Raw genomic sequence first — 81373 nt, 5'->3', positions numbered from 1 at the left:
GTGGGCGAATACGTCGGCAAGACTTACATGGAATCAAAGCAGCGCCCGGTGTACCTGACAGATGAGGTGATCGAAAACCTGAGTGGTACACGCCAACAGGCGCATCGTAAAACAACGAGGGTGCGACATGTCAAAGCGGTTTAATGTTTGGCTGCTGATCCTGGTTGCTGTGCTGGTTAGTCGCTTTATAGGCATGGCACTTTTCCCTTTTGCCGATACCACCGAGTCGCGTTACGCGGAAATTGCCCGCCTGATGGCGGAAACCGGTGACTGGATTACGCCGTGGTTTGAGCCCGGCGTACCTTTTTGGGGTAAACCGCCCTTGTCGTTCTGGACGCAGGCGGCGGCCATCAAGGTTTTTGGTGTTTCGGAGTTTTCGCTGAGGTTTCCGGCCTGGCTGGCAACGGTCGCTATGGTGTGGCTTGTTTGGCGACTGGCGCGGCAAATCTGGAGTGTGCAGGTTGCTCAATGGAGTTGCCTGGTTTTCGCAACCATGGCGCTCACTTACATCAGTGCTGGCGCCGTTATGACAGATGCCTTCCTGGCATTGGGTACAACCCTTACTCTCGTCAGCTTCTGTTTGGTGATGGCAGGAGAGGGAGGTCTGTGGCGATGGATTTTCTTTCTTGGAATGGTGATCGGGCTCCTGTCCAAAGGGCCGTTGGCCATCGTTCTGATCGGAATTCCTATCGTACTTTGGTTATGCCTTTCGTGGCGGGAAGCGGCGAATAACCTGCAGCGACTGCCTTGGTGGCGAGGCATCCTGATGACGGCCGCTCTGGTCTGCCCCGCATTGATGGCCATGCCACCCAACCAGGGGCCGATCGCATTGGCCAGGGAGAATATGATCAGAACGACGTTCCGGCGAGAATGAATCACCGTTGCAGGTGTGGGTTCAGGTATGAAATACAAATTTCCCGGATTGGTAAAGTGGCAGCCGGGCATTGTATCTTAGGGCATACCTACATACGACAAGTGGCAGAGAGCCAAACGGTGATCATCAATGTATCGTAATCGAGACATCATCGCGCGACTGCGCGAGCGTATTCCAACGTTTGAATGCGTGAAGGGATGCCACGACTGCTGTGGCCCGGTGACAACGTCTTCAGAAGAAATCTCCCGCCTGCCCGTTAAATCAGCTGCAGAACATGAAGCGGCATTGAAGGAGTTCAATTGCGTACACCTGGGGCCAGATGGATGCACTGTGTACGAGGAGCGCCCGCTGATATGTCGGCTGTTTGGCACAACACCCCGCATGCCATGCCCCCGCGAACGTCGCCCGGAAAACATGGTTGATCCGGAAACCGAGCGGCAGGTGCATCACTATATTGCTACAACACGGCAGGTGCTGGTTTAAGCTATGCTCACAACCCTCAATGAACTGGCAAAACTCGCTGATTTTTCGCTGATGGACACGATGAACTGCGACCCGGAGGCGAACCCGGACGGGCAGGATCACGAGCCAAGACAAGTCTTCAGTGGCCACTATGTTCCGGTTGCTCCGACGCCCATAGAAAGTCCCGAATACGTGGCCCACAGTTTCACTCTGTTTCGCGAGCTAGGTCTTGCCGACGAACTGGCGCAGTCTGCTGACTTTATGCGTGTGTTTTCAGGCGACCTGTCGTTTGTTCCAGCGCCCATGCACAAAACGGGGTGGGCTTGCGGCTACGCCTTGTCTATATATGGCACCGAGTATGTTCAACAGTGCCCGTTTCAGACCGGTAACGGATACGGCGACGGCCGTGCCATCTCGGTTTTGGAGGCGGTGATCAGCGGTCAACGCTGGGAAATGCAGTTAAAAGGCGGTGGCCGCACACCCTACTGTCGTGGCGGCGATGGCCGGGCCGTTTTACGTTCCAGTGTTCGGGAATTTCTCGCACAGGAGCATATGCATGCGCTCGGCGTTCCCACGTCACGATCATTAAGCTTGTACGTGTCGAAAACGGAGAAAGTCAGGCGGCCTTGGTATTCTGAAGGCTCACGGGCACGGGATCCGGATATGTTGGTATCAGACCCAGTGGCGATCACAACCCGGGTGGCACCATCATTTATTCGTGTCGGCCAACTCGAGTTGTTCGGGCGTCGAGCCCGAAAAAATGAACACCCGAAAGCCCTGGAAGAACTCGAGCAGATTGTGTTGCACCTGATTGCACGTGAATACCATGCAGTAATTGAGCATACCCTGACAACGCCTGATAAGGTTGTGGCGCTGGCACAGGAATTTCGCAGTCGGCTCACGTCATTGGTGGCGAATTGGATTCGGGTCGGCTTCTGCCAGGGCAACTTCAATAGCGATAACTGTGCTGCCGGCGGCTATACTCTGGACTACGGCCCCTTCGGCTTCTGCGATGCTTTCAATCCACGTTTTCAGCCCTGGACGGGCGGGGGAGAGCACTACTCATTTTTGAACCAGCCAATGGCCGCCGAGGCTAATTTCCACATGTTTTGCGTGGCCTTGCGCCCATTGTTGGCTGCGCACCCGCAATGCCTGCAACAACTCGACGAAATCAGAGAGGGCTTTGCCGGAGTTATGCAGACCGAGATGGAAAAGATGTGGGCAGCCAAGCTTGGGCTGGATAAATTTAACCCGGAGTTGTTTCGCGGCTTGGCTGTACTGATGGCGCAAACACCAGTGGATTACACGCTATTTTTCCGTGAGCTTTCAGAGCTGCCGAATGATATAGGCCCGCTGCAAAAGAGTTTTTATAAAAGCCCGGCTTACCAGGCGGAATCAGAAAGCCTGGACCAACGTTGGGCTGCGTGGCTTGGCCAGTGGCAAGCGCTGCTGGGTAGCAACACTTCGAAAAGCACAGCCTCTGTGCGCTCTGGAGAAGAGATTTCCCGCGAGATGAAGCGTGTTAACCCGAAATACAGCCTGCGGGAGTGGCATCTGGTGCCGGCGTACCAGCAGGCGGCAAAGGGAGATTACAGGCTGCTCCGAGAACTGCAGGAGGTGATGACGCAGCCATACGCCGAGCAAACGCAATACGTTGAAGATAAGTACTACCGGTTGAAACCTCTGGAACTCTTCGGCATTGGCGGCGCTTCCCATTACAGCTGCTCATCTTAATATCCGGATCTGCTATTGTTGGTAGAAACTCACCATAGCCTTTACACTGCGCGCCATTGAACCAAGCCAGCATTCGCAGTGGCTGCCCATTCCAGCAGGATTCCAATGAAAAAGACCTTTAAGCTAGACCATCCTAAAATTAAAGTGCCGCGCCTTGTCGATTCTATCAAGCACGACATCAAAAAGTTTTTGAAGAATGAACGTAAAAAGCCCCTGCCAGAAGGCGTGAAATACTGGGGTTTCGATTGCAAGTTTGGTCAATCAGAAGAAACGGCAGTTGAGGTGGAGCTTTCGTCTCTCACAAGCCGCATCGACGATCTTGTTGAAAATAGAATTATGACAGTTTATGTGGAAATCACGCCAAAGCCGATGGCACGCTAAAGTTAGTCAGTAGCCTCCCGTAGCAACGCAAAACCGCCTTTTATCAGGCGGCTTTGCAGTTACTCGAAAGCGCTCTACATTGGGTGCTTTCCCTTACTTCCAATGTAAAGAACGTTGCTCTGAAGCTGTCGGTGGGCTTTGGGGGGTACGTTGTTCTGTACAGATATAATAAGCCCCGGTACAGAAGGTGAGGTAAAGATGGTCGCGGGCCCCAGGGGACTTCCGTCTTGCTCCCGCTCTACTTCTTTTTGTTTCCAGCTGTTACCCACACATGCCTGAACGAAGTTCTTTGTTGCAGAATAACGCTGTTCGGCCACTTCACTTTGTGGCGTGGTTGCCGAGCAGGAGTAGGCTAATTCACCACCCGCCCACTCCCAAATTTCGCAATGCCCTTTAACCAGCTCCACCTTGGCACTGTATAGCTTGAAAGAACGGTAGTTGGATCCGGAGCCTTTAAACTTGTCGAATCCGTTCTCGTAATCCGCCGCTATGGCCTTAAGGCTGGCACAGGCATCATCAACACCAAGCTTGGGTGAGCCGCCCACCGCACAACCTGTTAGTGAAAGTGTGCCGACGCTACAGACGAGCAGGGCCCTGAAGAGTGCAAGACGCTTGTGCATTGTTGGTCTCTCTGGTTTTAGAAGAAGAATGCGCCGTATAACCGGGCACCGCGATAAAGATCATCTACCCGGCCTTTGAACTTTGTGTCGTTCACATCAACAGCGATAGCAAGACGCGATAGCGAAGCACCAAGTGCAAAGCTATCAAGTGCGCGATATTCCAAGCCTACCTGGATATCGAGTAGTGAACCACGAACCTTGTCTTCAAAGTCGAAGTAGAAACTGTCAGTACGGAATCTGGCGGTCAGGCGTGGTGTAACCGAATAGTCCATTCTAAACCCGAAGACGGGCATGGGGGCCGTCGTCGATGCAGCTTCTGTGATTCCCCCGACAGCGGATACCAGTTCGACCTCATAGTCCAACACGGTGAGCCCTGCAGATATTGCCAGCTCAACTTTGTCCAAGTGGTAGAAACTATATCCATACGCCAGCTTGTAAATGTTGTTTTGAATTCGACTGTCCACCTGGTTGCTCGTCGAAAATGTTCGATCCTTGAACGTGAAGCTTCTGTTCAATACCTGGCTGCCTTTGCGCTCCAACTGGAACGCTCCCAACTCGATTCTGTGGTGGTCTGTGAACCGGTAATAAAACTCCAGGGTTGGGGTGGTTATTGCGGAGTCGCCATCCAGGTCTTCCTCAAAGTCGATCGTCGTGCCAAGCCCCAAGTTGGAGCCGCTAGCAGAAAAGGTTGTGTCCGAATCAAAAACGAACAATGCACCGAGTTGAAGCATTCCACGGTCAGGAGGGGTGGTTCTGGCATCAAGTGTGGCCGAGTATGCCGGTGTTGAAGCAAGGGCAGTGCCGATTGCAACGAATGCAAAGGTGATTGGCAGCAGTTTTTTAATTGTCATAAATTCAGGCCTCTGAACGTTCCGTGGAGTGGCAGCACGGCCTGACCAACAAGTGAATGTACTTACTATTAATTTAGTATAGCCCCACCCATTCGCAAGAAAAGTCATGAACAAGTGCACCTTGGAGACACCAGGAACAAATGGCAACATGAGCGGCTAACGTCAGTCATTAGTATTCCCTCCTGTAGTAGGGTAAATTCCCACGAAAGATTGAAACGTTGAGTCAACAACTTCGGCCGCACTTACCAATGCTCCTAACCGACAGTGTCTACGAGCGTGTAGCTCAGAACATGAGTGATTTCGTGGCGCTCCATTCATTGGATGGGCTTTATGTATGGGTCAGCCCATCCGTAAAAAGGATTCTCGGCTACGACCCAGAGGAGCTTGTCGGAACAAACCCTTATGACCTGTTCCACCCGGACGACAAGACACTTATCCGAAGTAAAACCCATCAGCCCGCGGTAACCGGGGAAGGAAATATCCGGATCCGTTATCGCATCCGCCACGCTTCGGGAAAGTACATCTGGTTCGAAACGCTAACCCAGCCAATCGAGAATGACAAAGGTGAAGTTCTGGAGCTTCAGACGATATCCAGAGACGTCACAGAGCAGGTCAGTCTTGAGCACGAACTGGCCAAGAGTGAGGCCCTATATCGGGTTGCTATGGATAGCCTGGAAGAAGGGGTTGTTGTCCATGACGAAGCAGGCCGAATCATCGCGCACAACCCACGGGCAGCCGACATCCTTGGCATGAGCACAGATGAGCTAGCGGGCAGGGCGCCTAGAGATCCGCACTGGCAATCAATACACCCCGACGGGACTCCATTTCCTCCAGAGGCGCATCCTGCGTCGATTACTCTGCGTTCGGGAGAGGCATGCAGCAAAGTGTTGATGGGTGTTCATAATTCCCAATGGAACTCATACCGCTGGATTTCCATCAATTCACGATCAGTCCACTCTGAAGGTTGTGAAGAGCCTGGGCGGGCCAAGGTGGTTGTTTCATTCAACGACGTTACTGAGCAAATAGAGCGGGAGAATCAGTTAAGGCGATGGTCTACGGTCTATCGATTCAGTGGCGAGGCAATTGTTATTGCCGATGCCAATGGCGTGATTAAAGACGTAAACGAATCATTCTTGCGCATTATTCGGAATAACAGGGCCGCTTGGGTTGGCCGGCGTCTTGATGAGATTTCCCTGGATAGCCGTTCCGAAGATTTGTTTGCGTCGACTATCTGGCCAGCATTGGAAGCGGATGGAAACTGGCGCGGAGAGTTATGGCTGCGGGACGCAGAAGGTGGCATTCAGGCTACGTGGGCTGCGATAACGAAAGTGAATAAAACGGAAAATGCAGCCGCTCATTTTACACTAATTTTGAGCGATTTTTCCGAACGCAGCATAAAAGACGAAACGCTACGGTTTTATGCAGGCAATGATTCACTTACCAAATTGCCTAACCGGCTTCTCCTGAGCGACCGATTTAAGGTTGCTTTGAATACCTCCATTCGCCAAGGAACGACGTTTGCCTGCATGTACCTTGATCTGGACAGGTTCAAACCGATCAATGATCGTTATGGTCATGCAGTGGGTGACATAGTTCTTCAGGTGATTGCCCAGAAAATATCGAGCATCGTGCGCTCTATGGATACCATTGCACGCATCGGTGGCGATGAGTTCTTCGGGATTGTTGTTGGCCTGGAACAAGAGAGCGAGTATTGCGCAGTGGCTGAGCGTATTGCTAAAGCCATCACTGAGCCTCTGGATGTGCACGGACACATCATCAGCGTTGGTGTAAGTATCGGAATAGCCCTGTACCCAGAGCATGGACAAACCCAAAAATCCCTGATGGAAGCCAGCGACGCAGCTATGTTTGAGGCCAAACGCAAGGGGCTGACTGTGGCATTGGCAGTAAGCCTGAGAGGGGACGATAGCAGGCCGGTGGATCATCCACCGGCCAACCGCTTGAGTCGTCGACAGTGTTAACCGTTGTCAGCCGATGAATTTACCTGTGAGGCGCAGAACCCATGTGAGCTTCGAGCCAGCATTCTCTATAGAGCTTTTCCGAGAGAGTCAATTGCCCAGTCTTAGTGACTGATTAGCGCATGACGCCCGAATAGACCCTGAGTTTGCGTAACCTTCTGCCCGGGATCGCTTGGTTTGCCTCTTCACCGACCGACTAAGGGAACGGGATCAGCGTGTTGCTGCCCTCCAGTCGTCGCGCACCGCAGCATTGCATCTTTGAATATAGCATGTCTTGGCAGTACGTAAACTGTTTGCCGGGTAGGCAGGCTTATCAGGATTCGTTGCCCAGGGCTTTAATTCTTTCAATAATATTTCCAGCAAGTCTGTCTATGGTGGTGAGTGCACTTTTTTCCGCCGTGGTAAGCCCGGTGAGAACATCAGGGCCGGGTTCCCAATAAATCTTTAACAAAACTCTTGCCCTTTCATCTCCAATGCCACTCACCATCGCAGCCTCCTTGACCTTATCCTTACTGGAGCCCCGTGCACGGGCACCGGCAATAGCCGAGCTGATTAGCGCATTGCGCCTATAGGTGCGGCTGCCGGTTTGTTCATTAATAGTAGCGTCACCGTCAATTTGTCTTGCCTGGATTACATTCCTGCGGTCGGCAACATTTCTGTCTGAAGGAGATGCCTCGAAATAATCCGTATTTGCTTCGACATTGGCCATGGAGTTCGGATTTTCCCGGTCGCTTTCAGCCGGCAGTGTGTACCTGGAAATTATCGTGGTTTCGACCTTATTAACCTGTTTGTTGTCCAGGGTAATAATTGCTGCTTCGCAGATCATGTGGCAGTTGATAAAATTGAGTGTTTTGTTCTCTTGCGGGTGGCTAAGAACAGGATCGCCAAGAGTTTCCAGGCTCACTCGGTAATTTACCCAGTAGCGCTTTATATTGACCCAGTCTTTTACTTTGTTTTCAATCTGATCACGGTGCGCCATATTGGCCTGGTGGGTGATCGGAAACAGGTTCATGTCTGAGCCTTCGCCTCCGAGCTGCCCATTCAGGAGATGTCCGCGTATGTAGCGTCGATCGCCAGCCAGATTCGTGGGGGTTGTGGTAAGTTTGTTCATAAGCGAGTGGATACCATTGGCATCACTGCCGGAAGGGTGGTCCGGTCCCAGCTCAGCTTCCATTAGTACGCCCACGGTGTGCCCCATCACCGACTCTGTTCCGTACCTTATCCGGGTTTGCTTGCCTCCCAGGCCCAGCCCGGTTGCCTCAATTGTTTCCAGAACATCCAACTCGGGGTTGATTGCCAGCTCCACAGCCGTGTTATCACCTTTTTCAACAAAGCGGATCCGGTTTAGCTGGTAACGTTGGCGAATTTTTGCAAAGTAGCGGGTTTTAAGATCTTCTGAATCCTCCGCCTGCCGGAACGCTAGCTTCAATACTTTACTGGCCGCCTGCAGATCCTCGTGCTGCTGCGCGGTTGTTCTTGGCATAGGCACTGGGGGCTCATCCAGGCTGGCAAGGTTCGGCGAGGCGGGATGCCGGGTTCGCTGTTGGGGAGGTGTCTCTGTCTCCGCAACTGAGTTCTCGCTGCTGGCTGTCTGCTCACTTTCCGGGTTAGCTTGCTCGGTCTGTCCCTGTAACTCGCGCTGAGTCAGGGCTTGCTGCTCCCGGTGTTGGTCCTCACTAGGTCGGCCACCACCGCGCGCGGAGGGGCGGCCGGGGAGTCTGGGTGAGCCCTCGGCCTGGTTTGCAAGCTGGTCAGGTAGCTCACTGTCGCTGCCGGGCTGCCGGGCAGGACCACTCCATTCTGCGCGATTTCTCATGGCGTCCCGAGCGCCAGAGGAGGGCGGGCCATCCTTGGGCATGGCATCCTGAATCAATTGATCGGCATTTGGTATATCGCCGGTTTCCACTTCCAGGCTCGGGGGTTCGGGGTTAGAGAAGTTGTAACTGAGCCTGGCTTGCAAGGCCAGGGTTGGCCCTAAATCCCAGACCCATTCCGCCAGCTCCCATTCGTTCTCCCATACAGTAACCCATAGGGCCTCGATTTCCGCCCAGGCATTGAGACCCAGTTTGAATTTAGCGGCACCGGCGAGGGTGGCGGTGCCGTTAATCATGTAATCACCATTCTCATAGGCCAACTCTGGAACTACGGAAATGGCTCCATAAATACCAGCAGTGGCCATGCCCTCGATCCCACCAGTGAGGGAGCCCAGGACGACATCCAGCCCCAGGCCTGCACCAATTCCCAAGTAGGCTTCCGCAAATGCCGGGATATAAAGCTCGCCGGTTACCGAGAAGGATGGAAGCTCTTCTTCGCCGATAGTGTATTCACCCGCAACGACTATGTTGCGCAGCTCACCAGGGCCTATGCCGGCTCTCATTCCTGCGCGTATACGGATAACTGCAACCAGTATCGCCCACAGGGGAATATTCTGGCTGTGACTGAACAGCTCTTTTTCCAGCCGCTTTTCAGGAAATAGTTCAACGGGATCCGGTACGCGAATCTCACCACGGGTATCGATGGTTCCTTCCGGGTTTATGGTAAGGGCCAGGGTACCTTCAAGGTTTGGGGCAATCTTTGCAGTTACGTCGCCTCCACCGTGCACATTGAGGCTTCCATCTTCATCCTGAGCAACCCCGAGAGTTACGGTTCCATGCAACCGGTTATTGTCCACGCTGAAATCGACCTGCTGTTCCGCAGACCAAAGGCCTTCGCGGTAAGTGATATGCAGGCGCGTGCCAATACCAGGTAGTGCTTCGCTGTCTACCTCTATGTCAGCTTCGCCTTCCAGTTGGCCATTACTGAGAGAGATCAGAACAGTAGCGGATTCCAGCCCGGGCAGGTCGGTAAGTTCTACGTTCGCAGAGATTCGTGTGCTTCCGTTTTCATAGGCGGCAGAAAATTCGCCCCGGCCTACGCTTGCCAGGGTAATAACAGCCTTGCCACTGAAGCTTAATTCCCCGGATTCATTGAGGCTTCCGGCAATTTCGCTGGACTCAATGGGCAGGCCCTCGGGAAAATCATTTGCAGCAAGCTGAAACCCACCATGAAATCTGCCCTGGTTGTTGAACCCGATGCTACCAGTAGCTTGAGAAAGGCCGGGAATAGCCACATTAAATTCGCCACTACCCTCCGCATGATCGCCGTTGAACCTTCCGTTCAGGGTGGCATCACCCAATTCACGGTAACGGAGGTTTACCCCCGCGATGTCGCCGGAAAGCTGCTGGTTTCGGTAGGCCAAAGTAACGGTGCCCTCTGCAATAGAAAGGCCAGGTATGGGGGGCTCCAGCCGCGATGCCGGCAGCGATACGCTGCCGGCCAGATCACCTGCTTCATCAATACCAAGCTCTGCCCGAATACCGGCTAGCAGTGGCTGGGTGACTAGTGCATGGCCGCCACCGGCCAAACGACCGCTTTCGGTAAAACGCATATTGACCTGGCCGGAGCCCAAGCCTTCATATTCCAGATCAAAGTTAAGATTGCCGTTGAGCTTTCCTTGGGTCAGTTCAATCCGGCCGCTGCCAGTGACAGAGAGATTTCTCATGCGCGCCGGAACCAGACTTGCTCCCGAAATGTCCACAGCGGCAGACAATTCACGGTTTTCATCCAGGGATAGTGTCAGTGTGGGGTTGTTCAGCGCAGGTAACTGGGCAGCGGCGGTGATTTCACCTCTGAGGCTTGCGAGGCCGCTGTTGTCGAGTGCCAGTGTTGCTCTGCCGGATTCCATGAAAGGAACTGAAAGTTTGGCCTCCAGCTGCCCACTGTTACGGCGGCTGTTGTACCTGAATGCTTGTAGGTGCAATCCCGGAATACCCAAGTTCAGGGTGGTTAGATCAGCACTTAGCTGGTTCTCGCCCTCAATGGTGTCGGCACTGATGCGGATGCCGCGCCCCAGCCCAACCATAAAACTGCCATCTTCCATCAGGCCAGTAACCGCGGCATTGCTGGCACCTTGCTCTGCACTCTGTGGTTGCTGGGCCGCAGGCACCGTTTGAGTATGAGTGCCTGGGGTAGGGCGCTGCACCTGAGTGTTGACTGTAGTAGGAGGCTGGCTCATGGTTTGGTCTCATTGCCTTAATCGACTGTAGTAAGGGCCGAACAGGGTCTTGGTCAGGGGCTTGCCCAGTTTGCTGTATTCCCTTGCAATGGCCTGAACCAGGTGGTCCATACCTATAGGCTGCTGTTCTCCAGCTGCATAACAGCCGGCCAGCAACAGAATGCTTTTGATGTTGGCTCCGGTAAGCTCGAACTGATGACCCAGAAAAGGCAGATCCAGATTCTCTCTTGTTGGGGCTGAGGTTGTGAGCAGTTGCCGCCATATTGTCTCCCGCTCCTTCGGCCCGGGTAGGGGGAAATCCACCACTACCTGTATGCGTCGCATGAATGCTTCATCAATGTTCTGCGCCAGGTTTGAGGCGAGTATGCACACTCCGGTATGGGCCTCGATTTTTTGCAGCAAATAGCTGGTTTCGATATTGGCATAGCGATCGTGGGCGTCTTTCACTTCGGAGCGTTTGCCGAACAAGGCATCCGCCTCATCAAAGAAGAGCACCACATCGGCTCGGGTAGCATTGTCAAAAATTCTCTGAAGGTTTTTTTCGGTTTCGCCGATGTATTTGCTGACTACCGTGGCCAGGTCGATACGGAAAAGCTCAAGCCCCAGCGATCGGGCAATCACGCCCGCCGCAAGAGTTTTCCCTGTCCCTGAGGGACCTACAAACAGAGCGCTTAACCCGGGCTGCTGATCAAATAGTTGCTCCATACCCCAATTCTGCAATACCTGCTGCTGATAGCTTGCCCGGAGAATCAATTCTTCAAGTAGTTTCTTGCTTGCAGAAGGCAGTACCAGTTGTTCCCAGGTCTGCCCGCACTTCATGCGCTGGGCACCACTGGACATGGTTTCTGCAGCTGCAGCTTTGCACATTGCTTTGAGATCCAAGGCACCCATAGTGGGGTCGAGTCTGAGGGAATTGCCTAACCGTTGGCTAACATCTGCAATACGGGCAGGTGTCAGCCGGTATGTCAGGGCAAGATCTCGAATCATCCCGTCATACTGGTGTGCCACCCAGTAATCGGGAAGGTGCTGTTGCCAAGCCAGCTCGCGAATGCCGGGGGTAGCTGAAGGAAGGGCTATTTCTACTGCTGATGAAATTGCCGGAAACGCACCGGGATTTTCCGTTTGCAGCACAAGGTTATCGGAAATGGTTTGCAACAGGCTCGACTGCTGTTCGCCAGAAAGCTGTTCAGCCGTTGGCACGCTTAAAAGACTACCCCGTAGCAGTTGCTCGCGCCGAAGGTAAATGAGCTTTTCGCGCCAGTCCGGGTTTCTTGCCAATTCCGCTGTTCGCAACCGCAGTAAGTTCTGACCGCGTTTGCGTGCCAGCCAAAGCTCATGATCCTGGCCCGGCTCGCCGGTTAAGTGTAAAGGTGGCATGGGCTGACTGCTTTTAAGGTGACGAATCACCGAGTGCAGAGCCTCAGGCAGTGGCGGGCGAACACGGGGCTGGGGATAGGGTAAAACCTCTAATAATCCCGACAACTCCCGGTCGACAGTATCGCGGCCCAATAAAAAGTCGACAATGCGGTCATCCAGTTTAAGGGGGCGTTCAAGGAGTGGCCGGTTTGGCTCCCCCATGGAAATGACTTTGTGTTCGAGCAGTGGCGCCTCAGCAGACAGCATGGCTCGAATATTCACTGCCGTGTGGTTGGATTGGGGGAGATCAGAAAGGTGTGCTACTAGCCCGGGTGTTAAATAACGTCGCTGAACATCGTCCTGCAGGAATGCCCATACACGATTGAAACGAGGGTCGGTCTCGCCGGCCAGCAGGTAAAGGACCAGGTCTGATTCCTGCTGCCCAAGGCCAAGAGATTCGGCAAGTGCCTGGGGAGGCAGCTTTCGCGCGGTGGCTCGGGTTTTGAGAATGATGTTCTGGCGCAAGTGGCGAATGCTTTGCGGAGTTGCTGGTGGCCTTTCTACAGTTTTGAGTTGTGTCAGCGTGCGGTTGATGTCTTCATCGTTAAGAAACAGGCCAAGAAAACCTTCACGGTTGTGGTCACCCCTTACTGCTCGAAATTGGGCAACAGCCTGCTCCATCTGCAGGGTGATAAGTTCCAGAACGTCCGTGAGGTAGTCCAGATCATTCTGGTAGCCGGCCAACTGCTCGTGTTGCGTCATGGTGGTTCCCGGTTTACTGGAACGTGAAACGGTGACTGTTCACCGGTCGCTGGTAATCAAGAACCAGGGTTTGGTTCACATCATTGTTGCCGTCGCTCAGAGTCACTGTGACTTCTCCTGCCAGGGGAAGATTATCGATGATGAAGAACCCCCGCTCGTCGGTAGTCACAGTCGGCCTTGGTTCTGGCGCAGACACGGTTACGCTGGCATGGGCCAGGGGTGTGTCCGGGTCGCCGTCCTTAAGCACCTGGCCGGCAAGCCGAAGAGGCAAGGGTGAGATTTGTACATCCAGATCCTCAAAGGGGCCTGCGACCCGCGTTACTTCCTCTTCTGCTCCTGCCAGTTCAAGGGTTGAACGCATGCTGGTCAATTGCTCAGAGCCCAGCTCGAAGCTGTGGCTAAGGGGCTGGAATCCAGGGGCGTTTATGTCCAACCGGAATTGCATATCAGGCGCTGGGGATCGACCTCCGAATACCGAGCCTCCGCTGGCGGAGAAACAGAAATACCCATCTGCAGTCAATTTGAGATATAGCCTGGACAGTTTGTAATCGGCGGGGCTGGCGGCGCCTTCCGGAACAGGGCGGTACCAAAGCTTAACCATGAGGCCCTGGGGCACAGCTTGCCCACTTATCAGGTTACGTATGCGGCCGCTGATGATGGCTTGCGAGACGATCACTTGGGTGTTGCTCATTGCTCCATCCTTTGTTCCGGGCTATTTTTGGCCCAGCACAGTGTAAGTTTCGCGAACGGGCCCATACTGCTGTGGACTGCGATGCGAGTCGATTGCCACGCCGTCTACCCGCAGAAAGGAGGCCAGTCGCATGGGCTGATTGAAGGCATTCCAAAGCTGCGTAATTTGCTCCATTGGAATATCTTCGGGTATGACCCGTATCTGATCCTGCTCCCGGCCAAAACTGCTATCCAGCGGTTCGCCGCCAACCGATTTCAGCACCGGGTGGTCGTGAAAGTGCTGGAGAATACGGCCCACCATCAACTGATTGTTGATTTCGTTATCTACCGGCAGCATCAGATACCTTAGCTGCACAGGCAGTGGTGGGAACTTTTCCTCGCCTGCTCCGGAGCGCAGTGGCATGGGGTTGCGCTGTCTTTGTTGCTGGCTGATGTTGTAAAGGTAAAGGCATACAACCACCTGGTTGTTGAGATTTTCTCCCGGCGCTGCGAAGACAATATTGCTGGCGGCACCGGTTACCGAAAATTGGGTACCTGGGGCCTCGCTCAGTGCAACGAAAATTTGTTGGCGTATTTCTTTGCTGACCCGCTCAATAATGGTGTAGTTGCTCAATTTACTGCTCCCTGCAGGTGCGGAAAATCGTCAAAATGGAAGGTCACTACTGTCCCCAGCCAGGGTAGCCATCCGGGATTGAAGTCCAGTCCCGCCAGCCGAAGCTCCAGGCGTACCTGACTGTTGTCCAGATACAGATCAAAATGCCCGGGGGTATAGCTGAACTCTGCCGGGGCCCGGATTAAGGACGGAACCCATAGGTCTTCCGGGCTTAACCATTGCGCTGTGAGTGACAGGATTTCTTCCCTGTAAGGAAGAGGGGGCAATGCCCCCAGAGCAGTTACCGTATCGAGACCCAGGCGCTCGGCCAGAAATTCGCAAAGTGCGTCGCCGGAGTCCAGATCAAGCTCGCATCCAAGTTGATAGAGCCAGTACCAGCCGTTAGGAGCTATTTGCCATGCTTTCTCAATCAGAGCTTGTATGGGCGGGCGGTTAAGTACATTGAGCAGATAAAGCACACCGCCCATCTTGGTATACACTCTGTTGGTCTCTATACCCTGGCTTGAATTCTGTTCAGCAACTGAGGCTGGTATGTCGCTATGGTGAACTGATAGGTTTTTGGCCTCTCCATCGATGATCCGGCCCGCAGGGTTTGCAAGTGGTTCCGCGGGGTGCAGAAAAACGGTTGCGGATCTTTTCAGCTTGGGGGTTGAGTGCTCATGATCGACGTTTATAGATTGCTCCGGCGCGTCGGTATTCCGGTTTGGGGTTGCAACAGCTGGACGAAAGGCGCGATTTTCGTGGTTTGGTTCAGATACAGGAGCTTTTGTGCTGGTGCTAATCGGAACCCATCGCCGCAGAATTTCATCCAGGGTTTCATTCGGGGCGGTTTGTAAGGCCAGGCTTGTATATTCCGAAGCCAGTATCAATGCCGCAAGTCTGGCTCGACTGTCGGTATGGGGCCAGGTGGCGAATACAGATTGCCATCGTTTCCCCCCGGCTGACGATATCTTTAGTTCAAATTCGCCAGTCGTCGCCGTCGAGATTATTTTGCTGAAGCGGTTAGGGGATACGTTCAGCTCATGGGCGAAAGAATAAAAAATTTCCAGGGCGTTCGCCGGGCTGAGCTTCTGCCAGAGTGTCAAAAGGTTGCCTTCAACTGCCAGCTGGTGACAGATTGCGGCTAGTTGCTGCGGATGTTCTTGTATCATTCTCTGAGCTGCGTCACCTGGGGCCATTTGCCAGAATCGGGACCAGCGCTGCCAGTACCAGCGGTCTTGCGCCAAGCCTTTGCATATATCTCCAATCAGAGCTGCAAGCAATGCCGCCAAACAGGGGAACCGCACCACATCCGAAGGGTCACCCTTGTTGATCAGTCGCTGAGTGCGTTCCATTAATTCGTCAGCGAGATAATTGGTGCTTGCTGTAGCATGAACCTCACGAACCAGCACCCAACTACCATCCGATGGTGCAGGCCAGTTACCAGCTTGCAAACGGGACTGCAAACTGCTTAGGGTACCCCGGGGCCCACGCACTGTCAGTCTGTGGATATGAGTGGTGTCGGGTTGCTGGTGCAAGCTCATGCCCTGTTACCTCCGCACCTTGCCGGTAACCTTGGACCGGGTGCTGATATGGATATCTTTCTGCAGGACCCGGGAGATTCGGACTTCGGTGCTGTCCGCAACCTGATCTTCCACAGTCAATATAGCTGTCACCCTTTGCATTTCATCCAGTAGCTGGAGTTCCATGCCGGGCAGGGGAGCCCGGTTCAGGCGTACCTTGAGCCGTTCACCGAGACGAACAAGTCGCGGTGGTGCGGTCACCGCGCCTCGAATAATGTCTTCGGGATCTCCCAAAGAAGCCACAATCAGCGTTGCGCGGATCATGTTTTCCATGGCCTGTCGACTGTTCGGCGATGGCTCATCGGTCAGTTGCCGGAACCACCAGTCGACCAGCTCGGAGAGGGTCCTTACCCGGTTGAAATCTTCCTGCTCTGCACGCTCAAGGCCCGGCCAGCGGTTTACATCTGCTGCCGGCAGACGGTCGTCTTCTGCCAACTGTCCCCAGGTCAGACGCAAGGAACCGGAAAGCCCTCGCAGGTGCTGTAACAGGCAGCGCTGTGCCAGTTCCAGGTCATCGCGTAGCGTCTCTGCTGCTTTTCGCAGAGCGCCGGACTGGATGTTGCTAACATCATCCAGTGCCAGTATTTTTGCGGTCTCTTTCTGCTCTTGCCGAAGGCTGTTGGACTTGGCGGGTATAAAACCTTGCGACCAGTTGATGAGCAGAGCCTGATTGCTCATGCGCAAGGATCCCATTCGGGATTCAAGAATTGCAGGCAGATTGCCTCTTTTAGTGTTTTGCCGTTTGCTATCAAACCGAACCTTCCGGAACCGGTCAGCAAAAGACATCTTCCAGCCTGGCTGTATCTGGGGGATCAAATGCTTCAGTGCTCCCCAGTCTGCAAGGGGAATTTCCGTCACCGCATCCATAAAGCCGGCAAGAGTCTCGGGTAGCTCCAACAGGTTCTCCGGATTGCAGGCAGGCATCTTGTCGTTGCCCTGTCTGAAGCGGAGTTGCAGAGGGTCGGCCGGAGGCAGAGAGGTCTCGGCGCTGCGAACACGAACATAATAGAGCCCGCGTATACCAGTGGTCAGTATGCGGGTACGCTCCTCATTTCGAGCCTGAACCCGTTCCCAGTCCTCCATTAACAGTTGCTGGGCAACGCTGTAATCCCCTTTGCATTCATCCAGTGTTTGAGACAGATTGTCCAGTTGTTCGCGGGCAATGCGTATGCTGGCTGAAAGTTTCTTCGCTTCAGCTTCCATGCGGGTGAGTTGGCTTATTTTTGCCTCCCGCCGTCGCTCCAGATTGTTGAAACGGGATTCCGTACCTTTTATCCAACCGGTTAATGCCTTGCCCGCATCCAGCAGAGCATCGTACTGGTCTTTTATGATGTCTTTAACATCGTCTTTGTTCAGGTCCAGTTTTCCCGGGTCGATGAGTTTGTCGGCTTTGAGCAGCTTATAGATACTGTTGGCATCCCCCTTTGCCAGCTGCTGATGGGCAAGAGTGCTCAGTTCCAGTAATTTGGCGTGATTTTTCTGATACTGAGCCGTAGCCGGGCTGGCATCTTCCATTACCGTGAACCCGGAGACAGATGACGGGAATGCCTGTTTCACCACAGGTATGGCACCCGCCAGCGGAGCCAATGGTTGGCCGTGGGTCTGTGCCATAATTTCAAAGGTTGAGGTGTTATCTGGATTCTTGCGGAGCAACCTGTCTTTTTGGGCCGTTGCTTGTTTTACTGCGCTTCTTTCAAGTAGCTCCATAGAGGCATTTTTGAACGCACCACTTTGCTGATACTTTTTTATTTGTTGAGTGATTCGTTGGGTGTTCTGAGCAGTGGTGGCGAGGCTGTAGGTATCAGGGGTCAGAGCGTAGCTATACTGCAAGGTGCCTTTCCCCTTCGTTGCGTTGTCGCCAGGCGCCACGCCGTTTGCCAAAGCAGACATGGAGGCAGACTGAACATCCAGTTGCTGTCGTTGCAGCAGCAAAAAGTCCCGCAGGCGCCCACCCCGGCTGGTTAAGTCGCGAATCTGATTGCGCGTTTCTTCGATATCCACCAACAAGGCGGCATAGCGAACCACGAGCCCATCGTCTTTCGGCTTCGCGGGCTCAGGGGACTGGTTTTCACTGTCGCCTTCGTGGCCAAGCCATGCCTTGTAATCCTCAGGTCCGTCTGGACCTTCTTGTCCGAATTGATCATATGGGTAGACGGGAGCTTCCGGGCTACCTTTGGCGTTGTTTCTGAGTTCTGTGAAAAATAATTTGGGTGCTACTGGTGGACCATCGGGCTTGGGCAAGCCCAGGTCGCCGAGCTTGGAGGGGTCGTGGATGATAGGCTCCAATTCCCCCTCCTCCTCGCTGGTGTCACCTGACGGCTGGTGGCTGGGCAAAATCACAATGTAGTACAGCCGATAGAACTGGGATTTCCAATGCATCCAGGCTTTGTGGGCGTGCATGTGATAGCGGAACAGATCATCTTCCAGGCGTTTGTCAGTGGGCGGAATGTCCAGTAAGTCGGGCCGGTAATCGGCAGCCTTTAAAGCCAGCAATAATCTTAGCCGTTCCCCTCGGGGTGTGTGCAGGCTGATGGGCGGACCAGGAAGGTTGCGGAGGATCAAATCCGGTATTCGGGCTTCCGGCACCGGTACCATATCTACAGCCAAGTGTGCTGGAAGCCAGTCGAGCTTTGCCTCCCCCGTGTTCGGATTACGCAACCAACTAACAGGAAACTGGCCGGCTGAAGGCAGGTAATCCAGAGCCAGGTTCTCTCTCAGGAATGCATGCTGATCGTCCGATTCCGCCAGCTCACGGGCTGCAAAGCGTTCCATTGCACGGTTTATGGCTGTGCTGGTCTGTTCCAGAAGTACGCGGTAACCGCTGTTCGGGATTGCTCGGTATCGGCCTGTGGCGGGCGACACCCAGCGCACTGGTGATTCTTCACTTGCCCCTGGATCGATGCATACAACTGCCAGTGGAATCGAGTCTGGATGTTCGTGCAGAAGGGCGGCTGTTACACCGGTACTTGCTACCCTGTTTTCGATCAGCGAGCGTGGTTGGTCCCGGGCTGAAATGCCCTTGATAGCAAGCCGGCGCAGGGCGAGGGTGGTCACGGTGATTAGCTGGGCATCACGGGTAGGATCAAACTCCGAACGCTGGCACGGCTCAACCTGCGGGCTGTCTACATGTCGCAGTGACTGGCTCAAGGTAAGGTAATACACCCCGGTTGCATCGCCCGTTGCCAGAGGCTCCAGATATTGGTCGATCAGCGCCTGCCAACTGGTTTTCAGTTCAGAGTAAAGGTGAATGGTTTTACCGTTCCCCGCCACAGCAAGGCCGGGCGTAATGGTCAGGCTATCCAACGATTCATCGGCCAGGGTAAGACCATTAACGATTCCGGGGTGGCAGTGCACAAGCAACTGGGATAACCGAGCGTCTGCCCATGCTTGCTGGCGGTCAAGCTCCTGTTCCCCAAGGTGCCGGCCGGGGAACATGTGAATTCGTTCCAGCCTGTGGTCACTGCGAACAGGGCGATTCAGGGTGATCAGTGTCATGGTGGCATCCTCAGCGCAGGGCATTCAGTCGCTCTTTCCATTGGGCCAGCAAACCATCCGCAAGGCCAAGGTCTGTTCCAGCGGTAATAACTTGCTTGGCGGTGTTCCTTATCTCCGGTTCTGCGCTTATTAAAAGTTCGCGTAGTTTGAGCAGATTGCCACGCTGCTGTGCTTGCTCCAGGGTTTGCCAAATAACCGGGTTGTAGTGCGCTTCCACGCACAGCAGTATGTCGAGCACCGCACCAATGGCCTTCGGTTCTCTTGGCAGAATATCGGCAAGCACCTTTATGGCTCTTTTTCCTTCTTCACTGTTTGCTTGTCGTATTTTTGCAAGCGAATGCACGTTCACCATGCGCAGAAATACTGTGTGCTCATCCTCTATCGCAGGTGGTAGTCGAGGTTCCGCGGTACCACCATCAGATGCATCGGGCAGGGAGTCAGGATCGGAACCTTTTGCAAGAACAATTGCGCTGATACCTGTTTCTGCAACTCTGACCGCCCGGCGAACATAAAGCAGGTTGTCACTATCTGTTCGTTTCCAGATATCGGCCCAAACACTGGCATCGGTATCAAGAGCGTGGGATGCGCGGGTTCGGTATAGCCTTAAAGCCAACGGATCCGGATGTAAAAATTGTCTTTCAATGTTCGGTGTCTCAGATACCAGTTGCCTGGACAAGGTTTGGTAATCTGCATCGGAAAGCGGTGCCAATACCATGATGCCGAGATTGGCGTCCCTGGTAAGATCAATTGGTGGAAGCGCCATTGACTCCCGCCGGATGAGATCAAGGTCTGCCGTCCTGACAGGCGTGACAGAAACATCGAATGATTCCGGGAAATAGTTTTGCAGGCCAATTTCAGGGTCCAAGGTGTTTTTCGGCAGTCGGCCAGCAGGAGGAATGACCTGAAAATAGTCTGAGGCCGCAAAGGGCTGTGCCAGCCCGCCTGCTGCACGATACTCCGTAATATCGTTCAGTAGTGACTGGTACTGACGGTAAAGATCCTCTTGCAGGTCATCATGGTCTGGTTCCGGGCGGACCGGGTGTCTTAACAGTTCGCTGTCGACCCATTGGGGTGTGTCGTTGGTGATAGACAACAAGCCGAGAGCCACTGAATCTTCGGGTATAACGCTGCTGGCAAGTTTATTGTCCAGCAACTCTGCCATCAGCCGGGCCCTTAACCGCAGGGTATCCGTGGCGGGTAACGGAAGGGGCAGTGGAACCAGACCCAGCTGGACCGATTCAGTTACCAAAGCATAGTCCGAGCCCCGGCGGCTTTTCAGGTCTGTAGGGAACACCTCGGCAATATCCGTGGGTACGTCTACATAGCGCAAAACCACGGCATAGAGACCGCGATTTAAATGGGTATGCTGGCCTTGGTTGAGCTGTGATATCAGGCCCCTGTCTCCCGGGTTTACCGTCATTCTGGTACCAAGATGCAATACTCTCCCCGCGGGTGTCATGGCATTGCCGGGTTCAACAATAAGACGGTAAGGATTGGAGCTGAAGCTTAACTCCAACCCCCTGATGATGCCGCTGCCCAGGGCTTTGCCAACTTCCCGCAGCCGTTGATCCAGGTATATCTGGTCGCGTTCCAGGTCTTCTGCTGTCAACAGACGGCCATCGAAGTAATGGGTTCGTGTCATCCGCGGATCAATGTCCGCCAGTGTCTGCAGGTTGTCGCCTCCGGCAATAGGATCGCCGAGTGGCTGAAAGAGTATGTCGCTCATAACCGCTCCTTGTTAAGCCTGTTATCCGTTACTATTCTGGCTGCCGAGCCAGGCAAGCTGGCTGGCAGTTGCCAGAAATGGGCGGACAAGATTGTTGATATGAATCAGACCCGGATTAACCACGGTATTCAGCGGATCGGAGGTTTCGATACGAATACGGGCAAGCAGAAGACGAGCGCCATTTTCCAGTTCATGGGCCAGGTTGCGTGTAGACAGCCCACTATCTTCCAGCGAGTGAAGCAGTTGAGCATGCAGGGCCAACTGCCTGCCGGCTATTGCGTTGCTGGCCTGCAAGTCGGTTAACGTCTGTTGTTCATCACCAGACAGTGTTGGCAGTTCATCCTGTATCGGGTTGTGGCTTCCCCAAGGCTTAAATCGGCCATCCGGTGAGCCAGGAGGTAATTCCGGAATCAGTTCCAGTTCAACGCTGTCGGCCGTCCGGCTGGGTTGAACCGCATCACTGCCCGCATTTATTCTTCGGGTAAGAACCGGTTGCCGGGCGATCGGGCAGTCCTTGTGGCGCACGGTTACTTTAAGCCACAGCTCACCGGCGTCGCTGTCGTAACCTTCAAGTAATCGTTCATTGGGCTGAGCCGCAAGCCACTGTGCAAGCCGAATGCAGTGACTTTCGTGCATCATGACTTCCCGGCCAAGACCGTCTATGCCTGTTCCAGGGCTCACCCTAAGCTGCAGGCCGGTTAAACTGTCTGCAGTGTTATCGTGGGTGCCGGGAGTCATGGTCACACGCATGCCTGCCAGGGTGCCGTAACCGTTCAGCCAGTATTGATGCCGTGTGAGCCGGCGGCGGTGATAAGCCTGCTCGTCTCTTGTGGCCTCAAGCCCCAGCATCATACCGGCCTCATAGGCAACCCGGCGCAGCGGCTCCGCCAACTGATCGTCCTGTTCGAGTGTGGGCAAGTCCTCAGCACTACTCATGTGGCCTCCTTGTTATCAGGTTCTGGCGTGGACATCAGCAGGGGAAAACGCTGCAGGGTTATGCAGCACGCCCTCTCGTCCAAGCCAGGTATTATCAAGTTCTATCGGTCGTACTGCGGGCCGGTTTTGCATAAAAGTGTCTACTTGCAGCAGGGGAGAGGTGCCCAGAACAAATGGTTGCTCGCTCTCTACAAATTGCCATTGGACATGGGCGGGCATACTGTCGGAAAGGATGTCGCTGACCTGAGTGCGAAGCAGTATCCCGGGCCCGTTCAATACAACACTCACCTTGTGGCCGTATTCCTGGAAGAAGGTTTCTACGGCCTGGTTTTCATCTTCTTCTTCCGCCAACTCTGGCGCGAACAGAGAAAGAAATTCCCGGGCCTTGATGTCGGCAAGAATCAGGCTCTCACCGACAATGCTATTGCCGCTCATACCGGTACCAAGGGTCAGAGGGTGATCTTTGTCGTCCATGTTTCGGCCAAGAATGGTGGCCATGGTGCGACGCAGCCTGAAATTCTCTACCAGCACTATTTCGCCGCGGCTGACCGCTCCGTCGCAGGCTATGTCCAGAGCCAGGTTTGTAGCTGCGAGGGTTCCCTTGTATTGCTGCATAACCGTTGCGTGCTTTAACCAGCGGCGTTGGCGCTCCAGTGGCCAGTGACCGGGAAGCTCTGCGCCTATGGCGCCTGACAACCAGTGCAGGTGTTGTGCGGGCGCGGAATCCGGGTGTACTAACTGTTCGCAGGCAGCGATGCGACCCTCCAGAGGGGTCAACATGCCTTCAAAACTGGCTAACAGGCGTTCGCGAACATCAGCACCATTGGCAGGCCCGGTACTTGCTCCATCACTACGACGCTTTTCCTGTTGGTATAGCTCAGGAAAGTAACGTTGTTGGTATGAAAAGCGTGGGTGGTAAATGCGCAACGCATGCAGCGCGGGTGTCTGTCGCGCTGTTCCTCTGAAGTGCACCTGCAGCTGTAAATAACGCCCCCGGAGTTCCCGTACTTCTCCATCTGGTGCCTGCAACAGGATTTCGAACAGCCCTCGTCGCCCAGGTTCGTGCCCGGACAACGCAGGCTGGAAAGGCAATTCGGAAGGCAAGCTGTTCCACGTGGGCATTGGCTGATCGAGAAGCGCAGTTGAAGTGCGATCGTCTGGATGGTCATACACACGTACAGAGAGCCGGAGGCTGCAGCCCACAGGAATACAGGCGTCAAGGTACGCCCTGTGCCAGAGGGTATCCGGGTGTCCGGAATCAAGTGTGTGAGCCAGCAGGGCACTGGACTCACTTTCATAGCAAACCTGGCGCAGAGGGTGGAGTTCCCGGGGGCGCACGGGGCTTGCCTCAAATCCTGGGCCCGAAGAGGCCTGATAGCGGAGTTTTCCATCGGCACTGGTCACAAAACGGGGTATGGCTTGGGACAACATCGGATAGCGTTCACGAACTAACTGCGCCCTGTGGTTACCGTGCTCATTGTCCCGTTGCAGCGTGAGTACAGGGCAATCCCGGTTTGCATAATCCTTGTCGTCATCTTCCCTTGGTGCCAGGGCTGCCAGCCGCCCGTCTCTGGTAACGGCGAGGTCTATACACAGGGGAAGTTGCTCATCCATCCCGTACTGGAGCCATGAAATATCCGGGCTCAATGTTAATGGGCGGGCGAATACCGATTGCACGTTGTCTGCTCTTGTGCCCAGGACGTACAGGTTCTCGTCATCGCCGCAAAGTGCCAGTGTGTGTTCAGTTTCAGGCAGTGCCTGTTGCCAGGACATTGATAGCTGGTCCGGATTGATTGTTTCTGGTTCGAAGCGGCCAGGTTGCGGATTATAGGGCAGAGATAATGGCTCACCTGCGCACAGCATGAGTTGGCTGGCACCAAGGCACCAGGAACGATTCTCTGGATCCAGCCAGACCCGGTGTGCTTTTTCCGGTAGTGAACATTGCGCTTGCCAGCGTTTTCCCAGATGAAACAGCGTTAGCCCGTGCAGGTTCTCTCCGTTGCTCCATGGCAATGCCAGCAGGCCTTCCCGATTCAGATTCATGTCGAGGTACTGACAGCCATCTGGTGGTGATACCTCATCCAGTTGGGCGTCTCTCAATGGCATGTCGCCATGGCCGCTGTTGAACAATACCCGGGTGCGATCATCTGACAGGTATGCAATCTGGCCAAAACTATCCTGTGCCATCGGCGTGGCTGACTTCCATACTTCCATGGCTGTGTCGGGCATTATTACTGGAATGCGCAAAGCTTGATTTTGTGCGAGGGTCAGCGCCTGGCGTAGTGGGTGCCACTGCAGTCGAGCCGAGGCATTCGAAAACTCATCGGCGGTGCGTAGCAGAAAATACCGGGTGCTATTAATGTCCATATTTCACCTAGCAAAGATCCGGAATAACCGGGACGGCAATGCCTTGAACAGATACCGCCTGTTCGCCCGATGCAGGGCCTATGCCGTCGGGTAGTTTCAGAGAGCCTGCCCCGCTTTCGATTCGAACACCGAGCAATTCCGGTAGCTGGTAATCTGACAGTGCGAGCTGCTCTCCCTCATCCAACGGTTGCCACGGAGCTTTTTCGTCAGGCCGGGTGTAAAGCGCGAGTCCATGCCAGGATTGAACCCCGTTTACCCGCGCAACCTGGGTTGCAAGCTCGTTGGCACTCACTGCCCGCCCCATGGGCCAACCCTCACCGTCAGCGCCGCCAGGTGCGAGAGGCCACAAATACCGAATAAGCGCATCGCGAATATTCTGGAGAGTTTGCTGTTCCGTTTGCCGGTCTCTGACTTCGACTCGCACAGAAACCGCCACCGGAATAAACTCGGGACTCAGCACATTCAGTTCCGTGCCGATGGTAATACGCTCAAGCAGATACCCGAATACATCCTTGAGTAAACCGCGGGTGGGCCGCGGAGTGGATCCGAGGGCGGGCGCCAGTGGTGGAAGCACGAATACGCTAATTGCACCTGGTACATTTCTGCGCACGGCGTGAATGCTGCCGCCTGGAAGAAAACCCGCAATGATTTCTGCGCGGGCAACCGGATTAACAGGATTGCCCTCGGTAATTACTTTGAAATCTGCAGCCGTAACGGCACGATTGCGGTGGGTTAAAAACTTAGGGATGCGTTTCTCCGCTTGTTCGACGGTTTCTGCATCCCGCCCCCCGGTTAATGGCCACAGGTGCCTTACGCGCAAGCTGCTGTTTCCGACAATTTCCTTTATGGACCCTGCTGGAAGGTTGGTTTCCTGGCCGCCGCCGTAACGGTATTCGAGAGCACGAACCCGGACCCCGGCAGATACCCTTTTGCCAGCGGAGACACCATCACCAAAATACACATAGCCCGTTTGCGGATTTAGCCTGTACACCCTTGCTTCCGGGGACTGTCCGGCGAGGAAATCTTGCTGCTCCCAGGTTCGCCAATGACCATTTTCCTCTACTTGCAACTGAATTGAGGCGGCATCAACCTGATTGTCTGGCAAGACGATCACCTGGTCAGGCATACCGGTCCCCATGCCGACTATCTGATTGGTTCGGAGGCCTTGGGCAACAACATCGACCCCGTTGAGATCCAAATAACCCAGCGCCAACCCGGGCTCATCCGGGCATCGCAAGCGCAACCAGAAAGCGGTGCGAGCAGACTCTTCCGGATCTTCCAGGGCTGGGGGCAAATCCTGAAACCCGGTGAACATCGGATCTGCATCGGTAAAGCTCTGCAGCAGGTGCGGGTTACGTGGAATTCTCAAGCGAACAACACCAGCCAGGCGTCCACCACCGGAACTGTCGGCAATTATTTCCAAAGGGAGAAAACGCGTTCTGCCATCGTTGCCTTGATTTACCAACTCCCAAACCAGAGTCCGGGGTGCAATGCTGTCGACCAGATCGTCGGGCTGATCATCAGCGGGAGCTATTGCAATGTTGATAACGATGCCAGCCAGGTTGTCTCTGAGAACGCTGAGTTGGCCTGCGAGAGCTTTTGGGGCGACGCAGGCTACGTAAAGCGCTTGATCGAGACTGTCAGCCAATGCCAGAGTTTCCCGACCCACGCTGAACTGGCGGGGGCGAAAAGGGGTAGGCTCTTGCCCATCGGCCAGACCGAACTGTTCTTTCAAGTCTCGGGGCGTGATGCCTAATTCGCCCAAAGCTTCCGGCCCAATAACCTCTTTTATCAATACTCTGCTGCTCAGGTTTGTGGGCTGCAACTCTCCACTTGCGGTCAGAAACTGTTTGCCGCCTCTCAGTTGGGCACCATCTCGCACAAGAGCAGGCAAGCTTGCACTGCCTGGTGCACTGTCGATGCACACAACGCCCGTGGCAGCCTTAGCGGGGCGCACGGGTACCTGAAGCAGATTCAGAAAGGCTCGCCGTTGGCGTTCTGGAATGAGATTTGCCCGGTAGAGAATAGTTTCGGTAAACCACGCAAAAAGATCAGTGATTGTGTGTATCGGATCACCGGGGCTGATCTGGGTAAGTTCCGGAAGGTGGGCACCAAGACGCTCTCTGGCTTCCTTAACCAAGTCGTCAAAGCGTCTGTCATCCAGATTGGGAACAGGTAATGGCATAGACAGTCCTCTTTATGCTCCCAGATTGAGCGTGAAACCGAGTTCCGCCATATCCCGGCGATGTTTCAGCCGGTAACGGATATTTATGTGTACATCCGAAAGTCGCTCAGCACCGCCCGGCTGCACCAGCACTTGATCTACGACCACTCTGGGCTCAAGCAGTGCAAGATTCTTGCGCACTACACCGGCAATCAGATTACGTGTCGTTTCGTTATTGGGCTGGTGTACAAAATCAGGTAATCCAGCGCCGAAAGTGGGCTTTTGGATGCGCTCTCCCTGGCGAGTCAGGAGGATATTCAGCATCACCTCGCGGATGCTGGTATCATCTTTGGCCCAGTCGAGTTGGCCATTTTCATCAATGCCGCCCAGAGGCCAACTCTGTATGTTAGGTGTAGGTGCCTGCATAGTCGGGTTACCTGTTTATCTTCGGAAAAGGTAAGTAGATTTTCACCCAGGGCAGCCAGAAAAAAACGATATTCAGAAGTGACACCATCACCATGAGCAGAATCATTGCCACCAAGGTGATCACGGGCAAACTGAAGACCAGTATCCACTGCATGCCGGATTGCGATACCTCGCCACCCATGAGTTCCTTGCCAAGCCCTTTTTTTGGTCGCAGTCGCTTAAGCATGGCGAAAGTGTCTGAAGGCGTGAGAAGACTGGCGCCTTTAGCCATACCTCGTCGCAGATCCCGCATGCTTGGAACCGGTATAGGTGACGGTCGACAAGCTTCCGGATCCAGGGGGCTGGCTACCCGAAACGTTTCTGTTTGGCTGCCTTCGTCTGCCCAGTAAATTTGTTCGCGTCCCTGATCGTTACGGGCTCTGAGGAATGGAATAATCCGGTAGAGATCACTTTTACCATCACCGAACTTGGGCACCGGGATCTCCCTGGCCTGTTCAAGTACAAGTTGTTGGTAACGCTGGCCGAGTAGTTGTCGGAAGGCCAGAGCCTGCTCCTCAGAAACATACAGGTGCCAGGAGATAGATCCTGACCCGTTTGGATTTGGCAAAGGCTGCGTTTCCAGGCCGTTGGAAGAGCGCTCCTCCTGCTGATCCAGCCAGGCAATAAGAGGATTTTGGGCACGCCCGAAACTATCTTGCAGGTAAGCCAATACCGTTTTGGTTCGGTATTTCCGGATCCTGTCGCCCTCTTGTAATTCCTGTGCTGGGATAGACAACAAAACGTGAGAAGGGATGTCGTGAAACCAAATGCTCGAGCAAAGCTCTTCCAACTCACTATTCCCGGCTATGTCAGAACCAACTCGATAGCGCTCTACCAGGAGTTTCAGCAGGCCGAGAAATGCCGGCGAAGTCTCTCCGGAAGCTACCTGACTGGCATGCTCATCCCGCCAGTGGCCACCAGACTGATTTTTGAAACCGAACGGCCAGTGCAACTGCTGTGCATCGAATCTGCCGGCTTCCGTCAGAGCGTCTGTATTGACTGGAGATTCGGCTTCCCGATGATAGCGAAAGCCCCCCAGAGGCACGTATCCATAGAGTAAAGTGTGGTTTTTTCCCTCCATATCCCGGGCACTGAGGATATGCATAGGGTGGGTTTGCTCGCCCGTGTAGGAGGGGTTCGCTGCACGCTTCCCGAGTACACCGCTGGCACAGAGCCTGCGGTCAAGATCCGGATCCCCAGTGTGGGTGGGGGCTGGCTTCCAGCCAAGGGCATCGCCGCCATCCAGCATCCATGCCTGCTCACCCTCTGGTGTTATCCGGCGAACAACAAAACCTGCAGAAGTGACTCTTCGTGGATTCAGAGCAGGTTGCCCAAGCTGATCACAAACTGCTTCGCAGCTAACCAGGTGGAAGGTGCGGTGGGTGGGAAGGCGGAGGACTGGCCGATTATCCCATTGGCTGTGTCGCTCTTCGTTTTGCCACTGGCTGAAGGGCTCGCCATCCAGGTGCCCCGAAATTACATCCTGGCGAAATCGATTTATGAAATCCGAATCCAGATAGCGGTGTAACCCAGCGCCGCCCTCGGGCTTGTAGAAGGGGGCGTTAAGCCTGACTGGGTGCAGCTTTTGTTGCATGTTCATGCTTATGCCTCCTACCAGATGTTCCCGGCGCCTGGGGTGTAACTGGTTCCCACTACCGAGTTGGCAATGACTGTGTCTGCCTGAACTACACCGCTGAACCGTGACATGCTGGCATCCACCTGAACCATACTGGCGGATATGCTGACATTTGCGGCGCTGATTTCTACGGGCCCCGAGCTACTCACTTCTATAGAGGTAGATGTGAGCGTGACTTTCTGGCTTCCTCGCTCTATGTTGATTTCGCCTCCGCCACTTTCGCTGATACGAACGCTGTATCCCGAGCGGGTTATAACCTCGAATGAAGGGCCTGAGGCGCTATCGTCAAACTCCATAACGGTTCCGGAAGGCGTTCGCACCACGTAGTGCTCCTCTTGTGGCTCGGCTTCATCCGGGCGGCTCTCGGTGCCAGTCCAGATGCTGCCTAATACCAGCGGCATGTCCGGAGCTGCAAAGGCGGCTACCACGGTTTCACCCAAGCGAGGTATAAAACTGGCTCCATAGCCCTGGCCGGCAGAGGGGGCAATAACGCTCGCCCAGCACTCCAGCTCCGTGGCGTGGAAGCGAACGCGTATGCGACCTCGGTTCTCCGGGTCGGCATTATCAATCACTTCAGCCAGTTGTAGGCTCTGAAGGTTTCCGGGGATGTGGCTATTCATGGTTCCGGGTTCCATTGAGCGCGATGGATTTTTGCATGGCTGCGAAAGCCATTGCGGCTATCAAAGGTGTGTCGGCACAGGCCCACCTGCCAGATTCCTGCAAGCCTGGGTGAGACACCTTCAAGCTCGATTTCCTTGCCGGGCTTCAGATTGGGCTCACCCATGCAGATCAGTTCGCCGTGGAGGAATTTACGGGCTTGTCTGTGGAACCCTGCCGAAGCATAAGCTTCTGCTTCAGAATGGCTGCGTGCCATCGGGTGGGGCAGGGTGTCGCTACTCTCCCAACCCAAATCCGCAAGGGTGTCACCGGCTGTTTTTCCCGGGGCAGATTGCCTGGGCTGATCGGCAGTAGCCTCGACAGGTTCTCCGGTGGTGGGGTTATATCCGGTTACCTTTGAATGCTGATACTGGTGGTTCAGGTCTGCCAAAATGCGGATGTTCAGGGCTCCGTTGCCTGGTCCTAATACAACCGGTTCAGGATCAGGGTCCTCGGGCATGGCTCGCAAAGCTCCACGATCCAGCCGTAAACCCACATCGAACCGCCGGCAAATCCTGAGGGCAAAAGCCAGGGCACTTTCATTCAGCTGATGCCAGTCTGCAGCCACATCAGACACGCGGGTATCTGCTTCCAGCCCGGCATCGCTGGCCAGTGTCTGCAGCAGTTGATCAGGAGTCTGGTCTTCGTGGCAACGGCTCTGGCGAAGCCGGCCAAGCAAATGCAGACGATCTTGTAAAAGCAGGGTCAGCACAGGAGCGGATGCTCCGTATTGCTCTTCAATTCCGGTTACTTCGCCCTCAAACAGCGTAATAGAAGGCGTGTCATGGGCAATATGTACTTGGTCTCCCATGGAAATATGATTGAACAACCAGGATGGGTATGGGCTGCCGTCTGCAAGACCCCAGTTGGTGACTGACAGTTCGGCGCTGGCACAGCCATGCCAGGGGAGCTGAATGGTTAAAGAATTCAGCTGGGCTGCCAGGTCGGCACGGTTTTCGCCGTTTACCGATATTCTTGGGCGAATATTAATCAGTGGCTGGCTCTGCATGGTGATTAGTCCACCTCCAACCGCTGCTGTCGCTCACGCAGTATTTCAAGTTGCGCAAACATGTTGCTCTGATCGCTTCCGCTATCCCGTGGTGCTACCTGTGCCTGGTTATCTGGAGTGGGTGTTTTCGCCACTTCCGCAATAACTTCGTCAATCAGCAATGGCATATCAGCTGCCCTTGTGTCGTTCAGTCAAACCCAACACCTGAATCCCTGGCCGCCCGTCGCGGCCCTTCCATCCAGGGTTGATCCATGTTTTCCCGTAAATCCTTAATGTTTCGATCCCGTGCAGCGCGCAACGATTCTGCACTGACTCCGTCTGTCAGGTCGGCCCTCAGGCTGTGGCTGAATGCCCCCTCAATCGCGCTGCCGAGGCTGGAGGAATTTCCATAGCGAAAAGCCGGGGAGGCCGTGCTCATTGCGTTTTTAACTGCGGTGGTAGTCTGGCTTTTGGCCATCCCCAGCGCTTTGGCAGGGGAAAGGGGAGGGTTGGCAATTTCACTACCTGATGGCAGTCGGGGGTTTTCCACACCGTTGTAAAGAGCGGTATCGCGCCAGTTTCCTTTTTCGCTGTCGCTCGCACCAGAAACAGGACGCGTGTTTTCTTGTGAACCAGTCAGTTTGTTGTTGCCGGTTGAAGTAAGCGTTGGCATAGCCCGTTCAGTCGCAGCGGCATCACGGTTGCGGAATTGATAGCTGTCTTCTTTCAGGGCTAGGGATACAGTTGCTCTTAACGGCGTTCCCTCGGGGGAGAAAAAGTCCAACGTCTCATCGAACCTTTCCAGCAGCCCTACAAACTCGAATGCTCCCCACTGAAAAAGGCAGCGACTCGGTGCCTGCCTGTCTTCTGTGTCTTCGTTGAGGAGGTCTCCGGGCTTCATGAACCGGTCGGGAATTTTTCGGGTTAAAAGCCGAACGTCCTGGCTGGACTGCTCTCCAACATAGTCATCGGGAAGGGTAGTATCAAAAATCAACTCAATGCTGAGATACGAAGAGCTGGATGAAACATATTGAGCTGCTTTACCAGATTTTTGCTGCTCACCGGTATTCAATGAATTGGAGAGCCCAACCTTCAAACTTGTAGGATTGAATTGCACGTCTACCGCGTTTTCCAGGTCGGGGCTATTCTCTTTTCCGGATACGGGTATCAGCCTGCCTCTTTCAGGTTGCTTCATTGCGAGCCCTCCGTTGCAGTTCCCGAACCGGGGCTTGGAGTTCTTTTCAGTTCCAGCCCTTCATGTACCAGATGCAGTTCTTCAATAGCTACCTGGCTTGCCGTGGCGTTCATGTCAGGTCCTTTGAATCGCGTCGCCAATACGCCAGTAAGCTTCCAGGTCATTACCGGGTTGTATTCGTACCCTCCACTCTCTTTAAGAGGGTTACCAAGCAGAATGATTTCTCCGTGCATACGGTAGCCGTAGTTTGCCCCTCTAGTGGTAATATCGAACCAGCTCCAGAGGTCGTTTACGTGTGTAACCCCGCGCTTCAGAACCATTGGAGCAAATCGGGTAACACCGCTTCTTTGATGCTCACCCCAGTTGCGGCCGCCTTCAGCAATGCTTCTTGGTTCCATGGTTAGCTCAAACCCGGAAACTTCGCTGAAGGACCCACTGCACAGCAGATCGCCGGAACGGCTATCATGCAGGTTGACGAGAAAGCGAAAAGGTACGAATTCAGTCATTTTTCAGCTCTCCCTGCCATTCGCCGAATCGGTTGGTGAACGTAAGGCGAATCCTGTCGATGGGCAACGAGGGGGCCAATATGACTTCGATGAGGATCACTCCCTCCTGGCTCTGTGTTTGCTCTATGTAAAACGCCTCTTCCGGGAGCCCGCCTCGAAGTGCACCTTGACGATGCAGTTGGCGCAGAAAGTTTTCCAAAGCTAGCCTGGGAGCAGAATCACGGTGGTCAGCGCGAAACACCAGGCGTTCGCCCAGTTGTTTTAGTTGGCGACGCAGGTGGCCCAGAAACCGCATGATCTCGGCGCTTCTGAACGAGTCATACCTGTCCTGCTGCTGGAAATAACTGTAGTCGTCAGGGTGCAGCGCGGGAACAGCGAGACGCTCATCATCCAACATCACGCCCTGAGGTTTGCGGGTTAACACACTGATTCCCGGATTATTCCTCAAGGCCGTTTGTGAGGGGATCGACTGTAGCGGGAAAGGCTCGCCGCTGGTGACCAGAACCTGGCCGGCAATGGATCGCCAAGGGCCCTGAGTTTGAGCCACTCTGGATTGTGCACCTGCAAGCACTCCACTGGGGCTTGAAAGCTGCCCATTGGCTCGGGCCAGGTAGGGGAAAACAAATTGCAGCTGCCGCAGCCTGTGGCCACTGGGGCTATTGGCTATATTGCGGATTTTATTCAGAGCCTTGTCGCTGACTGCGGGTATCTGCCGGTCCTGATCATAGAACAGTGAGACCGGCCACAACCATTGTATGTCGGGGCGGTGCTGATTCAGCAAGGGCAAAATACTCTTCAATAATACTTCGGTTTCGAGTGGTTCGCTGAGCTGGGGCGACGATGGTTGAAAACTGCTTTCAGAAACCGGTAATGAAGTGGAGCAGGGTACGAAATGTACTGATTCGCTGGTATGGACCGGTGCAGGTACGCCCGGAAGTTTTGCCGGAATTTGCAGGCGTTCAAGATCTGGCAGGACTATCAGTCCAACTTCGGGTATCACCAGAAGGGATGCAATACCGCGTAAAGAACCTGTGTTATGAAGTGCTACTCCGGGGTCGGGAAGAAATGCATTGTGATCTTCATCTTCCGGTACAGCAACGACCCATAAGCGGGTGCCACCATTAGCAAAAAAGTCATCTACACAGCCTGGTAGCCAGGCGTTTGATCCTGCCAGTGTGCTTTGATAGTTGGTTGTAGCAGTTGCGGCATCCGGGAATATGTCATGAAATTCGGCACTGGAATTTATCGGGATTGGCAAATGAAAAATAGCTTCGTCAGCCTTCTCCAATTCAGCGAGCCTGCTATCAAACCCGGCAGAACGAATTGCACTGATTGCCTCAGGGAGAGCAAAAAGCCGTTCTTTTCGCACTCTCCCGGGGCAATGGCCCGCCATACCACAGGCCAGAACCGGAATATTGCTCTGGTGGGGGCGAGGGGTTAGCTCAATCCGAGATGCCAGCAGGGTTTGCATAAGGCGATCTAATCCTGGGTGATGTGTTCAACTGCAAGCACCAACTCTTCGATGGCAACGTCGCTACCACCTTTTGCAGTCAGCGTTGGCCCAGTCCATTTAATGGGCATTGCGTTGATAAGCTTCCATTGAACTGCTAACTCGCCATGGTTCTCGCTCATCAATTTGATCACCACGTTACGCTTGGCAGTCACGTCACCGGACCGCACCTGGTCCAGCCAGTTATAGAGGTTTTCAGCGCCAATCACTCCCCGCTTCAAGGTGATATCACCGGATTTGTGGATGGCAGGAACCTTGGTAACGTAATTTGATTTATGATTACCGGCCCGGTATTCGGCGACCGTTATTTCCATGTTCAGGCCGGAAACTTCGGAAAAGCCACCGGCTATCTCAGTTTCACCGGCGTCTGAATCCGACAGATCAACCAAGTAGTTGAAAACGCCGTATGGGGTTTCTCTGTACTGTGCCATATCGCGATCCTTCTTGAAGATTCAGGTGAGCATTTTCGAGTGATTCCATTTGAGCTCTTGTTTATCAACTATCGGCAGTTTTCTGGCCAACCCGGAAGACAACAAACTCTGCTGGTTTAAGTGCTGCTGCGCCGACTTCACAAACCAATCGGCCATTGTCCAGATCATTCTGAGTCATGGTGCTGCGGTCACAACGCACGAACCAGGCCGTTTTTTCGGAGCCCAGCAGGCGGCCGTTACGCCACTCATTGAAAAGGAAAGCGTCCACCGCGTTGCGCACGTTTTCCCAGAGCCGTTCACCGTTGGGCTCAAACACCGCCCACTGGGTGGATTTTTCAATGGAGCGTTCCAGGTACAGGAAGTAGCGCCGCACACTCAGGTACTTCCATTCGGGATCATCAGAAAGGGTCCGACCGCCCCATACCTGGTGGCCCCGGCCTGGGAATGAGCGAAGGCAATTAATACCGGTGGGATTCAATAGCTCCTGCTGGAACTGATTGATCTCCTGCGCAAAGCGCAATGCGCCGATAACGGGAGTGTTTGCAGGGGTTTTGTGCACTCCGCGCTGAACATCGGTGTAGGCGTAAATGCCTGCGATAAAGCCTGCGGGTGGCACATTGATTGTCTTGCGGATACCCCGCGGATCGGAGATCACTACCCATGGATAGTAAAGTGCAAGTCGCGAGTCATTGAAATTGGAGCGAAACTCCCGCACTTCAGAAAGCGCCATGGATTCCCTGCTGTCTACAATACCAATGCGGTAACGCATACGGCGGCAGTGCTTTTGCATTTCTGCCACCACTGCCTGATGCTGATTCGGATCAGCTGCCGCAGCCGGAGCCATCACAATGGATATATCTTCCACTTCTTCGAGGGCGGCAAACCCAATGCTGCCGTTCACTTCATCAGTTGCACCACCGTAGTGCAGTGCCTGAGGCGCGTCGCCGTCAGAACCGCCTTCAAGGGTAATCAGAAAGCGAGGGCCTTCAACCGAGAGGCCGCTGGGGTTCATAGCCTCTTCATCGAACATGTTGTACAGAGCTGGCAGTACCTCACCAGCGGAAATATCATCTGCAAATTCGCAGGCTACCGGGCTGGTGAGCTGGTCATTTCGGGAATCTGGTTCTGAGGGAAGGATGTGCGGAAGATTGTTATCCGCATCATGCGCAGTAGAAATACCGCTGTAAGTGTGAACGATCGGCCCGTCTGGCCCGCCGCTGTGTACAGCAATGTCAAAGGTTCGCTGAACCATTACTGCTCGCACCGTGTCCGCAGAAGCAGCAAGGGCGGCCAGTGGCAAATCAATATTGCTGTCGACCCCCTCATTCAGTTCGCTATTAATCTGGAAACTGGTTCCTTCAGTATTGATGGCACCTAGCAACGTGTTCCGATCACCCCAGTGATCACCTTCATAAAAGGCACTTAGGTCAGTTGGTGCTGAGAAGCTAAGCGCGCCGAAAGCGCCACCATCAAGACTGCCTGATGCCGGCTGGCGAATACTGACTCTTGAGAAACGCAACGATTCGGTGTTATCGCGTGACAGTCCGGCAGATTCCAGAAGGGCCTCTCCTTCCGCATTCGTCTCGAAAGAGGCTGGATCAACAGGGGCGCCGTCTTTATCGGTAATCTGGCAGAGGTTCTGATGTATCGCGTAGGCTGTATCGGATACTCGCCGTACCAGCGCGCGGATGGTTACAGGGAAGGCGCCATCAGCAGGGCTAGCCCCTGATCGGGCTGAACTTGTAACTCCGGTGGCTTCAAGAAAGAGGACTTCGTCAACTGCGGGGCTTGAAACTGGCTGTATTTGCAACAGGTTTTCGCTGTCACGCCAATCAAACTCCAGAGTGAAGTTACCCATAGCACCTGGAAAACGGCTACTGAAAGTGACGTGGTTGTCGGTGTCGCTGGCAATACCGAAGCTGTTGTCGGGATCCGGAAAATTCCCCGTGCGGGCTACGTAAAGCAGCTTGCCACCATTATCGAAGAAGGACTTTGCAGCGATGGCGGTGTAATTAAGCGTGTGCTGTCCACCCAGAGTCAGATCCTGGATGTCACCATAAATCCGGCGGAAGTCGGCAAAACTGGTTACAACCTCAGGGCGGCCCCGAACTGGCCCGAACCGTGTAGGCCCGACCATGGCCGCAACACTGGTGCTGACTCCCTCAATGGAGCGGGAACGAAAACTGACTTCCTCAACAAAAACACCCGGTGCCAGATAGTTAGACATGCGCTTCTCCTTACAAAAAGATAAGGAACCGGCAGGGTGGGGGACTTGCCCGTAAGCTAAGCCAAAGAGGGCAATCCGTTTTCCAGAAAAACTCTGACTGGTTCCATTTTACAGCCGTTATAACCGTTTACTTCTGGTACAGGTGATGGACGTCTGTTTACTCCCTGACCTTCACCATGTAACCGAATGTACCTAAATGTGTATGTATGTGTATATGTGCTATTTGCATACACTTATCTGGCAACAAGGACATTTAAATGACCAGATTCCGTATTATTTAATTAACAAACAATCAGTTATAACTTGCGCAAGAGTTATGAAGGAGTGGAAAAGTTTAAACGAAATGTTTGCGGCTACTGGTTTTACACCTGGCCGGTGTCTGACCGGGGTTGAATGCCAGTCATATGCTTGCATTACACACATAACCGGTCTTTACTCGAAAGAGTATAAACAACATGACTCACTGTTGGCGGCAGGGGAAATGAATATGACAACCAAAACCGCAACACGCCCAACTCTGAAGTACTTCAAACCCTCAGAGTTCCGCGACTGGTATTCCTTAATGAGCACCGATCTTTTAGTAAAGCTCGACGCCTTTCGCGAAGCTTGGGGTGCACCGGTTCGGATAAGCCCGGCCTCAAGAGGCATTGGTCGACACGATGGTCCAAACGGCACCAGCCAACATAACGTCGACAGGTGGGGTGAAGTCCGCGCAGTTGATGTGTTTCCGCTGGTTGAAGTCCGTCCGGGCGACTACAGCTACATGGAAAGCGCAACTGATCGCCAGCGCGCTTACGACACAGCCAAGCAGGTAGGCTTCACCGGCATTGGTCTTTACACAGATACCCAGCCTGGCAACATGCTGCACGTTGATATCCGAGAGAGAAAAGGTGACGGCCAGGTCGCCATTTGGTCACGCGTGGCAGGCAATTACGAAAGTATTTACGACGTACTGGCATGAACTTAACAAACTTAAAGTAGAATCCGGAATAGATGGCAGATTCTGATTTCCACCCGAAGTACCATACCGAACGCCGTTCTTATCCGCAGTTAATACTGCGCATAATGTATATTATGTTAAATTGATTATGTTGTGCCATGAACCAGAGACCAAAAAAAAGCCCGTGGCTTTTGGGCGCACGGGCTTTGTTGCGAGGCTGGCTCAGAAATTGAACTGAACACCCAGGCCTATACCGTCTACGGTAACGTCGCTGTCATCGTAGTAGCGCATATACTCGAGATTACCGGACAGATTCTGCGCCATCTCGAAGTTTACGCCGGCACCGTAAGAGAAATCTGACTCATCGTCTGAACGGTTACCAACCTCAAGTTCAACTCGAGTGAAACCGAGAACTGCATATGGCGTAAACGGGCTTTCATTAACCATATTGAAGGTAGCGTAGCCGCCAAAGAAGTTGTCGAGCTTTACATCAACTCCGGCAATTTTATCGTCGTCTACACCAAAGCCGGCGCGCGCTTCCAGGCCAATATATTCATTTGCCATTACTCCAACTTTGCCGGACAGAGTTCCAACGTCTGCGTCAGCGAGTCGCCCGTCAATGTTTATAAAGGTGTAGTTCAGCCCTGCATACAGCGCTCCAACGCCAGACTTGTACATATCTGCGGCCGATGCTGTGCCTGCCGTAGCGATACCAGCGGTAGCAATAGATGCGATCAGCAAGTTTTTTCTAATAGTCATCAGCACTTCTCCTCAAAATAAACAGCGTTGTTTTCCATCTCCCTATAATCTGACCCATCAAATGTGTGATAGCCATAGATGAAATCCAAATTTACGGCGTTTTAACCTTCCGTTAACCTTGCCTTCTGCCCTCTCTTTGCTTGCTGACGCTCGATACCCAACACTATTCCGGTAACGGAATAAACTCTTCCTCATCACCCGGCACCTTTGGAAACGTCTGAGCTTTCCACTGGGCCTTGGCTTGCTCAATGCGTTCGCGACGGCTGGAAACAAAGTTCCATTCCATGTAACGCTTGCCCAGGTTCTCACCGCCAACAATCGCAATGCGGGCATCGCGTTTTGCAGTTAGCTCAAGCCCAGGTTTATCGGACAACACTGCCATGGCGAACTCGGGTATTGTCGTGTCTCCGGCGCACAGTTCGCCTGCAGCGATGTAAACTGCACGCTCGTCTGCATCTGGCACTTTGATGCTTTGCCCGGCCTTCAGATGTGCTTCAACGTAAAGAGTGTCTGCAAACACTTTCACTGGCGACGTTTTACCGAAAGCGCTGCCCATAATGACTCGAATGGGCACCTCGTTTACATCAACCCGAGGGATGTCAGCACTCGCATAATGATAAAAAGCCGGGTCGATCTCTTCATCTGCTTCAGGCAGCGCCATCCATAGCTGGAGACCGTGCAGGCGATGTGTTGTTGCCGTAATTTCTGGCCGCTCTCGCTCAGAATGGGTAATACCTTTGCCTGCAACCATTAGGTTAACGTCGCCTGGGCGAATGGGCTGAAGACTTCCCAGTGAATCCCGGTGCAGAATTTCACCTTCAAAAAGGTATGTAACGGTGGCCAGGTTGATATGGGGGTGTGGTCGCACGTTGATGCCGTCACCGGCGGCAAACTCCGCAGGTCCCATATGATCAAAGAATATCCAGGGACCAACCATACGTTTCTGAATAGTTGGGAGCACGCGTCTTACTGAAAAACCGCCCAAATCCCTGTCGCGAGGTTCAATCAATAGCTCAACCTCCTTACACCCGGCAGGTTCCGAACACTCCTGGTCGAAAGCTTCGTCCGGGCGTTTCGTAAGATTGCTCATTACTAATCTCCTGTAAAAATTAAAGTTGCCAAGTGTGGCCGCCCTCACCTGTGCATTTGGTTCTACTAACTCACGGACTGGGTTATTCCCAGCTGGCTATTAACTGCATCGCGAATCTCCCGGTATCGATCAGGCTGAGCGATCAAAGCGTCGAGATTATCCTCGGGAAAGATCCGTTTTTTCTTTGCTTGCACATCTTCTTCTGAAAAAACAGACGGTAACATCAGTTCCAGGCAACGCAAGATTACCTCCGGTGAAACCGATGCGCCCGGTGAGGCTCCCAGTAATGTACCGTAGGATTTATCCTTGGATACCAGAATTTCAGTGCCCATCTGCAAGTCGCGATCTTTAATGATTTGTACCCGCTGGCCAGCCTCAATAGCCTTCCAATCAAATCTCTTGCTTAGTCCGGGAGCAAAGTCTTCCAACTCTTCAAACAGGCTTTTTTCACCTTTAAAGGTTTCTGAAATCAGGTATCTGACCAAGTGGGAGTGTCGCATGGCGACGTTAAGCAAACTGGGAATGTCGTGCAGCCGGATTGAGGTAAGGTAGTCAAAAAATCCACGACCCTTCTCGAGCGCAGGTTTGAACGAGGCGAATGGTCCAAACAGCAAATAGTATTTGCCATCTACTGACCGTAAATCCAAGTGCGGAACAGACATGGGAGGCGCCCCAACCTTGGCTCTTCCGTAGGTTTTTGCCTTGTAATTCTGCGCCTGTTCTTCGCTGATTTCGGCCTGCAAAAATCTCCCGCCAACAGGAAAGCCGGCATATCGATTCCGGGAGGGTAAATGGCTTCTTTTCAGTAACGGGAACGCGCCACCGCCGGCGCCTACAAAAAGCACATCAGCCCGGTATTGAACAGTTCGCCCGTTTTTACTGGCGTTTATAACCCAGCGCCCGGTGGGGCTCCGGTGAGCCCGTGTAACATGAGTGCCGTACTCGACTTTAACGCCCAGATTTGCCACCGCATAGGCCGCCATTTGTTCTGTTAAAGAGCCAAAGTTAACGTCCGTGCCTGTCTCAATAACGGTGGCCGCCATTTTTTCATGGCGAGGGCGGCCGTCCATTGTCAGGGGAATCCAGCTTTTAATTTCGTCGAAGTCATCGGAGTAACGCATCTGCTCAAAAAAGTGGTGCGCGGACATTTCCTGGAACCGCAACTTCAATTCATCAATGGCTGACTCGGAAACAAGGGTGCAGTGCTTGGTCTGATTGATAAAGCTTGTAGGCTGATTGATGGCCCCCTTTTTAACCAGATAAGCCCAAAACTGCTTGGCTACGTTGAATTGGGCGTGGATTTTCAAGGCTTTTTCAACGGAAAGGACTTCGCCATCCACAGGCGTATAGTTTAGCTCGCAGTTTGCCTCGTGCCCGGTTCCCGCGTTGTTGAATGCCCACGAGTTACCAGCTCCAGCGCTGTCGAGCCTTTCCAGAATGGTTATGTCGAGATTGGGCGCCAGCTCCTTTGCCAGGGTGGCAAAGGTGGTACCCATAATCCCTGCGCCAATGATAATTATGTTCATGATGTCGATCCGCCAATTTCAATGTTTCTGATGTCAGTCAGTCGAGCTTTACTCATAACCCACTGCCCAACTGGCACGGCCAAGCTCTATTGCACGTTCAACGTCTGCCCCGGGAACCATAGGCAGCTCTCCCCTTTCTATTGAATCATAGTGAAAGACACACTGGCGTTATGCAAATTCTACAAACGGTGATAATGCCTTGATGACGGTGAAATGTGCCGATCTAGAGAAAACTGCTTCGGTTTCTCGTCGAACGTAGCTACACAAGGTGTAGTGACGAAATAAGAGTTGGGGCCAGCCAGGCACTCCCACGCACTACTGGAAGAGAACTATTCCGCCCATTTCGTTTCTAATTGCAACTAATAGGGCTATATTGAATTCAGAGCACGACCAAATCGCTCAGTTTCTCGGTGCATTTTTAATGCTAGCGCCTTGTCTGGGTTAATCAGCAAGGAGGATAGTAGATGTCTATAGCATCAGAAAAACAAATGCCCGCAGCGATAGAGGCCTGGCTTGATCCAGAGATGGACTCTGTAAAAGGAACAGAGACACCGAAGGATCTCAACAAAGGTTACATTGCCCTGCTCGGTTGGAGTGTCAACGCCATCAAGGCAGCGCAAAAGTTTGATCGCCGCTATATCGTGGTTGCCCCGGAATGGGCCGCAGATTTTTGTACCGCAAACAAGATACCTTTCATCCCCTGGGATTTTCTCCGTTTGAATGATCGATCCTTTGAGATTGCGCAAAGGCTAAAGGAGGAAGGCGTAGACGTTGCAATACCGCTATTTGAAGAAACCGTCGAGTGGTCCGGCGCGATCAACTCAGTGCTTCTCGATAGCCCGCGTATGTTTGGGCAGTCCATTCTTTTCCGGGATAAATCCTTGATGAAACGTCGCGCCCAGCTTGGCGGTATTCGTGTAGGGATCTTCGAAGAGGCCCATGAGAAAGACGACGTTGTTCGCTTTATGAAGCGAGTCAATCAGACATTGCTCAAGCTAGACGGCGACCCTGATGACCCGATTCACGTTAAAGCTTTCGACAAGGCGGGCTGCCTTGGCCACAGGATGATCCGAAAGATTGAAGAAATCGACTCCATTCCGGCCGAAGAATATCCCTTGCTTATGGAAAGTCACCTGGATGGCTGGGAGTTTGCCGTTGAGGCGTGGATTCACGATGGCAAAATAAAGTTCCTGAATATTTCCGAATACGTGACGCTAGGCTACTCGGTATTCGTGCCCGCGACCGAACAACTCGAGAGCTGGCGTAATGCGATCACCAAGCAAATCGAGCTACTCATCAAAACCTTCGAGATAAAGTTCGGGCTGATTCACCCCGAGTACTTTGTCACCGCAGATGGCGAAATGTATTTTGGTGAGGTTGCCTATCGCCCGCCCGGGTTCAAGGCTTTCGAGCTTATTGAGAGAGCCTACGGATTCAGTGCGTATCAAGCCTCAATGTTGGTGTTCGACCCCAAAAGCACCAAAGAGGAGGTGGACGCCTTCTTCCCTCGCGAAGTGGTTGATGCGAAGGGTTACGCTGGCTGCTTCGGCGTGTACCCAAGGCGCCGCGTGGTTAGCAAGCTGGAAATGCCCAAAGAAACCATTGAGCACCCCTACTTCGAGTCCCACGAACTGGTGGCTCCAACAGAAGAGACAGTTCCTGACCGGGCAGCCTTCGGGACTCACTGGGGCCTGGTCTTCTTTTATGGTGATGACCCCATCAAAATGCGGGATTTGCTGAAAGCTCAGGAAGAACTGGACTTCTATGTATAGGAGGTAGGCTCAAGCGCCCATGCATCCTTAGCTCCACTCGCACATACCCACGGCATCTGTTTGCTGTGGGTATGTGCAGAATTAACTCGCTCCATCTGCCTTAACAATGTTCGCCTGTTGCTTGTCTGCAAGCTCCTCCAGATTCATGTACTCACAGTCTTTTTTGGCAATAAAGCTGTCAGCAGAATCGATCAGGATATTGTCATCCTTCATAAATCTGCGGCCAAGCAAAACCGGGTAAGAAAAATTTCCCCTGTCGGTGAGGGAGAACTGGGTTTTGTGGTTGGTGCCTGCAATGCAAAAATCCAGCATCACAACATAACGTCGTTGGGATGGAGCTCCTTTGCGCTTTATAAGCACTGTGCGCTCTACAGGTCGCTCCAGCTCAAGAATCACCTCTTCGTGATCTATCGTGCTGTCATCTGTTATGGGGTGATCTTTATGGTCGGCCAGAGGAATCTGGAATCTCACCCATTTCTGATCGTCTTGCTTGAACTCTTCCACATTCACCGCGTGGAGTGAGGAAGTCTTTGCACCTGTATCCAGCCGGGCTTTTAGCCTCAGGCCGGTATCGTTCATCACCACCCACTCCACAAAGCCGAGTGTTTCGGGAACAGGTACGACGCTTTTGTCTGCTTTCTCGGCGAAAGCTGTGGCGGGAACAATAAGCGCGGTAGCAAGACCTAAAGGGATCAGAAACCTCATTCAATTCCTCCAGCAAATGATTGTAAATCCGGGAAAAAAGATAAGAAATAATCCTCTAGCTCTGAATGCAAAGGCCGTATTTCGTCAATGATTCCGGCAAATGAATTTTGAAAGCGTATGCGTGCGGCCACCCTGTCCAGGGCGTAACCGATGTTATCTAGATCCCGATAGGAGCCAAACCAGTCGTGGGAAACAAGATGTCGGGCGGTTTTGGTCATATCCGGTGACATGAGGTTTTCGTTATTCTGCAGCTCTGCATAAACGTTACTGATAAAGGTGTTCTGATCGGCATTAGTGAACTCGCTCCAATGCTGTAAAAGAAAGTGGTCATAGAGGATATCCAGCGCGATCCCGGAAAACCTGCGGCGCTGGGCAGAAAAAAGCCGCTTGCTGGCCAGTACGTCGGGGTGTTTATCGGTAAAGCTGTCTACCGCCAGGTGATGTCGAACCCCTAACCTTACAGAAGATGGGAGTGCTGCTACGTCGACACCGCGGGCGAAATCCCCAAGCATGCTACCCACCCGCGCTTCAGGCGAGTCGGGGGCAAGAAAAAGATGCGCAAGGTGGTTCAATGTTGTTCCCCGGTTCCAGAGCTGTGTTATTCAGACTGCAACAAACTGCCCGGCATTTCCACACCAGGAATGCTAAAAAGCCCTTTGCTGACGGTGTTTTAATACTTGGGTAATCCTGCTGCAAACCGTGAGTTTTCTTGCGGTTGAGCGCCCCCGGAGGTATTCTGACGCCCTCTCTCGGTTCAGCTAGCTCGGGCATCCATTGAGAAACCTCTACCCTGTTATTTTTATTGTAAGTCTCATGTTTGTGCTGCTAAGCATATTCATGACGCTGCCTGTGTTTTTGATGCTGGGCTCGGATGCGCCGAATGCAGCGTCGTTTGTAGAGTCCGCGGCCATCGTTTTCGGCATAGGGCTGTTCGGCATTGCCACTACTTACCGACAGCCCCGCGATCTGAAACCACGGTACATGTTCGTGCTTACCGTGTCGTCCTGGTTCATTATCGCCCTGCTCTCTGCACTTCCCTTCTACCTTAGCGATGACGGCATTTCTGCTGCAGATGCGTTTTTTGAAGGTGCTTCAGGCATCACAACTACAGGCGCTACGGTATTCAGTGGCCTGGACACCATGGATAAAGACCTGCTTCTCTGGCGCTCGATTCTGCAGTGGATTGGCGGCATAGGGATAATCGGCATGTTCGTAGCCGTGCTTCCATTCCTGCGTGTAGGCGGCATGCGCCTGTTTGCCACCGAGTCTTCAGAATGGACAGACAAAGCGCTTCCAAGAATGAAAACCCTGAGCCGTGGGCTGCTCTTTGTTTACCTCGTGTTCTCAACAATCGCAGTTGTTACATACTGGCTATCCGGAATGTCACTGTTCGACGCGTTTAACCATGGCTTAACCAGTATTGCGACCGGGGGGTTCTCCACGTCGGATATGAGCATGGGTAAGTTCAACGATCTGATCCTTGTGGAAGCCTCGTTTTTCATGATGATTGGCAGCCTGCCATTCTTTCTTTTTGTCAGAGAGATGCATGGTCAGCGCGGAGTGTTATTCAAAGACCAACAGGTGAGATTGTTTCTCACCATATTACTGGTTGTGCCGGCGCTTCTCACCCTATACAGGTGGGCGGTTTCACCGGTGCCTTTTGACCCGGTTCATAATTACATAGCAACCTTGTTTAACGTGACCTCGGTGGTGACGACAACCGGTTATGCCTCTGAAGACTATTCCGCCTGGGGGCCACTGGCGTTCGTATTGTTTTTCTTCCTGATGTTTATTGGCGGCTGTTCCGGCTCAACGTCAGGCGGCATGAAAATTTTCCGCTTTCAGCTTTCTCTGATTGTGCTTCGTGAGCAGTTAATCCGTTTGCTGCACCCACGGGCGGTACTCTCCCGTAACTACAATGGGCGGGCCGTCAGTGATGACATTATCGCGTCTATGATCGCCTATACGTTTATCTTTCTGTTGTGCCTGCTTTTGATCACAGTATCTCTGGCAGCCATGCAGCTCGACTTTATCACGTCGTTGTCAGGTGCATTGACGGCACTCACCAACGTAGGCCCTGGGTTGGGGGACATCATCGGTCCTGCGGGGAACTTTGGCCCATTACCGGATGCCGCCAAATGGATTCTGGCGGTTGGCATGTTAATGGGACGATTGGAAATTCTTAGTGTGGTGATTGTGCTCTCACCGGCATTCTGGCGCAGCTAACCTTTTATCTCTGAACCTGAATGCCGGCACGTTTTAATGGTTTTTAGAGGGCGTGCTTGTGAATGAAGCGCCCGATCTCCTGAATTTCCTCAAGGCACACACTGTGCTCCATAGGGAAGGTCATGTACGCCGGCTCGTAGCCCATTTCCTTGAGTGCCTCCACACTACGCACACCAAGCGATTCCTGAACCATTGGGTCAAAGGTTCCGTGATAAATATTGATTGGAATACCGGCGTTTGCTTTGGAAGGCTTTACCGTTTTCGCTGTGGCGAAGTAGGTGGAAAGTGCCAGAATGCCTGCCAGACGTTTCGGGTATGTCAGGCCAAGCTCATAAGCAACCGCCCCACCCTGTGAAAACCCTGCAATAACGATGTTCTCGGAAGGAATACCGCGTTCAATTTCCCGATCAACCAACTTGCCCACGGCGCGGGCCGATGCCATCAATTGGTCGGTATCTACAATTCGGTCAATATCCATCGCTTTGATGTCATACCAGGCTGGCATGGACATTCCGCCATTGATGGTGACCGGCAGATTGGGCGCGTGGGGGAAGATAAAACGTACCGCTGCATCGTCTGGCAAACCCAACTCTGGCACTACCGGTTCGAAATCATGCCCGCTTGCGCCAAGGCCATGCAGCCAGATAACAGCAGCGGTGGGATTGGCTCGGGTTTCCAGCTCGATATATTGAAGATCCTGCACGCAGTACCTCGTTTTCTGAAAGGGAGATTGTTGTCCGGATTATTCCGGTGCGTTTAACCTGGCGTTTGCATCCAGTGCGCTTTGAACCGGATTAGCATACATATCCAACAGATAGGGTCGAATTGCCGGATCACAAGCTTCGAGTCTTCTTTCCATTTCCGCGCGCGCGGTTTGAATCTCGGCTTCTGACCAGTTTTCGGCGGTTACCACTGACTCTCGAACAACATCCAGGCTGTAAGCGCCCTCAGCATTCTGGCCGCGCATCTCGTAGGCGATCAGGTTAGAGGCGTGCAGGCGATAATTTGCGTGCACCTCGGTGTCGATCACTGCAGCAAGTTCTTTGGCGTTCTCGGGCGCATCGAGAATGGGGGCGCCAAAATGGACGTGCACATGGCCCTTGAACTGGGTCAGCCCTTTCATGATTTGCTCGGTATCTTCACCTTCTGCTTTTTTGTAGCTACCACTGCGGGCTTTTGTTTCCAGTTCGCGGGCTTTATCAGCGTCGCAAGGATCGTATTCGTAGGATATGGACACCGGAACAATGCGGAGCTTGTTCATGGCTTCTGCAAAGCTCAACCCGCTCTTTTTACAACTCATGTAAAACATCTTGATGATTGCCGGGTCGGTAAAATCACGACCGTCTTTAGCGCGCCCTTCTCGCTGGGCAATCCAGATATTCTCGTTACTGGCAACGCTGTAGTTGATAAATCCAGAGAGGGTGATATATGCGTCACGCATTTCCCTCGGGCTGGTCATGTCACGGCGCACAATAAAGCTCTTGTTAAGCCGCATCATCTCAGCAAATACACGGTTTGCGAGCAGGTTGTCACCAATGGCGATCCGAGTGGTACGCAAGTCGTTATGGAACAACAGGTAGTTCACCACCATGGGATCAAAAACAATATCCCTGTGGTTGGATATGAAAAGATAGGCGCCCTGCTTGCTCAAATTCTCCAGGCCGCTGGTGGTTACACGGGCCGTTGTGCTTTCAATCAGTTCACCGATATAGCCAGAAAGCCCAGCCTGCAGATCATCTACCTTTGTGAAGTGTCCAAATCGGCTGGAAAGCCAGCGTCGCGTAAAAAATCGCAAAGGTGCCGGGGCCCAGCGTGCAAGTAAGGGCGACTTGAAGCGCCCGACCATATCCAAAAACTCATGGTCGTTAACCAACCGTTGAATCGCCGGGCCGGTTTCTTCGTCCGAATAGGGACGGATGGCGTCAAATTCCTGCATGGCTGCCCTGTTGTTGTGTGTATCGATTATCTTGAGCTGTTAAACCTAGGCTTAAAACCGCGATATTGTATCGGTTTTCCCGTGGGTTTGCTTCCCAAAAACACGGCTTGTCCGGCCATTCCTTGCGGTGAATCTGGTATGATCCGCTACCTGATTTCACTCCAGCCTCGCGATTGACCGGTTATTCTATGTATCCCGACCAGGACTTTGAACAGCTTTCTGCCGAGAGGCCCACAACTTCTGGCAGAAGCCCCGAACAGGTATTGCACGAAGTGTTCGGGTACGAATCCTTCCGCCCTCTGCAAGGAGATATCATCCATGAGGTGGTGTCTGGTGGCGATGCCTTGGTGCTTATGCCCACCGGCGGCGGTAAATCTCTTTGTTATCAGGTGCCTGCGCTTGTTCGCTCCGGTACGGCGATAGTTATCTCGCCACTGATCGCCTTGATGCAAGATCAGGTTGCTGCACTGCGTGAACTGGGAGTGAAAGCGGCCTTTCTCAATTCCACAATGGATTTCGAGCAGGCGCGCGCTACCGAGTACGCACTTGGCACCGGTGAGCTTGATCTTCTTTATTGTGCACCTGAGAGGCTCATACAGCCCCGTACTCTGCAACTACTGCACGATGCGTCCATTTCGTTATTTGCTATCGACGAGGCCCACTGCGTTTCCCAATGGGGGCATGACTTCCGTTCTGATTATCTGCAGTTGGCGGTGCTCGCTAACGAATTCCCAAACATCCCCAGGATTGCGTTAACGGCCACGGCCGATGAGCGCACCCGCAAAGAGATCGCGGAGCGCCTGTCCCTCACCGAGGCGCGGCACTTCATTAGCGGTTTTGATCGCCCTAATATTCAGTATCGAATAGCGCCTAAGATTAACGCAAACAAGCAGTTGCTTGATTTTATTAAAGCAGAACATGAAGCCGACTGTGGCATAGTTTATTGCTTATCCCGCAACAAAGTGGATGCCACTGCGAAGATGCTAGCCCAGAAAGGTTACACCGCACTGCCCTACCATGCGGGGCTTCCGGCCAACGATCGGGCACGTAATCAGGAGCGTTTCCTCCGGGAAGATGGTGTGATTATTGTGGCCACCATCGCCTTCGGCATGGGCATTGATAAACCGGATGTGCGCTTTGTAGCACACCTCGACTTACCCAAAAGCCTGGAAGCCTATTACCAGGAAACCGGCCGTGCGGGCCGTGATGGCAAGCCTTCTACCGCCTGGATGGTGTACGGACTTCAGGACGTGATTAAACTCCGGCAGATGCTGGAAGCTTCCCAGGGCAATGATCATTTCAAGCGTATTGAACGGCAAAAGCTGGACGCTATGCTCGGGCTGTGTGAAGTAACCAAATGTCGCCGACAAGTTTTGCTGAACTATTTTGGCGATGCACTGGATGCGCCTTGCGGTAACTGTGACACCTGCCTGAACCCGCCTGAGACCTGGGATGGCACGGTGGCGGTGCAAAAAGCACTCTCTTGTGTGTTCCGTACGGGTCAGCGTTTTGGTGTTACCCACCTGATTGATGTGTTACGGGGTTCAGAAAATGAGCGCGTGCTGCAATTGGGACACCATCAGGTATCAACCTATGGCATTGGTGCGGAGTTTTCGGCTAGCGAATGGAAATCGGTGTTCCGTCAACTGGTGGCTAACGGTTACTTGAGAACTGATCCCGATGGCTATGGCGCGTTGCAGCTCACTGAAGAATGCCGTCCACTACTGAAAGGCGAGCACAAGGTCGAATTGCGCAAAGACCCCGTCGTTAAAAAGTCTTCAGGCCGCTCTTCAGGTGGAAGAACAGGAAGCCCGGTTAAAGATCAGGTTACAGATCACGTGGGCTGGGAGGCGTTAAGGGCGTGCCGCAAGGAGCTTGCGGACAAACAAGGCGTGCCGCCTTACGTTATTTTCCACGACACCACTCTTTTCGACATGCTGGAACGCAAGCCTCAAACGCTTGATGAGCTAGCCGGCGTGAACGGTGTGGGTGCGGCAAAACTGGAGAAATACGGCGAGATATTCCTCGCCGCCATTGCCAAGCTGGATCCAGCCTGAGGAACAACCTCAGGCTTCTCCTTATGCCGCGGGCTTGAAGCCTTTCTTGCGAACCCGGTACTGAGCAATGGATGTAGCAACGTGATTGCCGTCCATATCCCGCAGTTCTCCGGTGAGGCTGAATTTCGCCCGACCAGTAGCGTCAGCGTCTGCAAGAATGCCCGCAACCTCTTCCGGTGACAATTCAAACTCGACAGTCACATCCGAATTGGCGGGCAGCAAAAATTGCAGCGTCATTTCCTTCAGGATTGGTGTGTAGGCGGGGCCAAGATCAAACAAGGTGAGTACCCCACCCGGAATTTCCGCCACAAGAAAGTAAGCCCCTGCGTACAGGCTGCCAAAGTGGTTCTTGTTACCTTTGAGCTGTATGCGCGCTCGCACGTAACCCGGGCGAACCTCTTCAACGCTGAACCGGTTTCGGGGCGCGAACGGAATCGACAAGCCTATAAGGCGGTTAACGGCGGCGTAGCCGCCGGTTTTCTTCAGCCACTCGACGGGTTGCGCCAGGGTTGCCTTGGGGTCTGTGGTTGAAATCCATTGACCGGTCGCCCCGATAATATTGTCTATTAAGGCCATCATTGTGCTCCGTAAGTTGTATTGAGGCGGATGATTACAATGCCGGACACACATCGCAACACTCTTTTACATATTTCTGGAGAGATTTGCCGGCTCTCCGGAGAATTCTGATCTAAAGTTTGATTACCCGTAATCTTAGTCATAACGTCAAAACAGCTGGCCTATGCGAGCTGGAACGGATTCGGAACATTTCACAAGGATTCGGATAGTGCGATATGCCCAACGCCGTTTAACCTGTGACCAAGCAGGCACCAAACTGTTTGCTGCCACCAGGCTCTCCCTCACACTCCTTTGTGCGCTTGTGTCGAGTTGCTTTGCTCATGCAAACCCCGCACACAACCCTGTACAAGAGTATGTCCTTTGGTACCGGAATTACGATAGCCCTGCTATCTATGCACTGGTTACTCTGGCATTGGAAAAAACACCCGAGTATGGGGAGTTCCGCATTATCCGGAGCCAGGAGCTTAGCCAAGGGCGAGCACTGCGCGAGCTGGGTCGAGGCGGAACCCGTATGGTGGATATTGCAAACGTGGCCACATCAGCGGAGCGGGAGCAGTTTTTGACCCCTGTGCCGGTTCCTGTAGACGGAGGGTTGCTTGGTTTTCGCGTGTGCGTGGTTATGCCAGAAAGTCTCTCACTGTTTGAGGGTATTCACTCCCTAGACGATCTTCGTGAGAGGGGCGTGCGAATTGGCCAAGGGGATCACTGGCCAGACACTCCAATACTCAGAAACAACGAGATTCCAGTTATTACCCATTCCCGTTACGAAATTCTCTTTGGAATGTTAAGAAAACACCGTTTCGATTGCTTTGCCAGGGGTGTCAGTGAGGTAATTAACGACCTGCAAATGGAAAATGACCCCGAGATGACGATAGAGCCCAACCTGGTGCTGGCCTATCCAATGCCCTCTTACCTGTTTGTAGGCCCTGAAGACCAGGTAACAGCGCACCGTTTGCAGCTCGGAATGGAGCGCGCCATTCGGGACGGCAGTTTTGGCGTGTTTCTTGAGCAGTATTATGGTGCGGCGGTTGCTAATCTTAACCTGGATAAACGCACCATCATCGTTTTGGACAACCCCTTCCTGAGTGAAGAGTCAGGAAGCATTGGCCGCGATACGCTGAACAACCTGCGCTGGCGGATTGAGCTACTTCGCGATTAAGCCCCAATCAAACCCGGAAACGGGATACGTTGCCATCAAGGGTGTGGCCAATCTGTTCTATTTGTCCACTGTAAACGTCATTCTCACTGGCAGCGGCAGCGGCTTCCTGGCCTTGATCCGCAATGCGGGTAATCGACGAATTCAGCTCTTCCGTAACCGAGGTTTGCTCTTCTGAGGCAGTGGCAATCTGAGATGTCATCTGGCTGATAGCGGTAATGGCGCTAGTGATGCGGTTCAGGGAATCCATGGCATCCTGCGCTTTTTCCATGCTTACGTTAGATACCGCTGTTGATGCGTTCATTACATCTACCGCATCATTGGCACCGGTCTGCAGCCGCTCAATCATATCGTTTATTTCTTCAGTGCTGGTTTGGGTGCGCCGCGCAAGGTTTCTTACTTCGTCTGCAACCACGGCAAAACCGCGACCAGCGTCTCCGGCCCGCGCAGCTTCAATGGCTGCGTTCAGTGCCAACAGGTTGGTCTGTTCAGCAATGCCTTGAATAACTTCCAGCACCGTTGTGATAGAGGCAACATCGCGACCTAGTGAATCGATGACTTTTGCAGCTGTGCTTACTTCGCGAGACAGCTGCTGCACCGCATCTCGTGATGCAGACATGGTTTCCAGCGATGCCCTGCTGTCGTCATCCGCTGTGTTAGCTGCGTCTGCCGTTTGCTGGGCGTTTTGTGCAATTTCATGGGCTGCTGCGGACATCTGGTTAATCGCGGCCGCCACCATATCGATTTCGGTTTGTTGATTTTCAACGCTGCTGCGGCTGGTCTTGGCCGTGCTTCTGAGCGCCGTTACGTTGGTAGCCAGTTCGCTGCTACCCTGCTGCACTTCACGAACCACCTGATGAATTTTACCGACAAACTGGTTAAAGCTTGCAGCCAACTGGCCGAACTCGTCGCGGGCGCTGTCGTCTAAACGCTGGGTGAGATCTGCATCGTTTGAGCCTATGTCTGCCATGGCTGCATTCAACCTGCGAATCGGAGCCATCAGGGTACGAATTCCCAAATGCAGTACAACAAGTGATACCAGAAGCCCAACAACAGCCATTATCACGCCGGTTATCATGGCGTTTCGAACAGGGGCGCTTATTTTGTCCTGGTTAACGAAGGTACCCAAATACCAGTCAACACCGCGGGCATCGCTGATAGCATGAAAGCTGGCGCTCCAGTCAGCACCTTCCTGCTTAAAGCTGTGCAAGCCTTCTTTCAGCTTTGGAGCCCCACCAAGTAGCGAGCTGATATTTTTACCTATCAGGCGCCGGGTTGGGTGGTACAGCACCGTGCCGTCATTGCTGATCAGCGCAGCATAACCAGTGCCTGCCAGATTGATCACAGACAGCATGCGCTCAATGGCGTTAAGGGTAATATCCGCACCCACAACACCTTGATGCGTCCCACGCTTCACCGGGGCAAATGTAGAGATAATAATTTCGCCGGTTGCAGCATCCAGGTATGGAGTAGTAAAGGATGAGCGGCCAAGCTCCATGGCTCTTTTGTACCAGGGGCGGGTGCGCGGATCATAGCCCTCAGGTAGAGTGTCAGTATCGGCCTGGCTTTTCATCAACATGTACCCGTCAGCACGGCCCACGTACACATCCTTGAAATTGCCGCCTGTTGAAATTGCCTGCAGCAACGTATGTGCTTGCTTATCGTCTGCCACTGACTCGAGAGCTTTAGCCGTTGATTCGGTCATTATAAGCCGGGTGTTGAGCCATTCAGCAATGCTTGACGTATTCTGCTCTGCAGTGTTTTCGATTAATGAATCCACATAGGTTTGCGACGTGTTTTGCAAACGGAGGTTGCCGGAAATTGTGAAGGCGGCCATAACCAGCAAGAGTAGAATGCTGAAAGTGACGAGTAGCTTTTGACCAAATGTAAGATGCACGGCGCGCTCCCTATTTTGTTTCACTGATTAACGGCCGTCTGTGCGAACTCTTTAATGCCTTCTGATAAACTTGTTTCGTAAATTCATTTCCACGCCGTACAGGAGCCCCACTGAATGGCCCATGAAGAGCTGCATCTAAACCTCCGCAACCTGAAGCTTGATGATTATGAACAGCTTCAGGTACTCATGGATCGGGTCTACGACGATATTGGTGGGGCTTGGCCCAAAGACACCATAAAGGCGTTGGTTGAGCAATTCCCCGACGGGCAGATCTGTATTGAAGATCATGGCGAGCTTGTGGCCGTTGCTCTGACTGTTTCCGTCAAATACGAGCGATTCAGTAACCCTCATACCTATGATGACCTGATTCTGAGCAATGAGCAGATCCGGCATAACCCGAAGGGCGACTCACTTTACGGGCTGGATGTGTTTATCCATCCGGAATATCGCGGGTATCGGCTTGGGCGCCGGCTGTACGAAGCTCGCAAGGAACTATGCCGTTCAATCAACTTGCGTGCCATTCTTGCGGGCGGGCGTATACCCGGCTATCACAAGTATTCCGAGCAGTACACTCCGGCCGAGTACATTGATCGCGTTGACCGCAAAGACATCTACGATCCGATTTTGAGCTTCCAGCTTTCCAACGATTTTCAGGTAACCCGGCTGATGCACAAATACCTGCCAGAGGATGAAAAGTCTCTGGGGTATGCAACCTTGCTCGAGTGGCGGAACATTCTCTATACCCCGCCCTCCTCTGTGTTGAACGAAAAGAAAACCCAGGTTCGTATGGGTGCCGTTCAGTGGCAGATGCGAGAGTTTGGTTCAGTTGAGGAAGTGCTGGAGCAGGTTGAGTACTTTGTGGATGCACTCTCCGATTACAAGAGTGACTTTGCACTCTTCCCGGAGTTTTTCAACGCGCCTCTGATGGGTTTGACCGATCAAGTAGATCAAACCCGAGCCATACGTTTCCTCGCCGGTTTCACGCAGCAGTTCCGGGATCGTATGTCAGAGATGGCGGTGAGCTACAACATCAATATCATCACCGGTTCCATGCCTTTGTTGGAGAACGACCGGGTCTATAACGTGTCCTATCTATGCCATCGGGATGGTCGTGTAGACGAACAGCGGAAGATCCACATTACCCCACACGAGCGCCGTGATTGGGTGGTTGAAGGTGGCAACAAGTTTGAAGTTTTCGACACAGACTCTGGCCGTGTTGCGATTCTTATCTGTTATGACATCGAGTTTCCCGAACTCGGGCGAATTGCAGCAATGAAAGAAGTAGACATAATCTGCGTGCCATTCTGGACAGATACCAAGAACGGCTATTTGAGGGTTCGCCACTGCGCCCAGGCCAGGGCTATCGAAAACGAGTGCTATGTGGTAATCACTGGCAGTGTTGGTAACTTGCCGAAAGTGGAAAACCTTGATGTGCAGTACGCGCAATCGTCGGTGTTTTCACCTTCTGACTTTGCCTTCCCTCACGATGCAGTGATGGCAGAGACCACGCCAAATACCGAGATGATTATGTTCTCGGACATGGATCTCGAAAAACTCACATTGGTGCGTAACGAAGGCTCTGTTACCAACCTTAAAGACCGCAGAATTGACATGTATGAAATTATCACCCGATAGGTGTTGAAGAACAGTATTAAAGGTTTATCGTATGACACTGATGGCGTTGCAAATCTTGCTATCAGTGTCTATTGTTTAATCAGTATTCAAACAGCTTCTGTAGAGACTTGGTATTCATGAACGAAGCGTTGCCCGATCTGGTCGCCCAATTCACAATCCGGCACGGCCTGTTCCGCAAGGAACGGGTTGAAGCTGCGCTATTTGAATTGGACTCTTACGGTTGCGTTATGAAGACGGACAAGATGTTCAACCCCGGCGATACAGTCACGCTTGATCTGGTTATGGATATGCCGTTTGATAAAATTCGGGCGGAGAACGTGCCTGGACTTATTACCGAACGCAGAAAACACTGCAGCAACTTTTTCTACTCAATCGATTTTTCTGATTTAAAGTCTGACGGTGACACCACTCTTGAAGAAAAGTTACGCCGTATCAGAGAGGTGCTTTCCAAAAAGCAGTCGTTGAAATCACGACGTTCCTCAGGTTCCGTGTCCAGCATGCGGCATATGGCCTGATTATTATCCGTTCTACCCGCCTCAAGGAGTGAATACCATGGCGAAAAATGCCAAATCGAGCGTTGATAAAATCGTAAAGAAGGTCAACAAGGAATTTGAGAAGACATCTGCCCAGATAGAAGCGCTGATCAACGATGCGATGAAGCACTTCGATTCCCTGCAACACCAGGTTCAGGATCCGGTGCGTAAGCTACTGAAAGAAGTGGACGAGCTTCGTGAGCGTGAAATGAAGCGTTTCACTGATGAGTTTGAACGCCGGCTGGAAGAGTTCCACGAACTGCAGTCCAGCATTCTCGAGCGTTTGGGCGTTGCCTCGAAAGAAGACATTCGCAAGGCTGAAAAAGAAAGCAAAAAACAGCTTAAGAAAGCCCCTGCGAAAAGCACCGCACCCAAGAAAGAAAGCAAAGCCAAAGCGCCTGCTGCCAAAAAAGCAGCACCTAAAAAAGCCGCAGCCAAAAAGCCCGCAGTAAAAAAAGCTCCTGCAGCGAAAGTAGCGAAAGCCGCTGACAGAAGCGATCTTACCTTGGTTAAAGGTATTGGGCCTGCAACGGCCAAAAAGATGAAAGAGGCTGGCATAACCTCCATCGACCAGATTGCCAATCCATCGGCAGATGATACGGATAAGCTGAAGGCTTTCTCCAGCATCAAGGGGTTCGACCAACTGGCGGCCGAAGCCAAGAAAATTAACTGATGCGAACGCCTGACCAGCCTGTATTACGGGACATAGTTCTGATTGGCGGCGGGCACAGCCACGTCGGGGTACTCAAACGGTTTGCAATGAAACCCGTTCCCGGCGTGCGCTTGACCCTTATTTGCCGTGATACTCACACCCCCTACTCCGGAATGCTGCCAGGTTATGTGGCTGGGCATTACAGCTACGATGATGTGCACATCGACCTGAGCCGGTTGGCAGAATTTGCTGGCGCACGTTTTTATCGCTCCGAAGCCATAGGCATAGATCGCAATCGCAAGCGTGTGATCTGCAAAGGCCGTCCGGATGTGCCTTACGACATACTCTCGATCAATATAGGCTCTTCTCCCAGAGTGAATGAGGTTGAAGGCGCTTCTGAATTTGCAGTGCCTGTAAAACCAATCACCGGATTTAATAATCGATGGCTTGCCTTGCTCTCCCGTATCGAGAATCACCAAGGGCCCTTAACCGTTGGTGTTGTAGGCGCAGGTGCAGGAGGCGTAGAACTCACTCTCGCCATGCAATACCGGCTCAAGAACGAACTGGAAAAACGTGGACGGGATTCTGATCAGCTGCACTTTCATCTATTTGATGCAGCCAAGGAAATTCTTCCAACCCATAACGCCAAAGTTCGTGAGATTTTCCGAAAGACACTCTCTGATCGTGGCGTAAAACTCCACCTTGGGTCCCCGGTAGAAAAGGTCAGCGACAGGTTGTTGCGCACTGCCTCTGGCGAAACCCAGCAGGCCGATGAAGTTCTTTGGGTAACCAGAGCAGGCGGACCAGCCTGGCTTCAAGAAACCGGCCTGGCGCTGGACGACGGCCTGTTCCTGCGAGTGCGAGACACCTTGCAGGTTGAGAACGACGACAGCATTTTTGCCGCCGGCGATATCGCTAACGTGGTTAACCATCCCCGCGAGAAAGCGGGGGTGTTTGCTGTGCGTCAAGGCCCCCCTCTGGCGGACAACCTTAAACGCATGGCATTGGGCAAGGCCCCCAAAGATTTCCATCCCCAGAAAAAATGGTTGGCGTTGATCAGCACCGGTGACAAGTATGCGGTAGCTTCCCGTGGTGATATGCAGTTCGATGGTGCCCTGGTGTGGCGCTGGAAAGACTGGATCGACCGCCGATTCATGGAAAAATTCACCGATCTTCCTGCCATGGAAGAATCTGGCGCCCTGCCCGATACAGCAGCAGCCCAGAATCCTGAGGAGGCATCCCAGGCCATCTCTGCAGTTGCTATGCGCTGCGGTGGGTGCGGTGCCAAAGTTGGCAGTACGGTGCTTTCCCGTGCACTGGGTGAGCTTCGGCCCATTGATCGGGACGATATTATTATCGGCCTGCATGCGCCCGATGACGCAGCCGTGCTGAGAGTCCCGCCAGGAAAAGCGGTGGTGCATACCGTCGACTTTTTCAGAGCATTTATTGACGACCCTTACACATTTGGCCGCGTTGCAGCCAACCATGCCTTGGGCGATGTATTTGCTATGGGCGCAGAAGCCCAGAGTGCCACCGCTGTGGCTACGGTGCCTTACGGTATTGAATCCAAAGTGGAGGACGTTGTTTTCCAGATGATGTCTGGCGCTGTAGATGTGTTGAATGAAGCCGGTTGTGCTTTGGTGGGGGGTCATACTGGTGAAGGCCAGGAGCTTGCTCTGGGCTTTGCAGTTAATGGCTTGATAGATCCCGATGAAGTGATGAGTAAAGGCGGCTTGCGAGCTGGTGATGTACTCATTCTCACCAAGCCGATTGGCACTGGAACGCTATTCGCCGCTCACGCCCGCTTGGCGGCCAAAGGACGATGGATAGATTCGGCCCTCGCCTCCATGGTGCAGTCCAACAAGGCGGCGGCAGACTGCCTGCGTCGTTCAGGTTCAAAAGCCTGTACCGATGTGACCGGTTTCGGATTGTTGGGTCACTTGGTTGAAATGACACGGCCATCGGGTGTGGATGCAGAGCTGGACCTATCTGCGATACCCATCCTGCCCGGAGCGGAAGAAACAGCTGCAGCAGGCATTCTCAGCTCTCTTCAACCGGCCAACATACGCTTGCGTCGTGGTATTCGGGATCAGGAAAAATGGGTGAATCACCCACGCTATCCGCTGATTTTTGATCCGCAGACTGCGGGCGGCTTGTTGGCGAGTATTGCGGCTGATAAGGCAGAAGAGTGTGTTCGAGAGCTGAAAGCCCTGGGCTATCCGCACACAGCCATTATCGGTCGGGTTACTCCACAAGATGAAAGTGGACCAATCGAGCCAATTACCTTAAAGGAATGAACTCAGGGTTGATTCCTGGAACAGCGCTGCACGGCAAGTAAAAGCGCCTGCTCCAGGGATTCCTGCTCTTTTTCTGGTGTGAACTTGCCAGCCAGCTGGCTCACCTGCTCTCGTAACTGAACCAAAAATGCTGAATCCGTCTCAGCCCGCGTGAGCACAGCAGCCAGCGCGGACGTATTGCCTACCGGGTAGTACCCGCCATAATCCTTACCAAGCAACCCGATATTACCGGAAATATCGGAGGCTACTACCGGTAAGCCGGCACGGCAGGCCTCTGAGACCACATTAGCGCCACCCTCCATGAGGGAGCTCATTACCAACAACTGGCTAGTGGCCATCAGCTGCAAAACATCGGCTTTCTCAAGCTCACCAAGCCAGTGGAATCGTGGGTTCTCATCGGCTTCCCGGGTCGCAAGGCCTTCCCAGTGAGCGTCGTGTGCCTTGCCTGCACACATCACACGAATTCGGGAAGCTGTGGGCATCAACCTTGCCGCCTTGGCTGCTCGCAGTGAGTCCTTTTCAGACCTGAGGTGGCCGATAACACACACATTGAAGTCTGACGTCGCAGAAGCAGCCGCTCCCGGCGCCTCAGGTGGCTTGTCAGCTGACTGGAAAAGCGTGACCAGTTTGTCCCGGAATCTTTCGGGAATATCGTCCCCCACTTGAGCATGCAATCCAATCAGCGCGTCAGCCACCTGCATGGAATAAAGAGTTTGCTCAGGGTATTTATACTGGTGCCGATAGATGTCTGTTCCCGTGAGAGCGACGACCAAAGGTTTACCCGGCCAGGATTCACGAAACAAACGAATGGCATCGTGGCTTCGCCAGGCATGCAGCGCGAGAAATAAATCACAGGCTTCACCCTTGTATTCCGTGATAACGGACACTTGATGCCCTGATTGTTCCAGCAACGCCTGCCAGCGCTCAGCGGTTGCCCTGTTTCCAGCTTTGGAGCCAGGAGCGGCAGGCGTAATGATGATAATATCCATAAGCATCTTTGGTATAAGGGCCCCCTTTCAGAGCCCGGGTGAAACTTTGGTAGACTTACAAGCTATTTCCGGAGAATAGTGCCCGGATATATGACCTGATTAAACCCTTAAACCGTATAGCTGTTCAGGCTTTGCGGCAATCAGAGTATCCTTCACCTGTACTATATCAGTCACATAACCGATCAAGGATTTCAAATGGCTTTGAATCTTATACGGAAGTTAGTGGTATCCAGCTTGTTCTGCGTCACCGCCGTAACCGCATCGGCGGAAACATTTGTATTTACAGCGATCCCTGATGAGGACGAAACCAAACTGGTAGAGCGTTTTCGTGGAGTGGCAGATTACCTCTCCGAGCAACTGGATGTTGATGTACGTTACATTCCAGTGAAATCCTATGCTGCAGCGGTTTCTGCATTCCGTAACAACCAGGTTCAGCTCGCCTGGTTTGGTGGCCTTTCCGGCGTGCAGGCCCGCAGGTTGGTTCCAGGTTCTGAGGCAATCGCTCAAGGTGTTGAAGACGAAGCTTTCGAAACCTATTTTATTGCCAATACCACCACTGCAATTAAGCCGACTGAGAAACTCAGCGATCTGGAAGCTCCAATGAAGGGCAAAACCTTCACCTTCGGATCCAAAGGCTCAACGTCTGGTCGCCTGATGCCAGAGTTCTATGTGCGCGACACCTTTGGTACCAAGCCTGAGGATTTCTTCTCGCGCGTTGGCTTCAGCGGTAATCACACACGCACTCTGCGTTTGGTTGAAGCCGGAACCTACGATATTGGAGCGCTCAACTTCCAGGTTTGGGAGAAAGAGTTGAGTGACGGGAACATTGATACGGATGCCGTTCAGGTTATATGGAAAACCCCCGCCTACCCGGATTACCAGTGGACTATTCGCGGTGATGTAGATGAGCGTTTTGGCGAAGGCTTCAAGCAGCGCGTTACTGAAGCACTGTTGAACCTCGATAACCCTGAACTGCTGGAAAGCTTCCCACGCTCAGGTTTTATTCCCGCCTCTAACGACGACTATGAGCCGATTCGTAAAACAGCTGAAGAGATTGGAATCCTCGATTGATGTCAGGCTTCGCTTTCTCTGGCCTTACGGCTTCATTCAGCGGCAAGCGGGTTATAGGCCCGCTTTCGCTGCAGGTTAACCCGGGCGAAAAAATCGCGCTCGTGGGTAAAAGCGGCGCTGGTAAATCCACACTCATCCGTTTGATGCACGAACGTGTCAATCGGGAGTCGTCGCTTATCCCCCAAGAGCTGGGTTTGGTGAGTGCTTTGTCAGTATTCCATAACGTATACATGGGGCAACTGGACAAGCACTCAACCTGGTATAACACGATTACACTGGCACGCCCCTTTGCCAAGGACCGCGCTGAGGTGACCACCCTTCTTCAGTCACTTGGAATGACGGAAAAGTTCTGGACACCCACGGCGTCACTGTCAGGCGGGCAAAGACAACGTGTTGCGATTGCCCGCGCTTTATACCGCAAGGCATCCATTCTGCTAGCTGATGAGCCTGTTTCAGCGCTCGATGGGCCCATGGCAAATACGGTAATGACGCTACTTCGGGATCGGTTTTCTACCAGTATTATTGCGCTGCACGACGTTGATCTGGCGCTGGATTACTGCACCAGAATAGTGGGCATTCAGGATGGCCAAATCGCCCTCGATGAACCAAGCGCGAACCTTGTGGCTTCAGACATCATGTCTCTTTACTAGGTAACTCGGCCGTTCCATGTTCTCTTCCCCAACGGTTCGTACCAGTTTTATTTTCCTTGCCATTGCCTTGGTCGGGCTTCTGTTTGCCGATATTGCCATCACAGCATCCAATCCCTGGCGAGATCTGGGCAATTTCTTCCTTGGAATCGTAACGCCCAACTTTTTCAGCAGTGAAGGCCTGATGACCGCCCTGCTTAGAACGGTTGCGTTCGCGTTCGTAGGCGTTGCGCTTGGGGGAGTAGCGGGATTCCTTCTCGCTCTGGCTTACCGATCCCTGCCCGTGCGCATGTTTTGTGCATTTGTTCGCGCAATACACGAGCTGTTCTGGGCGCTGATTTTCCTTCAATTCTTTGGCTTTCATCCCCTAACCGGGGTACTGGCAATTGCCATCCCTTACGCGGGCATTTTTGCCAAGGTGTACTCGGAAATTCTCGAAGAAGCCGATCCGGAGCCCGGTCGGGCGTTGCCACCAGGCACAGGAATCATCTCGGCATTTCTCTACACCCGCATTCCAGACTGCTGGGTGAAAATGCGGACCTATACCGCGTACCGCCTTGAGTGCGGCTTGCGCTCCAGCGCCATCCTGGGCTTTGTTGGTTTGCCAACACTCGGCTTTTACCTGGAGGCATCGTTCTCCCAAGGGCTGTATTCAGACGCCGGCGCCATGCTGATCCTGTTTTACGTGTTGATTGCCACAATGCCCCTTTGGGTGCGTCCAAAGCTGCTGCCCGTGTATATTCTCGGCGCTCCCTTCTTTCTTGGCGAAGGCTTGCCCATTGTGTGGGGTAACGTGCAACGCTTTTTTACTGAAGACATAGTTCCCGCGCCATTGCGTAATGGAGAGGGTCTTGCTGGCCTTGCGCCCTGGCTGAACGACCTGATGATTAACGAGGCTATGCCGGGCATCTGGAACACCATTGTGCTTACCCAGATTGCGCTGGTGGCCACAGGGATTATATCGCTGCTGGCATTCCCGTTAATTTCCAACCACTTTGGCGGGCCCATAAGGCGCAATGCTGGCCATGTTGCATTGGTAATAGCGCGCTCTACGCCGGAATACATTCTGGCTTATATTCTCCTCCAACTCTGGGGGCCGTCGATGTTGCCCGCAGTGGTAGCCCTGGCCTTGCACAACGGCGGTATCATAGGGCACCTGATAGGCCGACAAACCAACACAATCAAACTTCGCCCCGACGCGCCAAACGGAATTAACCGATATGGGTGGGAGTTGGTACCCCGCGTTTATCGCTCATTTCTGGCATTTTTGTTTTATCGCTGGGAAATTATCATGCGGGAGACAGCCATTCTGGGGATTCTCGGCATCTACACCCTTGGGTTCTATGTAGACAGCGCCATACAGAATATCCGGTTTGACCGTGCCATGGTGCTAATCCTGATCACAGCCCTGCTGAACATAGGTGTTGATACGCTTGGGCGCTATATTCGTCGCAAGCTGGCCCTCAAAACCATGCCAACCTGCTAAGTCTCGGTGCTGAATACTCAGGGCCTACCCGTTTACCGCTTACACTCTATGTGGCCAGACACCATGTCGGAACCGCCAGAGACACTGCCCAGAATGTCAGATTTAGCAAAGATACCCGAGCGGTGTAGCAAGGAAATGCCCACGTAACAGTTCCTAACGGCTTTGTTTTCAGTCATCAGGCGCAGTGGCACATCAATTTGCCCTTCAAGGTAGTTGAGAAAGTGAGAGGTGTTTCGCTCCCGCTCCGCTTGTTTGACCTGCTCTACATACGGAACTTTTGCGGCGTAAGAAAAGCCAAAGCCAATACCTAAACGAAACCACTCCTTAGATGACCATGGCGGGTTAGCCGGGGTCATGGCCATCACGTAAGCATTGTATTCACCAAAGTCATCCTGGTATCCGTTTTCAAAACGCCGGTTAAGGGACAACCTGCCCCAGTAGTCGACGTATTTGCCATCTGAAATCAGCTTTCCGAGAGTTAAGCCGGCCATATACGCGTGAACATCCTCGCTGCGCTTGAGCCTGCCTGTCATTGTTCGCGTAAAAGGGCCCTCTGCCTGGTAGCCGGCATTTAGCCGCCACGACCACTCTCCAGCGCGCTCTGAGCCAGACTGCTTGGTTGAGTCATCCAGTGCATTTCCGAACAGGTAGGCAAAGCCGAAAGAGGCGGAAACAAGCTGGGACTCGTCCACCAGGGGGCTGTTATAGATTTCACTATCTACATGTTGAGAGGCAACGTTTGTAAATAACAGCAAGCGGGATGTTGCCCGGTACGAAGTGTTAACACCGGCACGCCAGAACGCTGCAGAATCTGGCTTATAAACAGGTCTGTCGGCCCTGGCCTCTTCGGCATCAACGCCGTAATAATAGTCTGTAAGATCGCTGTCCTGGTATACGTAGCTGAAAAATGGGGTGAAAGACCAGCGCCCGATCTCCATGCCATAAGCGTAAGTGAAATCCCACTCATAGCCATTGTGAACACCAAGTATGTCGTTTGCCCAGGTTGTTGAAAGTGAACCCCAGTCGCCGGAAACCGTGGCTGAAAAGCCCATATCTACGGTCTGATCCCTATCGTTGATACCGTTAAAATAAGAGGTGGCATCTGATTCGAGCTGATTGAATCGATATTTGGCGAGCATATTTACACTCAACCAGTCTGATTTGAAAAGATGCGCTCCTGCAGAGGTGCCATGGGCGAATAACCATTTACCTTCATAAAGATAGAGTGGGATAAGGTCTGCCTTACTGTCTTTGTCCATGCCAGAAATGTTATCCACACCAGTGTAAGGGCTGGTTCCCCTGCGCAGGGCTGCCCCAAGGCCAACGGTGCCAGCCGGCACTTCGATAACAGAGGTTCTGGTGTCGGGCAGGCTGGCATAAGCATCACCCATGATCAAAGAGAGGCTCAGACAAACACTAAGCCTGGTAAATCCACGTTGCATCTTGTATTTCCCGTGTGTCGCAGGTGCCGTTGGTTATAGAACAGGGCCAATGGTTGCGATAACGTTGTGCCAAATCCTTTCGTGATAATGCCAGGCAAGAACCTCAGGCAAAGTGACCACCTCAGATTGACTGATATAGCTCTGTTGGCGTTCGGTGATGGCCTGCGTTGTGGCTTCATCCTGCAGAAGGATGTTGTTTTCATAGTTCAGGTCGAAGCTTCTTAAATCGAGATTCGACGATCCGATCAGGCTGATTTTGCCGTCAATGGTGAGGGTTTTTGCATGCAGCAATCCCCCTTTAAACTCATGAATAACACAGCCGGCATCGAGCAGCCGGTGATAATAGCTGCGACTTGCAGCGGCCACAATCAAGCTGTCGTTAATTTTAGGGAAGATCAGCGCTACTTTCACACCCCTGTAGGCAGCCGCGCAAAGGGCTTCAAGAACCGTAGCATCGGGAACAAAGTAAGGTGTAGAGAGTGTCAGTTCGCTTTGGGCGCATGCAAACAGGTTGGCAAAAAGATGGGGTGTAGCACCATGACGCTCAGTTGGGCCAACGCCCATAACCTGTGCAGGAAATCCTTCTTTGCCCCGCCCAGACGATAAAGGGATACCATCCAAAGACTCGTTGGTAGCCTGCATCCAGTCACTGGCAAACAGTAATTGATTTTGAACCACCACCGGCCCGGTAAACCGGAGCATGATATCTACCCAGGGCGCGTACTTGGCTTTAATCAGAAACTCAGGGTCTGCGGAGTTCCGGCTGCCGCAATAAGTAATGCGGGCATCAATCACTGTAATCTTGCGGTGGTTTCGAAGATCCAATCTGCTGGTCAGAATGGTGCGAATGGGATGCTTCAGGGATAGAGCAACCGCCATACGAACGCCCGCCTCTTTCATACGCTGCCAGAGCGGCGAGTTTATGATTGCACGGGAACCCAGCCCATCCGCCATGGCACGGCAGACCACACCTCTTTGTGCGGCTCGAATCAAGGCTTCAGCAATGGCGTGACCGGTGTTGTCGTCAAGCCAGATATAGTAAAGCACGTGAACATGATCGGTAGCGGCGTCGATATCGGCCACCATTCTGGAAAGAGTCTCATCGCCATCTCTCATCAACTCGGCAGTATTGCCTGTTGAAGGATGGAAGCCATTTATCGAACCCGCATAGCGAAACGCGGGGCGGTATACGGGATCAATCAGTGTTTCAGTATTGGTGGCGTCACCCATAAACCAGGACGCTTTCGCTCTTATTTCGCGGAAGACCTCTTTGTGTCGTTTGCTTGCGCGGTTGCCGATATCTGTTTCGCCGAACAGGAAATAAATAGCACTGCCGAAATAAGGCAATAAATTAAGAACCACAAACCACGCGAGCCGCCCGGGCGGCGATAGATCATCCCGTAACAAAATCCGGATGGTAAAAGTAAGAACCAACAGAGTGTGGAGTACCAGAATAATTGTCATCAGGCTGCCTTTGGGAGTATTGGGGCCTTCTCTCTTTCATTAGCCACTGGGAACCTTGTCACAATTTCTGCAGGTTAGTCGATTTAAAGGCCGTTTATGACCAAGAGTTCGCGACGACTAAAGGATACAATCCGTTACACTGTTGAAACGTTCTGAAATAGTTCATTCAAGGTAGCACCGCTCATGATCGAAGGACTTGTTGTACTGACTCAGGTCGGCCTGCTTGTTTTGGTTGTGGCCCTGGTGTGGCGAATGTTAACTCTGACTCGCTCTGAACCTCTACTGGCGACTGCAGCTGACAACCGACTCCTGCCTGTAACACCCAAGGAAAAGCCATCTGTTCAAAAACAGAAGCGCCTGGCTACCACAGATCGTACAGAGTTGTTTACCCAGCTGCACATTCTTGCAGGTCTTCAGGAAAGGGACTGTCGAATAAGTGGCCTGCAACTCAGCAACGCGCCGGAAGCGGTTCGTGCTTATGCGGCAGCCTGGTTATACGGCGCCGGTTGCGCCCTGTGCGACCAATCAGAACGGCACAGTGATTCATTAGCAGGGTTGGTGGCCCAGATTGCCGCCCGTAAAACCGGTATTCGGCAGTCAGAAGCCGTGCAGGCGATAGCTACACTGACTTCTTGCGGCGTACTGCTGGCCTGTTTCCGCGCCGGGCTTGAAGGCGCGGAATTCTGGCAGGCTCACCAGTACGTTCAGCCTGAAAACAGCCTTTATTCAGCTATTACCGCTAACGCACTGATCTGATCTCTTAACCCTTGTGCTGCTGCTCCAATACCCAGTCTGTGCCCAGAGGCACCGATTCTGCCTGGCTCGGCGTGTCTGCAGGTACACCTGCGACAGACGGGCGAGTAAATGCGCCTTCATCTGTAGATGCCATAGACTCCACATCGACTGAAAGAACCAGGTAAGTTGTATCACCCGATACCACTCTGGCCCGATGAGTAAGGCCAAAAACAAAACGGCAATAATCCAGCTTCAGCTGCATCAGATCCTGTTCGGCCTTGCGAATCTTCCTCAGAAGTACCTTTTGTACACTTTCCCCATAATCCATCATATTTTCTCTGAAGTTAGCGCGAATTCTTGCATGATTTTACACTTTCCTGAGCTTTTGTCAGCCAAGGTATGGGGTGAATAAGGGCCAGACTATCGCGTTAAATGATCCTCACTCTGAAATACCAGTTTCAAGGGCACGGATTCCGAAAGAGGTTGCTGGCCACTCTGCAGATCCACACGCCAAACCATCTCAGTGTCAGCGGTGCACAAAGGCGCAACAAACCGTGCCGAATATTGACCATTACCCCCCCCACTTAGCGGCACTGGGTACTCTCCCATGTACATAGACTCCCCCCTCAGAACCGCAATGAAGCGCTCAGGCGCCACCGGTGAAGAAACAACTAGCCGGTATTCCGTGCCCTGCCCTTCGTCGCCGATAATCTGAAGGCTAACACTCCAAAGACCGGCCCCTGTTTCCCATTCACAGGGAGAGCCCAACAAGTCGCATACAGGTAACGCAGCGTCTGCAGGCCCATTGTTTGGGGTTTGTAACCAGCGAACGCCAAATACAGCTACGGTCGCCAGGCCCAAAACAAAACCCAAGATCAAAATCGTTCGTAACATATCGATACCGGGCTTAAACCCCCTGTTGAAAACCACAAAGCATTATGGACACTATCTGCGTCAAGGCAAAGATTTCTAAACCAGCGCCATACATGAGAAAATGCCGCGCTCGCATATCTGACCCACTTTCAAAAACAGGAATACGCCCGTGCAGCCGGATATTTCCGTTAAAAACCTCAACAAGATTTATGAGGGCGGTTTCCAGGCCCTGAAAAATATCAATCTGGAAATCAATCGGGGTGAAATATTTGCTTTGCTTGGCCCGAACGGCGCCGGCAAAACCACCATGATCAGCATCATTTGCGGTATCGCCAACATGACATCCGGTGAAGTCCGTGCTGGTGGTTATGACATAATCAGGGATTACCGCAAGGCTCGATCAACCATTGGCCTCGTACCCCAAGAGCTCAACACCGATTCGTTTGAAACTGTGTGGAATGCAGTATCGTTCAGCCGAGGTTTGTTCGGTAAAGCGCCCAAGCCCGCTCACATTGAAAAAGTGCTTAGGGATTTGTCCCTGTGGGATAAGCGGAACAACCGTATCATGACCCTCTCCGGTGGCATGAAGCGCCGGCTGATGATTGCCAAAGCTTTGTCCCATGAGCCACGCATACTGTTCCTTGATGAGCCGACAGCCGGTGTGGACGTAGAGCTTCGCCGCGACATGTGGGAAATGGTTCGGAAACTCCGGGAAGACGGAGTCACCATTATTCTCACCACCCACTACATAGAAGAAGCCGAAGAAATGGCAGATCGCATTGGTGTGATTCGCCAGGGCGAAATCATTCTGGTGGAGGAAAAGAGCCAACTGATGAGCAAACTCGGTAAGAAAGAACTGCGCCTGCAACTGCAAAACAAGCTGGACGAGGTACCGAGTGAATTGCTAACCGAGCCAGTTGAGCTGTCCGAAGATGGCTACGAACTGATATATACCTTTGACTCCCAGCAGGAGCAGGCAGGCGTTGCGCGATTACTGCGAACCCTTGGAGATATAGGCGTTGATTACCGCGACCTGCGCACTCGGGAAAGCTCCCTGGAAGACATATTTGTCGGCCTGGTGCACGAACAAGCCACCAAAGGCTAACAGGAGAAAGCATGAATTTTTACGGTGTTAAAGCCATCTACAACTTTGAAATGTCCCGCATGCGGCGCACTCTTATGCAAAGTGTGCTCTCGCCAGTCATCTCCACCTGTCTGTATTTTGTGGTATTCGGCTCAGCGATTGGTTCCCGGATGGGCGATATTGATAACATTGCATACGGCGCCTACATCATCCCCGGTTTGGTCATGCTCTCGCTTCTGATGCAAAGCATCTCCAATGCCTCGTTCGGCATTTATATGCCGAAGTTCTCCGGCACAATCTATGAAGTGCTTTCTGCCCCTGTGTCTTACGTTGAAGTGGTGTTGGGCTACGTGGGCGCAGCGGCAACCAAGTCGGTGATACTGGGCCTGATCATACTCGCCACCGCCAGGCTGTTTGTGGACTACAGCATACTGCACCCATTCTGGATGTTGTCGTTCCTGATACTGACCGCCGTAACCTTCAGCTTGTTCGGGTTTATCATCGGAATATGGGCCGACGGTTTCGAAAAGCTGCAGATCGTTCCCATGATGATCGTAACCCCGCTTACCTTTCTTGGGGGCACCTTCTACTCCATCGATATGCTTCCGGAAATCTGGCAAACCATCAGCTTGTTCAACCCGGTGGTGTACCTGATTAGCGGGTTCCGGTGGGCCTTCTATGGGGTGTCTGATGTGCACATAGGAATTAGCGTGGGGATGACATTGCTCTTTCTCTTCGCATGCATGGCAGGTATCTGGTGGATTTTCAGAACCGGTTACCGGCTGCGCACCTGATGCGATACCGCTACACCCTGCTCTGCTTTGTGGCCACCTTGGCTGGTTGCTCTGGTTCGGCTGCTGTCGAGCCATCAGTCGGCCTGCCAGTTATTGAAGGGTGCTTCGTAACAGCCTCCAACGCCGTTAGCGTCAGCCTGGAACTGGCGCGTGCGCCAAGGGATCGCCAGAAAGGTTTGATGGGCAGAAAGTCTATGGCAACCAGTTCCGGGATGCTGTTTGAGTATCAGGAGCAGCAGAGCCCGGATCATGGCTTCTGGATGTTCCAAACTCTCATCCCACTCGATATCGCCTACCTGAATAACCAAGGCGTGATTGGCAACATCAAACAGATGGAACCTTGCGACTCATCCAGTGGCGCGCGCTGCCCCAGCTATCCTGCGGAGGTTGCGTTCATCTCCGCCGTGGAAATGAACGCAGGCTTCTTTGAAGCTAATGATATTGGGGTCGGAGATCGACTCAAGCTTGGCGAACAGAACTGCAGTAATCGCTAGCGGTCTTGCCACTCCGGTTTACGCTTATCCAGAAACGCACAGATGCCTTCCCGGGCATCATCCGCAAGCAGGTTTTCTGCCATCACCCTGGCCGTGTAGTCGTATGCATCGGCCAGGGGCATTTCCAGCTGTTTATAGAAAGCGCCCTTACCTATTTTCAGCGTGTGCCCGGATTTCTCAGCAATGGTGCGAGCCATGGCGTACACCGTCTCATCCAGCAAGGATTCATCGACCACACGGTTTACCAACCCTAGCTGCTCTGCACGAGCGGCGTCGATCATCTCCCCCGTAAGAAGCATTTCCATGGCGTGCTTTCGTGATACGTCTCGAGAGAGTGCGACCATAGGTGTTGAACAGAACAGCCCGATATTCACCCCCGGCGTGGCAAAGCGAGCTGAGGTTTCTGCAACCGCCAAATCACAACTCGCCACCAGCTGACACCCAGCTGCCGTCGCCACACCCGCCACCCGGGCAATAACGGGCTTTGGCAGGTTAACCACCTGCTGCATTACCTCACTACAACGCTTAAACAACGCCAACTGAAACTCGTGGCTATCCAGCTGGTCGCGAATTTCTTTCAAATCATGGCCAGCACAAAACACCTTACCCTCAGCCGCAATCACCACAACCCGTGTAGCGCTGTCTGCGGCGATGTCTTCGAGAGCTTCACCCAGAGCATCCAGCATGCCCAGAGAAAGACTATTGCGCCGTTCAGGCTGGCTCAGGGTAAGGGTTGTAATGCCCATCTCATCGGTATGCCTTTTCAGCAGATTTGTCATGGCGGGTTACCTCCGTTCACCGTAAATCAGAAAACAGTCAGTATCAGGCAGGATGCGTTCGCTGTCGAAGCGACCTTTAGCGCATGTTACAACACGTTGGTTTTGCGATATTCACCCGGAGAGACGCCCATCCAGCGCCGAAAAGCCCGGGTAAAGCTGGCTGTATCGGTATAGCCCAAATGAATGGCTAACTCGTCGAGTTTCATGTCACTACCGCTGAGTATCTGCGTAGCCGTTTGTCGGCGCTCTTCATCAACCAGAGCCCGAAAACTGGTACCTTCCTGCTCCAGCTTCCGCCGAAGGCTTCGTGATGACATAGCGAGCGCGCTGGCCACCTCATCGAGTGTTGCCACCAAACCAAGCGGGCCTAGAATTTGCTGCCGAACCAGCCCGGACAATCCACTGGTTTGCCGTTGTTCCAGCTGCAAACGGCACTGATCGTTCAGCATTCTCACCAATCTTGCATTGAACGTGGGCAACGGCTTATCGGCTGCAAGGCCCGCCACCATAATTGCGTTACGTTGGCTGTTATAGGCGGGGTTAACTCCAAGAACCTCTTCAATAAAACCAGAGTACGCAGGCTCAAGCCCTTCAAACTCAGCTTTACTGATTGCGAGGCCCGACAAACTCAGCTCCCGCACCAGATTCACACCCGTTGCCAGGTCACGCTCCAGCAAAAACTGGCGCACATGCGGGGGGATAGATGCCGGGTCTAAACCAATTCCAAAGAACCCATCTTCATCGAACGAATACAGCCGACAATAGGCAGTGCTTAGCGGCAGGTAACGGATGGCAGTTTTGGCAGCATCCCTGAGAGTGCGGCTGGTACTCAACGCAAAGCCCCAAATGCCAAACGTCGCCACGTTGTATTGCATTCCAAGCTTCAAGCCCAGTGCAGGCGTGTCTGGCAGCGCAAGAATCAGGTTCTCGATCAAACGCATTTCCTGATCGCGGGCAATGAGTGCCTCGCCATCCATCAAGGCCTCATCGGTAATGCCCGTGCCCTGCAGACAGGCGTCCTTATCGACACCCAGGCTGGCGGCGAAATTAATCATTACCTGGCTGATGACAATGGGATGAAGAATGGGGTCAGCGTTAATCATCAAGGTACTTTTATAGTTTGGGTTTGATCAGCATAACTGGCCACAAGGGCTTCCCGATTGGCCAGAGCTGCCCTGTGCGCAGGTTATGGAAGACATTACATTGAAAGCATATTCCCAACAAATATTAAAACGAGAGGAAAGCATGCCCCAGGATGTGAGCGCAGCCAACCGCGAAGCCGTTGTTTTCGCAAAACACTACATGGGGCAATTCGGGTGGCCAACGGTCGCTTTAGTGGCGTTGGTGCTGGTTGGTTTTATCGGCAACTTGGTGCTTTTTGTATTCGGCCTGATGCCAGCCTGGGCCGCGACACTTGTTCTTGCTGCGCTCACCTACATGGCCTACACCCCGGTGCATGAGGCCGTTCACGGAAACATTCATGGCAAGCATGACAAGCTGCGCTGGGTGAACGATCTGTGCGGTTATTTAATGGCTCCCCTGATCGCCATTCCCTACGCCTCACACCGGCTTGAGCATTTTACCCATCACCGATACACCAACCAGCCAGACAAAGACCCTGATTATCTGATCAGCGGAATTGGCCGGGGGCCCATTGGAGCAATTCGCACGGTGTTTCAGTTTTTGTGGTTACAAAATACGTTTTTTGTAAGTGCCCACTGGGGCAAAGCCACGATTAAAGAGCGCAGCGTGTATTGTGCAGAGATAGCGGTTTCCCTGGGTTGGCGCGTGGCCTTTCTTGCCCTGATCGATGTACCCGGCGCTGCCTGGGTGGTTCTTCTTGGGTATGTGATGGGTGGCTTTTTCACCGCCTACTGGTTCGCCTATCGGCCACACATCCCTTACAAATCTGCCGAGCGTTACCGCAACACCAACAGCCTGATAATGCCCACCTGGATGAAGCCATTAGAGTGGTTTTGGCTGGGCCAGAATCTGCATTCCATCCATCACTTGTTCCCCAGAGTTCCCTTCTATCACTACCACGCTCTGCATCGGGATATTGAACCTGTCATTCGGCAACAGGGCACGCCGATACTGTGTATTTTCACGCGTAAGCCCTTGGCGCCAAAGTAAGCTGGTGATCATAATCTGTATACTAGGCTCCAGGTTTCTCTATGGGCGGTTCGCATGTATCAGTTAGTGAGTAAATTGTTTACGGCAAGCCGCGTGACAAAAGCTCTCCGTATATTTTTCGTCTTACCAGTGGCAGCAGCACTGCTGACTGGCTGTGAGTTTTACAAAAGCGGGAGTGTTGAATCAGAAAAGGAAGTGGCGCCCATAGCCTGGTGGGAACCTCTGGAGCCGGATGTGACCATCAACGGCGACGAATTTTACGCAGGTACCTGCTCCATCACCCGAGTAACAGGCAGTGGTGATGAGAAAACCGCAGAAGTCATATTCAAAGTCCCATCCCGCCTGTTCACCCAGTGCACCAATAGTGGCCGCGGCAAGAAGGTACTCGATTATGACGGTGAATATATTATTTTGAGAGTTTGCGAAATCGCCTATGGTGCAGGCGGCTGCGGAGGTGATAGCTACAGAAGTGCAGACTTTGAAAACTGGGAAGAACACATAGGCGTTACGTGGATCAATGGCGAAGAATACGAAGCCTGGAGAAAGGTTGGCTCCAAATCTTCAAAAGCGGACTCGGTGAAAAAGGTGGTCAGGGAATAGCCAGGATTTATAACTAACTGATTACCAGAAACAGAAGAAGCAACCCCAAGATATTGATTGCTGAAACCACCCTGCACCACTTCTTCAACTGCTTTTTAAACGCCAAATAAAAATTGCTAAGAAAGATAAAAATCATTCCAGGAACAGTCGCAAATATAAAAGCATACCCTTGAGCCATTCCATTACCTGCAGCATCAGAACTGGTGAAGTCACCGAAAAGTGGGCTCAGGGCGATGAACCAGGCAACCAGCTGTAAGATCAGTATAAAATCAGCTACCGGATTTCGTTCAAGTTTTTCGTTGGACGTCATTTTAATATCTCTGTGAGAGGCTTTCTGGTATTCCATTCTTCATGTTTTTTCCGCCAAATCCCCACGTCCCAGCCACGGTAGGTTGTTGAGAAATCCATTTTCAGTCCCACTTTCTCCGCTACCCTAACAGACGCTACATGGCGATGAGCGATAATCGCGATGATGGAATCCAAGCCACATTTCGAAAAGCCGTACGCGAGCGCTGCCGCGGCAGCCTCTGAAGCCAAACCTTGGCCCCATGCATTTCGAGCGAGGCGATAACCAATCTCCACCTCCTGTACCCCGTTCAGGTCAACCGGACTCAAGCCGCAAAAACCAATGATGGCTCCCGAAGAACTGTCCACAACCCCCCACTGACCAAAGCCATGCTCTTTGTATGACGTTAGACACCCGTCAATAAACTTTCGGGTGTCGTCATCAGTGCACGGCCCATTGGTCGAAAATTCCATTACTTCTGGATCGCCAAGAATTTCCCCAAGCGCACCAGCGTCGTTGAGGGTCAACTCCCGAAGCACTAGTCTCGGCGTTTCTGCTATGAACATGCTAGTTCCTTGAAAAATATAAAGCCGCAGATAACGAATGTCGCTCAAGACCAATTACTTAGTTGGCATCAGCGTAATTTCACGCACATCGCATCTAGGGTCGGCAGAAATAGCATACACAACCGCATCGGCTATATCGCTGGGGTCTAGCTTGTCTGGCTTGGCCTCATCAAAAAAGGGCGTATTGACCATGCCGGGGCAGATGGTGGTACAACGACCGTTCCATTCAGCCATTTCGGCGGCTAGATTTTGGCCAAATCCGTAAGCAAACCACTTCGAGGCACCATACACAGAACCTTTCAATGTGATCTTGCCCGCAATGGAGCTGGTAATAATAAAGTGCCCCTGGGTTTCTTTTAATGCGGGCAGGCTGGCTTTGGCGGTAAACAACAGCGCATTGATATTCACGTCCAGCATCGTTTTCCATTCGTCAGGATCACCGTTTTCGATGCCCGGAGCGTTAACGCCTGTGCCTGCATTAGCGAACACCACATCGAGTCTGCCGAATGTTTCTATGGCTTTATCCACCACGTTTGTAATTTCGTTTAGCTTGGACACGTCTGCCGTTACCGCTAAAACCCTGTCGTTGCCCCACCTTTTGACTATGTCGTTTAGCTTGCCGGTACTTCTCGCCGTAATAACGACTTTGTGCCCCGCCTCGATGAGTTTCTCAGCTGTGGCTGCACCAATACCGCTAGAGGCACCTGTGATCAGTACGATTTTTTCATTGGTCATTGGTTTACTCCGTATTCAATGCTGCTACACCCCTGCCCGGCGCATTAATTCGTCAACCGATATGTTCTTGGGCTTAATCGAATTCGTCACCGATCGCCAGCTAGTTTTCCGTTCCAAAGCCAGAGATAAGGTAATTACCCTTTGTGAGTCGCCATGGCTGGAGTGATTATCTGTTATTCACCCGAGATCAAAGCCCGTCCTTTATCATCCCTCTGATTTTCTGTGCTTTTTCAAAATGATCAAGCTGGTGCGTCTGTATCCACCATGTAGCTACTTCCATTAACCGCTCTGCGTCATCATTTTTGTTGGCGAAGAATGCATAGAAAGAAAGGCTGACAGTGCTGCCTTTAGCTGCAATTTTTTTGTCACACACTTCGACTATTTTGGCTCTCAGATCACTTCTCATTTTTTGGTTGTTTCCAAGCTCGCCTCTCGTATTCAGTCTCAAATTTAAAAGCAGGTTAGTTCAGTATTACCGCGAGCTCCATGAAAATGCGTGGCTTCCTGATTTCGTGAATTCAACAGTGCTGTATAAAAAAACAGTGGTAGGCGCGCAGATAGCTGTAAAGCGCAGGCGGCACAAAGCCTTTGCCTCGCCTTCGGCGTTCAAGCCTGGAAGGCTATCCAGTTTGAGCGGATTTCAAATGTATTGAGTATTAAACGTCGTGGAAAGCTGACTTTAATGGTGCTCCGGGCCGGAATCGAACCGGCACGACCCGAAGGTCGAGAGATTTTAAGTTATTAGCGCCCTTCTTTGAACAAATTTGAAATCGCTTTAATAAGCGATATAAAACAGCGCACTATGTGGCATTCGTAGAAAACGATATTTGCAGTTGTTTGAAGAAATCCGCTAGAATTTAACCAATTTTGTCTACATAGCGTCTACATTTAGGCGCAAGAGACTTTCCGGCGAATTCGAGTGGAGCCCTACCCTTGAGAATTACCAAGAGCTTTATCGACAAAGTTCCCCTGCCCCAGATCGGCCCGGACGGTAAATCCAGCCAGGCTTTTTATCGGGATTCAGTCATCTCGGGTTTTGGTTTACGGGTGACCAGTGGTGGAGCCAAATCGTTCATCGTAGAAAAACGAGTCGATGGCCGGGTTAAACGAAAGACGCTTGGCCGCTATGGCAACCTGACCCTGGAACAAGCGCGCAAGGAAGCCCAGAAATTTCTGGGTAAAGTTGCGACCGGGATAGACCCGATCCGTGAAGTTCAGGAACAGCGCGCGCAACGCATCACGTTAAAAGATGCCTTCGAAGATTACCTGTTTACCCGTAAAAGCCTGAAGCCTAATACGCTCAACGACTACAACCGTTCTATGCGGGAGATGTTCAAGGACTGGCAAAGCAAAGCCCTTAAAGACATCAACCGGGATATGGTGCTGAATCGCCATACCGAATACGGACAGCGCAGCCCTGCTCGGGCTGACAATGGGATGCGGATTCTACGGGCCGTGTTTAATCACGCCTTGCAGCGTTACCAAGACGCCTCCGGCAAACCCTTCCTGGTGGCAAACCCTGTTGATGTACTGAGCCATCAACGTGCCTGGTATAAGGTTGAACGCCGACAAAGCCTGATCAAGGATCATCAGCTCAAGGCTTGGTACGACGCCACAATGCAACTGAACACCCAAACGACGCGGGACTATCTGCATCTGGTGCTGCTCACTGGCCTGCGCCGAACTGAAGCTGCAACCCTCACTTGGGAACAGGTGGATTTTAAAGACAAAACTCTGACGATCACTGAGACCAAAAACGGGCGCGTTCATCGGTTACCGTTCAGCGATGCCATTGAAGTGCTGCTGTTACGCCGATTTAAAGAGCAAGAAAGCCCTTATGTGTTTCCGAGCGACGCGGAGCGCGGGCATTTATCCGAGCCACGCACTGCCATTCAGCGCGTCTCTAAACTGTCGGGTGTTACCTTCACTCTGCACGATCTGAGGCGCACCTTTATCACCGCTGCTGAACGACTCGATATTCCGGCCTACGCCCTGAAACGGCTAATGAACCACAAGGATCCTAACGACGTGACTGACGGTTACATCATCTTTGATGTGGAGCGCCTGCGGCTGCCTATGCAAAAGATCACTGATTTTTTTATTAACCACTTCAACAAGGAATCTGTTGATGTCGCTTCTTGACTCTGAACTTTTTGATCGCCGAGATCCGTTTGAGCCTTATGACATGTGTTTGGAGGAGCCGCTTAAAGCCAGACATAAAGATTTCACTATGGCATTTGGCTATCTTATTGAAAGCTGCCAAGAGCAATTACAGGGACGATCACTTGCTGAGCTGCAGTTTGCAATCGAGTTCTCAAACTGGTTAATGACGAACGCCGAGCAACGATTTAGGCACGAACTTATATTTGGGCAGAGCCGAGAGAAGACGGTAGTCTTTCTAACGGATCCTCGGAAAATACTGGCACTGTTTGAAGATTACGATCTTAACGACCAAGCGGAATTTCCAAACGCTACACCAGAGGACTATTTTGCGGTTCTCGCCTTGGGCAAATGTTTTGAAGCGATTGAAACCCATGAACGGTTAACCGCGTATGGCCGCGGAGAAACACAGTATATGGATCGCTCTTGGGGAGATAATAGCGAGTTTGATGTACAAGATTCGCTCTATCACACAGCCATCAGCGCACGTGATAGCTTGTTATCTGAGGCTCGTGACTTGATTGCCTTCATCGATGGAATCCACTTTTCTCAATTACGGGCAAAAAATTCGGGCAAACGTGGTGCCAAAGCCAAGAACAGCGCATTCGCAACCTTGAACACAAAATTGATGGCGGTCTATGATGAAAGATATCAGCACCTCACAAACCGACACGCAGCATCCCGGCTATATGATGATTTTATTAATGAAGTGGATCATGTGCTGAGAACCGACGATCCTGCCCACCGAATAAGCATTTGGATTGGAATTCACAAAAAAAAGCTTCTTAGAACACTTTAATTTTTTGTAGTTGGTAGTTGACTGCCTCCAACTACAAACGGCGCACTGTCGCAGTATTTAGCTCCACCTAAGCTGAAAGTCCGAACTAGGAAGGCCAAGACTGTGGCATAGCCCCACTGGCATCGACAATACTGCATTCAAACCAGTTTTTATGGATGCTGAACCTGCATCCCTCGCGCCATTGTAAGTTGGTTTCAATCGAGGCTATCCACGCCGAGGCCTGCTCTAGCGTAACGAAGCCAACGCTGCGACAGATATAGTTGCCTGACAATAAGAACCAGTGCTTTTTATTTTCATGGCCCAAAGAGTCTCGAATAATCGATCTATCTCCAAGGTCGCCCAGTCTCAGTTTATTTTCTAGTTGAAATAGGGAGGCATCGTGGACAAACCTCTCTTCAGACCAGTTAAGGTTTTCAAATCGATTGACTCTCATCCAGGGGTTATCAAACAACGGTTTTCTAGAACCGATGAACCTCACTCGATCGCCGATCAAATTATGGGTAGAAAAATGCTGAAGACACTGACCTTTCCAATAGCCAACCAGCTGTTCAGATATTTTGAATGGAGACTCTCTCAGGTCTGTATCAACCTGAAACAACACTTGATTTCCATAGTTTTCGAAACGCGTTATGGCACCTTCGTACCTACGTGCCTGTAATGGCATCGGGGGCATTGACCGGAAGGATTCTGACGCGAGTTCACTGTATGCTTTATGCACTGCGTCCCAGCAAGACTTATCGCTTGGTTTTACGTAACTCGGATCGCTTTCGAGGTCATCATCCCGTGCATCTAAAGACTCTCCGTTACCGCGCCCACCACCAGATGGATTGCCCGTTGTACTTGGCCAATTCCCTCCCTCGTATCCTTCAACTGATCTCCTGCCCACCTACGCCTCCAAATTCCTAATGCTTAATCACATTATCCCTTAGTGCTCTCGATCATACCGCCAATAAATACAGCTTTCGAGATCAACCATTGATATAGACTCACCCAAAATACAGTCCTTAGTGAGAGATACCCACTTATATTCCTACCCCCTAGGAATATATCTCTACCCCCTAGGCGTGTTCCAACCCCTTCTCACTCATAACAAGCTAGGCGTCATACGATCCAGACAGGAGTATGACCATGATCCAAAATTTACTTACCACAAGTGAAGCCGCTAACTACCTTGGCGTCAGCAAAGCGTTCCTTGAGCGCGACCGTTGGGCCGGTGCCCGGGTTCCCTTCATCAAAATCGGTAGTCGCGCCGTTCGATATCGGCTGAGCGACCTTCACGACTACATCAACAAACAGGTTCGACTATCTACATCTGAGATTGCGTGATGGCTACTCTCCGTCACGTAATATCAGAAAGTGAGAAACCTTCCCCTATTAGGTATAGGTATCAGAGCGCACTAGGTTCACCTCAGGTGCGCCAAAGGGTACATGCCATAGTGCTCACCCACACCATTAACCTACAGGTAGGTCAAAACGCAAATAACGATCTAACGGAACCTGCTCGGATTGTTACGTTAACGGCTCACTCAGCCGAACAGCTTTTCGTTACGGTAACGAAGCCAAACCGTTACGGGAGGGTTCAATGACCTCCCCTAATCAACGAGATTTCCGTTACTACCGCACTGAAGGTCGCCTCTACACCATTGGTACCCGACAAACCCGACTGGCAGTAACAGATTTTCGGCAACGGCTCCCCCAGGTATTTCCAAAGCTTGAACCTCGCCTGTACCTAATAGGTCAGGAACAGGGGTGCGTGGCATTGGAAACAGCCCTCGAAAACTTAATTGAAAAACTCCAACGGCGAGACCTCAAACTTACCGTAGATGATGCTCAGATCATCGATTTTGCAAAAGCCAAAGCAAGAACCTGTGGAGAAATCAACGCGCGAATCAAAGATCCCGCCACTGCCCTGAAAGCCATTGCCAAACTGCTTGCTCGTTACGGCTTTTCGCTTCCCGATGGAGAGACGGACAACAGCCGGATTGAGCGAACTAAAAACGACCGCTGGTGGCGCCGTCTGTTACGGAAAGAGCAGAAGCAAGTGCTGGACAACGTCGCCCGCAACTACGGCCTGGTCTCAAAACAAAAAGGCATTTACGTATCAGACTGGGGGTTAAAACTTCATCTCGAACAGCTGACCAGAAACCGCTCGTTGCTTGAAGAAATGATAGCTGTGAACGACCAATGCCAAGAGTACACCCTTGCAGAGCTGGCTTCGCTTTCTGTCAGTAACCCTTACGTTCGAAGATCCGAGCTGATTGTTCGAGCATCCGGCTTCGAGACTATCGCTCGCCAACTGGGTCACGACGGAGTGTTCCTTACCCTAACGACGCCAAGCAAATACCACCCAGTTAAAGCCACTGGCCAACCAAACCCAAAGTACAGCGGCTCGACACCAAAAAAAGCCCAACAATACCTCACGGGAATTTGGGCGCGTATTCGGGCTCAGTTAGATCGTGAAGACATCCGCATTTACGGATTTCGCATCACCGAACCACACCATGACGGAACTCCGCATTGGCATCTTTTATTGTTTATCGAACCGAGCGAAAAGAACCGGCTCGTCGAGATAATGCGTGAATATGCTTTGCTTGAAGATGGCGATGAACCTGGAGCCGACGAGTTCAGGTTTGATGCAGTGGATATCGACTACGAACGTGGCTCAGCAACTGGCTATATCGTGAAGTACATTTGCAAGAACATCGATGGTGATTTCAAGGAGGACGGGAGCGACGCTGAGGATTGGCATGGCAACCTCACCAAAGACGTAGCTCCCCGTGTTCGTGCCTGGGCAAGCATTCACGGAATTCGCCAGTTTCAGCAAATTGGAGGCCCACCGGTTACCGTTTGGCGGGAACTTAGACGTTTAGAGCACTCAGATGATGAAACCGTAGAGGCTGCTCGAGTTGCAGCGGACAACAGCGATTGGGCGGGATTCGTTACGGCTATGTATGGCCCGTGTGCCAAGCGTGCCGACCACCCTATAAAAGCGGCCAAATGGCTGGAGTTCGATCAGGACACTGGAGAATACCTTGATTGCCCCATTAACCAGTATGGCGAGCTCTCCAAGGGCAAGTTGTTTGGTCTTTATGCTCGGGGTCGATACTGGATTACGAGAACTTTACGGTGGGAGGTGAAACGACCGCAGCGAACGATAGAATTAACCTCCACATCGCACGACTCCTGGCTCGAACGCCTTCAACGCCTCTCTCAAGTCCGTGAAGTGACACTTGCGGAAATTGACGCACTTCCTGACGACACCGCTTATGCATGGGAGAAGCTGAACAGTGAGGATTTCCCGCCACCTTGGAGTTCTGTCAATAACTGTACTGGGATTGAGCAGCGACCACCCTAGATAGTGTTCTGATTTTGAGCTCTAACCCCGGCAGCTTTACGCTTTGCGACAGTCTTCGCTCCAAGATTCCGGTATCCAGGGCTGATTTCACCCGCCGAGAAAAGATGACCTATTATTCTTTGGAAGAACTTAATCGTCGCTGCGTCTTCTCGACGAACCGGTTCACAATAGTAAGGGATGCTGCGATAAAGACTAGCTATGACTCTTCTTTGTGTTCGTTTGACCTTGGCATTGTTCCCGTCAAGGACAACGCCTGTAATGACTTTCTCTGTGCTCGCGCTGTATCTTCGAATCTTATGGCTGCCGTAACCCCTGCTGTTTTTAAGGTAATTCTGTACATAGGAAACAAAGTCTTTGGGGATTTTCTCTCCCGAGAACGTCAAGTCATCGACGTAGAGTGTAAACCTGAGATTACGGGACCTAGAATACGCATTAATATGGTTGAACGCTGGAAGGTTCACCATAAATGCCATGCTTTGACTAAGGGGGCTGCCAGTTGGGATATAAGAACGAACTGTCGACAGTTCCGCCAATGTTTCAGCTATATCCTCTGAACAACGAAATGTCTTCCTCAGTCCCCGGCTCACAATGCTCTTTGTGGTCGAAGGGTAGAACTTTTTTATATCAACTTTTACAACCGCATGGTGACCTAGATGTCGTTTAGCATTATCAACATGAGAGCGCCCTCGGACGCCAGACATCAAATAGTCAGGCTTTTCGATCCGATTCAGAAGAGAGTTCAACCTTTTATGGATGCGAAGGAGTGTAAGCGTCCGGCAAACCCATCTTGAGTGTGATGCCGAAGGCTTCAAGATAGTGTCCACTTATTCTTTAGTGGACACTATCTATGAACAACGTAAGCGTAACCCGCCCTTACCGAAAACGT

70 protein-coding genes are annotated in these 81373 nt (G+C 52.5%); 27 read left to right on the top strand and 43 right to left on the bottom strand.

Annotated features, from left to right (window positions below; translation table 11 throughout):
• Nucleotides 1–127: 127 nt before the first annotated feature.
• The 4 genes from FFI61_RS17150 to FFI61_RS17135 all read left to right on the top strand — a co-directional run bounded on the left by FFI61_RS17150 (nt 128) and on the right by FFI61_RS17135 (nt 3451).
• Nucleotides 128–874 carry an ArnT family glycosyltransferase gene (locus tag FFI61_RS17150; protein WP_227715028.1) on the top strand — a complete coding sequence of 249 codons (747 nt, stop codon included), beginning with the start codon at nt 128–130 and terminating at the stop codon, nt 872–874.
• Nucleotides 875–1003: 129 nt separating this feature from the next.
• Nucleotides 1004–1357 carry a YkgJ family cysteine cluster protein gene (locus tag FFI61_RS17145; RefSeq protein WP_200371858.1) on the top strand — a complete coding sequence of 118 codons (354 nt, stop codon included), beginning with the start codon at nt 1004–1006 and terminating at the stop codon, nt 1355–1357.
• A gap of 3 nt (nt 1358–1360) precedes the next feature.
• Entirely contained in the window at nt 1361–3070 is a 1710-nt protein-coding gene (locus FFI61_RS17140; protein ID WP_227715027.1) for a protein adenylyltransferase SelO, read from the top strand.
• Nucleotides 3071–3175: 105 nt separating this feature from the next.
• Complete coding sequence (locus FFI61_RS17135; protein ID WP_200371857.1) at nt 3176–3451, top strand: DUF6172 family protein; 276 nt, start codon at nt 3176–3178, stop codon at nt 3449–3451.
• A 74-nt stretch (nt 3452–3525) separates the two neighbouring features.
• Here the strand turns inward: FFI61_RS17135 and FFI61_RS17130 are convergent, their stop codons facing one another.
• Together FFI61_RS17130 and FFI61_RS17125 are read right to left on the bottom strand one after the other, a co-directional pair.
• Nucleotides 3526–4071, bottom strand: coding sequence for a hypothetical protein (locus tag FFI61_RS17130; protein ID WP_200371856.1), 546 nt, complete (start codon nt 4069–4071; stop codon nt 3526–3528).
• 17 nt (nt 4072–4088) lie between these two features.
• Nucleotides 4089–4922 carry a hypothetical protein gene (locus FFI61_RS17125; RefSeq protein WP_200371855.1) on the bottom strand — a complete coding sequence of 278 codons (834 nt, stop codon included), beginning with the start codon at nt 4920–4922 and terminating at the stop codon, nt 4089–4091.
• A gap of 248 nt (nt 4923–5170) precedes the next feature.
• Between FFI61_RS17125 and FFI61_RS17120 the strand changes: the two genes are divergently transcribed.
• A complete protein-coding gene (locus FFI61_RS17120; protein WP_200371854.1) occupies nt 5171–6901 on the top strand; it encodes a bifunctional diguanylate cyclase/phosphodiesterase in 1731 nt (576 codons plus the stop codon).
• Between the two features lie 310 nt (nt 6902–7211).
• Here FFI61_RS17120 and FFI61_RS17115 read toward each other — a convergent pair whose 3' ends face one another.
• From FFI61_RS17115 to FFI61_RS17020, 20 genes are all read right to left on the bottom strand, one after another.
• Nucleotides 7212–10952, bottom strand: coding sequence for a DNA/RNA non-specific endonuclease (locus FFI61_RS17115; protein WP_200371853.1), 3741 nt, complete (start codon nt 10950–10952; stop codon nt 7212–7214).
• 9 nt (nt 10953–10961) lie between these two features.
• The gene (locus tag FFI61_RS17110) at nt 10962–13070 is read right to left on the bottom strand and encodes an ATP-binding protein (RefSeq protein ID WP_200371852.1); all 2109 of its coding nucleotides are present in this window, start codon (nt 13068–13070) and stop codon (nt 10962–10964) included.
• Nucleotides 13071–13083: 13 nt separating this feature from the next.
• Complete coding sequence (locus tag FFI61_RS17105) at nt 13084–13761, bottom strand: carboxypeptidase-like regulatory domain-containing protein (protein WP_200205034.1); 678 nt, start codon at nt 13759–13761, stop codon at nt 13084–13086.
• Between the two features lie 21 nt (nt 13762–13782).
• Complete coding sequence (locus FFI61_RS17100) at nt 13783–14373, bottom strand: DUF4255 domain-containing protein (protein WP_200371851.1); 591 nt, start codon at nt 14371–14373, stop codon at nt 13783–13785.
• Entirely contained in the window at nt 14370–15896 is a 1527-nt protein-coding gene (locus FFI61_RS17095) for a hypothetical protein (RefSeq protein ID WP_200371850.1), read from the bottom strand. Before FFI61_RS17095 ends, FFI61_RS17100 begins: the two co-directional genes overlap by 4 nt.
• Before the next feature lie 6 nt (nt 15897–15902).
• Nucleotides 15903–19430 (bottom strand): hypothetical protein, encoded by a 3528-nt coding sequence (locus FFI61_RS17090; RefSeq protein WP_200371849.1) that lies wholly within the window; start codon nt 19428–19430, stop codon nt 15903–15905.
• Nucleotides 19431–19440: 10 nt separating this feature from the next.
• A complete protein-coding gene (locus FFI61_RS17085) occupies nt 19441–21156 on the bottom strand; it encodes a hypothetical protein (RefSeq protein ID WP_200371848.1) in 1716 nt (571 codons plus the stop codon).
• A gap of 21 nt (nt 21157–21177) precedes the next feature.
• Nucleotides 21178–22092, bottom strand: coding sequence for a hypothetical protein (locus FFI61_RS17080; RefSeq protein ID WP_200371847.1), 915 nt, complete (start codon nt 22090–22092; stop codon nt 21178–21180).
• A 15-nt stretch (nt 22093–22107) separates the two neighbouring features.
• The gene (locus FFI61_RS17075) at nt 22108–24459 is read right to left on the bottom strand and encodes a phage tail protein (RefSeq protein ID WP_200371846.1); all 2352 of its coding nucleotides are present in this window, start codon (nt 24457–24459) and stop codon (nt 22108–22110) included.
• 7 nt (nt 24460–24466) lie between these two features.
• Nucleotides 24467–26644, bottom strand: a complete 2178-nt coding sequence (locus tag FFI61_RS17070; protein WP_200371845.1) for a baseplate J/gp47 family protein — start codon at nt 26642–26644, stop codon at nt 24467–24469.
• A 12-nt stretch (nt 26645–26656) separates the two neighbouring features.
• A complete protein-coding gene (locus FFI61_RS17065) occupies nt 26657–27049 on the bottom strand; it encodes a GPW/gp25 family protein (protein WP_200205042.1) in 393 nt (130 codons plus the stop codon).
• A 7-nt stretch (nt 27050–27056) separates the two neighbouring features.
• Nucleotides 27057–28688, bottom strand: a complete 1632-nt coding sequence (locus FFI61_RS17060) for a hypothetical protein (RefSeq protein ID WP_200205043.1) — start codon at nt 28686–28688, stop codon at nt 27057–27059.
• 11 nt (nt 28689–28699) lie between these two features.
• Nucleotides 28700–29344, bottom strand: a complete 645-nt coding sequence (locus FFI61_RS17055; protein WP_200205044.1) for a phage baseplate assembly protein V — start codon at nt 29342–29344, stop codon at nt 28700–28702.
• Nucleotides 29341–30390, bottom strand: coding sequence for a phage late control D family protein (locus FFI61_RS17050; RefSeq protein WP_200371844.1), 1050 nt, complete (start codon nt 30388–30390; stop codon nt 29341–29343). The genes FFI61_RS17055 and FFI61_RS17050 overlap by 4 nt, the downstream gene beginning before the upstream one ends.
• 5 nt (nt 30391–30395) lie before the next feature.
• Nucleotides 30396–30557 (bottom strand): hypothetical protein, encoded by a 162-nt coding sequence (locus tag FFI61_RS17045; RefSeq protein WP_200371843.1) that lies wholly within the window; start codon nt 30555–30557, stop codon nt 30396–30398.
• Nucleotides 30558–30577: 20 nt separating this feature from the next.
• Entirely contained in the window at nt 30578–31564 is a 987-nt protein-coding gene (locus tag FFI61_RS17040) for a hypothetical protein (protein WP_200371842.1), read from the bottom strand.
• Complete coding sequence (locus FFI61_RS17035; protein ID WP_200205048.1) at nt 31561–32070, bottom strand: phage tail protein; 510 nt, start codon at nt 32068–32070, stop codon at nt 31561–31563. The genes FFI61_RS17040 and FFI61_RS17035 overlap by 4 nt, the downstream gene beginning before the upstream one ends.
• A complete protein-coding gene (locus tag FFI61_RS17030; RefSeq protein WP_200371841.1) occupies nt 32063–33541 on the bottom strand; it encodes a hypothetical protein in 1479 nt (492 codons plus the stop codon). The genes FFI61_RS17035 and FFI61_RS17030 overlap by 8 nt, the downstream gene beginning before the upstream one ends.
• 8 nt (nt 33542–33549) lie before the next feature.
• A complete protein-coding gene (locus FFI61_RS17025) occupies nt 33550–34011 on the bottom strand; it encodes a phage tail protein (RefSeq protein WP_200205050.1) in 462 nt (153 codons plus the stop codon).
• Nucleotides 34012–34075: 64 nt separating this feature from the next.
• The gene (locus FFI61_RS17020; protein WP_200371840.1) at nt 34076–36238 is read right to left on the bottom strand and encodes a phage tail sheath family protein; all 2163 of its coding nucleotides are present in this window, start codon (nt 36236–36238) and stop codon (nt 34076–34078) included.
• A 487-nt stretch (nt 36239–36725) separates the two neighbouring features.
• Between FFI61_RS17020 and FFI61_RS17015 the strand changes: the two genes are divergently transcribed.
• Nucleotides 36726–37199 carry a hypothetical protein gene (locus FFI61_RS17015; protein ID WP_200371839.1) on the top strand — a complete coding sequence of 158 codons (474 nt, stop codon included), beginning with the start codon at nt 36726–36728 and terminating at the stop codon, nt 37197–37199.
• Nucleotides 37200–37400: 201 nt separating this feature from the next.
• On the opposite strand, the gene FFI61_RS17010 is transcribed toward FFI61_RS17015, so the two are convergent.
• The 3 genes from FFI61_RS17010 to FFI61_RS17000 form a co-directional block, all read right to left on the bottom strand.
• The gene (locus FFI61_RS17010) at nt 37401–37937 is read right to left on the bottom strand and encodes a porin family protein (RefSeq protein ID WP_200371838.1); all 537 of its coding nucleotides are present in this window, start codon (nt 37935–37937) and stop codon (nt 37401–37403) included.
• A 163-nt stretch (nt 37938–38100) separates the two neighbouring features.
• On the bottom strand, nt 38101–39027 hold the full coding sequence (locus FFI61_RS17005; RefSeq protein ID WP_200371837.1) for a pirin family protein: 927 nt from the start codon (nt 39025–39027) through the stop codon (nt 38101–38103).
• Between the two features lie 65 nt (nt 39028–39092).
• A complete protein-coding gene (locus tag FFI61_RS17000; protein ID WP_200371836.1) occupies nt 39093–40553 on the bottom strand; it encodes a malate:quinone oxidoreductase in 1461 nt (486 codons plus the stop codon).
• Between the two features lie 464 nt (nt 40554–41017).
• On the opposite strand from FFI61_RS17000, the gene FFI61_RS16995 reads away from it, so the two are divergent.
• Entirely contained in the window at nt 41018–42325 is a 1308-nt protein-coding gene (locus tag FFI61_RS16995) for an ATP-grasp domain-containing protein (RefSeq protein ID WP_200371835.1), read from the top strand.
• An 81-nt stretch (nt 42326–42406) separates the two neighbouring features.
• Here FFI61_RS16995 and FFI61_RS16990 read toward each other — a convergent pair whose 3' ends face one another.
• Together FFI61_RS16990 and FFI61_RS16985 are read right to left on the bottom strand one after the other, a co-directional pair.
• Nucleotides 42407–43030: an ATP-dependent zinc protease gene (locus FFI61_RS16990; protein ID WP_200371834.1), complete on the bottom strand. Its 624-nt coding sequence runs from the start codon at nt 43028–43030 to the stop codon at nt 42407–42409.
• Complete coding sequence (locus tag FFI61_RS16985; protein ID WP_200371833.1) at nt 43027–43602, bottom strand: ACP phosphodiesterase; 576 nt, start codon at nt 43600–43602, stop codon at nt 43027–43029. Before FFI61_RS16985 ends, FFI61_RS16990 begins: the two co-directional genes overlap by 4 nt.
• A 241-nt stretch (nt 43603–43843) precedes the next feature.
• Between FFI61_RS16985 and FFI61_RS16980 the strand changes: the two genes are divergently transcribed.
• A complete protein-coding gene (locus tag FFI61_RS16980; RefSeq protein ID WP_200205240.1) occupies nt 43844–45256 on the top strand; it encodes a TrkH family potassium uptake protein in 1413 nt (470 codons plus the stop codon).
• Nucleotides 45257–45299: 43 nt separating this feature from the next.
• On the opposite strand, the gene FFI61_RS16975 is transcribed toward FFI61_RS16980, so the two are convergent.
• Together FFI61_RS16975 and FFI61_RS16970 are read right to left on the bottom strand one after the other, a co-directional pair.
• On the bottom strand, nt 45300–45959 hold the full coding sequence (locus FFI61_RS16975) for an alpha/beta hydrolase (protein WP_200205239.1): 660 nt from the start codon (nt 45957–45959) through the stop codon (nt 45300–45302).
• Nucleotides 45960–45998: 39 nt separating this feature from the next.
• Nucleotides 45999–47192, bottom strand: coding sequence for a 1-acyl-sn-glycerol-3-phosphate acyltransferase (locus tag FFI61_RS16970; protein WP_200371832.1), 1194 nt, complete (start codon nt 47190–47192; stop codon nt 45999–46001).
• Nucleotides 47193–47380: 188 nt separating this feature from the next.
• Here FFI61_RS16970 and recQ point away from each other — a divergent pair, with 188 nt between their 5' ends.
• Nucleotides 47381–49249 (top strand): DNA helicase RecQ, encoded by a 1869-nt coding sequence (gene recQ, locus FFI61_RS16965; protein WP_200371831.1) that lies wholly within the window; start codon nt 47381–47383, stop codon nt 49247–49249.
• 21 nt (nt 49250–49270) lie between these two features.
• Here recQ and FFI61_RS16960 read toward each other — a convergent pair whose 3' ends face one another.
• Entirely contained in the window at nt 49271–49825 is a 555-nt protein-coding gene (locus FFI61_RS16960) for a DUF4442 domain-containing protein (RefSeq protein ID WP_200371830.1), read from the bottom strand.
• A 208-nt stretch (nt 49826–50033) separates the two neighbouring features.
• Here FFI61_RS16960 and FFI61_RS16955 point away from each other — a divergent pair, with 208 nt between their 5' ends.
• Nucleotides 50034–50984 (top strand): hypothetical protein, encoded by a 951-nt coding sequence (locus FFI61_RS16955; protein ID WP_227715025.1) that lies wholly within the window; start codon nt 50034–50036, stop codon nt 50982–50984.
• 7 nt (nt 50985–50991) lie between these two features.
• On the opposite strand, the gene FFI61_RS16950 is transcribed toward FFI61_RS16955, so the two are convergent.
• The gene (locus FFI61_RS16950; RefSeq protein ID WP_200371829.1) at nt 50992–52878 is read right to left on the bottom strand and encodes a methyl-accepting chemotaxis protein; all 1887 of its coding nucleotides are present in this window, start codon (nt 52876–52878) and stop codon (nt 50992–50994) included.
• Between the two features lie 114 nt (nt 52879–52992).
• Here FFI61_RS16950 and FFI61_RS16945 point away from each other — a divergent pair, with 114 nt between their 5' ends.
• The 4 genes from FFI61_RS16945 (at nt 52993) to selD (ending at nt 57995) form a co-directional block, all read left to right on the top strand.
• Entirely contained in the window at nt 52993–54513 is a 1521-nt protein-coding gene (locus tag FFI61_RS16945; protein WP_200205234.1) for a bifunctional GNAT family N-acetyltransferase/carbon-nitrogen hydrolase family protein, read from the top strand.
• Nucleotides 54514–54629: 116 nt separating this feature from the next.
• Entirely contained in the window at nt 54630–55028 is a 399-nt protein-coding gene (locus FFI61_RS16940; RefSeq protein ID WP_200371828.1) for a hypothetical protein, read from the top strand.
• Between the two features lie 37 nt (nt 55029–55065).
• Nucleotides 55066–55719 (top strand): helix-hairpin-helix domain-containing protein, encoded by a 654-nt coding sequence (locus FFI61_RS16935; RefSeq protein WP_200371827.1) that lies wholly within the window; start codon nt 55066–55068, stop codon nt 55717–55719.
• Nucleotides 55719–57995, top strand: a complete 2277-nt coding sequence (gene selD, locus FFI61_RS16930) for a selenide, water dikinase SelD (protein ID WP_200371826.1) — start codon at nt 55719–55721, stop codon at nt 57993–57995. Before FFI61_RS16935 ends, selD begins: the two co-directional genes overlap by 1 nt.
• Before the next feature lie 2 nt (nt 57996–57997).
• Here selD and senB read toward each other — a convergent pair whose 3' ends face one another.
• Nucleotides 57998–58984 (bottom strand): selenoneine biosynthesis selenosugar synthase SenB, encoded by a 987-nt coding sequence (senB, locus tag FFI61_RS16925; protein ID WP_200371825.1) that lies wholly within the window; start codon nt 58982–58984, stop codon nt 57998–58000.
• 195 nt (nt 58985–59179) lie between these two features.
• On the opposite strand from senB, the gene FFI61_RS16920 reads away from it, so the two are divergent.
• The 3 genes from FFI61_RS16920 to FFI61_RS16910 are packed head-to-tail and all read left to right on the top strand — an operon-like array spanning nt 59180 to nt 62188.
• Nucleotides 59180–60055, top strand: a complete 876-nt coding sequence (locus FFI61_RS16920) for a putative selenate ABC transporter substrate-binding protein (protein ID WP_200205229.1) — start codon at nt 59180–59182, stop codon at nt 60053–60055.
• The gene (locus FFI61_RS16915) at nt 60055–60705 is read left to right on the top strand and encodes a phosphonate ABC transporter ATP-binding protein (protein WP_200205228.1); all 651 of its coding nucleotides are present in this window, start codon (nt 60055–60057) and stop codon (nt 60703–60705) included. The genes FFI61_RS16920 and FFI61_RS16915 overlap by 1 nt, the downstream gene beginning before the upstream one ends.
• Nucleotides 60706–60721: 16 nt before the next feature.
• Nucleotides 60722–62188, top strand: a complete 1467-nt coding sequence (locus tag FFI61_RS16910) for a PhnE/PtxC family ABC transporter permease (protein ID WP_200205227.1) — start codon at nt 60722–60724, stop codon at nt 62186–62188.
• 32 nt (nt 62189–62220) lie between these two features.
• Here the strand turns inward: FFI61_RS16910 and FFI61_RS16905 are convergent, their stop codons facing one another.
• Together FFI61_RS16905 and cls are read right to left on the bottom strand one after the other, a co-directional pair.
• Nucleotides 62221–63630, bottom strand: coding sequence for a MipA/OmpV family protein (locus tag FFI61_RS16905; protein WP_200371824.1), 1410 nt, complete (start codon nt 63628–63630; stop codon nt 62221–62223).
• A gap of 33 nt (nt 63631–63663) precedes the next feature.
• Nucleotides 63664–65094 carry a cardiolipin synthase gene (gene cls / locus FFI61_RS16900; protein ID WP_200205225.1) on the bottom strand — a complete coding sequence of 477 codons (1431 nt, stop codon included), beginning with the start codon at nt 65092–65094 and terminating at the stop codon, nt 63664–63666.
• 183 nt (nt 65095–65277) lie between these two features.
• Between cls and FFI61_RS16895 the strand changes: the two genes are divergently transcribed.
• Nucleotides 65278–65850 carry a hypothetical protein gene (locus FFI61_RS16895; RefSeq protein WP_200205224.1) on the top strand — a complete coding sequence of 191 codons (573 nt, stop codon included), beginning with the start codon at nt 65278–65280 and terminating at the stop codon, nt 65848–65850.
• Between the two features lie 4 nt (nt 65851–65854).
• Here the strand turns inward: FFI61_RS16895 and FFI61_RS16890 are convergent, their stop codons facing one another.
• Together FFI61_RS16890 and FFI61_RS16885 are read right to left on the bottom strand one after the other, a co-directional pair.
• Nucleotides 65855–66160, bottom strand: coding sequence for a hypothetical protein (locus FFI61_RS16890; protein WP_227715024.1), 306 nt, complete (start codon nt 66158–66160; stop codon nt 65855–65857).
• An 89-nt stretch (nt 66161–66249) separates the two neighbouring features.
• Nucleotides 66250–66723: a hypothetical protein gene (locus FFI61_RS16885; protein WP_200371823.1), complete on the bottom strand. Its 474-nt coding sequence runs from the start codon at nt 66721–66723 to the stop codon at nt 66250–66252.
• A 148-nt stretch (nt 66724–66871) separates the two neighbouring features.
• On the opposite strand from FFI61_RS16885, the gene FFI61_RS16880 reads away from it, so the two are divergent.
• The 3 genes from FFI61_RS16880 to FFI61_RS16870 are packed head-to-tail and all read left to right on the top strand — an operon-like array spanning nt 66872 to nt 69074.
• Nucleotides 66872–67807, top strand: coding sequence for an ABC transporter ATP-binding protein (locus FFI61_RS16880; RefSeq protein WP_200205222.1), 936 nt, complete (start codon nt 66872–66874; stop codon nt 67805–67807).
• An 11-nt stretch (nt 67808–67818) separates the two neighbouring features.
• On the top strand, nt 67819–68580 hold the full coding sequence (locus FFI61_RS16875) for an ABC transporter permease (protein ID WP_200205221.1): 762 nt from the start codon (nt 67819–67821) through the stop codon (nt 68578–68580).
• A complete protein-coding gene (locus FFI61_RS16870; RefSeq protein ID WP_310966374.1) occupies nt 68544–69074 on the top strand; it encodes a DUF192 domain-containing protein in 531 nt (176 codons plus the stop codon). The genes FFI61_RS16875 and FFI61_RS16870 overlap by 37 nt, the downstream gene beginning before the upstream one ends.
• Here FFI61_RS16870 and FFI61_RS16865 read toward each other — a convergent pair.
• Together FFI61_RS16865 and FFI61_RS16860 are read right to left on the bottom strand one after the other, a co-directional pair.
• The gene (locus FFI61_RS16865) at nt 69071–69853 is read right to left on the bottom strand and encodes an enoyl-CoA hydratase (protein ID WP_200205220.1); all 783 of its coding nucleotides are present in this window, start codon (nt 69851–69853) and stop codon (nt 69071–69073) included. The two genes, FFI61_RS16870 and FFI61_RS16865, sit on opposite strands and share 4 nt — an antisense overlap.
• Before the next feature lie 86 nt (nt 69854–69939).
• Nucleotides 69940–70956 carry an AraC family transcriptional regulator gene (locus FFI61_RS16860; protein ID WP_200371822.1) on the bottom strand — a complete coding sequence of 339 codons (1017 nt, stop codon included), beginning with the start codon at nt 70954–70956 and terminating at the stop codon, nt 69940–69942.
• A gap of 142 nt (nt 70957–71098) precedes the next feature.
• On the opposite strand from FFI61_RS16860, the gene FFI61_RS16855 reads away from it, so the two are divergent.
• Entirely contained in the window at nt 71099–71986 is an 888-nt protein-coding gene (locus tag FFI61_RS16855; protein WP_200371821.1) for a fatty acid desaturase family protein, read from the top strand.
• Nucleotides 71987–72079: 93 nt separating this feature from the next.
• Nucleotides 72080–72586, top strand: coding sequence for a hypothetical protein (locus FFI61_RS16850; RefSeq protein WP_200371820.1), 507 nt, complete (start codon nt 72080–72082; stop codon nt 72584–72586).
• Nucleotides 72587–72599: 13 nt separating this feature from the next.
• Here FFI61_RS16850 and FFI61_RS16845 read toward each other — a convergent pair whose 3' ends face one another.
• From FFI61_RS16845 to FFI61_RS16830, 4 genes are all read right to left on the bottom strand, one after another.
• A complete protein-coding gene (locus FFI61_RS16845) occupies nt 72600–72896 on the bottom strand; it encodes a hypothetical protein (RefSeq protein WP_200371819.1) in 297 nt (98 codons plus the stop codon).
• Nucleotides 72893–73438: a GNAT family N-acetyltransferase gene (locus FFI61_RS16840; protein WP_200371818.1), complete on the bottom strand. Its 546-nt coding sequence runs from the start codon at nt 73436–73438 to the stop codon at nt 72893–72895. The genes FFI61_RS16845 and FFI61_RS16840 overlap by 4 nt, the downstream gene beginning before the upstream one ends.
• Nucleotides 73439–73492: 54 nt before the next feature.
• Nucleotides 73493–74173: an SDR family oxidoreductase gene (locus FFI61_RS16835; protein WP_200371817.1), complete on the bottom strand. Its 681-nt coding sequence runs from the start codon at nt 74171–74173 to the stop codon at nt 73493–73495.
• A gap of 187 nt (nt 74174–74360) precedes the next feature.
• Nucleotides 74361–74579, bottom strand: coding sequence for a DUF6500 family protein (locus FFI61_RS16830; RefSeq protein ID WP_200371816.1), 219 nt, complete (start codon nt 74577–74579; stop codon nt 74361–74363).
• A gap of 527 nt (nt 74580–75106) precedes the next feature.
• On the opposite strand from FFI61_RS16830, the gene FFI61_RS16825 reads away from it, so the two are divergent.
• Together FFI61_RS16825 and FFI61_RS16820 are read left to right on the top strand one after the other, a co-directional pair.
• On the top strand, nt 75107–76315 hold the full coding sequence (locus FFI61_RS16825) for a tyrosine-type recombinase/integrase (RefSeq protein ID WP_200371815.1): 1209 nt from the start codon (nt 75107–75109) through the stop codon (nt 76313–76315).
• Entirely contained in the window at nt 76302–77132 is an 831-nt protein-coding gene (locus FFI61_RS16820) for a hypothetical protein (protein WP_200371814.1), read from the top strand. Before FFI61_RS16825 ends, FFI61_RS16820 begins: the two co-directional genes overlap by 14 nt.
• Nucleotides 77133–77217: 85 nt before the next feature.
• Here FFI61_RS16820 and FFI61_RS16815 read toward each other — a convergent pair whose 3' ends face one another.
• Nucleotides 77218–77730 carry a hypothetical protein gene (locus FFI61_RS16815; protein WP_227715023.1) on the bottom strand — a complete coding sequence of 171 codons (513 nt, stop codon included), beginning with the start codon at nt 77728–77730 and terminating at the stop codon, nt 77218–77220.
• A gap of 530 nt (nt 77731–78260) precedes the next feature.
• On the opposite strand from FFI61_RS16815, the gene FFI61_RS16810 reads away from it, so the two are divergent.
• Both FFI61_RS16810 and FFI61_RS16805 read left to right on the top strand, forming a co-directional pair.
• The gene (locus tag FFI61_RS16810; RefSeq protein ID WP_200371812.1) at nt 78261–78458 is read left to right on the top strand and encodes a helix-turn-helix transcriptional regulator; all 198 of its coding nucleotides are present in this window, start codon (nt 78261–78263) and stop codon (nt 78456–78458) included.
• 256 nt (nt 78459–78714) lie between these two features.
• Entirely contained in the window at nt 78715–80487 is a 1773-nt protein-coding gene (locus tag FFI61_RS16805; RefSeq protein WP_200371811.1) for a replication endonuclease, read from the top strand.
• Nucleotides 80488–81373 lie beyond the last annotated feature (886 nt).

Source organism: Marinobacter sp. DY40_1A1, from assembly GCF_016597815.1.
GTDB classification, from domain to species: Bacteria; Pseudomonadota; Gammaproteobacteria; order Pseudomonadales; family Oleiphilaceae; genus Marinobacter; species Marinobacter xiaoshiensis.
The sequence above is the reverse complement of the archived record's forward strand: the minus strand, read 5'-3'. Positions and strand labels throughout refer to the sequence as shown.

Excerpts from the sequence above, each read along its gene's own strand:
- FFI61_RS17110 (WP_200371852.1), bottom strand. The coding sequence starts at position 13,070 with ATGACGCAACACGAGCAGTTGGCCGGCTACCAGAATGATCTGGACTAC.
- FFI61_RS17090 (WP_200371849.1), bottom strand. The coding sequence starts at position 19,430 with ATGACACTGATCACCCTGAATCGCCCTGTTCGCAGTGACCACAGGCTG.
- FFI61_RS16830 (WP_200371816.1), bottom strand. The coding sequence starts at position 74,579 with ATGAGAAGTGATCTGAGAGCCAAAATAGTCGAAGTGTGTGACAAAAAA.
- FFI61_RS16995 (WP_200371835.1), top strand. The coding sequence starts at position 41,018 with ATGTCTATAGCATCAGAAAAACAAATGCCCGCAGCGATAGAGGCCTGG.
- FFI61_RS16905 (WP_200371824.1), bottom strand. The coding sequence starts at position 63,630 with ATGCAACGTGGATTTACCAGGCTTAGTGTTTGTCTGAGCCTCTCTTTG.
- FFI61_RS17005 (WP_200371837.1), bottom strand. The coding sequence starts at position 39,027 with ATGAGCAATCTTACGAAACGCCCGGACGAAGCTTTCGACCAGGAGTGT.
- FFI61_RS17000 (WP_200371836.1), bottom strand. The coding sequence starts at position 40,553 with ATGAACATAATTATCATTGGCGCAGGGATTATGGGTACCACCTTTGCC.
- FFI61_RS17025 (WP_200205050.1), bottom strand. The coding sequence starts at position 34,011 with ATGGCACAGTACAGAGAAACCCCATACGGCGTTTTCAACTACTTGGTT.
- FFI61_RS17070 (WP_200371845.1), bottom strand. The coding sequence starts at position 26,644 with ATGCCATTACCTGTTCCCAATCTGGATGACAGACGCTTTGACGACTTG.
- FFI61_RS17080 (WP_200371847.1), bottom strand. The coding sequence starts at position 22,092 with ATGAGTAGTGCTGAGGACTTGCCCACACTCGAACAGGACGATCAGTTG.
- FFI61_RS16945 (WP_200205234.1), top strand. The coding sequence starts at position 52,993 with ATGGCCCATGAAGAGCTGCATCTAAACCTCCGCAACCTGAAGCTTGAT.
- recQ (WP_200371831.1), top strand. The coding sequence starts at position 47,381 with ATGTATCCCGACCAGGACTTTGAACAGCTTTCTGCCGAGAGGCCCACA.
- FFI61_RS17125 (WP_200371855.1), bottom strand. The coding sequence starts at position 4,922 with ATGACAATTAAAAAACTGCTGCCAATCACCTTTGCATTCGTTGCAATC.
- FFI61_RS17020 (WP_200371840.1), bottom strand. The coding sequence starts at position 36,238 with ATGTCTAACTATCTGGCACCGGGTGTTTTTGTTGAGGAAGTCAGTTTT.
- FFI61_RS17095 (WP_200371850.1), bottom strand. The coding sequence starts at position 15,896 with ATGAGCTTGCACCAGCAACCCGACACCACTCATATCCACAGACTGACA.
- FFI61_RS17105 (WP_200205034.1), bottom strand. The coding sequence starts at position 13,761 with ATGAGCAACACCCAAGTGATCGTCTCGCAAGCCATCATCAGCGGCCGC.
- selD (WP_200371826.1), top strand. The coding sequence starts at position 55,719 with ATGCGAACGCCTGACCAGCCTGTATTACGGGACATAGTTCTGATTGGC.
- FFI61_RS17055 (WP_200205044.1), bottom strand. The coding sequence starts at position 29,344 with ATGAATAGCCACATCCCCGGAAACCTTCAGAGCCTACAACTGGCTGAA.
- FFI61_RS16840 (WP_200371818.1), bottom strand. The coding sequence starts at position 73,438 with ATGTTCATAGCAGAAACGCCGAGACTAGTGCTTCGGGAGTTGACCCTC.
- FFI61_RS17030 (WP_200371841.1), bottom strand. The coding sequence starts at position 33,541 with ATGCAAACCCTGCTGGCATCTCGGATTGAGCTAACCCCTCGCCCCCAC.
- senB (WP_200371825.1), bottom strand. The coding sequence starts at position 58,984 with ATGGATATTATCATCATTACGCCTGCCGCTCCTGGCTCCAAAGCTGGA.
- FFI61_RS17145 (WP_200371858.1), top strand. The coding sequence starts at position 1,004 with ATGTATCGTAATCGAGACATCATCGCGCGACTGCGCGAGCGTATTCCA.
- FFI61_RS16860 (WP_200371822.1), bottom strand. The coding sequence starts at position 70,956 with ATGATTAACGCTGACCCCATTCTTCATCCCATTGTCATCAGCCAGGTA.
- FFI61_RS16960 (WP_200371830.1), bottom strand. The coding sequence starts at position 49,825 with ATGGCCTTAATAGACAATATTATCGGGGCGACCGGTCAATGGATTTCA.
- FFI61_RS17135 (WP_200371857.1), top strand. The coding sequence starts at position 3,176 with ATGAAAAAGACCTTTAAGCTAGACCATCCTAAAATTAAAGTGCCGCGC.
- FFI61_RS16835 (WP_200371817.1), bottom strand. The coding sequence starts at position 74,173 with ATGACCAATGAAAAAATCGTACTGATCACAGGTGCCTCTAGCGGTATT.
- FFI61_RS16915 (WP_200205228.1), top strand. The coding sequence starts at position 60,055 with ATGTCAGGCTTCGCTTTCTCTGGCCTTACGGCTTCATTCAGCGGCAAG.
- FFI61_RS17035 (WP_200205048.1), bottom strand. The coding sequence starts at position 32,070 with ATGACTGAATTCGTACCTTTTCGCTTTCTCGTCAACCTGCATGATAGC.
- FFI61_RS17115 (WP_200371853.1), bottom strand. The coding sequence starts at position 10,952 with ATGAGCCAGCCTCCTACTACAGTCAACACTCAGGTGCAGCGCCCTACC.
- cls (WP_200205225.1), bottom strand. The coding sequence starts at position 65,094 with ATGACAATTATTCTGGTACTCCACACTCTGTTGGTTCTTACTTTTACC.
- FFI61_RS16855 (WP_200371821.1), top strand. The coding sequence starts at position 71,099 with ATGCCCCAGGATGTGAGCGCAGCCAACCGCGAAGCCGTTGTTTTCGCA.
- FFI61_RS16935 (WP_200371827.1), top strand. The coding sequence starts at position 55,066 with ATGGCGAAAAATGCCAAATCGAGCGTTGATAAAATCGTAAAGAAGGTC.
- FFI61_RS16805 (WP_200371811.1), top strand. The coding sequence starts at position 78,715 with ATGACCTCCCCTAATCAACGAGATTTCCGTTACTACCGCACTGAAGGT.
- FFI61_RS16980 (WP_200205240.1), top strand. The coding sequence starts at position 43,844 with ATGTTTGTGCTGCTAAGCATATTCATGACGCTGCCTGTGTTTTTGATG.
- FFI61_RS16875 (WP_200205221.1), top strand. The coding sequence starts at position 67,819 with ATGAATTTTTACGGTGTTAAAGCCATCTACAACTTTGAAATGTCCCGC.
- FFI61_RS17060 (WP_200205043.1), bottom strand. The coding sequence starts at position 28,688 with ATGAACATGCAACAAAAGCTGCACCCAGTCAGGCTTAACGCCCCCTTC.
- FFI61_RS16885 (WP_200371823.1), bottom strand. The coding sequence starts at position 66,723 with ATGTTACGAACGATTTTGATCTTGGGTTTTGTTTTGGGCCTGGCGACC.
- FFI61_RS16940 (WP_200371828.1), top strand. The coding sequence starts at position 54,630 with ATGAACGAAGCGTTGCCCGATCTGGTCGCCCAATTCACAATCCGGCAC.
- FFI61_RS16970 (WP_200371832.1), bottom strand. The coding sequence starts at position 47,192 with ATGCAGGAATTTGACGCCATCCGTCCCTATTCGGACGAAGAAACCGGC.
- FFI61_RS17015 (WP_200371839.1), top strand. The coding sequence starts at position 36,726 with ATGACAACCAAAACCGCAACACGCCCAACTCTGAAGTACTTCAAACCC.
- FFI61_RS17150 (WP_227715028.1), top strand. The coding sequence starts at position 128 with ATGTCAAAGCGGTTTAATGTTTGGCTGCTGATCCTGGTTGCTGTGCTG.
- FFI61_RS16910 (WP_200205227.1), top strand. The coding sequence starts at position 60,722 with ATGTTCTCTTCCCCAACGGTTCGTACCAGTTTTATTTTCCTTGCCATT.
- FFI61_RS17050 (WP_200371844.1), bottom strand. The coding sequence starts at position 30,390 with ATGCAGAGCCAGCCACTGATTAATATTCGCCCAAGAATATCGGTAAAC.
- FFI61_RS17130 (WP_200371856.1), bottom strand. The coding sequence starts at position 4,071 with ATGCACAAGCGTCTTGCACTCTTCAGGGCCCTGCTCGTCTGTAGCGTC.
- FFI61_RS17120 (WP_200371854.1), top strand. The coding sequence starts at position 5,171 with ATGCTCCTAACCGACAGTGTCTACGAGCGTGTAGCTCAGAACATGAGT.
- FFI61_RS16845 (WP_200371819.1), bottom strand. The coding sequence starts at position 72,896 with ATGACGTCCAACGAAAAACTTGAACGAAATCCGGTAGCTGATTTTATA.
- FFI61_RS16820 (WP_200371814.1), top strand. The coding sequence starts at position 76,302 with ATGTCGCTTCTTGACTCTGAACTTTTTGATCGCCGAGATCCGTTTGAG.
- FFI61_RS16890 (WP_227715024.1), bottom strand. The coding sequence starts at position 66,160 with ATGATGGATTATGGGGAAAGTGTACAAAAGGTACTTCTGAGGAAGATT.
- FFI61_RS17140 (WP_227715027.1), top strand. The coding sequence starts at position 1,361 with ATGCTCACAACCCTCAATGAACTGGCAAAACTCGCTGATTTTTCGCTG.
- FFI61_RS16810 (WP_200371812.1), top strand. The coding sequence starts at position 78,261 with ATGATCCAAAATTTACTTACCACAAGTGAAGCCGCTAACTACCTTGGC.
- FFI61_RS17075 (WP_200371846.1), bottom strand. The coding sequence starts at position 24,459 with ATGGACATTAATAGCACCCGGTATTTTCTGCTACGCACCGCCGATGAG.
- FFI61_RS17065 (WP_200205042.1), bottom strand. The coding sequence starts at position 27,049 with ATGCAGGCACCTACACCTAACATACAGAGTTGGCCTCTGGGCGGCATT.
- FFI61_RS17085 (WP_200371848.1), bottom strand. The coding sequence starts at position 21,156 with ATGAGCGACATACTCTTTCAGCCACTCGGCGATCCTATTGCCGGAGGC.
- FFI61_RS17010 (WP_200371838.1), bottom strand. The coding sequence starts at position 37,937 with ATGACTATTAGAAAAAACTTGCTGATCGCATCTATTGCTACCGCTGGT.
- FFI61_RS17040 (WP_200371842.1), bottom strand. The coding sequence starts at position 31,564 with ATGAAGCAACCTGAAAGAGGCAGGCTGATACCCGTATCCGGAAAAGAG.
- FFI61_RS16895 (WP_200205224.1), top strand. The coding sequence starts at position 65,278 with ATGATCGAAGGACTTGTTGTACTGACTCAGGTCGGCCTGCTTGTTTTG.
- FFI61_RS17045 (WP_200371843.1), bottom strand. The coding sequence starts at position 30,557 with ATGCCATTGCTGATTGACGAAGTTATTGCGGAAGTGGCGAAAACACCC.
- FFI61_RS16920 (WP_200205229.1), top strand. The coding sequence starts at position 59,180 with ATGGCTTTGAATCTTATACGGAAGTTAGTGGTATCCAGCTTGTTCTGC.
- FFI61_RS16990 (WP_200371834.1), bottom strand. The coding sequence starts at position 43,030 with ATGAGGTTTCTGATCCCTTTAGGTCTTGCTACCGCGCTTATTGTTCCC.
- FFI61_RS16865 (WP_200205220.1), bottom strand. The coding sequence starts at position 69,853 with ATGACAAATCTGCTGAAAAGGCATACCGATGAGATGGGCATTACAACC.